Origin of the sequence: Actinoplanes couchii, assembly GCF_016862075.1 — a bacterium.
In the GTDB taxonomy this organism is placed as follows: Bacteria; Actinomycetota; Actinomycetes; order Mycobacteriales; family Micromonosporaceae; genus Actinoplanes; species Actinoplanes couchii.
Genome location: NZ_BOMG01000057.1, coordinates 170,237 through 281,872, shown reverse-complemented (window position 1 = coordinate 281,872; position 111,636 = coordinate 170,237). Strand labels below are relative to the sequence as shown.

The 111,636-nt window shown below is 70.7% G+C and carries 98 protein-coding genes (1 of these 98 running past the window's edge); 50 read left to right on the top strand and 48 right to left on the bottom strand.

What is annotated here, in order from left to right; genetic code table 11:
• Nucleotides 1–2,535: 2,535 nt before the first annotated feature.
• The 3 genes from Aco03nite_RS24505 to Aco03nite_RS24495 all read left to right on the top strand — a co-directional run bounded on the left by Aco03nite_RS24505 (nt 2,536) and on the right by Aco03nite_RS24495 (nt 3,719).
• Nucleotides 2,536–2,712 carry a hypothetical protein gene (locus tag Aco03nite_RS24505; RefSeq protein ID WP_203798205.1) on the top strand — a complete coding sequence of 59 codons (177 nt, stop codon included), beginning with the start codon at nt 2,536–2,538 and terminating at the stop codon, nt 2,710–2,712.
• 265 nt (nt 2,713–2,977) lie between these two features.
• On the top strand, nt 2,978–3,310 hold the full coding sequence (locus tag Aco03nite_RS24500) for a hypothetical protein (protein WP_203798203.1): 333 nt from the start codon (nt 2,978–2,980) through the stop codon (nt 3,308–3,310).
• A gap of 52 nt (nt 3,311–3,362) precedes the next feature.
• On the top strand, nt 3,363–3,719 hold the full coding sequence (locus tag Aco03nite_RS24495; protein ID WP_203798201.1) for a hypothetical protein: 357 nt from the start codon (nt 3,363–3,365) through the stop codon (nt 3,717–3,719).
• A gap of 534 nt (nt 3,720–4,253) precedes the next feature.
• Here the strand turns inward: Aco03nite_RS24495 and Aco03nite_RS24490 are convergent.
• Nucleotides 4,254–6,395 carry a catalase gene (locus Aco03nite_RS24490; protein ID WP_203798199.1) on the bottom strand — a complete coding sequence of 714 codons (2,142 nt, stop codon included), beginning with the start codon at nt 6,393–6,395 and terminating at the stop codon, nt 4,254–4,256.
• 22 nt (nt 6,396–6,417) lie between these two features.
• On the opposite strand from Aco03nite_RS24490, the gene Aco03nite_RS24485 reads away from it, so the two are divergent.
• Complete coding sequence (locus tag Aco03nite_RS24485; protein ID WP_203798197.1) at nt 6,418–7,272, top strand: P1 family peptidase; 855 nt, start codon at nt 6,418–6,420, stop codon at nt 7,270–7,272.
• Here the strand turns inward: Aco03nite_RS24485 and Aco03nite_RS24480 are convergent.
• From Aco03nite_RS24480 to Aco03nite_RS24470, 3 genes are read right to left on the bottom strand one after another with little or no spacing between them, the layout of a single operon-like run.
• Nucleotides 7,252–7,887, bottom strand: a complete 636-nt coding sequence (locus Aco03nite_RS24480; protein ID WP_239145389.1) for an HAD family hydrolase — start codon at nt 7,885–7,887, stop codon at nt 7,252–7,254. The two genes, Aco03nite_RS24485 and Aco03nite_RS24480, sit on opposite strands and share 21 nt — an antisense overlap.
• Before the next feature lie 13 nt (nt 7,888–7,900).
• The gene (locus Aco03nite_RS24475; protein WP_203798191.1) at nt 7,901–9,187 is read right to left on the bottom strand and encodes an MATE family efflux transporter; all 1,287 of its coding nucleotides are present in this window, start codon (nt 9,185–9,187) and stop codon (nt 7,901–7,903) included.
• Nucleotides 9,188–9,192: 5 nt separating this feature from the next.
• Nucleotides 9,193–10,008, bottom strand: a complete 816-nt coding sequence (locus Aco03nite_RS24470; RefSeq protein WP_203798188.1) for a MerR family transcriptional regulator — start codon at nt 10,006–10,008, stop codon at nt 9,193–9,195.
• 60 nt (nt 10,009–10,068) lie between these two features.
• On the opposite strand from Aco03nite_RS24470, the gene Aco03nite_RS24465 reads away from it, so the two are divergent.
• Nucleotides 10,069–11,088 (top strand): TIGR03617 family F420-dependent LLM class oxidoreductase, encoded by a 1,020-nt coding sequence (locus Aco03nite_RS24465; RefSeq protein WP_203798186.1) that lies wholly within the window; start codon nt 10,069–10,071, stop codon nt 11,086–11,088.
• Here the strand turns inward: Aco03nite_RS24465 and Aco03nite_RS24460 are convergent.
• Complete coding sequence (locus tag Aco03nite_RS24460; RefSeq protein ID WP_203798184.1) at nt 11,037–11,411, bottom strand: DUF427 domain-containing protein; 375 nt, start codon at nt 11,409–11,411, stop codon at nt 11,037–11,039. The two genes, Aco03nite_RS24465 and Aco03nite_RS24460, sit on opposite strands and share 52 nt — an antisense overlap.
• A 17-nt stretch (nt 11,412–11,428) precedes the next feature.
• Here Aco03nite_RS24460 and Aco03nite_RS24455 point away from each other — a divergent pair, with 17 nt between their 5' ends.
• Nucleotides 11,429–11,890: an aminoacyl-tRNA deacylase gene (locus Aco03nite_RS24455; RefSeq protein ID WP_203798182.1), complete on the top strand. Its 462-nt coding sequence runs from the start codon at nt 11,429–11,431 to the stop codon at nt 11,888–11,890.
• Nucleotides 11,891–11,938: 48 nt separating this feature from the next.
• Here Aco03nite_RS24455 and Aco03nite_RS24450 read toward each other — a convergent pair whose 3' ends face one another.
• Complete coding sequence (locus Aco03nite_RS24450; RefSeq protein WP_203798180.1) at nt 11,939–12,793, bottom strand: SDR family oxidoreductase; 855 nt, start codon at nt 12,791–12,793, stop codon at nt 11,939–11,941.
• Between the two features lie 92 nt (nt 12,794–12,885).
• Between Aco03nite_RS24450 and Aco03nite_RS24445 the strand changes: the two genes are divergently transcribed.
• The 7 genes from Aco03nite_RS24445 to Aco03nite_RS24415 all read left to right on the top strand — a co-directional run bounded on the left by Aco03nite_RS24445 (nt 12,886) and on the right by Aco03nite_RS24415 (nt 19,558).
• The gene (locus tag Aco03nite_RS24445) at nt 12,886–13,254 is read left to right on the top strand and encodes a winged helix-turn-helix transcriptional regulator (protein ID WP_239145388.1); all 369 of its coding nucleotides are present in this window, start codon (nt 12,886–12,888) and stop codon (nt 13,252–13,254) included.
• A 12-nt stretch (nt 13,255–13,266) separates the two neighbouring features.
• Nucleotides 13,267–13,617 carry a UBP-type zinc finger domain-containing protein gene (locus tag Aco03nite_RS24440; protein ID WP_203798176.1) on the top strand — a complete coding sequence of 117 codons (351 nt, stop codon included), beginning with the start codon at nt 13,267–13,269 and terminating at the stop codon, nt 13,615–13,617.
• A gap of 82 nt (nt 13,618–13,699) precedes the next feature.
• Nucleotides 13,700–15,259, top strand: coding sequence for a methyl-accepting chemotaxis protein (locus Aco03nite_RS24435; protein ID WP_203798175.1), 1,560 nt, complete (start codon nt 13,700–13,702; stop codon nt 15,257–15,259).
• 70 nt (nt 15,260–15,329) lie between these two features.
• On the top strand, nt 15,330–15,815 hold the full coding sequence (locus Aco03nite_RS24430; RefSeq protein ID WP_203798173.1) for a nucleotidyl cyclase domain-containing protein: 486 nt from the start codon (nt 15,330–15,332) through the stop codon (nt 15,813–15,815).
• On the top strand, nt 15,808–16,899 hold the full coding sequence (locus Aco03nite_RS24425) for a GGDEF domain-containing protein (protein ID WP_239145394.1): 1,092 nt from the start codon (nt 15,808–15,810) through the stop codon (nt 16,897–16,899). The genes Aco03nite_RS24430 and Aco03nite_RS24425 overlap by 8 nt, the downstream gene beginning before the upstream one ends.
• Nucleotides 16,900–17,011: 112 nt before the next feature.
• The gene (locus Aco03nite_RS24420) at nt 17,012–18,067 is read left to right on the top strand and encodes a GGDEF domain-containing protein (RefSeq protein WP_203798170.1); all 1,056 of its coding nucleotides are present in this window, start codon (nt 17,012–17,014) and stop codon (nt 18,065–18,067) included.
• A gap of 138 nt (nt 18,068–18,205) precedes the next feature.
• Nucleotides 18,206–19,558: a cellulase family glycosylhydrolase gene (locus tag Aco03nite_RS24415; RefSeq protein WP_203798168.1), complete on the top strand. Its 1,353-nt coding sequence runs from the start codon at nt 18,206–18,208 to the stop codon at nt 19,556–19,558.
• A 236-nt stretch (nt 19,559–19,794) separates the two neighbouring features.
• Here Aco03nite_RS24415 and Aco03nite_RS24410 read toward each other — a convergent pair whose 3' ends face one another.
• Together Aco03nite_RS24410 and Aco03nite_RS24405 are read right to left on the bottom strand one after the other, a co-directional pair.
• On the bottom strand, nt 19,795–20,868 hold the full coding sequence (locus Aco03nite_RS24410) for a CaiB/BaiF CoA transferase family protein (protein WP_275415891.1): 1,074 nt from the start codon (nt 20,866–20,868) through the stop codon (nt 19,795–19,797).
• Nucleotides 20,858–22,021, bottom strand: coding sequence for an acyl-CoA dehydrogenase family protein (locus tag Aco03nite_RS24405; protein WP_203798166.1), 1,164 nt, complete (start codon nt 22,019–22,021; stop codon nt 20,858–20,860). The genes Aco03nite_RS24410 and Aco03nite_RS24405 overlap by 11 nt, the downstream gene beginning before the upstream one ends.
• Before the next feature lie 140 nt (nt 22,022–22,161).
• Here Aco03nite_RS24405 and Aco03nite_RS24400 point away from each other — a divergent pair, with 140 nt between their 5' ends.
• The 3 genes from Aco03nite_RS24400 to Aco03nite_RS24390 all read left to right on the top strand — a co-directional run bounded on the left by Aco03nite_RS24400 (nt 22,162) and on the right by Aco03nite_RS24390 (nt 27,484).
• On the top strand, nt 22,162–22,758 hold the full coding sequence (locus Aco03nite_RS24400; protein ID WP_203798164.1) for a TetR/AcrR family transcriptional regulator: 597 nt from the start codon (nt 22,162–22,164) through the stop codon (nt 22,756–22,758).
• A gap of 535 nt (nt 22,759–23,293) precedes the next feature.
• Nucleotides 23,294–25,183, top strand: a complete 1,890-nt coding sequence (locus Aco03nite_RS24395) for a propionyl-CoA synthetase (RefSeq protein WP_203798162.1) — start codon at nt 23,294–23,296, stop codon at nt 25,181–25,183.
• Nucleotides 25,184–25,249: 66 nt separating this feature from the next.
• On the top strand, nt 25,250–27,484 hold the full coding sequence (locus Aco03nite_RS24390) for an NACHT domain-containing protein (RefSeq protein ID WP_203798161.1): 2,235 nt from the start codon (nt 25,250–25,252) through the stop codon (nt 27,482–27,484).
• A 65-nt stretch (nt 27,485–27,549) separates the two neighbouring features.
• Here Aco03nite_RS24390 and Aco03nite_RS24385 read toward each other — a convergent pair whose 3' ends face one another.
• Nucleotides 27,550–29,502, bottom strand: coding sequence for a sulfatase-like hydrolase/transferase (locus Aco03nite_RS24385; RefSeq protein WP_239145386.1), 1,953 nt, complete (start codon nt 29,500–29,502; stop codon nt 27,550–27,552).
• 109 nt (nt 29,503–29,611) lie between these two features.
• Between Aco03nite_RS24385 and Aco03nite_RS24380 the strand changes: the two genes are divergently transcribed.
• Genes Aco03nite_RS24380 through Aco03nite_RS24335 form a run of 10 tightly spaced genes read left to right on the top strand, consistent with a single transcriptional unit; the run spans nt 29,612 to nt 41,050 of the window.
• The gene (locus Aco03nite_RS24380) at nt 29,612–31,252 is read left to right on the top strand and encodes an ABC transporter substrate-binding protein (RefSeq protein ID WP_203798159.1); all 1,641 of its coding nucleotides are present in this window, start codon (nt 29,612–29,614) and stop codon (nt 31,250–31,252) included.
• A complete protein-coding gene (locus Aco03nite_RS24375; protein ID WP_203798157.1) occupies nt 31,249–32,163 on the top strand; it encodes an ABC transporter permease in 915 nt (304 codons plus the stop codon). The genes Aco03nite_RS24380 and Aco03nite_RS24375 overlap by 4 nt, the downstream gene beginning before the upstream one ends.
• A gap of 5 nt (nt 32,164–32,168) precedes the next feature.
• Nucleotides 32,169–33,017: an ABC transporter permease gene (locus Aco03nite_RS24370; RefSeq protein WP_203798156.1), complete on the top strand. Its 849-nt coding sequence runs from the start codon at nt 32,169–32,171 to the stop codon at nt 33,015–33,017.
• Nucleotides 33,014–34,546, top strand: coding sequence for a nickel ABC transporter ATP-binding protein NikE (gene nikE / locus Aco03nite_RS24365; protein ID WP_203798154.1), 1,533 nt, complete (start codon nt 33,014–33,016; stop codon nt 34,544–34,546). The genes Aco03nite_RS24370 and nikE overlap by 4 nt, the downstream gene beginning before the upstream one ends.
• The gene (locus tag Aco03nite_RS24360; protein WP_203798152.1) at nt 34,543–35,412 is read left to right on the top strand and encodes an LLM class flavin-dependent oxidoreductase; all 870 of its coding nucleotides are present in this window, start codon (nt 34,543–34,545) and stop codon (nt 35,410–35,412) included. The genes nikE and Aco03nite_RS24360 overlap by 4 nt, the downstream gene beginning before the upstream one ends.
• Nucleotides 35,405–36,673, top strand: coding sequence for an LLM class flavin-dependent oxidoreductase (locus Aco03nite_RS24355; RefSeq protein ID WP_203798150.1), 1,269 nt, complete (start codon nt 35,405–35,407; stop codon nt 36,671–36,673). The genes Aco03nite_RS24360 and Aco03nite_RS24355 overlap by 8 nt, the downstream gene beginning before the upstream one ends.
• Nucleotides 36,670–37,683 carry an LLM class flavin-dependent oxidoreductase gene (locus Aco03nite_RS24350; protein ID WP_203798148.1) on the top strand — a complete coding sequence of 338 codons (1,014 nt, stop codon included), beginning with the start codon at nt 36,670–36,672 and terminating at the stop codon, nt 37,681–37,683. Before Aco03nite_RS24355 ends, Aco03nite_RS24350 begins: the two co-directional genes overlap by 4 nt.
• A 4-nt stretch (nt 37,684–37,687) precedes the next feature.
• On the top strand, nt 37,688–38,800 hold the full coding sequence (locus Aco03nite_RS24345) for an LLM class flavin-dependent oxidoreductase (protein ID WP_203798147.1): 1,113 nt from the start codon (nt 37,688–37,690) through the stop codon (nt 38,798–38,800).
• 37 nt (nt 38,801–38,837) lie between these two features.
• The gene (locus Aco03nite_RS24340) at nt 38,838–39,797 is read left to right on the top strand and encodes an L-histidine N(alpha)-methyltransferase (protein WP_203798145.1); all 960 of its coding nucleotides are present in this window, start codon (nt 38,838–38,840) and stop codon (nt 39,795–39,797) included.
• A gap of 38 nt (nt 39,798–39,835) precedes the next feature.
• Complete coding sequence (locus Aco03nite_RS24335; RefSeq protein WP_203798143.1) at nt 39,836–41,050, top strand: MFS transporter; 1,215 nt, start codon at nt 39,836–39,838, stop codon at nt 41,048–41,050.
• Between the two features lie 9 nt (nt 41,051–41,059).
• Here Aco03nite_RS24335 and Aco03nite_RS24330 read toward each other — a convergent pair whose 3' ends face one another.
• Entirely contained in the window at nt 41,060–43,078 is a 2,019-nt protein-coding gene (locus Aco03nite_RS24330) for a prolyl oligopeptidase family serine peptidase (RefSeq protein ID WP_203798141.1), read from the bottom strand.
• A gap of 129 nt (nt 43,079–43,207) precedes the next feature.
• Between Aco03nite_RS24330 and Aco03nite_RS24325 the strand changes: the two genes are divergently transcribed.
• Nucleotides 43,208–44,230, top strand: coding sequence for a LysR family transcriptional regulator (locus Aco03nite_RS24325; RefSeq protein WP_203798139.1), 1,023 nt, complete (start codon nt 43,208–43,210; stop codon nt 44,228–44,230).
• An 11-nt stretch (nt 44,231–44,241) separates the two neighbouring features.
• Here the strand turns inward: Aco03nite_RS24325 and Aco03nite_RS24320 are convergent, their stop codons facing one another.
• The 7 genes from Aco03nite_RS24320 to Aco03nite_RS24290 form a co-directional block, all read right to left on the bottom strand.
• A complete protein-coding gene (locus tag Aco03nite_RS24320; RefSeq protein WP_203798137.1) occupies nt 44,242–44,694 on the bottom strand; it encodes an HIT family protein in 453 nt (150 codons plus the stop codon).
• 158 nt (nt 44,695–44,852) lie between these two features.
• On the bottom strand, nt 44,853–45,056 hold the full coding sequence (locus Aco03nite_RS24315) for a DUF418 domain-containing protein (protein ID WP_203798135.1): 204 nt from the start codon (nt 45,054–45,056) through the stop codon (nt 44,853–44,855).
• Nucleotides 45,047–45,574 (bottom strand): response regulator, encoded by a 528-nt coding sequence (locus Aco03nite_RS24310; protein WP_239145385.1) that lies wholly within the window; start codon nt 45,572–45,574, stop codon nt 45,047–45,049. The genes Aco03nite_RS24315 and Aco03nite_RS24310 overlap by 10 nt, the downstream gene beginning before the upstream one ends.
• Before the next feature lie 210 nt (nt 45,575–45,784).
• Nucleotides 45,785–46,795 carry a coiled-coil domain-containing protein gene (locus Aco03nite_RS24305; RefSeq protein ID WP_203798133.1) on the bottom strand — a complete coding sequence of 337 codons (1,011 nt, stop codon included), beginning with the start codon at nt 46,793–46,795 and terminating at the stop codon, nt 45,785–45,787.
• Between the two features lie 46 nt (nt 46,796–46,841).
• Nucleotides 46,842–47,501 carry a response regulator gene (locus Aco03nite_RS24300; RefSeq protein WP_203798131.1) on the bottom strand — a complete coding sequence of 220 codons (660 nt, stop codon included), beginning with the start codon at nt 47,499–47,501 and terminating at the stop codon, nt 46,842–46,844.
• Nucleotides 47,498–48,952, bottom strand: coding sequence for a sensor histidine kinase (locus tag Aco03nite_RS24295; RefSeq protein ID WP_203798129.1), 1,455 nt, complete (start codon nt 48,950–48,952; stop codon nt 47,498–47,500). Before Aco03nite_RS24295 ends, Aco03nite_RS24300 begins: the two co-directional genes overlap by 4 nt.
• Nucleotides 48,953–49,327, bottom strand: coding sequence for a hypothetical protein (locus Aco03nite_RS24290; protein WP_203798126.1), 375 nt, complete (start codon nt 49,325–49,327; stop codon nt 48,953–48,955).
• Between the two features lie 173 nt (nt 49,328–49,500).
• Between Aco03nite_RS24290 and Aco03nite_RS24285 the strand changes: the two genes are divergently transcribed.
• Nucleotides 49,501–50,145, top strand: coding sequence for a hypothetical protein (locus Aco03nite_RS24285; protein ID WP_203798124.1), 645 nt, complete (start codon nt 49,501–49,503; stop codon nt 50,143–50,145).
• Nucleotides 50,049–50,408: a CPBP family intramembrane glutamic endopeptidase gene (locus tag Aco03nite_RS24280; protein ID WP_203798122.1), complete on the top strand. Its 360-nt coding sequence runs from the start codon at nt 50,049–50,051 to the stop codon at nt 50,406–50,408. The genes Aco03nite_RS24285 and Aco03nite_RS24280 overlap by 97 nt, the downstream gene beginning before the upstream one ends.
• A gap of 4 nt (nt 50,409–50,412) precedes the next feature.
• Here the strand turns inward: Aco03nite_RS24280 and Aco03nite_RS24275 are convergent, their stop codons facing one another.
• Nucleotides 50,413–50,913: a methyltransferase domain-containing protein gene (locus tag Aco03nite_RS24275; protein WP_239145384.1), complete on the bottom strand. Its 501-nt coding sequence runs from the start codon at nt 50,911–50,913 to the stop codon at nt 50,413–50,415.
• Nucleotides 50,914–51,130: 217 nt separating this feature from the next.
• Here Aco03nite_RS24275 and Aco03nite_RS24270 point away from each other — a divergent pair, with 217 nt between their 5' ends.
• The gene (locus Aco03nite_RS24270; RefSeq protein WP_203798119.1) at nt 51,131–51,685 is read left to right on the top strand and encodes a hypothetical protein; all 555 of its coding nucleotides are present in this window, start codon (nt 51,131–51,133) and stop codon (nt 51,683–51,685) included.
• A gap of 138 nt (nt 51,686–51,823) precedes the next feature.
• Here the strand turns inward: Aco03nite_RS24270 and Aco03nite_RS24265 are convergent, their stop codons facing one another.
• Genes Aco03nite_RS24265 through Aco03nite_RS24255 form a run of 3 tightly spaced genes read right to left on the bottom strand, consistent with a single transcriptional unit; the run spans nt 51,824 to nt 54,447 of the window.
• Nucleotides 51,824–52,582, bottom strand: coding sequence for an ABC transporter ATP-binding protein (locus tag Aco03nite_RS24265; RefSeq protein ID WP_203798117.1), 759 nt, complete (start codon nt 52,580–52,582; stop codon nt 51,824–51,826).
• Nucleotides 52,569–53,588 carry a taurine ABC transporter substrate-binding protein gene (locus tag Aco03nite_RS24260; protein WP_203798115.1) on the bottom strand — a complete coding sequence of 340 codons (1,020 nt, stop codon included), beginning with the start codon at nt 53,586–53,588 and terminating at the stop codon, nt 52,569–52,571. Before Aco03nite_RS24260 ends, Aco03nite_RS24265 begins: the two co-directional genes overlap by 14 nt.
• 16 nt (nt 53,589–53,604) lie before the next feature.
• Entirely contained in the window at nt 53,605–54,447 is an 843-nt protein-coding gene (locus Aco03nite_RS24255) for an ABC transporter permease (protein ID WP_203798112.1), read from the bottom strand.
• A gap of 141 nt (nt 54,448–54,588) precedes the next feature.
• Between Aco03nite_RS24255 and Aco03nite_RS24250 the strand changes: the two genes are divergently transcribed.
• Genes Aco03nite_RS24250 through Aco03nite_RS24235 form a run of 4 tightly spaced genes read left to right on the top strand, consistent with a single transcriptional unit; the run spans nt 54,589 to nt 57,966 of the window.
• Nucleotides 54,589–55,527 carry an amino acid ABC transporter permease gene (locus tag Aco03nite_RS24250; protein WP_203798109.1) on the top strand — a complete coding sequence of 313 codons (939 nt, stop codon included), beginning with the start codon at nt 54,589–54,591 and terminating at the stop codon, nt 55,525–55,527.
• On the top strand, nt 55,524–56,279 hold the full coding sequence (locus tag Aco03nite_RS24245; protein ID WP_203798106.1) for an amino acid ABC transporter ATP-binding protein: 756 nt from the start codon (nt 55,524–55,526) through the stop codon (nt 56,277–56,279). Before Aco03nite_RS24250 ends, Aco03nite_RS24245 begins: the two co-directional genes overlap by 4 nt.
• 20 nt (nt 56,280–56,299) lie before the next feature.
• The gene (locus Aco03nite_RS24240; protein ID WP_203798104.1) at nt 56,300–57,268 is read left to right on the top strand and encodes an ABC transporter substrate-binding protein; all 969 of its coding nucleotides are present in this window, start codon (nt 56,300–56,302) and stop codon (nt 57,266–57,268) included.
• Nucleotides 57,265–57,966, top strand: coding sequence for a GNAT family N-acetyltransferase (locus Aco03nite_RS24235; protein ID WP_203798101.1), 702 nt, complete (start codon nt 57,265–57,267; stop codon nt 57,964–57,966). The genes Aco03nite_RS24240 and Aco03nite_RS24235 overlap by 4 nt, the downstream gene beginning before the upstream one ends.
• Before the next feature lie 74 nt (nt 57,967–58,040).
• Here Aco03nite_RS24235 and Aco03nite_RS24230 read toward each other — a convergent pair whose 3' ends face one another.
• The 3 genes from Aco03nite_RS24230 to Aco03nite_RS24220 all read right to left on the bottom strand — a co-directional run bounded on the left by Aco03nite_RS24230 (nt 58,041) and on the right by Aco03nite_RS24220 (nt 60,675).
• Nucleotides 58,041–58,670: a DUF998 domain-containing protein gene (locus tag Aco03nite_RS24230; RefSeq protein WP_275415894.1), complete on the bottom strand. Its 630-nt coding sequence runs from the start codon at nt 58,668–58,670 to the stop codon at nt 58,041–58,043.
• Between the two features lie 377 nt (nt 58,671–59,047).
• Entirely contained in the window at nt 59,048–60,349 is a 1,302-nt protein-coding gene (locus Aco03nite_RS24225) for a glycosyltransferase (protein WP_203798095.1), read from the bottom strand.
• Entirely contained in the window at nt 60,265–60,675 is a 411-nt protein-coding gene (locus Aco03nite_RS24220) for a hypothetical protein (protein WP_203798094.1), read from the bottom strand. Before Aco03nite_RS24220 ends, Aco03nite_RS24225 begins: the two co-directional genes overlap by 85 nt.
• Nucleotides 60,676–61,262: 587 nt before the next feature.
• On the opposite strand from Aco03nite_RS24220, the gene Aco03nite_RS24215 reads away from it, so the two are divergent.
• A complete protein-coding gene (locus Aco03nite_RS24215; protein ID WP_203798093.1) occupies nt 61,263–62,507 on the top strand; it encodes a sensor histidine kinase in 1,245 nt (414 codons plus the stop codon).
• Complete coding sequence (locus tag Aco03nite_RS24210) at nt 62,504–63,163, top strand: response regulator (RefSeq protein WP_203798092.1); 660 nt, start codon at nt 62,504–62,506, stop codon at nt 63,161–63,163. The genes Aco03nite_RS24215 and Aco03nite_RS24210 overlap by 4 nt, the downstream gene beginning before the upstream one ends.
• On the opposite strand, the gene Aco03nite_RS24205 is transcribed toward Aco03nite_RS24210, so the two are convergent.
• A complete protein-coding gene (locus tag Aco03nite_RS24205; protein WP_203798091.1) occupies nt 63,141–63,989 on the bottom strand; it encodes a phosphatase PAP2 family protein in 849 nt (282 codons plus the stop codon). The two genes, Aco03nite_RS24210 and Aco03nite_RS24205, sit on opposite strands and share 23 nt — an antisense overlap.
• 102 nt (nt 63,990–64,091) lie before the next feature.
• On the opposite strand from Aco03nite_RS24205, the gene Aco03nite_RS24200 reads away from it, so the two are divergent.
• On the top strand, nt 64,092–64,592 hold the full coding sequence (locus Aco03nite_RS24200; protein WP_203798090.1) for a sigma-70 family RNA polymerase sigma factor: 501 nt from the start codon (nt 64,092–64,094) through the stop codon (nt 64,590–64,592).
• On the opposite strand, the gene Aco03nite_RS24195 is transcribed toward Aco03nite_RS24200, so the two are convergent.
• Together Aco03nite_RS24195 and Aco03nite_RS24190 are read right to left on the bottom strand one after the other, a co-directional pair.
• Nucleotides 64,593–65,180 carry a hypothetical protein gene (locus Aco03nite_RS24195; protein ID WP_203798089.1) on the bottom strand — a complete coding sequence of 196 codons (588 nt, stop codon included), beginning with the start codon at nt 65,178–65,180 and terminating at the stop codon, nt 64,593–64,595.
• 11 nt (nt 65,181–65,191) lie between these two features.
• Complete coding sequence (locus Aco03nite_RS24190) at nt 65,192–66,091, bottom strand: hypothetical protein (protein WP_203798088.1); 900 nt, start codon at nt 66,089–66,091, stop codon at nt 65,192–65,194.
• 125 nt (nt 66,092–66,216) lie between these two features.
• Between Aco03nite_RS24190 and Aco03nite_RS24185 the strand changes: the two genes are divergently transcribed.
• Nucleotides 66,217–70,560, top strand: a complete 4,344-nt coding sequence (locus Aco03nite_RS24185) for an FtsK/SpoIIIE domain-containing protein (protein WP_203798086.1) — start codon at nt 66,217–66,219, stop codon at nt 70,558–70,560.
• 120 nt (nt 70,561–70,680) lie between these two features.
• On the opposite strand, the gene Aco03nite_RS54130 is transcribed toward Aco03nite_RS24185, so the two are convergent.
• The 4 genes from Aco03nite_RS54130 to Aco03nite_RS24165 form a co-directional block, all read right to left on the bottom strand.
• Nucleotides 70,681–72,252 carry an AAA family ATPase gene (locus tag Aco03nite_RS54130; protein WP_203798259.1) on the bottom strand — a complete coding sequence of 524 codons (1,572 nt, stop codon included), beginning with the start codon at nt 72,250–72,252 and terminating at the stop codon, nt 70,681–70,683.
• Nucleotides 72,245–72,874 carry a hypothetical protein gene (locus Aco03nite_RS24175; RefSeq protein ID WP_203798085.1) on the bottom strand — a complete coding sequence of 210 codons (630 nt, stop codon included), beginning with the start codon at nt 72,872–72,874 and terminating at the stop codon, nt 72,245–72,247. The genes Aco03nite_RS54130 and Aco03nite_RS24175 overlap by 8 nt, the downstream gene beginning before the upstream one ends.
• Nucleotides 72,871–73,170: a hypothetical protein gene (locus Aco03nite_RS24170; RefSeq protein ID WP_203798084.1), complete on the bottom strand. Its 300-nt coding sequence runs from the start codon at nt 73,168–73,170 to the stop codon at nt 72,871–72,873. Before Aco03nite_RS24170 ends, Aco03nite_RS24175 begins: the two co-directional genes overlap by 4 nt.
• Before the next feature lie 89 nt (nt 73,171–73,259).
• Nucleotides 73,260–73,556, bottom strand: coding sequence for a WXG100 family type VII secretion target (locus Aco03nite_RS24165; protein WP_203798083.1), 297 nt, complete (start codon nt 73,554–73,556; stop codon nt 73,260–73,262).
• A 194-nt stretch (nt 73,557–73,750) separates the two neighbouring features.
• Here Aco03nite_RS24165 and Aco03nite_RS24160 point away from each other — a divergent pair, with 194 nt between their 5' ends.
• Nucleotides 73,751–74,647 (top strand): hypothetical protein, encoded by an 897-nt coding sequence (locus Aco03nite_RS24160; protein ID WP_203798082.1) that lies wholly within the window; start codon nt 73,751–73,753, stop codon nt 74,645–74,647.
• Nucleotides 74,648–74,732: 85 nt separating this feature from the next.
• Here Aco03nite_RS24160 and Aco03nite_RS24155 read toward each other — a convergent pair whose 3' ends face one another.
• Nucleotides 74,733–75,245 (bottom strand): sigma-70 family RNA polymerase sigma factor, encoded by a 513-nt coding sequence (locus Aco03nite_RS24155; RefSeq protein WP_203798081.1) that lies wholly within the window; start codon nt 75,243–75,245, stop codon nt 74,733–74,735.
• A gap of 178 nt (nt 75,246–75,423) precedes the next feature.
• Here Aco03nite_RS24155 and Aco03nite_RS24150 point away from each other — a divergent pair, with 178 nt between their 5' ends.
• Complete coding sequence (locus Aco03nite_RS24150) at nt 75,424–76,227, top strand: hypothetical protein (RefSeq protein WP_203798080.1); 804 nt, start codon at nt 75,424–75,426, stop codon at nt 76,225–76,227.
• Here Aco03nite_RS24150 and Aco03nite_RS24145 read toward each other — a convergent pair.
• Complete coding sequence (locus Aco03nite_RS24145) at nt 76,214–77,212, bottom strand: hypothetical protein (protein WP_203798078.1); 999 nt, start codon at nt 77,210–77,212, stop codon at nt 76,214–76,216. The genes Aco03nite_RS24150 and Aco03nite_RS24145 overlap by 14 nt on opposite strands.
• A 97-nt stretch (nt 77,213–77,309) precedes the next feature.
• Between Aco03nite_RS24145 and Aco03nite_RS24140 the strand changes: the two genes are divergently transcribed.
• Together Aco03nite_RS24140 and Aco03nite_RS24135 are read left to right on the top strand one after the other, a co-directional pair.
• Nucleotides 77,310–80,558, top strand: coding sequence for a hypothetical protein (locus tag Aco03nite_RS24140; protein WP_203798076.1), 3,249 nt, complete (start codon nt 77,310–77,312; stop codon nt 80,556–80,558).
• Between the two features lie 35 nt (nt 80,559–80,593).
• The gene (locus tag Aco03nite_RS24135; protein ID WP_239145382.1) at nt 80,594–81,421 is read left to right on the top strand and encodes an SAM-dependent methyltransferase; all 828 of its coding nucleotides are present in this window, start codon (nt 80,594–80,596) and stop codon (nt 81,419–81,421) included.
• On the opposite strand, the gene Aco03nite_RS24130 is transcribed toward Aco03nite_RS24135, so the two are convergent.
• From Aco03nite_RS24130 to Aco03nite_RS24110, 5 genes are all read right to left on the bottom strand, one after another.
• A complete protein-coding gene (locus tag Aco03nite_RS24130; RefSeq protein WP_203798075.1) occupies nt 81,422–83,338 on the bottom strand; it encodes a putative bifunctional diguanylate cyclase/phosphodiesterase in 1,917 nt (638 codons plus the stop codon).
• On the bottom strand, nt 83,335–88,116 hold the full coding sequence (locus Aco03nite_RS24125; RefSeq protein WP_203798074.1) for a diguanylate cyclase domain-containing protein: 4,782 nt from the start codon (nt 88,114–88,116) through the stop codon (nt 83,335–83,337). The genes Aco03nite_RS24130 and Aco03nite_RS24125 overlap by 4 nt, the downstream gene beginning before the upstream one ends.
• Nucleotides 88,117–88,176: 60 nt before the next feature.
• Nucleotides 88,177–89,835: a glycoside hydrolase family 13 protein gene (locus Aco03nite_RS24120; protein ID WP_203798068.1), complete on the bottom strand. Its 1,659-nt coding sequence runs from the start codon at nt 89,833–89,835 to the stop codon at nt 88,177–88,179.
• A gap of 91 nt (nt 89,836–89,926) precedes the next feature.
• Entirely contained in the window at nt 89,927–91,147 is a 1,221-nt protein-coding gene (locus Aco03nite_RS24115; RefSeq protein ID WP_203798066.1) for a sulfite oxidase, read from the bottom strand.
• 271 nt (nt 91,148–91,418) lie between these two features.
• Nucleotides 91,419–93,479, bottom strand: coding sequence for an MMPL family transporter (locus Aco03nite_RS24110; RefSeq protein ID WP_203798064.1), 2,061 nt, complete (start codon nt 93,477–93,479; stop codon nt 91,419–91,421).
• A 126-nt stretch (nt 93,480–93,605) separates the two neighbouring features.
• Here Aco03nite_RS24110 and Aco03nite_RS24105 point away from each other — a divergent pair, with 126 nt between their 5' ends.
• The 4 genes from Aco03nite_RS24105 (at nt 93,606) to Aco03nite_RS24090 (ending at nt 96,713) form a co-directional block, all read left to right on the top strand.
• Entirely contained in the window at nt 93,606–94,058 is a 453-nt protein-coding gene (locus Aco03nite_RS24105; protein WP_239145381.1) for a MarR family winged helix-turn-helix transcriptional regulator, read from the top strand.
• 226 nt (nt 94,059–94,284) lie between these two features.
• Complete coding sequence (locus tag Aco03nite_RS24100; protein ID WP_203798060.1) at nt 94,285–95,136, top strand: tetratricopeptide repeat protein; 852 nt, start codon at nt 94,285–94,287, stop codon at nt 95,134–95,136.
• Nucleotides 95,137–95,268: 132 nt separating this feature from the next.
• A complete protein-coding gene (locus Aco03nite_RS24095) occupies nt 95,269–95,793 on the top strand; it encodes an RNA polymerase sigma factor (protein WP_203798058.1) in 525 nt (174 codons plus the stop codon).
• Nucleotides 95,778–96,713 carry a hypothetical protein gene (locus tag Aco03nite_RS24090; RefSeq protein ID WP_203798056.1) on the top strand — a complete coding sequence of 312 codons (936 nt, stop codon included), beginning with the start codon at nt 95,778–95,780 and terminating at the stop codon, nt 96,711–96,713. Before Aco03nite_RS24095 ends, Aco03nite_RS24090 begins: the two co-directional genes overlap by 16 nt.
• Nucleotides 96,714–96,884: 171 nt before the next feature.
• On the opposite strand, the gene Aco03nite_RS24085 is transcribed toward Aco03nite_RS24090, so the two are convergent.
• Complete coding sequence (locus Aco03nite_RS24085; protein ID WP_203798054.1) at nt 96,885–98,048, bottom strand: citrate synthase 2; 1,164 nt, start codon at nt 98,046–98,048, stop codon at nt 96,885–96,887.
• A 67-nt stretch (nt 98,049–98,115) separates the two neighbouring features.
• On the opposite strand from Aco03nite_RS24085, the gene Aco03nite_RS24075 reads away from it, so the two are divergent.
• Both Aco03nite_RS24075 and Aco03nite_RS24070 read left to right on the top strand, forming a co-directional pair.
• Entirely contained in the window at nt 98,116–99,831 is a 1,716-nt protein-coding gene (locus tag Aco03nite_RS24075; RefSeq protein ID WP_239145380.1) for a citrate synthase, read from the top strand.
• A 25-nt stretch (nt 99,832–99,856) separates the two neighbouring features.
• On the top strand, nt 99,857–100,492 hold the full coding sequence (locus Aco03nite_RS24070) for a nitroreductase family protein (RefSeq protein WP_203798052.1): 636 nt from the start codon (nt 99,857–99,859) through the stop codon (nt 100,490–100,492).
• Nucleotides 100,493–100,619: 127 nt separating this feature from the next.
• Here Aco03nite_RS24070 and Aco03nite_RS24065 read toward each other — a convergent pair whose 3' ends face one another.
• Together Aco03nite_RS24065 and Aco03nite_RS24060 are read right to left on the bottom strand one after the other, a co-directional pair.
• Nucleotides 100,620–101,039 carry a hypothetical protein gene (locus tag Aco03nite_RS24065; protein ID WP_203798050.1) on the bottom strand — a complete coding sequence of 140 codons (420 nt, stop codon included), beginning with the start codon at nt 101,037–101,039 and terminating at the stop codon, nt 100,620–100,622.
• Between the two features lie 36 nt (nt 101,040–101,075).
• Nucleotides 101,076–102,848: an ABC transporter ATP-binding protein gene (locus tag Aco03nite_RS24060; protein WP_275415893.1), complete on the bottom strand. Its 1,773-nt coding sequence runs from the start codon at nt 102,846–102,848 to the stop codon at nt 101,076–101,078.
• Nucleotides 102,849–102,966: 118 nt separating this feature from the next.
• On the opposite strand from Aco03nite_RS24060, the gene Aco03nite_RS24055 reads away from it, so the two are divergent.
• The gene (locus Aco03nite_RS24055) at nt 102,967–103,380 is read left to right on the top strand and encodes a MarR family winged helix-turn-helix transcriptional regulator (protein WP_203798049.1); all 414 of its coding nucleotides are present in this window, start codon (nt 102,967–102,969) and stop codon (nt 103,378–103,380) included.
• A 912-nt stretch (nt 103,381–104,292) separates the two neighbouring features.
• On the opposite strand, the gene Aco03nite_RS24050 is transcribed toward Aco03nite_RS24055, so the two are convergent.
• Nucleotides 104,293–104,550, bottom strand: coding sequence for a hypothetical protein (locus Aco03nite_RS24050; protein ID WP_203798047.1), 258 nt, complete (start codon nt 104,548–104,550; stop codon nt 104,293–104,295).
• Between the two features lie 406 nt (nt 104,551–104,956).
• On the bottom strand, nt 104,957–105,544 hold the full coding sequence (locus tag Aco03nite_RS24045) for a hypothetical protein (protein WP_203798045.1): 588 nt from the start codon (nt 105,542–105,544) through the stop codon (nt 104,957–104,959).
• A 1,077-nt stretch (nt 105,545–106,621) separates the two neighbouring features.
• On the opposite strand from Aco03nite_RS24045, the gene Aco03nite_RS24040 reads away from it, so the two are divergent.
• Nucleotides 106,622–107,278 carry a hypothetical protein gene (locus Aco03nite_RS24040; protein WP_203798042.1) on the top strand — a complete coding sequence of 219 codons (657 nt, stop codon included), beginning with the start codon at nt 106,622–106,624 and terminating at the stop codon, nt 107,276–107,278.
• Nucleotides 107,279–107,645: 367 nt separating this feature from the next.
• Here the strand turns inward: Aco03nite_RS24040 and Aco03nite_RS24035 are convergent, their stop codons facing one another.
• The 5 genes in view from Aco03nite_RS24035 to Aco03nite_RS53090 are tightly spaced (each overlapping or abutting the next) and all read right to left on the bottom strand, a layout consistent with a single transcriptional unit that may run on beyond the window.
• A complete protein-coding gene (locus Aco03nite_RS24035; RefSeq protein ID WP_203798040.1) occupies nt 107,646–108,485 on the bottom strand; it encodes an alpha/beta fold hydrolase in 840 nt (279 codons plus the stop codon).
• A complete protein-coding gene (locus Aco03nite_RS24030; RefSeq protein WP_203798038.1) occupies nt 108,482–109,360 on the bottom strand; it encodes an SDR family NAD(P)-dependent oxidoreductase in 879 nt (292 codons plus the stop codon). The genes Aco03nite_RS24035 and Aco03nite_RS24030 overlap by 4 nt, the downstream gene beginning before the upstream one ends.
• Complete coding sequence (locus Aco03nite_RS24025) at nt 109,360–110,880, bottom strand: flavin-containing monooxygenase (protein ID WP_203798036.1); 1,521 nt, start codon at nt 110,878–110,880, stop codon at nt 109,360–109,362. Before Aco03nite_RS24025 ends, Aco03nite_RS24030 begins: the two co-directional genes overlap by 1 nt.
• Entirely contained in the window at nt 110,874–111,173 is a 300-nt protein-coding gene (locus tag Aco03nite_RS24020) for a DUF4873 domain-containing protein (RefSeq protein ID WP_203798032.1), read from the bottom strand. The genes Aco03nite_RS24025 and Aco03nite_RS24020 overlap by 7 nt, the downstream gene beginning before the upstream one ends.
• Nucleotides 111,170–111,636 carry the 3' end of a TetR family transcriptional regulator gene (locus Aco03nite_RS53090; RefSeq protein WP_239145379.1) on the bottom strand. The gene runs 733 nt beyond the window's last position, so only the last 467 of its 1,200 coding nucleotides appear in the window; the start codon falls outside the window, past its right edge; it ends in the stop codon at nt 111,170–111,172. Before Aco03nite_RS53090 ends, Aco03nite_RS24020 begins: the two co-directional genes overlap by 4 nt.

Genomic DNA, 111,636 nt, shown 5'->3' with positions numbered 1-111,636 from the left:
CCCCCGCCCCCGCCCCCGCCCCGTGGCCCGTGGCCCGTGGCCCGTGGCCCACCTTGTGTTCTGCGCCCGCGCCCTGCCCGGTGCCTCTCCCCGTGCCCTGCACCTGTGAAACGTTGCCGCTGGCCCCCGCCCCCGCCGCTCCCGAAACCTTCCCGGCCTCATAGCCCGTATCTGTGCCGCGTCACAGCGGGGCGGCCCTGCCGCTCCCGAAACCTTCCTGGCCCCACAGCCCGCATCTGTGCCGTGTCGCAGCCGGGCGGCCCTGCCGTTCCCGAACTTCCCTGATCCCGCAGCCCTCGCCGCCGAAACCTTCCCGGTCCCACAGCTCCGCTCGAGATTTCTCCGGTTCCACAGCTCCCCCGAAACCTTCCCGTTCCCGCAGCCCTCGGCCCGGAACCTGCTAGCGTCACCACCCCGCCCGGAACCTCCGGTGTCGCCACCTGATCCCGGATCTCCCGTCACCGGCTGGTCCCGGACCCCCGCCGCCGCTTACTTCCGGATGTCCCGTCACCGGTTGGTCCCGGACCCCCGCCGCCGCTTACTTCCGGACCTTCCGTCGCCGCCTGCTGCCGAACCTCCCATCGCTGACGCCCCGCCCGGAACCTTCATGCGTTGTCCGTCCGGAACCTCTATGCCGCCGGCTCTTCCGGAATTTCCTGACACCGTTGGCCCTCCTGAAAGCTCCTGACACCGCCGCCCTTCCCCGAGCCTCCCGGTGCAGACGTGATACCCGGTTGCGTGACGGCACGATGCCAGGAATCTGGTTCTCCTGTCTCCAATATCCGAGCTACCACCCGCCATTTGACCCATAGCGCCATCCACTTTGTAGCCCTTTGGGTCCTTCTTGTCTTCAATGTGGAGTAAGCGTTACGGTCTTTAGTGGCAACAATTTCATTTAGGTCGAATTCTTTTTGGCCTTACTGTGGACTGTCCTCGGTGGCTGCGCTGGCAGCCGGCGCCCGATTGCCGGCAGTTCCCGATTGCCGTCAGTTCCCACTGGACGTTTGGGCCCGTTGGCCGTTGGCTCCCACTATCCGTTGGGGCCCCGTTGACCGTTAGCTACCACTGGCCGTCAGCTACCCCTGGCCGTCAGCTACCCCTGGCCGTCAGCGCCCGGAGGCCGGCGCCTCGGCCGACATGTCAGACGTGTCAGACGTGGCCGTCTCGGAAATCGGCCTCCGTCGCTTCCTGCTGCCAATTTCTCATCAAGCCCGTCTCCTACGGCCTCGGTCGCAGCCGGATTTCAACCGGCCCGGTATCCGATGGGCGTGCAGCGGCACGCATGGTCAAGCGACGACGCATGGCCGAAATCAATGTTCACGTGTGGATGCACATGTTGATTGAACTCATCAACATGTGCATCCACACGTCAACATGTCAATTCAAGTAGTCAGTCCAAGAATTTCTACAGCTGGCGGCCACCGTGCGGATGGGGAGACGTGGCGAGCGAAGCAGGCGTGGAGAGATGCGGGGCTGAAGGGGATGACGGTGCTGGCGCTTGGGAAGGCGAAGGCGGGGCCGTTGAGGCCAACGGTGCCAGTGAGTCCGGCGGGCCTCCAGCGATCGACGGGCTTGAAGTGATCGGCGAGCCCGGAGTGATCGGCGAGCCCGGAGAGATCGGTGGGCCCGGAGTGGTTTGAAGGTCTGGAGTGATTTGCGGGCCCGGAGTGGCCGGAGGAGTTGATGTGACTGGAGAGGCTGAAGTGACCAACGGGGCTGCTGGAAGCAATGGGATCAAGGCATAGGTAGGGCTCTAACGGCTAAAAGAGGGCGGCGGGCACGCAGGGAGCGGTCGGATTGAAGGTAGAGGTGGTGCCCTCGTGCCGGAACGGAACAGCGGTACTGAATAGAGCAGAGGGGTTATTGCGCAGGAGGAGGCAATTGGTACTGCTGGGCATGAATGAGGGCGGCGGGACTTGGTTGGCTTCTGAGCTTCAAGAGGACAGCAGGACTCGGCTGGCCTGTGAGCTTCAGGAGGGCAGCGAGGCCGAAAGGGGCAGCTGAGGCTGGCGTGGCCGAAGAGAATGGCTGGCCGGAGGCGGCAGATGAGGCCTGAAGGAACGGCGGGTCAGGCGGTAGCCGGAACACCGTGACGGGGCGGCGGGCCCGGTGATACCAGCGAGTCTGATGGATCTGTAGCGAGCGTCGGACCTGGCGGTGACGACGAGGCCGGCGAGGTTGGTAAGCGTGGATTGCGCGACGATCCTGATGGTAACGACGAGGGTGGATAGCCCGGGATGAGCAGCGGTGCGGTGGTCGCGACGTGGCTGGTGGGCTCGGAGTAGGCGACGGGTGCGGTGGTCGCGACGTGGCTGGTGGGCTCGGAGTGCGTGACCGGCGCAGTGATGATGAAGTGGTTGTTGAGCTCGGAATGGCTGACGGGCGCGGTAGTGGCGACGTGGCGGGTGGGCTCGTAATGGGCGGTGGGCCTAACGATGTCAGCGAGGCTGCTGGGCTGGGCGTGCGCGGTGAGTCTGGTGAGTTCGGTGGCGGCGATGAGACTGCTGAACTGGTAGAGCGCGGTGAGCCTTGCTGGTGGCAGTGAACCTGTTGGTGGCAGTGAACCTGATGGTGGCAGTGGACCTGATGGTGGCGGTGAGCCTGATGGTGGCAGTGGACCTGATGGTGGCGGTGAGCCTGATGGTGGCAGTGAATCTGGTGGTGGGAGCGGGGTTGGTGGTGGCAGTGAGCCTGGTGGGTTTTGGGTGCTAGGTGGGCTTTGGGGTGACGGTGAGTTACTGCGGGGCGGCGGGTTCCAGTGTTGCTGGAGAAGGTTGTGAGTCTGGCGGGAACGATTGGCCTTCTTGCGGGCTCCTGCCGACTTTGTGGGTCGGCGTCACTTCTCGACTTGATGCTCCTGAGTATTTAGAGTTTTGGCATGACGGGTTGGGTGACGGTTTTGCACTATGAGAATGATGGTTCGTCCCGTGGCGTGTCGCCGTTTGCTGTTTGACTGGCTGAGCGGGGTATTGACTGGATGCCGTTTGCCCTTGATGAGGTTTACGGTGACTTGGCCTGTGGCAAGGATCCGGTGACGGGTCGGTGGCGGGGCTGGTACACCTGGCATGTTGACTCTGATGCCCTGCGCCGTCTCGGTCTGCATCCTGGCCAGGAGACTTCTCAGTTGACCGGGGTGATTCCCGCGTCCTGGTGGCCGTCGCTGACGTATCGGCGGTTTCGTGCTCGGTTTGCCGCACTGGCTCCGGAGAAGCCCGTTGGCTATCGGTGGCTGACTGCCGGCGAAGCTGCTGCTGGCGCCGATGCCAACCCCGTTGACAGCGCACAAGTTGATGCGGACATGTTGACTTGACGCGGACCTGTTGACGTCAACGTGTTGACGCGGACATGTTGATTCGCTGTCTATGTTGATTCGGGCGAAAAGCCGGGTGGGGCGGGCCGAGCGGCTTGTGTGGCGGGACGGTCGGCCGTTTGAACGGGCGTACCGTACGGTGTCGCGCAACGGGATGGTGCGGGAAGGTTGCGGCTTCCGCTCGCGTCGTTTCCCGGAGGTCGTGTTGTTCGACCAGGCCCCAACCAGCCGCACCTTTGTTCAGGTTGCGGGTGTGGCCTCGCTTGTCTTCATCGGCGCGGCTGTGCTTGCTCTTAGTCTTTCTCCAGCGGGATTCTTCGGTATGGCGGTTTACGCTCTGCTTCCGGTTGCCTGGCTGACCACCTTCTCCAGCCTGGCCGGCCTTGCCTTGGCCTCCATCCGTTACTGAGCAGAACCATCGCTGAGCAGAGCCATCGCTGAGCAGAGCCATCGCTGAGCAGAGCCGACGCTATACAAGGCCGACGCTGAACAAGGCCGACGCTGAACAGAGCCGACGCTGAGGAAGCCCGCGGCGAGGAAGCTCGGTGCTCGGGCGGCGCGCGGCGAGGGGAGCCGGTGCTCGGGAACTGGCCAGCGGGCGGTCCGGGTGGCTGTGGGGCGGCCGGAAATGTGAAAAGCCGGCCCTGATGAGGGCCGGCTTTCACTGATTCAGGTTCGCTGGGGCAGTGCGGTCAGGATGCGACCGCAACACCACCTCGGCAGAGGCAGGCAGTCGCTGAGATGGACAGCTTCAGCCGGGAAGTGCGGACGCGGACCCGTCGCTGAGGCGGGATGTGCGGACACGGACCCGCCGCTGAGGCGGGATGTGCGGACACGGACCCGTCGCTGAGGCGGGGTGTGTGGTCAGGAGACCTGCCGTTGAAGCGGGACGTGTGGTCAGGAGGCCGCCGCTGAAGCGGGCGGCCTCGAGCATGGCGCGCGGTCAGGAACCCGCCGAGGAAGTGGACGGCTTCAGCAGCGGGATCCGGGACCACACCCGGTGGGTGCTCAAGGCTGTCACCAGCTCGTCGGCGTCCGGGTCCGGTAGTAGGCCCGGTGCGGTCGGGTCGATGCCTGCCTCCGTCACGGTTCGGGCGCCGCCCCCGGATACGCCGATGGGCTTGGCGTGGCGGTACGCCTCCTGCAACAGGACCGCCACCTGCTGGTCGGTGGTGGCGACCGTGACCACCACCGCGTCGAACTCGACGGACCGTGCGGTCTGGTAGGTGCGTTCCACGCCCGGGCCCCCGGTCGGCGCGATGAGACGTACGACCACGCCTTGGGCTTTGAGCTCTTGCTGAAGTGCCGAGACGTCGCTGTCCACCGACCCGATCACGCCCACCACCCGGCCGGCGACCGGCCAGGACCGGCCGTCGATCTGGGCCAGGGCCGGCGACGGCGTCACCCCGGCCGGCGGCTTGCCGGTGGGGGCGGGCAGGCCCAGACCGGCCGCGACCCGGGCGGTCAATCCGCTGTCCACGTTGGCCAGGACTCGCAGCATGCGTTCGCGGATCGGCTGCTCGTAACACTTGCTCAACTCGAACGTGAACGCCTCGACCACATGATCCTGCTCGATCGGGCTGAGGCTGGCGAAGAACAAGGCCGCCTGCGAGTAGTGGTCGTCGAACGATGCCGGATGGGCGCGCACCTTGTCACCGTCGACCGGCAGCGGCAGGTGGACGTAACCCTCGCCACCGCCGGGCACCGGGCGGGCCTCTGGTGACGTCGTTCCGGCCTGCACCGGGCCTTCCGAACCGGCCAGGCTGTTCGGCAGGTACGGGGCGATGCCCTGGTGGACGACGCTCTGGTGCATGCCGTCGCGGAGGTTGTCGTTGACGGGGGCGTGCGGGCGGTTGACCGGCAGCTGGGTGAAGTTGGGGCCGCCGAGCCGGCTCAGCTGGGTGTCCAGGTAGGAGAAGAGGCGGCCCTGCAGCAGCGGATCGTTGGTGACCTCGATGCCGGGGACGAGATTGCCCAGGTGGAAGGCGATCTGTTCGGTTTCGGCGTGGAAGTTGTCCGGGTTCCGGTTGAGCATCAGCCGGCCGATGGCCTGGACCGGCGCCAGCTCCTCCGGTACGAGTTTGGTCGGGTCGAGCAGGTCGATGCCTTCGAAGACGGGGGCGTCCGGCATCACCTGGATACCCAGCTCGTACTCGTAGAACAGCCCGGCGTCGATCGAGTCGGCCAGGTCGCGGCGGTGGAAGTCGGGGTCCATGCCGGCGGTGAGTTGTGCCTCCTCCCAGTTGAGCGAGTGCACGCCGGCGACCGGCTTCCAGTGGAACTTGACCAGTGAGGTCTTGCCCTCGCCGTTGACCAGGCGGAACGTGTGGACGCCGAACCCCTCCATGGTCCGGTACGAGCGGGGCACACCCCGGTCGGACATCGCCCAGAAGACGTGGTGGGTGGCCTCGGTGTGCAGCGACACGAAGTCCCAGAAGGTGTCGTGCGCGGTCTGCGCCTGCGGGATCTCCCGGTCCGGGTGCCATTTGGCGGCGTGGATCAGGTCCGGGAACTTGATCGCGTCCTGGATGAAGAAGACCGGCATGTTGTTGCCGACCAGGTCGAAGTTGCCTTCGTCGGTGTAGAACTTGACCGCGAAACCGCGGACGTCCCGGACGGTGTCGGCGGAGCCGCGGGAACCGAGGACGGTGGAGAACCGGGCGAAGACGTCGGTCTCCCGGTTCTTCTCGGCGAGGAAACCGGCGCTGGTCACGGACGCCGCGTTCCCGTACGCGACGAACGTCCCGTACGCCCCCGACCCCCGCGCGTGGACCACTCGTTCCGGGATCCGCTCGTGGTCGAAGTGGGTGATCTTCTCGCGTAGGTGGAAGTCCTCGAGCAGGGCCGGCCCGCGCGGCCCGGCCGTGAGGGAGTGGTCGGTGTCCGGCAGGCGCACGCCTTGGGCGCTGGTGAGCTGCTCGCCGGTCTGCAGACCCCGGGCGGGCGCCAGCGATTCCTGGACGGGGCTGGTCTCGGCGGGCTGCTTCGACGAAGGGCTGGGAACTGTCGGTTCCATGGCGATTATTCCGTTCTGTACAACTTCGGGGACAGGCCGTGGATACCCCGGCTTTCCCGGTCGGAACATCGATCGCGAGTACGTTTGCCAGATGATCACCCCACAGCTGATGTCGGCCTTCGGAGGCCACTGGACCGGGGCGGACACCGGCGTCACGGTGATCCTTCCGCCGCCGGGCACGGTCGCCTCCGGTGAGGTCCGCGGCGGCGCCCCGGCGACCCGCGACTTCGCCCTGCTCGAACCGGGCCGCCTGGTCGAACGGGTCGACGCGGTGGTGCTGTCCGGTGGTTCCGCGTTCGGCCTGGCCGCCGGTGACGGGGTGATGCGGCTGCTCGCCGAGCAGGGGAAAGGCTTCGCGACCCCGTTCGGGCCGGTCCCGATCGTCGTCGGCATGTCCGTTTTCGACGAGTCGATCGCGACGCGGCCGCCGGGCGCGGACGAGGGGCGTGCCGCGGCTCTGGCGGCCCTCACCGGACAACCCTTCCGCGTGGGTACGGTCGGAGCCGGCACCGGAGCCCGCAGCGGCAGATGGCGCCCCGTCTCGTCTCCGGGCGGTCTGGGTCACGCGTCCGGCCGGGCCGGCGCCGCCCGGGTGGAGGCGATCGCCGTGGTCAACGCCTGGGGCGACGTGATCGGCGCCGACGGCCGCCCGGTCTTCGGCGGCGCCCCGGTGACCGAACCCGCCGTCCAGTTGGGCATGCGGAACACCACGATCGCCGTGGTCCTGACCGACGCCCGGTTGAGCAAACTCGACTGCCACCTGCTGGCCCAGAGCGGCCACACCGGTTTCGCCCGGGCCCTGCACCCGGCCCACTCCCGTTACGACGGCGACGCCGTGGTCGCCCTGGCCACCGGCGAGGTCGACGACACCGACCTGGACCTGCTCCGCGCGGTCACCACCGAGGTGATGGCCGCCGCGATCAGGTCAGCGGTCACCCACGACTGACCCCACCAGGGCGAGCGCCTCGCCGGGAGTGGACAGGGTGACGTCCGCGGGTTCCGCCGGGTCGTACAGGTGGCCCCACGCGGCGGACACACTCACGCTGCCCGCGGACCGGGCGGCCCGCAGGTCGAGCGGCGAGTCCCCGACGAGGGCCAGCCGGTCCGGCCGGGTGCCGAGTCGCCGCGCGGCGAGCAGCATGCCGTCCGGGGCGGGTTTCGGCCGGCTGACCTGGTCGCCGCCGATGACGACGTCGGCGTCGATGCCGGCGGCCGCCAGCAGGATCCGGGCCGATCGGGTACTCGCCCCGGTGAAGACGGCGACCGGCCGGCCCTTCTCCCGCAGAGCGGCGAGCGTGGCCAGGACCCCCGGATAGGCGGACACCGCCACACCGTCCAGCTGCCGGTAGTACACGTCGTGCTCGTCCGGTGAGAGTTCGCGCCCGACGAGGAACGAGAGGATCACCTCGGGGGTGCCTCGCGGATAGGCGGCCACCACCTCGGCGCTGGTGATGACCGGCCCGTTCAGGGTGGCGACGGCACGCACGAAGGCGTCCGGCACCACCCGGGTGGAGTCCACCAGCGTGCCGTCCATGTCCCAGACCACGTCGTCGATCCTCATGAATGTCATCTGATCATGGATCGCTCCGGCGGGAGAGCAGGTAGCGGGCGCTGAGCCAGCACGTCAGGAAGCCGAGGGTGTTGCCGGCGGCCAGGAGCTTGGTCAGGGTCAGGGCGGTGACCGGCTGGGGGAGCAGGAAAGCGATCGCCAGCAGCGCCGCGAAGTAGACGCTGTTGAGCAGCAGCGCGGTGCGGGCGTGGCCGATCTGTTCCAGGTAGGACAGCACGGCCAGGGTGCCGCCGAAGACCACGAACGTCGGGCCGATCCACATCAGATACTCGGCGGTGACCCGCGCGACCTCCGGATCGGTGGTGAACAGACGGCTCAGCGGCTCCCGGGTCACGAAGATCAGGACACCGATCAGCGCGTACGCCGGGAGGGCGATGCGCACCGCCGCGCTCAGCCCGGCCGCCTCGATCGGCCGTCGCACCGCCCCGGGCCGCAGGTTCGCCGCGACGGCCGAACCGGAGCCGACCGCCAGCGCCACCACCATGAAGAACGTGGTGGCGCCCTGCCCCAGGTTGAACCCGGCGACGTCAATGGCGGTGGCATCGCGCAGCACCCGCAGGAACCCGAAGTTCACCGTCGACAGCAGCAGGAACGTCACCGCGACCGGCGCACCGAGGGTCCACACCGTGACCGCGGCCTCCCGCTGGAGCCAGGGGCCGGGCGGCCCGTGCCCGCGTAACAGCACCCCGAGTGTCACCGCGCCCGCGACGACAGCGGCGAGCGCCGTGGCGACGGGCACCGCGAGGACCCCGAGACCGGTGGTGGCGCCCAGCACCACCATCGTGACCATGGCCAGCACCGTGAAACCGACCGCCAGGGCCGACGACGCGGCGGTCCGCCCGATGCCCCGCAGCAGGGCGGCTCCGCCCCACGGCACCAGGCTCACGACGGTGGCCAGGCACATCGCGACGACGAACGACACCACGTCGGCCCGGACCGCGGGGGCCACCGCGAGAGCGTCCAGGATCGGGCCCGAGCCGGCTGTGAACACCCCGGCGACCAGCAGCAGCACCCCGCCGCCGAGCAGCAGGAACGTGGGCAGTGGCCGGGCCACGGCGGCCCGGCCGGAGCGGGTGGCGATCCCGGCCGACACCTGGGCGGCGACGATGACGCCCTCGGTGACGGCCAGGATCAGGAACCCGATCGGCGTGAAGATGGCCCGCACATAGAGCGCGTCACCGCCCAGCCGCCCGAGGAACGCCAGGGTGAAGACCTGCAGCAGGAGGCCGGCCAGCAGCCCCACCAGGATCGAACCGGAGAAACGGACGGCGGGCGCGACGAGAGAGGTCATCGGGGTCAGAGCTTGGTGACCGGCACCTGGAGCTCGGTGACCCAGTCGTCCCGGTTCTCCGGGCACCCGAGGGTGATCTCGCGGGCGTAACCGTCGGCGCGATACCCGTTCGCGTCGATCCACCGGGCCAGGGTCTGGGCGGTGGGGACCACCGCGTCCATCGACCCGTGGTGCAGGATCGTGGCGGCTTGCGGGATCGGGGCGAGATCGCGGACCGCGAAATCGGCGGTGGCCGGACCCCCGGCGACCTGGATCCCGGCGTGCACGGTGATGCCGCCGTCCGTCGCGTCCTCGTAGTAGGCGATCCCGGGACCGGAAGGGCTGACCCCGGCCGCGTCCATCCGCTGGAAGAGCTGCTCGTAGAGCGGGTTGATCACCGGGCTGATGTCCTCCGGCTCGTAACTCGCGGCGATGGCGGTCAGCTCGGCGACCCGGACGGTGGGCACCGCTTTCAGGACGACGTCGTTGCTGGGCATGTGACCCTCACTCTCGATGGCCCGGAGCCGCGCCTCCACCTGGGTCAGCCGGGCGGCCGCCGCGGCCATCGCCGCCGCCAGCTCGGCCCGGCGCAACCGCAGCATGCCCCGCAGCTCCTCGCTGCTCAGGCTGCCGTCGACGATGTCGCGGACCTGCTGCAACGTGAAACCGAGGTCTTTCAGGGCGATGATCCGGTTGAGCCGGGCCAGCTGACCGGCGGTGTAGTGCCGGTAGCCGGTGGCGGGGTCGACGTGGGCGGGCCGTAGCAGACCGGTCGCGTCGTAGTGACGCAGCATCCGGACCGACACACGGCCGTGGCGGGCGAAGTCTCCGATGGCGAACATGATGGCTCCGACTTAACGCCCTGACACTGTGTCAGGGTCAAGTTCTGGTAGTTGTGAGTGATGTTGGTTGACTATGCCGCGCCGGTCGCGGCCTCGCCGATCGAGGCGGAAGCGGCGGCCGTGGGGGCGGAGCTGGTCGGCTACGACGGTTTCAACGCCGCCGAGACCAGGCACGACGTCTTCACCACGCTCGCCCTGGTGGCCCGGGCGACCCGGCGGATCGCGCTGCAGTCGGCGATCGCGGTGGCCTTCGCCCGCAACCCGATGACCGTGGCGGTGCTCGCCAACGACCTGCGGCTGGTCTCCGAGGGCAGGTTCCGGCTGGGGCTGGGTTCGCAGGTCAAGCCGCACATCGAGCGGCGGTTCGCGATGCCGTGGAGCCGTCCGGCGGCCCGGATGGAGGAGTTCGTCACCGCGATGCGGGCGATCTGGCACGCCTGGGCGACCGGCGGGCGGCTGATGTTCCGCGGCAAGTTCTACCAGCACACGCTGATGACCGAGTTCTTCGATCCGGGACCGAATCCGTTCGGCAATCCGCCGGTGCAGCTGGCCGCGGTCGGCGAGCTGATGGTGGCCGCCGCCGGACGGGTCGCCGACGGGCTGCTGGTCCACCCGCTGACCAGCGAGACCTATCTCAAGGACAGAATTCTTCCGGCGGTACGGGCGGCGCGCGGCGGTGACCTGGACGGATTCCGGATCGAGATGAGTCCGATGGTGGTGCTCGGCGCCGACGAGGCGGCCCGGGCGCGTGCCGAGCGGGCGGTGCGCGGGCAGATCGCCTTCTACGCGTCGACTCCCGCTTACCGTCCGGTCCTGGAGCTGCACGGATGGGGCGAGCTGGCGGACCGGCTGAACCGGCTGTCCCGGCGCGGATCGTGGGACGAGATGGCCGGCGCGATCCCGGACGACGTGCTGGACGCCTTCGCGGTGGCGGGTGACCCGGCGACCGTGGCCGCCGGGCTGCGTGACCGATTCGGATCCGCGATCGACCGGATCTCGCTCTACACGCCCTACGACACCGACCGCTATCAGCTGGCGGCGGTGCGCTCGGCGATCACCACGTCGACCTTGTCCGGGTAGAAGGCGACAAAACCCTTGATCTCGGCGACCGCCTCGAACGGGTCCTCGTAGCCCCACACGGCATCCGCCGCGTCCGGCAGCGACCAGTAGCTGGCGTCGCCCTTGTAGGGGCAGTAGGTCTGTTTATCGGTCTTGACGAGCGCCGCCGGGTCGACGTCGGCGAGCGGGACGTACTGCACCCCGGGGTAGGTCGCCTCCTGCAGCGTGAGCGCGTTCGGCGTGTCGGCGATCACCTTCCCGGCGTGGGTGATCGTCACCCTTCCACCGGTCGGGGTGATCGTGATCGGATGTTCCGGGCCTGGTTGCAGACGAGGCTTGGCCATAACAGAGGAGCCTAACCATGTCGAGCGCCGTCGACGCCGTCGAAGCCACCGGGATCGAGTTCGACGTGCTCCGGTACGGCCCGGTGGCCAACGCCGCGGAGGCCGCCGCCGCCCGCGGGATGGACCTGCGTGACCTGGTCAAGACGCTGGTCGTGCGCCGGGCCGCCGACGACTACCTGTTCGTGCTGGTGCCCGGCGACCGGGCGATCTCCTGGCCGAAGCTGCGCGCCCTGCTCGGGGTGAACCGGCTGTCGATGCCGGACGCGGCGACCGCCAAACAGGCCACCGGGTACGAGCGGGGCACCATCACCCCGTTCGGTTCCCGCCGGGCCTGGCCGGTGATCGCCGACGAGACGCTGCGCGGCCGGACGGTCAGTCTCGGCGCGGGGGAGCACGGGCTGGCGCTGCGGGTCGGCGCCGACGCCGCCGTGGCGACCCTGGACGGCACCTTCGCCGACGTCACCGACCTGGTCCCGTGAACACCGACGGGGCGCGGACCAGCCGGTCCACGCCCCGTCGAGGAAACGTCAGGCCTTGACGGCGGCGGCGACCGCGTCGGACAGCGGCGTGGTCGGGCGGCCGATCAGGCGGGCCAGGGTGCCGGTCGAGTCGTCCAGGTGACCGTCCTGGATCTTGCCGTCGGTGTCGGCGAGCAGGTTCGCGAAGCCCTCCGGCAGGCCCGCGCCGACGAGCGCCTTGGCGTAGTCGGCGACCGGCAGGTCCTGGTAGGCGACCGGCGAACCGGACTGCTTCGCCACCTCGGCGGCCAGCTCGGCCAGGGTGAACGCCTGGTCGCCGGCCAGCTCGAAGACGCCGGTCTCGCCGCTGATCAGCACGGCCGCGGCGGCCTCGGCGAAGTCGGCCCGGGTGGCGGCGGCGATCCGGCCCTCGCCGGCCGCGCCGTACAGCGTGCCCTGGGCGATCGCCGGGCCGAACGAGCCGGCGTAGTTCTCGACGTACCACCCGTTGCGCAGCAGCGCGGACGGGATGCCGCTCGCCGCGATCAGCTGCTCGGTGGCCAGGTGCTCGGGCGCCAGGCCGAGCGGCGAGGTGTCGGCGCGCAGGATGCTGGTGTAGGCGAGGAAACCGACCCCGGCGGCCTTGGCGGCGTCGATCACCGCGGTGTGCTGCGGAACCCGCTGGCCGACCTCGTTGCCGGAGATCAGCAGCACCTTGGTGACACCGGCGAACGCGGCGGTCAGGGTCTCCGGGCGGTTGTAGTCGCCCTCGCGCACCTGGACACCCTGGGGGAGCACCTCGGCGGCCTTGGTGGTGTCCCGCACGACGGCGACGATCTCGCTCGCGGCGGTGCCGCGGGCGATCAGCGCGTCGACGACGAGACGGCCCAGGTGCCCGGTGGCTCCGGTGACGGCGATGCTCATGGTGGAACTCCCTTGATGAGGTGGTGACCAGAACAATGGCACTAACTTTTCGAAAGCGCAAACTTTTCGACAGCGCTGGTATTGTCGGCAGTGTGGACGACGACCTGATCCCGAGTGTGTTCGCCCGTGACTGCGCCTCTCGTGAGTTGCTGGGCACCGTCACCGGCAAATGGGGCTGGCTGGCGCTGGCCGCGCTGCACGAGGGGTCGTACAGGTTCAACGCCCTCCGCCGCCGGGTCGATGGGGTGAGCGAGAAGATGCTGGCCCAGACCCTGCAGGCGCTCGAGCGGGACGGACTGGTCCGCCGCGAGGTGCAGGCCACCATCCCACCCCGGGTGGAGTACAGCCTGACCGATTTCGGCGCCCGGACCGCCGCCAAGCTGGTCGATCTGATCGAGCTGCTGGAGGCCGAGGTGCCGACCGCGGCGGCCGCGCGGGCGGCGTACGACAGATCGCGTTGATAGGTTCTCGCAGTGACTGACGAAGCTTCGATCCGCACCGACGTCCCGCCGTCCGGCACCGGTTGTGCCGAGTGCCTCGACGCCGGCGGCTGGTGGTTCCATCTGCGCCGCTGCGCCGAGTGCGGCAATGTGGGCTGCTGTGACAGCTCGCCGTCGCAGCATGCCACCGCACACTGGAAGGCGACCGGTCATCCGGTGATCCAGTCGTTCGAGCCGGGCGAGGACTGGTTCTGGGACTTCGGCACCCAGACCGCCGGTTCCGGCCCGGAACTGGCCCCGCCGTCCGCGCATCCGGCCGAGCAGCCCGCGCCGGGCCCCGCGGGCGCGGTACCGTCCGACTGGACGCGTCACCTCAATCGCTGAGATATCCGGCATATCCCCCGTCGCCCTCAGTTGAGCGCCGACATGTCCGATGGGCCGGGTGTCGGGTGTGTGAGGGGGCGGTATGCGCGCGTTGCAGAACATCGGCACGGCCAAGCGGCTCGGGGTGATCGTCGGTTCCGGCGCGGTCGCCCTGGTCGCGCTGACCGCGATCACGCTGACCAGTCAGTCGACCCTGAGCACGCAGGCCGAAGAGGCACGCGCGATGGAGGCCTGCCTGGCCACCCTCAACCACCTCAACAACCGGCAGAGCGAACTGAAGGTGGACGCCTACCGGGCCGCCCTCGGGCAGGACGTCAGCCAGGACGTGCTCGACGACGTGCAGTCCTCGGTCGAGGCCGCCGACGCGGTCGAGTCCTGCGGGATGACCGGGCCGCTGCTCACCGAGTTCCAGGGGTACCGCGCCGACTTCGACGCCTTCAACACGTTCATCACCAAGTTCGTCAACGACGGCGTGGCGAACCCGCGGTCGGTGATCGGCGAGATCGACCAGATCCCCGAGCAGAACGACAAGACCGACGGCGAACTGGACACCCTCACCGAGAAGGTGCAGGCCTCCATCGACCAGCAGACGGCCGAGATGGACACCGCCGTCGCCGGCACCCGGATGTGGGCGATCATCGTCGCCGTGATCGGGCTGGCCCTGCTGATCGGCATGGCGATCCCGCTGGTCCGCTCGATCCTCAACCCGATCCGGCGGCTCGCCGAGGTGATCGGCGCCCTGGACCGGGGTGACCTCACCGTCCGCAGCGAGATCACCAGCACCGACGAGCTGGGCACGATGGCGGCCGGTCTGGACCGCTCGCTGGACAAACTTCGCGACTCGATGCGCACCATCGCGCACGACGCCGACAGCCTGGCGTCGGCCTCCACCGAGCTGGCCGCCGTCTCCGGTCAGATCGCCGCCGCGGCCGGCAACACCGACCAGCAGAGCAACTCGGCCTCCACCGAGGCCGAGGAGATCTCCCGCAACGTGCAGACGGTCGCCGCCGGGTCGGAGGAGATGGGCCTGTCGATCCGGGAGATCTCCCGCAACGCCGCCGAGGCCGCCCAGGTCGCCTCGGTCGCGGTGTCCGAGGCCGCCAGCGCCACCGAGACCATCCGCAAGCTCGGCGAGTCGTCCGCCGAGATCGGCAACGTGATCAAGCTGATCACCTCGATCGCCGAGCAGACCAACCTGCTCGCCCTGAACGCCACCATCGAGGCGGCCCGCGCCGGGGACGCCGGCAAGGGCTTCGCCGTGGTCGCCTCCGAGGTCAAGGACCTGGCCCAGGAGACCGCGCGGGCCACCGAGGACATCGGCAGCCGGGTCACCGCCATCCAGCAGGACACCGGCGGCGCGGTCGAGGTGATCAACCGGATCTCCGAGGTCATCGCGCAGATCAACGACTTCCAGACCACCATCGCCTCGGCCGTCGAGGAGCAGACCGCCACCACCGGCGAGATGAGCCGCAGCATCGCCGAGGTGGCCGCCGGCTCCCAGCGGATCGCCGGCAACATCAGCGACGTCTCCTCCGCGAGCGCCGCCACCGTCGGCGGGGTCAATCAGACCCTGGAGGCCAGCAACGAGGTCTCCCGCACCGCCGAGGAGCTGCGCACCCTGGTCGGCGCCTTCAAATTCTGAAAAGACCTTTTCCGCCGGTACGGGGTCAGCACACACTCAAGTGCGGTAGGCGCCTGCCGATGGAAGGCCCATGCTCAAGCACAGCCTGCCGCGCGCCCTGGTGTCCCGTGGTCTCGGGATCGTCTCCACCATGCTGGCCACGGCCGGGATCACCGCCCGGCGGGAGCCGCAGCGTCTGGTCGAGTCCGCGCCGCTCCCCGAGGTGATGCCGGTCTACGCCGGCCGCCGGATGGCCGTGCTGCTGCTGGAGCTGGACCGGGCCACCACCGGTGATCTGATCGACAACCGCCTGACCGGGGCACTGGACCGGGAGGGCCGGGCCGAGCGGCTCGGCGCCGCCCGGTTCCGGGTGCTGCTGCCGGATGCCGACGCCACCGAGGCCGCCCGGGTGCTGAACCGGATCCGGTTCACCGTCCGGCAGCCGGCCGTCGTCGGCGGCGGCACGGTCCGGATCGGGCTGGACGCCGGCGTGGCGGTCCGCCCGGCCGGGAGCGACACCCCGCTGGACGTGCTGACCACCGAGGCGGACACGGATCTGCGCCGTGCGCATGCGTGACGTGATCCGGCGGCCCACCCCGGCGCCCGCCCCGTCCTCCACCCTCTCCTCCGCTCCGTCCTCCGCGCCCGACGACGCGCTGCTCGCGCGGCGGCGCACCATCGAGACCGCGGGTCTGGTATCGCGCGGTCTCGGGATCGTCGCCACGATGCTGTCCGCGGTCGGGATCGGCGGCGGATCGGTCGCCGTCACCACCGACCACATGCGGTCGGCCTGCTGGGCCGGTGTCGCTCTGATGCTGCTGGCGAACGTGTTCTCCGCTCTCAACCGGCGCGAGCCGGACTCACCGCGGTTCCGGTGGCGCAGCGTCGCACAGGTGACGCTGGACACCGTGACGGTCGGCGGCATGGTGATCATCTCGACGCTGGAGACCGACGTCACCATCTGGCCGGTGCTGGCCGTGTCGATCGCGTTGGCCGCTCTGCGTCTCCAATTGAGCGGCGCGCTGGCGACCTTCGGCGTGGTCACGGTGGCCTACACGTACTTCGTGCCGTACGACCAGGACTGGTTCTTCGTGGTCGGGGTCAATCTGCTGATCGCGGTGATCGCCGGCGCACAGTCGTCGTCGCTGGACCGGCACCTCACCGAACTCGACCGGACCCGCCGGAAGCTGCAGCACCAGGCCACCCACGACTCGATGACCGGACTGCCGAACCGGGCCCGGCTGGCCGTCTACGCCGACGGGTGCGCCGACCGCCCGCTGGCCGTGATCCTGCTGGACCTGAACGGGTTCAAGCAGGTCAACGATGTCTACGGGCACGCGGCCGGCGACATGCTGCTGCACACGATCGCCGGCCGGCTGACCGGGGTGCTCGACCGCGAGGGGCTGGCCGGGCGGCTCGGTGGCGACGAATTCATGGTGCTGCTGCCGGACGCCGACGATGCCGTGGTGGCCCGCACGGTGACCCGGATCCGGGACGCGGTCCGGCAACCCGTCGGCATCGGCGACGGCCGCACCGTCCGGGTCGGGGCCAGTGTCGGCGTCGCGCTGCGGGCGGCCGGCGCCGACGCCGGGCTGGACGCGCTGACCGCCGAGGCGGACGCCGGGATGTATCAGGAGAAGCGTGCCCGGGCATCGGCCTGAGTTCCGTCCCGGGCGCCGGTGCCGGTTCCGTCCCGGGCGCCGGTCCGACCACCGGCCCGGGCGCCGGCCCGAGTTCCTCAACCCGGGCCGTCCCGGTGCCGATCAGAAGCCCGTGCGCAACGGAACCGGCCCGCTGACCGCGCCGCCGGTGGACGAATCGCTGCGGGCGCGGCGGCGGGCGATGGAGACGGCCGGCGGAGTGTCACGATCCGTCGGGTTCATCCTGATCACCCTCTACATGACCGGGGTGACCGGCCTCGGGCCGGCTCAGCTCAGCGACGCCATGCTGGCCGCGTCCTGGCTGTCGCTCGCCCTGATCGCCGCGGCCGACGTGCTCGCCGTGCTGGCCCGGCGGCGACCGGAATCCCGCTGGTACCCGCTGCTCAGCGCGGTGCAGGTGCTGTTCGACACGATCACCATCGTCGCGTTCGTGGTGGTCTCCGAACGGGACTTCACCCAGACCACCTGGCCGCTGCTGGCGCTGGCCATCTCGATCGCCGCGATCCGGCACCAGCTGCCCGGTGCGATCCTCACCTTCCTGATCACCTCGGTGGCGTTCGTGCTGCTGGTGCCGGACTCGCCGGACCTCGCGTTCGTGGTCGGCACCAACGCGATGACCACGATCATGGCCGGGGCGCAGTCGTCCGCGTTCAGCCGTCAGTTCCGGGAACTCAACGAGACCCGGCGGGCCCTGCAGCACCAGGCCACCCACGATCCGCTCACCGGGCTGCCGAACCGGGCACGGCTGGCCGCGTACGCGCAGGAATGTGAAGGTCTGCCGTTGGTCGTGCTCCTGCTGGACCTGAACGGGTTCAAGGAGGTCAACGACACCCACGGGCACGCGGCCGGCGACGTGCTGCTGCACGAGATCGGTGCCCGGCTGGGCGTGGTGGTCGGCGGCGACGGCCTGGTCGGGCGGCTCGGCGGCGACGAGTTCCTGGTGCTGCTGCCGGGCGCCGGCGCCGAGGCGGCCGGGCCGGCCGTGGACCGGATCCGGGCCGCGATCCGGCAGCCGATCGACATCGGCGGGCACCTGGTGACCGTCGGGGTCAGCGCGGGATCGGCCCTGCGGCCGGCCGGCGCGCGCACCGGGCTGGACACGCTGACCGCGGAGGCGGACGCGGCGATGTACCGGGACAAGCGGGACCGGCGACGGCGGGCCGCCTGAGATCGATCCATTGCGATCGATCGGGGGCGGGGGTAGGTTCGGTGCACACGCCGGTGACGGCGTCGCAGGGGACTGCCCGGGGCGGGTGGAACGCGTCGCAGCACGCTGTCCACATCCCCCTTCGTCAAGAGGCAGCTCATGAAACGAAGACTGGCCACGATCGCCGCCGTCCTCATCACCCTCGTCGCCGCCGTGTTCACCGTGGTGAACCCCGCCTGGGCCGCCACCGGCCTGCGGATCAGCGGCCGCAACATCGTCGAGGCCAACGGCTCGACGTTCGTCATGCGCGGCATCAACCACATGCACACCTGGTACGCGGGACAGACCCAGTCGTTCGCCGACATGAAGGCCGCCGGGGCGAACACCGTCCGGGTGGTTCTCAGCGGTGGGCGCTGGACCGCCAACACCGCGGCGGACGTCACCAACGTGATCAACCTGTGCAAGGCCAACCGGTTGATCTGTGTGCTGGAGAACCACGACACCACGGGGTACGGCGAGGACGCCGCCGCCTACACGCTCGACCAGGCCGTCAATTACTGGATCGGGCTCAAGAGTGTTCTCGTGGGGCAGGAGAACTATGTCGTCATCAACATCGGAAACGAGCCGATCGGCAACACGAACCCCGGTCAGTGGACCGCCGCCACCGTCGCCGCCATTCAGAAGATGCGCACCAACGGGTTCGAGCACCTGCTGATGGTCGACGCCCCGAACTGGGGTCAGGACTGGCAGTACACCATGCGTGACAACGCGCAGACCGTGCTGAACGCCGACACCCGGGCCAACACCGTCCTGTCGATCCACATGTACGCGGTGTTCAACACGGCCACATCGATCCGCAACTATCTCGACGTGTTCCAGAACAACAACTGGCCGCTCGTCATCGGCGAATTCGGCTGGCAGTTCGCCTCGGGGGAGGTGGACGACACCACGCTGATGGCCGAGGCGCAGGCCCGGGGCATCGGATATCTGGGCTGGTCGTGGGCCGGCAACACCGACCCGATCCTGGACATGACGAACAACTTCAACGCGGCCTCGCTCACCACCTGGGGGCAGCGGATCGTCAACGGGCCCAACGGGCTCAAGGCCACCAGCAAGGAAGCGACGATCTTCGGCGGGGTTCAGCCCTCGTCGCCTGTTCCTTCCTCACCCTCGCCCTCTTCGCCGTCACCCTCGCCCTCCAACCCGCCGGCGGGTGGGTGCACGGCCACCTACACGGTCACCGGCAGTTGGCAGGGTGGGTTCCAAGGGGACGTCAAGGTGACCGCGGGCAGCTCTGCCATCACCAACTGGACCGTGACCTGGACGTTCGCCAACGGGCAGACCGTCAGTAACGCCTGGGGCGCCACGGTTTCCAGCAGCGGGTCCGCTGTCACCGCTCGTAACGCCGCCTGGAACGGGGCTCTGGCGGCGGGGGCCTCCACCAACTTCGGGTTCCTCGGGTCCTGGAACGGTGCCAACGCTGTTCCTGCCGTCTCCTGTTCGGCGGGTTAGATCCGGCGGCTCCGGCCGGGCGGGCGCCACCGTTTCGCCCGGCCGGAGCCGTTGCCTCTGGGAGCGCTCCCATGTCAGGATGGGTTCCGACGTCTCCCGCCCCGGGATGTCATCCCCACCCTGTTGTCCTTGTCCCTTTCGCGTTTGCGGTGGGGACGGTTCTGGGGCGGCGGTGGCCCACTCCGGGCGGTCAGGCTTGATCCCTCCGTGGGCCACCGCCGCCCCAGAACCTTTGCCTACTGCCAGGTGGTCAGGATTTCTGCCACGGTCGCGGGTCGCAGGGGTTTTGGTTCATTTGTTTTGGTACGGGTGAAGCGTGGCGCCGGAGCCGGCTGCGTCACCCCGTCCACCTCTATGAACGCTTCTCTGGCCCGGTTGTGTGGGTGAGTGGGGGCCTCTGTGGGGGACAGGACGGGGGTTACGCAGGCGTCCATGGGTTCGAAGATCGCCGCCCACTCGTCTCTGGGCCTGGATTTGAAGCGGTCTTCGAAACGTCGGCGTAGTTCTGGCCACGCTGCTGTGTCGAACTGGGCCGGCAGGGTGGGATCGTCGTCCAGGGCCAAGCCCTTCAGCAGGGCTGCGTAGAACTGGGGCTCCAGGGCCCCTACTGCCAGGAAACGGCCGTCGGACGCCTCGTAGGTGTCGTAGAACGGGGCGCCTCCGTCGAGCAGGTTCTCGCCTCGGGAGCCCGGCCATTTTCCGTCGGCTGCGAAGCCGTGCAGGAAAGTCATCAGCAGGGACGAGCCGTCGACCATTGCGGCGTCCACCACCTGGCCTCGGCCTGAGGTGGTGCGTTCCAGTAGCGCTGCCAGGACTCCTACAGCCAGGAGCATTCCGCCGCCGGCGAAGTCGCCCAGCAGGTTGATGGGGGCGTGGGGGCGTTCTCCCGGGCGGCCGATCGGCTCCAGGGCTCCGGAAATCGCGATGTAGTCGATGTCGTGGCCGGCGGCTTTTGCCAGGGGGCCCGATTGGCCCCAGCCTGTCATTCTGGCGTACACCAATCGGGGGTTGATCTTTTCGCAATCGTCGGGGCCGAAACCCAGTCGCTCGGCTACTCCCGGGCGGTAGCCCTCCACCAGGACGTCTGCTTCGGCGATCAGCGCCAGCAGTTCCTCCGGGTTCTTCTTCAGGTCCAGGGTCACCCTGCGGCGGCCTCGTTGCAGGGGACCGACCGGTCCTGTTCCGCCGGGGCGGTCCACCAGGACCACGTCGGCGCCCAGGTCGGCCAGGATCATGCAGCCGAAGGGTGCGGGGGCCAAGCCGGCCAATTCCACCACCTTTATGCCCGCCAGGGGGCCTTCAGAGGGCACGGGAGATCAGCTCCTTCATGATCTCGTTGGTGCCTCCGTAGATCTTCTGGACCCGGGCGTCGGCGTACATTTTCGAAATAGGGTATTCGGTGGTGTATCCGTAGCCGCCGAAGATCTGCAGGCAGCGGTCCACCACCTCGCACTGGCCCTCGGTCAGGTAGAGCTTGGCCATGGCTGCCGTCGTCACGTCCAGCTCGCCTCTGGCGTGTCTCTGGATGCAGTCGTCCAGGAAGATTCGGGAGACCCTTGTTCTGGTCGCCACCTCGGCCAGAACCATTCTGGTGTTCTGGTGGCCCATGAGGGGCTTGCCGAAAGCTTGTCTTTCCTTTGCGTAGGCGGTGGCCATTTCCAGTGCTCTTTGCATGGCTGCCACCGCGCCTACCGCGATCACCAGGCGTTCCTGGGGGAGCTGTTGCATCATCTGGATGAAACCGGTGCCCTCGGTGCCTAGCAGGTTCTTGGCCGGTACCCGGAAATCGTCGAAGAACAGTTCTGCCGTGTCGTTGGAGTGCAGGCCGATCTTCTCGATTTTCCGGCCTCGCCGGAAACCCTGTTCGCCGTCTTTCAGTTCGCAGACCAGCAGGGAGATTCCCTTTGCTCGTGCGGACGTGTCGGTCTTCACCGCCAGGACCAACAGGTCCGCCAGATAGCCGTTGCTGATGAACGTTTTCGAACCGGAGACGACATAGTCCTCGCCGTCCCGGATCGCCCTGGTTCTGATGGCCTGTACGTCCGAGCCGCCGTCGGGCTCGGTCATGCCGATCGCGCCGATCAGGTCGCCGCTCACCAGCCCGGGTAGCCAGCGCTGTTTCTGCTCCTCGGTGCCGTATTCGTTGAGGTAGCCGGTGACTATGCCGCTGTGTACCGGGATGCCCAGGCTGCCCTCGCCGGACAGGGTCTGCTCGTGCAGCAGGGTGGCCTCGTGGGTGAAGTCGCCGCCGCCTCCGCCGTACTCCTCGGGGATCGAGAGGCCCAGCAGGCCCAGCTCGCCGGCTCTGCGGTAGTGCTCGCGGTCGGGGTGGCCCTGGCGCTCCAGGCGCTCGGCGTGCGGGAGCACCTCCTTGGTGAAGAAGGAACGGGCCAGTTCGGCGAGGTCGTCGTGTTCCGGCTTGCGCCACGGTTCGACGTAACCGTCCAGTCCAGGCGTCGGCATTGATCCACCATCGAGCACTATTGGCGATGTGTCAACAAGGTCGGTATTAATCTGCGGCATCCATCTGTTTCCGCGCTGAACGCATCGACGTGACGCCGATCTCGGCGGGGAATGGATCGATGTGCCGTAGTGTCGGCCGGGTGAGTGTGCAGGCCGTGCGCCGGCGGCGGCTGGAACCGGACGCCCGGCGCGAACAGATCCTGTCGGTGGCGATCCGCCTGTTCGGTGCCAAACCGTACGCCGAGGTGTCGACGACCGATGTGGCGCGGGACGCCGGAGTGGCGCGAGGGTTGGTAAACCACTATTTCGGGACGAAAAAGGATTTATACCTGGAAGTCGTGCGGGTCATGTTGACGGTGCCCGATGTGGCGCTTTCGCAGCTTCCGCAGGGCGAACTGTCCGAACGTGCCTCTTCGATAGTGAACTGGTTCCTGGACGTCGTTTCCCGGCACAGCACGTCCTGGCTGGCGGCCACCGGTGCCGGCGGGATGGCCGACGCGGAAGTGCACGAAGTGATCGCCGAGGCAGTAGATCATGCTGCGTCGGGTGTGCTGCAAGCGCTCGGAAGTGACGATCCGACACCAGCGTTACGGGCGATGACCAGGGCGTACGTGGGACTGGCGATCTGGACTGCCCAGGAATGGCTTCAGCGCGGGGTTCTCACCCGGGACCAGGTCCATTCTTTGCTGACCGTCTCGCTTCTGGCGATGGTGGAACAAGTGTTCCCGCAAGCGTGAGACCATCGGACCGGACCGTCCGACACCTGGACGGTCCGGTCCGTTGTTCCACCGTGGACCGCCCGTTCCCCTCCGGAACCACGCCCCGGACCACCGCGTCCGCGACCGGTCCGCCGTGTGCCGTGTCGATGTGCCTCACCGCTGCCGTGCCGTCCCGGCTTCGCCGCCTCGATTCGTGCCTGGCCGTGGCGTGTGCGGTGGCCCTGCGGGGTGCCGCGTCTGGAACGGTCGTCGTGTGATCCATCGACTCTGATCGCATGCCGGGCAGCCTGTTCCGGGGAGATGAGGCCGGGTGGGGCGACGCCCGGAAGCAGACCCGCGACTGGATCCGCGTGATCGTCCGATGTGACCCCGATTCCTCGACCGGCCGTCTTCCTGCTGGTGTCTGCCGAAGCTGCGTGACCATCCGATGGAGACCGGCGACCTCATCGTCGTCGACACTCGGGCGCCCGACGCCGATCAAGCACCGGAGAGGGCTTCGGGCTGGCCTCCTAGGATGCTGGACAAGGTGTGAGCTGGGGCACAGGGTCGGGGCATGGGTGCATATCGTGAGGCCTACCAGCGGAGCGTCGACGATCCGGAGGGTTTCTGGCGGGATGCTGCCGGTGGGATCGAGTGGGTGGAGCCGCCGAGCCGGATTCTCGACGACAGCACCGCCCCGATTTTCCGGTGGTTTCCCGGGGCCGGCCTCAACACCTGTCACAACGCGCTCGACCGGCACATTCGTTCCGGGCGGGGAGACCAGACGGCGCTGATTCACGACAGCCCGGTCACCGGGGTCACCCGGCGGTGGTCCTACCGGGAGCTCCGGGACGACGTCGCCGTCTTCGCGGGGGCCCTGCGCCGGCTGGGGGTGGAGCGCGGCGACCGGGTGATCGTCTACATGGCGATGGTTCCGGAGGCGGTGGTCGCGATGCTGGCGTGTGCCCGGCTGGGGGCCGTGCATTCGGTGGTGTTCGGCGGGTTCGGGGCCCGGGAACTGGCCGCCCGGATCGACGACGCGCAGCCCCGGCTGGTGGTCGCCAGTTCCTGCGGGATCGAGGGCGGCAAGGTGGTGCCCTACCAGCCGATGCTGGAGGCCGCCCTGGCCGAGTCGGCGCACGTGGTGGACCGGTGTGTGATCCTGCAGCGGCCCGAAGCCCCCGCCGAGCTGGTGCCCGGCCGGGACCTGAGCTGGGCGGACGCGGTGCGGGACGCGGAACCGGCGGAGTGTGTGCCGGTGGCGGCCACCGATCCGCTCTATCTGCTGTACACGTCCGGCACCACCGGACGGCCCAAAGGCGTGGTCCGCGACAACGGCGGGCACGCGGTCGCCCTACGGTGGTCGATGGAGAAGATCTTCGGCGTACGGCCGGGTGAGGTCTTCTGGGCCGCGTCCGACGTCGGCTGGGTCGTCGGGCACTCGTACATCGTCTACGGGCCGCTGCTGGCCGGGGCCACCACGATCCTGTACGAGGGCAAACCGGTCGGCACCCCGGACGCCGGCGCGTTCTGGCGGGTGATCGAGGAGCATCGGGTGTCGGCGTTGTTCACCGCACCGACCGCGATCCGGGCGATCCGCAAGGAGGACCCGGACGGCGAACTGCTGCGCGGGCGGGACCTGAATTGTCTGCGGACCCTGTTCCTGGCGGGGGAGAGGCTGGACCCGGGGACGTACGAATGGGCGAATGATCTGCTCGGGGTTCCGGTCGTCGACAACTGGTGGCAGACCGAGACCGGCTGGCCGATCGCCGCGAGCCCGCGGGGGCTGGAGGAGCTGCCGACGCGGGCGGGCTCGCCGTCGGTGCCGATGCCGGGCTATCGGGTGCGGGTGGTCGGGCCGGACGGCGCGGACGTTCCGGCCGGCACGGAAGGGGCGATCGTGATCGGTCTGCCGCTGCCGCCGGGCTGCCTGCCGTCGCTGTGGCGCGACGACGAACGGTATGTGCGGTCGTACCTGTCGGCGTTCCCCGGCGCGTACCTGACCGGTGACGGCGGCCGGTTCGACGAGGACGGCTATCTGTACGTGCTGGGCCGCACCGACGACGTGATCAACGTGGCCGGGCACCGGCTGTCGACCGGGGCGATGGAGGAGGTGCTGTCCGCGCATCCGGCGGTCGCCGAATGTGCCGTGATCGGGGTCGGTGACCTGCTGAAAGGGCAGGTGCCGCGCGGTTTTGTGGTGCTGCGCGCCGGGGCGGACATCGCGCCGGCCACGGTGGAGGCGGAACTGGTGGCCCGGGTCCGGGAGCGGATCGGCGCGGTGGCGGCGTTGCGGCGGGTGGACGTGGTCGCGGCGCTGCCGAAGACCCGGTCCGGCAAGATCCTGCGCGGCAGCATGCGGGGTATCGCCGACGGCCGGGAGGAGCCGGTGCCGGCGACGATCGAGAACCCGGACGCCCTGGAAGCGCTGCGGCAGGTGCTGCGGACCCCACGGTCGGGGTAGGGACAGGCGGGCCGGGCAGCGGGCCGCGGGGCGGACCGGGTGGTCCGGATGCGGGAGGATCGGGCCGTGCATTCACGGGCGCGGATCTGGTGGGCGGTGGCGGGGGCCGTCGCGGTGTCTCTGGTCGTGGTGGGGGTGCTGCTGGGGGCCTCGGCGGAGGTGCGCGGCCGGGCCGACGAGATGGGCAGTGTGCTGAGTGCGCTGGCCGCCCTGGTCGGGTTGCCGTTGTCGCTGCTGGCGGTGTCGGCGCTCACCGATCGGGGTGGTGGGGGCGCGGCCGCGGCGGTGGACGATCCGCTGGAGGTGCCGGCGCGGCAGTTGGCCCGGTACTGGACCCGGGAGGCGGATCGGCGGGAGCTGCGGAAGGCGGCGATGACGATCCGGTGGCGGGTCACCGGGCGGCCGGTGGGGGTGCCCGCCGACGAGGTGGCCGGTCAGGGGGCGGGGCGGGCGACCCGGTTGCGGTTGCGGGGTGAGGTGGCCGGTCTGGCGCAGACGTGGCGGCGGTTGCCGTACCGGCGGATGGTGTTGATCGGGGGTCCGGGGTCGGGGAAGACGTCGGCGGCGGTGCTGTTCATGTGTGCGCTGCTGGAGGACCGGGTGGCCGGTGATCCGGTGCCGGTGTTGCTGGATCTGTCCGGGTGGCGGGCGTCGGAGGAGCGGTTCGACGGGTGGCTGGGGCGGATCCTGGCCGGGCAGCACGGGTTGCGGGCCACCGCCCGGCAGGCGCGGCGGCTGGTCGAGGACGGTCGTGTGGTGGCGGTGCTGGACGGGTTCGACGAGATGCCGGTGGAGGAGCGGGCGGCGGCGGTGACGGCTCTCAACGAGCTTCTGGATCTGCCGTTCGTGGTGCTGGGCCGGGCGCGGGAGTTCGAGGAGACGGTCGCGGCCACCGGGGAGCCGTTGATGCGGGCGCTGATCGTGGAGCTGGATCCGTTGTCGGCGCGGCAGACGGCCCGGTATCTGCCGAGCGGGCAGCCGGAGTCCGGCCGGTGGTCGGTGGTGCAGCGGCATCTGGAGGAGCATCCGGGCGGGGCTCTGGCGGGGGTGCTGTCGAATCCGTTGCTGGCTTATCTGGCGCGGACCGTCTATCGCAAGCCGGCCACCGATCCGGCAGAGATGATCGCGCTGGCGGCCGGTGGGTTCCTGGAGCGGCACCTGTTCGAGGCCTACCTGCCGGCGTTGTATCCCGGTGACGGGCGGTCGGCGCGGTGGCTGGGTTCGCTGGCGCGGCTGCTGGAGCGGCAGGGGTCGGCGGATTTCGCGTGGTGGCGGATCGGCTGGGCGCACGGGCGGCGGGTGCCGGCGGCGCGGCTGGCGTTCGCGGTCGCGGTGGCGGTGCCGTGGGCTGTGCTGTTCCTGCCGTTCACCGGGGTCCGGTTCTGGGTGTTCCAGGGGCTGGTGCTGGCGATGGCGGTGGCGGCGTTCCGTACCGATGTGGACGCCGCTCCGGTGGTGCCGCGGCAGGTGCGGTTCCAGGTGCGGTCGTTCGTGACGTCGGTGGTGGCGGGGCCGGCGTTGTTCGTGCCGCTGGTGCTGCCGATGCTGGTGCCGTTGCTGGGCGGGGTGGTGGTGACGGTGCTGACGCTGGTGCTGACCGGTGCGGCGGTGTGGGGCAGCCGTACGTTCGTGACCGGCACGGCGCGGGGGGTGTATCTGCTGGCGCGGGCGGGCCGCCGGTGGCGGGAGGTGGAGGTGCCGCCGGTGCCGCCGCCGAACAAGCCGGCGCTGGCGTTCCTGGTGTCCACGGCGGTGCTGATGCTGGGGTCGCCGGACGTGATGGAGGATCTGCGGGGCCGGCCGCCGTTGCTGATCGCGGGGGTGGCCCTGGTGGTGGTGACGGTGTTCGGGTTGCCGCCGGGTCTGCTGGTGGGGTTGGGTACGGCGTTCGCGCGGGCCGCGCCGGCCGACGACCTGTGGGATCCGCAGCGGTCGTTGCGCAGTGACCGGCTGGCGCTGGTGGTGCCGCCGCTGCTGGTGGGGGCGCTGTCGGCGGCGCTGCCGGTGGTGGATGCCGCGCTGGGGACCGGGTTGTTCCCCGATGACGTGCCGCCCTGGGTGTACCCGGTGGCGCTGGGTCTGATCGGGACGGTCGCGGTGACGTCGATGGTGATCTTCTTCGCCGGGTCGGCGTGGTTCACGTACGTGGTGGTGCGGGCGTGGCTGGCGGTGCGGGGCCGGTTGCCGTGGGGACTGATGCCGTTCCTGGCCGAGGCGGCGCGACGCGGGGTGCTGCGGCGTAACGGGGCGGTGTACCAGTTCCGCCACGAGCGGCTGCGGGAGCACCTGGCCGGGACGTAGGGCGGTGTGCGGCGCCTGGAGTGACCGGGACCGGCGCCGCACACCGCGTATGGAGGGGTTGCCGTCTAGTGCTCGCCGGGGCCGTAGGCGGTGAGGAACTTGTCGCGGAACTGGTTCATCTGCCAGACCGGGGTGGTGGCCTGGGGCTTGAGGCCGTCGGCCCAGCCCCAGGAGTCGATCTTCTCCAGCACCTTCGGGTCCTTGGCGACCAGGGTGATCGGCACGTCGTGGCTGGCGTTGTCGCCGGAGACGACGCTGGACGGCTGGTGGTCGCCGAGGTAGACCAGGACCAGGTCGTCGTTGCCGTACTTCTGCACCCAGTCGATCAGGGTGGTGAGGGTGTACTGGATGGACCGGCCGTACTCGGTGCGGACGCTCTCGGTGCTGGCCCAGACGTCGGCCTTCTGCTCGCCCATGTCGGCGATCTCGCGGTAGATCGAGCCGTCACCGACCTGGTTCCAGTCCGGGAAGAACGACGGGATCGGCGCCCACGGGGTGTGGCTGGAGATCAGCGGGATCTCGACGAACAGGTTGTCGCGGCCCGGCTTGGCGTACTCGAGTTCGGTGAACTTCTTCAGCGTGTACTGGTCGGGCATCTGCGCCCAGCTGAACTTGGGGCCCTGGTAGCCGAGGTTGCGGGAGTCCCAGACCCGGTTGTAGCCGTAGAACTTGCCCTCCGGCCAGGCGCGGGTGGCGCCGGGCATCACGCTGACGGTGTCCCAGCCGGCCTTCTTGAAGCCGCTGGTGACGGTGAGCCGGTCGCTGGCGGTCAGGTTCCGGTACCGGGACTGGTTGTTGATCCACAGCCCGGACAGCAGGGTGGAGTGGGCCAGCCAGCTGTTGCCGCCGAAGGTGGGTGAGGTGAGCCAGCCGCTGCGGGCGCCGAACCCGGCCTGCTTCAGTTTGGCGTCGCCCTCGGCCAGGACCGTGCCGGTGCCCTCGACGAACTCGGGGGACTCGACGGCGTTGCGGCCGTAACTCTCCACGAAGGCGAAGACGACGTCCTTGCCCTTGAGGGCGCTGAGCAGCTGGTCCGGCGGGGTGTCGCCGAACGGGTCCTGGCTGACCTCACCGGCGAACGCGGCCTCGTTGGCGATGCCGTTCTTGGCCTGCCAGGCGCGGTCCCAGGCGTAGGTGGCGGTGGTGCGGGCGGCGACCGGGACACCGGGGACCAGCTGGACGCCGAGGGCCAGGGTGAGCATCCACACCGAGGCGATGCCGGTGGCGGTCAGGGCGGCGCGGCGGCGGTGCCGGGCCATCACGTCGGCGACCCGCAGGATCGCCCACACCATCAGGGCGATCGCGGCGAGGCCGCCGAAGACCACACCCCCGGCCGCGGCATACGCGCCGAGCTGCCCGTAGGAGTCGCGGATGAAGCTGTACGTGTCGTCGAACAGTTCCCAGTCCAGGACCACGTCGAACGGGCGGGCCAGGGTCTTGAACCAGCCCATGTCGAGGCTCTTCTGGATCAGCAGCCAGCCGAGGGCGACACCGGCGATCGAGCCGACCGCGATCCGGGGCCGGCGGGGGAGCAGCACCAGCACCAGGATCAGGACGGCGGCTTCGATCGGGATGCGGGCGAAGCTGCCGAGGGTGAGGCGGCGCAGCACGTTCGGGTAGAGCAGGGCGCCGAGCACCACCACGGCGGCGAACACGGTCAGCCCGCGCGACACCCACGGCTTGTCCAGGAATCGCCGTACCCGGCCGGGGGTCTTGGTGTCGTCGCCGGCGTCGGCGGTAACCGGTGCGACAGCCTCGGCCTCGACAGCCTCGGGAGCGGCCTCTTTTTCGGCGACCTCGGGATCGGCCTCGGGCGTGACCTCGGGTTCCGGCTTCGCGGGCTCGTCCGTCGCAGGCTCGTCCGCAGCCGAAGGCTTTTCCGACGACGGCGCCGCGGGCTCCGGACACGGCGAAGGCGACGAAGCGGGCGAAGAGGAAGAGGCGGGAGGTTTGCCGGAATCCGGGTTCGGCTGCGGATCGGCGAGGTCTGTCGGCTGCACGTCATGGGGAACGCACACCGTGCCGGGATGGTTCAGATGCTGATCGAGAACTTGGCGTGTCCGGGATCTCAGCCTCTTGCCAATTTCCTATCGGAACTATAGGAATGGTGGAGAGGAGGAACCACTCATGCGCCGTATCCGGCCGGCAGTCGTCATCACCGTTCTCGCTCTCGCCCTCACCTCCGCCTGTTCCCCTGCGAGCTCCGGTGCGGCCGGAGTGCCCGACGCCGGTCAGCCGGTCAGCGGAGGCTCGCTGACCTGGGCGGTCGAAACCGAACCGATCACCTTCAACCCGCATCAGTACGCCCAGGCCAAGGCCCGCCTGCTGGTCTGGAACACCTTCGAGGCGCTGCTGACCCACGACGGTCAGGGCGGTTACGTGCCGTGGCTCGCCACCGGTTACGACGTCTCGTCCGATGGGAAGACCTACACGTTCAAACTGCGCACCGACGTCACGTTCAGTGACGGCGAGAAGTTCGACGCCGCCGCGGTCAAGGCCAACATCGACCAGTTCCTCGTCGAGGGCTACAACCCGGGCGTGCTCGCCGTCCAGCTGCGCTATCTGGACAAGGTCGAGGTCGTCGACCCGGCCACCGTCGCCTTCCACCTGAAGCAGCCGGACGTGCTGCTGCTGGACTTCCTCTCCACCCCGCAGGGCGCGCAGATCTCCCCGAAGTCGCTGAAGGAGGCGAAGAACCTCAAGGCCGGCGGCCCCGAGCTGGCCGGCACCGGCCCGTTCGTGCTGGACCGCTACACCGCCGGGCAGGAGGTGCACTTCGTCCGGAACCCGCGGTACAACTGGGCGCCGTCCACCGCGAAACACCAGGGACCGGCCTATCTGGACGACATCACCTACCGGTTCCTGAAGGAGTCGTCGGTGCGGGTCGGTGCGCTCACCTCCGGCCAGGTCCAGATCGTCGAGGGCGTGCCCGCCACCGACGAGGCCCTGATCACCGCGAACCCTCAGCTCACCCTGTCCCGGGGGCTCAACTCCGGGTCGGCGTACTCGTACTACCTCAACAGCGCCAACGCGCCCTTCGACGACCTGCGGGTGCGGCAGGCGTTCCGCGAGGCCGTCGACGTCGACGCCGTGCTCGACGGCGTCTACCGGGGCACCGCCACCCGGGCGTGGAGCGTGATCGGGCCGACCAGCCCGTTCTACGACAAGTCCCTGGAGAAGACCTACGGCGGCGATGCCGCCGAGGCCAACCGGTTGTTGGACGAGGCCGGCTGGACCGCCCGGGACGCCGAAGGGTTCAGGGTCAAGGACGGCAGACGATTGACGGTACGTCTGGTGCAGAGCGCCCCGTTCGTCCGGGACCGCCGGGACGTGCTCGCCCAGGCCGTGCAGGCCGCGGTCAAGCAGAGCGCCGGCATCGACCTGAACGTGGCCCTGGTCGACCAGGGCACCGCCACCCAGGCCCTGGCCGACGGCGCCTACGAGGTGTTCGACAACTCCCGCGCCGACACCGACGCCGGCGCCGCCCTCGGCCTGCTGCTGCACTCCGGCGGCGCGATCAACCGGATCGGGGTGAAGGACCCGGCGCTGGACACCGCCATCGAACAGGGCCAGGCCAGCGGCGACCAGGCGAAGCGGACCGAGGCGTACCGGCAGGTCCAGAAGTTCGTGATCACCGACCAGGCGCTGGTGCTGCCGCTCTACGCCCCGGCCGACCAGCTCGCCGCCAGTGTGAAGGTCGGCGGTGCCGGGTTCGAACCGACAGCCGGTGTCCCGGGCAGCGCCTACGACATCTGGCTCGGCAAGTGATCAAGGCGGTCGCCCGGCGGGTCGCCGCCGGAGTCGTCGTCCTCTGGGCGGCGGCCACGGCGGCGTACCTCGCGCTGCTGGCCGCCCCCGGCGACATCGTCGACGCCATCATCGGCGACGGCGCCGACACCCCGCAGATCCGGGCCCAGATCATCGCCGAATGGAACCTGGACCGGCCCGCGATCGTGCAGTACCTGGACTACCTGCTGCGCGCCGCCCGGGGCGACCTGGGCCGCTCCTACCTGCTGCAGCGCCCGGTCGGTGAGGTGATCGGCGAGCAGATCCTGCCGACCGTCCAGCTGGCCCTGGCCGCCGCCGTGATCGGGGTGGTCCTGGCCCTGGTCCTGGCGGTCACCACCCGGCACCGGTGGGTGCGCCGGGTCAGCTCCACCGCCGAGCTGATGCTGGTGTCCACCCCGCCGTTCCTGAGCGGGATCGTGCTGCTCAGCGTCTTCTCGTTCCGGCTCGGCTGGTTCCCGGTCGCAGGCGATCAGGGCTGGGCCGCGCTGGCGCTGCCGGCGGTCACCCTCGGCCTGCCGATCGCCGGGGTGCTGTCCCAGGTGCTGCGCGACGGCCTGGACCGGGCCCTGGACGAACCGTTCGCGGTCACCGCCCGCTCCCGCGGCCTGACGGAACGGGCGGTCCTGATCCGGCACGCCCTGCGGCACGCGCTGATCCCGGCGGTCACCCTGCTCGGCTGGCTCACCGGCGTCCTGATCGGCGGCGCGGTGATCATCGAGCAGGTCTTCGGTCGGCCCGGCCTGGGCCAGGTCACCCTGCAGGCGGTCGGCAACGGCGACATGCCCGTCGTGCTCGCCGTGGTGGTCCTCGCGGCCGCCGCGTTCGTCGTCATCAACACCCTGGCCGACCTGGCCTACCTGCTCATCGACCCGCGCCTGCGAAGGAGCTGAGCACGATGACCATAGCCCTGCCCCGGCCGGAGAGCCGAAGGCTGACCCTGCGGCGGCCCCGCCCCGGCATCGCCGCCGCCCTGATCGTGCTCGCCCTGGTCGGCACCGCGGTGGCCTGGCCGGCCCTGTTCGCCGGCGACCCGCTCGCCGCCGACCCGCTGCACGTCCTGCAGGCGCCGTCGGCCGCGCACTGGTTCGGCACCGACCAGCTCGGCCGCGACGTCTTCGGCCGGGTGGTGCACGGCGCCCGGCACTCGCTGAGCATCGGGGTCGCCGCCACCGTCATCGCCGTCGGCGCCGGGATCCTGCTCGGGCTGCTCGCCGGGCTCACCCACCGGTACGCCGACGAGGCCCTCAGCCGCGGTTTCGACGCGCTCGCCGCGTTCCCGCTGGTCCTGCTCGCCCTGCTGTTCATCGCGATCGCCGGCACCGGGACCACCAGCCTGATCGTGGCGATCGGCATCGCCACCCTGCCGCACTACGCCCGGGTGGTGCGGGCCCAGACCCTGGTCGTGCGGCAGGCGCCGTACGTCACCCACGCCGTCGCGTTCGGAGCGTCGCGCACCCGCCTGGTGCTGCGGCACGTGCTGCCCAACGTGCTCGGCCCGATCCCGGTCCTGGCGATGATCGGGCTCGGCGAGGCCGTCCTGATCGCGGCCGGCCTCAGTTTCCTCGGCCTCGGGCCGCAGCCGCCGTCCCCGGAGTGGGGCGCGATGCTCTCCGAGGGCCGCGGCTACCTGCACATCGCCTGGTGGGCATCGGTGCTCCCGGGAGCCGCCGTGACCGCCACCGTCATCTCTCTCACCGTGATCGGCCGTCATCTCCAGGGCCGGTTCGAAGGGCGGCACCAGTGATCGAAGTCCAGAACCTGCGGGTCACCTTCCGCCTCGGGCAGAAATCGGTGGAAGCGGTCCGCGGGGTCAGCTTCGACATCCGGGAGGGCGAATGTGTCGCCCTGGTCGGCGAGAGCGGCTCCGGCAAGAGCGTCACCGCCCGCAGCCTGGTCGGACTGGCCGGTCCGCAAGCGCACGTCGAAGCCGACACGTTCACCGTCGACGGCCGCGACGTCAGCCGGTTCGCCGCCCGCGACTGGCGGCGGCTGCGCGGCCGGTACGCCGGGCTGATCCTGCAGGACGCCCTGGTCTCGCTCGACCCGATGCGCACCGTCGGCGCCGAGATCACCGAGGTGCTGCGGACCCACGACATCGGCGACCGCCGGGACCGGCCCCGCCGGGTACACGACCTGCTCGACGCCGTGCACGTGCCGGAACCCGAACGGCGGGCCCGGCAGTACCCGCACCAGCTCTCCGGCGGGCTGCGGCAGCGCGCCCTGATCGCCTCGGCCCTCGCCGGCGGCCCGAAACTGCTGATCGCCGACGAACCCACCACCGCCCTGGACGCCACCGTCCAGGCCCAGATCCTCACCCTGCTCGCCGAACGCCGCGCCACCGGCGAGACCCTGCTGCTGATCAGCCACGACCTGGCGGTGGTGTCGAAACTCGCCGACCGGGTGCTGGTGATGAAGGACGGCCGGATCGTCGAGTCCGGGGACACGCGCACGATTCTGGCCGGGGCGGGTCACCCGTACACCAGGCAATTGATCGCCGCCGCGACCGGCCGCCGCCGGGAGAACACCGCCGAGCCCGGCGAGATCGTGGCCGAGGCCACCGCGCTGCGCAAGGTGTACGGCGACCGCACCGTCGTCAAGGATTTCGGTCTCACCGTCCGGCGCGGCGAGATCGTCGGCCTGGTCGGCGAATCCGGATCCGGCAAGTCGACGGTCGCCCAGCTGCTGTTCGGGCTCACCGACCCGACGTCCGGGCACGTCCGTTTCGAAGGAAGTGAGTTCAGCGGCATCCCGGAGCGGGCCCGGCGCCCGATCCGGCGGCGGCTGCAGCTGATCGCCCAGGACCCGCTGTCCGCTTTCGATCCGCGCTGGACCGTGCGCCGCATCGTCGGCGAGGCCCTGCCCAAGGGCGCCGACCCGGAACCGATCCTGGACCGGGTCGGGCTCGGCCCGGAATACTTGGACCGCTACCCGCGGCAGCTGTCCGGCGGCCAGCGTCAGCGGGTCGCGATCGCCCGCGCCATCGCACCCCGGCCCAGCCTGATCATCTGCGACGAACCGGTCTCCGCCCTCGACGTGTCGGTGCAGGCCCAGGTCCTCGACCTGCTCGCCAGGATCCGCGAGGACGACGGCACCGCCCTGCTCTTCATCTCCCACGACCTCGGCGTGATCCGCGACATCGCCGACCGGGTCCTGGTCATGCACGACGGCCGCGTCGTCGAACAGGGCCCGGTCCGCGCCGTCTTCGACCACGCCGGCCACGAGTACACCCGGGCACTGCTGGACGCGGTGCCCACATTGGAGGTCACGTCATGACGTTGCGTCTCGCGGTCGCCCTGACCGGCGGCTCGTTCGACTCCCGGCACTGGATCGACCAGGTCCGGCAGGCCGACGACCTGGGGCTGGACCTGGCCACGTTCGACGACGCGTTCGGGCGGCACGGGCCGGACGCCGTGCAGGTCGCCGCCCTGGTCGCCCCGGTCACCCGGCATGTCGGCCTGGTGCCGGTGGCCACCACCACGCACACCGAGCCGTTCCACCTGTCGACCGCTCTGGCCACCCTCGACCACATCAGCAAGGGGCGGGCCGGCTGGCAGGTGCGGGTGTCCACCGATCCGGCTGAGGCGGACCTGCTCGGGCGGCGGGGTGTGGTGAAACCCGCCGAACTGATCGCCGAGGCGAACGACGCCGTCGAGGTGGTGCGGCGGCTCTGGGACAGCTGGGAGGACGACGCGATCATCAAGGACGTCGCCACCGGGCGGTTCATCGACCGTTCGAAACTCCATTACATCGACTTCGTGGGGGAGCACTTCGCGGTCAAGGGGCCGTCGATCGTGCCTAGGTCGCCGCAGGGACAGCCGGTCGTCGCCGCCCTCGCCGCCGATGAGGTGGATGCCGATCTCCTCTTCGTGGAGCCCGATCCGGATGCCGTCCGCCGGATCGAACCGGGCCGGAAGGTCTTCGTCGACCTTCCGGGAGCGTCCGCCGATCAGATTCAGACATGGTCGGAGATTTCCGGTGTGGACGGTGTGCGGGTATCCGAAGTTCCCGATATCTCGGATCTGGTGGTGGAGCTGCAACGGCGTGGGCTCTTCCAACCATCCGCTCAGAAGACCCTCCGGGCACGGCTCGGCCTGCCCGTCGCCGTGAACCGCTACGCCCGGGAGGCGTCCGTTGCCTAAGCAGATCATCCTCGCCGCGCACTTCCCCGGCGTGAACAACACCACCGTCTGGAGCGACCCACGGGCCGGCAGCCAGATCGACTTCGACTCCTTCGAGTACCTCGCGAAGACCGCCGAACGCGGCCTGTTCGACTTCTTCTTCCTCGCCGAGGGCCTGCGCCTGCGGGAACAGCGCGGCCTGATCCACGACCTGGACGTCGTCGGCCGCCCGGACACCCTGACCGTGCTGACCGCCCTGGCCGCGGTCACCACCCACCTGGGTCTGGCCGGAACCCTGAACGCCACCTGGCACGAGCCCTACGAACTGGCCCGCCAGCTGGCCACCCTGGACCACCTGTCGAACGGCCGGGCCGCGTGGAACGTGGTCACCTCGCCGGGCGCGTTCTTCGGCGAGAACTTCCGGCGCGGCGGTTTCCTGGACCACGCCGACCGGTACGTGCGCGCCGCCGAGTTCATCCGGACCGCCCGCGCCCTGTGGGACACCGACGGCGGCGACTTCGCGATCCGGAACAGCCAGTTCGACATCAAGGGCCGCTTCGGTGTCCCGCGCAGCCCGCAGGGCCACCCGGTGATCCTGCAGGCCGGTGACTCCGACGCCGGCCGGGAACTGGCCGCTCAGCACTCCGACGCGATCTTCTCCCGGCACCACCAGATCGACGACGCCCGGATCTTCTACCGCGACGTCAAGGACCGCCTGGCGAAGTACAGCCGGGCCGAGAACGACCTGAAGATCATTCCGGGGGTGTCCTACGTGCTCGGCGACAGTGACGCCGACGCTCAGGAGAAGGCCCACCACATCCGGCGTCAGCAGGTCAGCCCGCAGACCGCGATCCTGCTGCTGGAACAGCTGTGGAACACCGATCTGTCCGGCTACGACGCCGAGGGCCCGCTGCCGGCGATCGACCCGGTGCTGGACGAGGACGACACCATCATCAAGGGCCGGGCCGGCATGTACCCGGACCGGATCAAAACCGCCAACGAGTGGCGGGCCCGGGCCGAGGCGAAGAACCTCTCGATCCGTGACCTGATCATCGAGGTCACCGGGCGGCAGAACTTCATCGGCACCGCCGACCGGGTCGCCGAGCAGCTGAACGAATACGTGCAGACCGACGCGTGCGACGGGTTCATCCTGGTCTCGCACCTGACCCCGGCCGGGCTGGACGACTTCGTGGACCAGGTGGTCCCGCTGCTGCAGGAACGCGGCGTGTTCCGGACCGAGTATTCCGGCGCCACCCTGCGGCAGAACCTGGGCCTGTCGTGAAGTTCCTGCTGCTCAGCCTGATCACGTACATCGACCGGTCGAAGACCCCCGAGCAGCGGCTGCGGGAGGTCGTCGACGCCGCGGTCCTCGGCGAGGAGCTCGGCTTCCACGGGTTCGCGGTGGGGGAGCGGCACGAGCGGCCGTTCCTGTCCTCGTCGCCGCCGGTGGTGCTCAGCCACATCGCCGCGAAGACGTCGACGATCAAGCTGTTCACCGGGGTGACCACGCTCAGCCTGCTGGACCCGGTCCGTGCGTTCGAGGACTACGCGACGCTGGACAACCTCTCCGGCGGGCGCCTCGAGCTGATGATCGGCAAGGGCAACGGGGCCGCCCAGGCGCAGTTGTTCCACGTGACCGTCGACGACCAGTGGGACCGGCTGCGGGAGAGCTACGACCTGTTCCGCCGGTTGTGGCGGGAGGAGAAGGTCACCTGGCAGGGCAAGTACCGGCCGTCGCTGACCGACGCCGAGACCTGGCCCCGGCCGCTGCAGAACCCGATCACCGTCTGGCACGGCAGCGCCACCAGCAAGGCGTCGGTGGACCTCGCCGCCTCCTACGGCGACCCGCTCTTCTCCGCCAACGTCACCAACCCGATCGAACCGTACGCCGAACTGATCGACTACTACCGGGAACGCTGGGCCTTCCACGGTCATGATCCGGCGGCGATCCGGATCGGGGCGGGCAGTGCCGGGTTCTACGCCGCCCGTACGTCGCAGGAGGCCCTTGACGTCTATCGCCCCGTCTACGAGGCGCGGCTCGACGCGTTCCGCAAGGTCGGGGTCGAGCCGGTCTTCCCGACCGTCGAGGACGCCGTCGAACGCAGCTCGATCCTGGTCGGCAGCCCGCAGCAGATCATCGACAAGGTGCACCGCTACCACGAGCGGTTCGGCCACGAGATCACCCACCTCAGCGCCGACACCGAAGGCCTCACCGAGAAACAGCAGCGGGCCAGCCTCGAACTGTTCGCCGGCGACATCGCGCCCGCACTCAGCCACCTGAAAGGGCGGTAGAACCATGCCCGTACCCCTGTCGATCCTCGATCTCGCCCCGCTCGTCTCCGGCGGTGACGTGCCGGACGCCCTGCGCCGCACCCTCGACCTGGCCCGCCGGGCCGAGCAGTTCGGCTATCACCGCTACTGGGTGGCCGAGCACCACTTCACCCCAGGGGTGGCCAGCTCGCAGCCGGCGCTGCTGCTCGGCCAGATCGCCGCTGTCACCGGCCACATCCGCCTCGGCTCCGGCGCGGTGCAGACCGGTTTCCTCACCGGCCTGTCGATCGTGGAGCAGTTCGGGCTGCTCGACGCCCTCTACCCGGGGCGGTTCGACCTCGGGCTGGGCCGCTCCGGGCAGGCCCGCGTGTCCAAGACCGGGCAGGCGCCTCCGCCGCCGCAGGGGGAACGGGTCGTCGACGGCCTGCTGATCCCGAAGCATTTCGACTGGGCGCCGATCTTCGCCTCCAAGCGCAGCCAGCTGGCCGGCAGCTTCCTCACCCAGCCGGGCGCGCAGCCGCTCGGGCTGACCGAGGCCCTCGACCAGATCGAGGCGCTGCTGGCCGGCCCGGTCACCGACGACGAGGGCAACGAGGTGATCGCCACCCCGGGCGCCGGCGCCGACCTGGAGGTGTGGCTGCTCGGCAGCTCCGGCGGGGAGAGTGCCCGCACCGCCGGCGCACGCGGGCTGCCGTTCGCCGCCAACTACCACGTCGCCCCGGCGAAGGTCCTGGAAGCCGTGCAGGCGTACCGGGAGTCGTTCGTGCCGTCCGCGGCACTGAAGGAACCTCGGGTGATGGTGTCGGCGGACGTGCTGGTGGCCGAGGACGACGCCACCGCCCGGCACGTGGCCAAGCCGTTCCCGGTCTGGGTCCGCAGCATCCGCACCGGTCTCGGCGCCGTCCCGTTCCCGAGCATCGAGGAGGCCGAGGCGTTCGCCTGGACCGACCAGGACCGGGCGATCGTCGCCGACCGGGTCGACACCCAGTTCGTCGGCTCGCCGCAGACCGTGGTCGAGAAGCTGAACACCCTGCAGCGGGTCACCGGCGCCGACGAGCTGCTGATCACCACGATCGCCCACGACCACGCCGACCGGGTCCGCTCGTACGAGCTGCTCGCGAAGGAATGGTCGGCCTAGTCGCTGTCGTCGATGCCGGTCCTCTACCATCTTGCGAGTGACCGGCATCGATGTCCGTGTCGTCACGCCCCACCAGCGCTTCCTGTGGACCTACACGCGGGCGCAGGCGGACGTCGTGGCGGACTCCCTGGCGCTACGGCGCGAGTTCCCCCAGGAACTGACGTACCTCGGCAGCGGCGCCGAACTGTGGCGGGCCGCCACCGCGGTGCAGTCCGCCCTGCTCCGGGCCAGCGACCTGCTGCTGTCCGACCACGCCGCCGAACTGGCCGACCTGGCCCGGCCCGGCCCGGTCGACGTGCTCGACCTCGGGCCCGGCACCGGCAGCGCCGCCGAGGGACTGCTCGCCGGCCTGATCGCGGCCGGCCGGTTCGGCGGCTACCGGGCCGTCGACATCAGCCCGGAGATGCTCACCCTGGCCGGCGCCCGCCTCACCGCCGCCTTCCCCGCCCGGGCCGCCCGGCTGGCGTTCACCGTCGGCGACTTCCGCGACGCCGGGCCGCACGCCGCCCGGATCGTCCTGCTGGCCGGCGGCACCCTGTTCAACCTCGCCGACCCCGGAGCCCTGCTGCGCGACCTCGCCGCGACCCGGAACCCGGGCGACCTGGTCGTGATCACCACCCGGCTGGACACCACCGGCCGCGCCCCGTTCCCGCCGTCGCAACCCGCGCCGGCCCTGCCGCCGATCCACCGGCTCGGCCTCGACCTGCTCAACCTCGACCCCGGCTGGTACGAACCGGAGCGCGGCTTCGACCCGGCCCGCCGCGAGGTCTGGAGCGGCGCCCGCCTGAACCGCCCGATCACCCTGCACCTCGACGGCGCCCACGGCCGCCGGGTCGTCGCACTGCACACCGGCGACCTGCTGCTGCTCTACCGGCAGCTGTTCCTGGACCGGGCGGCGGTCACCGCCCTGATCGAGGGCTCCGGCCTGCGGTTACGCACGTTCCACACCGGACGCAGCGGCGAGGTGGCGATGTTCGTCGCGGACACAAGGGACTAACCTGACGAAGCGGTAGTTATCTATGGCACACTCCATGCATGGGGAGTCAGCCACCGATCAGCCGCCCGATGCGCAACCTGCTGGCCGGTTTCTACACCTCCCTGCTCGGCTCCCAGATGACGACCGTCGCGCTGGCCTTCGCGGTCCTGTCCAGCGGCCACGGCGCCGCCGGGATCGGCCTGGTGCTGGCCGCCGCCCGCGTCCCGACCATCGCGTTCGTGCTGGTCGCCGGCGTGCTCGCGGACCGACTGCCGCGCCGCACCGTCATGCTGATCACCGACGCCGCCCGCGGCGGCAGCCAGGCGATCCTGGCCGTCTGGCTGTTCACCGGCGACGTGCCGCTGGGCGTGCTGATGCTCTTCGCCGCCGTCGACGGCCTCGGCAACGCCTTCTTCCGCCCCGCCCTGGTCGGCCTCGTCCCGTCACTGACCGAGAAGGCCGGCCTGCAGCGCGCCAACGCCCTGCTCGGCTTCGGCCGCTCGTTCGCCAGCCTCGGCGGCCCGGCCCTCGGCGGCACCCTGGTCGCCCTCAGCAGCCCGGCCACCGTCCTGGCCATCGACGCCGCCACCTACGTGATCAGCGCCCTGTTCCTGTTCGCCGTCCCGCGCGACGTGCCGGCGCCCCGCCCCCGGCGCGCCGGCCTGCTCACCGACCTGCGGGAGGGCTGGATCGAGTTCCGGTCCCGGCGCTGGGTCTGGTCGGTCGTCCTGCAGTTCGGGCTGGTGCACCTCACCACCGTGCCCGCCTACCTGGTGCTCGGCCCGCAGATCGCCGCCGACCACCTCGGCGGCGCCCAGAGCTGGGGCTTCATCCTCGGCAGCTTCGGCGCCGGCTCGGTCGCGGGCGGCCTGCTGATGGTCCGGTTCACCCCGCGCCGGCCGATGGTGATCGCCACCCTCGGCATGCTGTGGTTCGTGCCCGCCTCGATCGCCCTCGCCCTCCAGGCGCCCCTCGCGGTGATCGTGGCGACCGGGTTCCTGGCCGGCGTCGGCATCGGCGTCTTCGGCACCCTGTGGGAGACCGTCCTGCAGGCCAACGTGCCCACCCCGGTGCTGTCCCGGGTCAGCGCTTACGACTGGTTCGGTTCCCTGGTCACCCTGCCGCTCGGCTTCACCCTGGCCGGCCTGCTCTCCGGACAGGTGGGCACCACGGTCCCGCTGCTGCTGGGCGCGGCGACGATGGCGGTCTCGTGCGCCGCGGTCCTGACCGTCCCCGAGGTCCGCCGCCTGACCGTCACCCCGGTCGCCGCCTGAGGTCCGGCGTCACCGCGCGCCCAGCTCGCGGCGCAGGAACTCGAAGGTCAGCGCCCACAGCAGGGCCGCCTGCTCGTTGTCGGCGGCGCCGCCGTGACCGCCCTCCACGTTCTCGTAGTAGGCGGCGCGATGACCCTTCTCGGTCAGCAGCGCCATCATCTTGCGGGCGTGCGCCGGATGCACCCGGTCGTCGCGGGTCGAGGTCAACAGCAACATCGGCGGGTACGCCCGGTCGGCGCGCACGTTCTGATAGGGCGAGAACTCCCGCAGGAACGCCCAGTCCTGCTCCACATCGGGATCCCCGTACTCCGCGATCCACGACTTGCCGGCCAGCAGCTGCGTGTAGCGCCGCATGTCCAGCAGCGGCACCCGGGCCACGACCGCCCCGAACAGCTCCGGGTACCGGGTCAGCATCACGCCCATCAGCAGGCCGCCGTTGCTGCCGCCGCTGGTGCCCAGCTGCTGCGGGGTGGTGATGCCCCGGGTGACCAGATCGGCGGCGACCGCGGCGAAGTCCTCGTACGCCCGCAACCGGCCCTCACGCAGCGCCGCCTGATGCCAGGCCGGCCCGTACTCCCCGCCGCCACGGATGTTGGCCAGCACGTACGTCCCGCCGTGTGCCAGCCAGCCCCGGCCGGTCAGCCCGCTGTACGACGGGCTCATCGGGACCTCGAAACCTCCGTACCCGTACAGCAGCGTGGGTGACGGTGTTGATCCTCCGCCCGGCCCGGCCACGAAATAGGGAACCCGGGTGCCGTCGGCGGAGACCGCGAAGAACTGCCGCACGGTCATCCCGGTGGTGTCGAAGAACGCCGGCCCCTGTTTCAGGACCTCCAGATCACCGCCGGCCGTGCCGAGGCTCAGCGTCGCCGGGCGCAGGAAACCCTCCGACGACAGCAGGAACGTGTCGTCCAGCGCCGGGCAGGTGTCCAGGATGGTGGTCTGGTCGAACTCGCCCGCGCCCGGCACCGGCTCGCGCCGCCACACCGGACCGCCCGGGGTGAGGATCTCGATGCGCGACCGCACGTCGCGGGAGGTGGCCAGCAGCAGGTGGTTGCGGGTCCACGACCAGCCGGTCAGCGAGGTGTGCTCGTCCGGCTCGAACAGCACGGTGGGCTCGCGCCGGCCGGCCAGGAAACCCTCCAGATCAACGGCGAGAAGGACGCCTGCCGGGTACGTCACCCCGCCCACCGTCCACTCCGAGCGCAGCGTGACCAGCATCCACTCCCGGTGCAGGTCGATGACGGCGTCCTCGGGCACGTCGATGCGGACCAGCTCGCCGTCGGCCCGGTACAGGTGGTGCTCGGCGCGGAAGAACGTCACCAGCCGGGTCACCAGGCCGCGCTCGAACCCGGGTGTCGCATCCCACGAGGCGGTGACCAGCACGTCCTCGGTCTCGCCGGCGAGAACCGTCTCGGCCTCCGCCAGGGGGGTGCCGCGCCGCCACAGCTTGACGACCCGCGCGTAACCCGACGCGGTCAGCGAACCGGGCCCGAAGTCGGCCGACACCAGCAGGTGGTCGGCGTCACGCCAGGAGACCCCGCCCTTGGACTCCGGCAGGGCGAAACCGCCGGTGACGAATGTGCGGGTGGTCAGGTCGAACTCGCGGATCACCGCCGTGTCGGAACCACCGCGGGCCAGGCTGATCATGCACCGGTGATAGCCGGGGCGCAGCACCGCGACCCGTTTCCACGTCCAGTTCTCGCCCTCGGCCCGGTTCAGCGCGCCGACGTCGAGCAGCACGTCCCACTCCGGCTCGTCGTGCCGGAAACCCTCCGCGGTGGTCCGCCGCCACAGCCCGCGCGGATGGTCGGCGTCGGTCCAGAAGTCGTACCACAGGCCGTCGCCGCGCCGGTTCGGCAACGGGATCCGGTCCTTGCTGTCCAGCACCTCGCGCAACGCGTCCTTGGTGCGGGCGAACCGGTCGCCGGACAACGTGGCCGTCGTCTCGGCGTTGCGGGCCGTCACCCACTCCAAGGCGGCGGGGGAGTCCAGATCCTCGAGCCAGCGGTAAGCGTCGTCGGTCACGCGAACGACCCTTCCACCCCGCCCGGAACTTGCCAAGTTCGATGCGACGAACGTTTATCGCCATTCTCTAACAGGTGACACCGCCGGAGTTCGGCACACCTCGCCCGCTGTGGCCGTCACCATCGCCGGGTGGAGTTGCGGCAGCTCAGCTACGTGGAGGCGGTGGCCCGGTACGGCGGGTTCACCCGGGCCGCCGAACGCCTGCACATCGCCCAGTCGGCGGTGTCCGCGCAGATCCGTGCCCTGGAGATCGAACTCGGGGTCACCCTGTTCGCCCGGACCACCCGCAAGGTCGCCCTCACCCCGGCCGGGGAACTGTTCGTCGCCCGCGCCCGCCGGGTTCTCGCCGAACTCGACGGCGCCCGCACCGAGATGGCCGAGATCACCGCCGTCGTCAGCGGCCGGGTCACCGTCGGTGTCACCGCGGCCCTGGCCGTGTACGACCTGCCGAACGCCCTGGCCCGGTTCCGGGAACGGCACCCCGGCATCGCCCTGCGCCAGCGCTCCGGACTGATCACCGGCCTGCTCGGCGCCCTCGACCTGGGCGAACTCGACCTGGTCGTCGGCCCGCTGCACGCCGACGTGCCACCCCGCTTCGACACCCTGCCGCTGGTCGACGAGAACCTGGTCCTGGCCCTGCCGGTCGGCCACGCCCTGACCCGGGCCGGGCGGCTCACCCTCGCCGAGGCCCGCGACGAACCGTTCGTGTGCATGCCGCACGGCAGCGGCCTGCGCTGGATCCTCGACGACGCGGCCCGCTCGGCCGGCTTCACACCCCGCGTCCAGTACGAGACCGACGGCCCGGCCGGCATCCGCGAGATGATCGCCGCTGGCCTGGGGGTGGGCCTGCTGCCCCGCTCGACGGCGGAGAGCCCCAACGGTTCCCCCACCGAGATCCGCCACCTGCACCCGCCCCCGGTCCACCCACCCATCGGAGTCCTGCACCACCGCGACCGCCCACTGTCGGCGGCCGCCCAGTCCCTGCGCCACCACCTGGTCGAGCTGGCCGGCCCCCGCCCCGACCCGTCCCACCGCACCCCCATGGACCCCGTCCCCGATCTGTCCGCCGATGCCTCAACCGACCTGCCCGCCGACCCCACCACAGACCTGTCCGCTGATCAGGGCGAGGATCCGGAGGAGATCCCCGACTGAACGAGTAGTGGCTATGGGCGGGCCTGGCCGAGCCGGGCTTGCAGGGCGGCTGCGAGATCGTCGCGTTGTCGCTCGTCGATCCCCGACGCGGGCGGCCGGGCCAGGTAGCCGAAGACCTTGGGGCCCCGGAGGTCGTCGGGGATGTCGGCCATGCGGGGCACGACGTGAAAGTGGACGTGCCCGAAGCCTTCCTGCTCGGCGAACTGGATGACGTAGGTCTTCACACAACCGGTCGCCTCGTGCAGGGCCCGGGACAGGCGGACCTGCCAGGTGCCGAGGGTCGCGGCCTCGTCATCGGTCAGCCCGGCGACGGTGGTGACGTGACGCCGGGGAACGAGGACGAGCCAGCCCGGCAGCGTGCTGTTGAACGCATGAGCGACACGCCAATACGTGTCGGCGGCGATCCGCTCCCGGGGCGGCAACTGGTCGAACTGGTCGTTGTTTCGACAGACGTAGCAGCTCATGATCGGAAAGTATCAATTGCCGGGTGGTCGCGGCCGCTTTCTCTCCGGCCCGTGCGACTCACGCACCTGGTCGCGTGGCGGCCGACCGGCCGTGACTATCCGGCCCGCCCCGCCGGGACGTCGTGAGTGGGCCGGGCCGGGACGGTGGTGGGGCGGCGCTACCAGGTCGCGGTGCGCCACGGCCATTCGGCGGGGCCGTACCGGTGGTGGGTGAGCCACCAGTGGGAGAAAGCCAGCTGGGCCAGGATGATCGGCAGGGCCAACAGCGCCATCCGGCCGTAGTGGGCGGAGCCCGTCAGCCCGATCAGCGGCCCCACGACGGCCGCGATGACCGATGCGGAGAGGTAGTTCGTCAGGGCCATCCGGCCCAGCGGCGCCAGCAGGCGTTCGGCGGCCGGCCGGGGCGGGTGCCGATGAACAGCAGGAAACCGGTGGCGTAGGCGAGCGCCCCCAGCAGGCCGGCCAGAACTTCGGCGATCTCCTGGTCCGGGGTGCGGAACGTCAGGTACTGCCAGACCGTGGCGGCGATCGCCGGCGGGGCCAGGACGGGACGCCGCAGCAGCCGTACGGCCACCTGTGGCGCCACCAGGGCGTCACCGCGGACGGCGGCGCGCACGGCCTCGAACAGCAGGTTCGTCCCGCAGTCCTTGAGCAGGAAGCCGCTGGCCCGGTTGCGCAGGGCGGCGTCCACATGCTCGTCGGTGTCGAACATGGTGATGACGACGACCGGGATCGGGTCGGTGACTCCGGGACCGGCCGGCAGACGGGTCACCTCCAGGCCGTCCAGGCCGGGCATCCGGATGTCCAGGACGCACACGTCGGGCCGCAGTCGGCGGGCGGCCTGGGCCTGCACGACCACGCCGCCGATGTGGTGCTCCACCCCCGGCGAGCAGCGGCCGGGCCGGTGCGGCCAGTGCGATCGCCGCCAGCACCAGCGCGCCGGGCACGGCCCGGTGCTGGCCGGCGAACGAGAGCCCGCGCGCGCTCTCCCGGTCGACCAGGAGCAGCACGCCCAGCACCAGCACCGCCGGCCACCGGCCGCGAGCCCGCACCAGCCGCCCCTCCGGCACGCGGCCACCCTGTCCAGGGGTCAGAGCAGGGAGACGTGCACGTGGTCGGTGTGGTCGCTGACGCCGTGGTAGGCGTGCCAGTCGCCGGCGGCCGGGAACCAGATCTGCTTGTACCAGATCACGTAGTAGATCCCGAGTTCGTCGGCGTTGCGGACCAGGAACGCGGTCAGGTCGTTGCCGTACCGCATCATGTCGTCGTTGTGCGCCGAGGAGAACCCGCTCTTCTGCAGTGACCAGTCACACGCCCGGCCCTTGGGGTGCTCGAACGGGCCGCCGTCGCGGTGGCAGCCGACGAACCGTTTGAAACCGGCTTTGCGCACCTCTTCGTACATGTGCAGGGTCCGTTTGGTGACGCAGCCGCCGGTGGTCTCGTCCGGCTGGTTGCAGGCCTCGGGGGAGAAACCGCCGCCGGCGTTGCGCGGGGCCGGGGCGGCGTCCTTGGAGGTGGCGTCGACAAAACCCTCGGTGATGGTCCGGTTGATGCCGGTGCCGCCGCCGAGCAGGTCGAGCTGCTGGTCCGCGGCGTCCTTCTGTTTCTGCAGCACGGACAGCTGGTTCTGCTCGTTGCGGACCTCGGCGTCGATCTTCTGTTTGCTGTCGGCGACGGTGCGGATGGCGTCGTCGAGTTCGTGCAGCGTCCCGTCGTGCAGCTTGTTGATCTCCTCCAGGGAGATCGCCTTGTTCCAGAAGTCGTCGGAGGACCCGGCGTTGAGCAGGAAGCCCGCCGCGTTCAGGGCGCCGGCCTGGTACTGCTCGCGGGCGATCGAGTTGACCTCGGGAATCAGCCTGTCGCGCCGGGTCTCGGCGGTCTTGAGCTGGGCGGCCAGCTTCTGCTGGTTCTTGCGGGACAGCTCGACGGCACCCTTGGCGGCGACGAACCGCCGGTTGGTGGCCTCCATCACGGCCGACAGGTCGTCGCCCTTCTCGTCGGCGGTCCCGCCGGGCGCCGCGGACGCCGGAGTCACCAGCAGAGCCAGCGTCAGCAGGGCCGCCGTGGCACCGCTCCACCATCGCCGGAAACCGGCAGTCATCGATGAGTCCTTCCCGTAGCCCCGGCCACTGTACCCAACACTGTGACTAACCGCCGAGCAGCCCGGCACGCTGCGCGATCATGGCGGCTTGCACCCGGTTCTCGCACCCGACCTTCGTGAAGACCCGGTAGACGTGGGTCTTGACGGTGCCCTCGGAGACGAACAGCCGCTGGGCGATCTCGGCGTTGGACAGACCCTGGGCGAGCAGGACCAGCACCTCACGCTCCCGGGCGCTGAGACCCTCGACCAGAGCCAGATCCCGATCCGGCCGTACGGTCGTGGCCGGCAACCGGTCCAGCAGCTGCCGGGTGATCTTCGGGGACAGGTAGGCGTTCCCGTCGGCGGCGGCCCGGATCGCGTACGCCAGCTCCTCGGCCGCCGACTCCTTGAGCAGGAACCCGGCCGCGCCCGCGTCCAGGGCCTGCGCCACGTACTCGTCCTGACCGAACGTGGTCAGCACGACCACCCGCACGGCCGGCGCCGCCCGGCGGATCTCCCGCAGAGCGGCCAGCCCGTCCATCACCGGCATCTGGATGTCCAGCAGCGCCACGTCCGGCCGCTCCCGGACCACCGTCTCGACCGCGGCCCGCCCGTCGGCGACCTGGGCGACCAGATCGATGCCGTCGGCGGACCGCAGGATCATGCCGATCGCGGCCCGGATCAGCGAATCGTCGTCGGCCAGCACCACCCGCAGGCTCCCGGTCATCGCGCCCCTTCCCGTACCCGCTTGTCCACCAGCACCCCGTCCCGGAAACAGAATCGGTAGATCATCGCACCGTCCTGGGCGCCGAGCTGTTCGAGCATGCCGGCCTGATAGTCCACGCACCCGTCCGGCGCCCCGGCCACCGCGGTGTCGAGATCCGGCAGCTGTGCCCGCACCTGCGACTCCGGCTGTCCGATCCGGATCGCGTCGTACGTGCTCCGGTCAACCGCCACCAGGTCCGCGGTCAGCCACAGTCCCGCACCGCACAGGACCAGGAACCCGGCGATCGCGACCGCCGTGGTGGCCAGCACCAGACGGGACCGGCGGGTGTGCCGGTCGACGACCGCCACGAAGTCCGGGGCGGGCGTGAAGTCCTCGGCGGTGTACGCCAGGGTCGCCGCCAGCCGGAACCCGCCGTCCGGGGTGGGCCCGTGGTAAAGCACCCCGCCGGCCACCCGGACCCGTTCGGTCAGTCCGAGCAGGCCCTGCCCGGACGACTCCCGCACGGTGCTGCGGCCCGCCGTGTTGGTCACCCCGGCGATCAGCGCGTCCGGCTCGTACCGCAGCAGGACGGTGACCGACCCGCCGCCGGCGTGCCGGAGCGCGTTGGTCAGGCCCTCCTGGATCACCCGGTACGCGGCGTGTTCGGTCAGCGCCGCCAGCGGGCGCGGCTCGCCCTCGCGCACGATCTCCACGGCGGTCCCGGAGGCCCGCGCCTGCTCGGCCAGGTCGTCCACATCGGCCAGTGACCGTACCGACGGCTGGGTGTCGCCCTGACCGAGCAGGCCGAGGATCTGCCGCAGCTCGGCCATCGCCGCCGACGACGTCTGCTTGATCAGGTCGGTCTCGTCGCTGCGGTTCATCCCGGCGTACAGCGAGATCAGCGTCAGTTTGTGGCCGAGCGAATCGTGCAGGTCACGGGCGATCCGGGCCCGCTCCCGCAGCCGCGCCTGCCGGGCCGCCTCGGCGTGCCCGCTGTGCAGCTGCACGTTGCGGTGGTGCATCGCGGTGAGCAGCGTCCGCCGCCGGCGCACCAGCCGGGCCACCCCGGCCGGGGCGCAGCCGATCAGGGCGAACACCGCCGAGAGCAGCACCGCCCACTGGACGGTCAGTGGCCCCTCCCAGAGGATCGAGAGCACGTAGCAGATCCAGCCGGCGGCCAGGCCGATCAGAACCTGCCACATCCGGGCGGCGCGGTACGCCAGGGACGCGCTCAGCACTACCAGCAGCACCGCGCCCTCCCCGCCGGCGCCGAGGCCGACCAGCGCCGCGGCGACGTACGCCGCCAGCGGCTGGTACAGCCTCAGCACCATCAGCAGCGGGGTGGTCACCCCGACCAGCCACGGGGCCGCCGGGTACCAGGCCGCCGCGGCGACCGGCGCCGTCGCCGCGGCCGTCACCAGCGTGGTCAGGCCGATCTCGTAAACCAGCCGCCAGCGGCCCCGTACTTCCACTCACTGCTCCCCGGGAATGGTGACGCCGGACTTCTCGGCGAGTTTGCCGTCGACGAAACAGAAACGGAACAGGTCCGCGCCCTCGCTGCCGATCGGGCTGATGCCGTAATAGACGCACGAGGCCCCGGCCGGCATGCCCTTGCGGGTCGGGTCGTCAGCGTAGAGCTCCTTCTCGGAGATGTCGCTCAGGGGCTCGGGCAGCGCCGCGGTGACCGTGGCCTGCGCGGCGCCCTCCTTCTGGGCGTCGAAAACGTCCCGGGTGATGCTCGACTCGGTCAGCTCCTTGCCCAGGTCGACCCACTGGTAGACGGTCCATCCCAGGCCGCCGCACAGGACCGCGAGAACGATGGCGACGACGATTCCGGCTTTACGCATCTGTCGATTCCTCCGTGGTGTTCGGTTGATGCCGATGACTCTGCCGGGAATCGCCGCGCCGATCGTCAGTCCTGCGTCGGATCACGATGCCGTGGATGTCAACCAAAGTCAGAGGCCGATTTCCGCCGTACGACAGAAGAATCGGGCCCGTGGCCGGCGGGACAGTTCTCGGCATGACGACATCGACCCCCTACCACCGTCTGGCCCGTACCGGGAAGCACCGCTGGTGGCATCCGCTGACCGGCACCCTGGTGATCCTTCTCGGACTGCCGCTGGCGCTGGCCGGCCTGTTCGGCGCCGCTTCCGCGATGGTGGCCGCGTTCGGCGGCCCCGCCGGCTTCCTGACCTCCGACGCCGGGTCTTTCCTGGCCGGCGGCGCCGAGAGTGAACTGGCGATCACCCTGATCGTGCTCGGCATGCTGACCCCGGTGTGCCTGTTCGCGGCCGGATGGGCGCAGCGCCGCCCGGCCGGCACGCTGTCGTCGGTGGCCGGGCGGCTGCGCTGGGGCCTGCTGGGCCGGTTTCTGCTGCTCGCGACGGTGGCCGTGGCCCTGATGACGTCGGCGATGATCATGCTGCCCGGCGAAAGCAGTTCGCTGACCGATTTCGACGTGCGGTTCCTGGCCGTCCTGTTGCTGCTGGTGCCGCTGCAGGCGGCCGGCGAGGAGTACCTGTTCCGGGGCTGGCTGCTGCAGGCGTTCGGTTCGTGGATCAGCTCACCGTGCCCGGCATCCTGCTGTCGTCGCTGCTGTTCGGCCTGGCCCACGGCCTGGGCTCGCCGTGGCTGCTGGCCGACACGATCCTGTTCGGCCTGGTGACGGCCTTCCTGACGATCCGCACCGGCGGCCTGGAGGCGGCGATCGCCCTGCACGTGGTGAACAACCTGGCAGGTTTCACGCTGGCCCACGTGACCGGCACGATGGACACCACCGGCGACCCGACCTGGGCGTCCACCCTGATCAGCATGACCGCGATGGCCCTCTACACCCTGATGATCGTCCACGCGACCACCCCGAAACACCACCGCACACTGCGCGCCCGCCTCGCCGACGGCATCGACTCCCTGATCGCGGCCCTGTGATCACCTACCGGACGACCAGAACGATCTCCCGCGAACCGTCGGTCAGCGGGCTCCGATCCCAGAAGCCGTACCGGCGCTCGACCGCGAACCCCGCTTCCTCCACCGATCGCACCAGCTCAGCGGCGTCCCGGAAGGCGAGCACGTCCCGGGTCGACTCCTCTTCGCCGGTACGGAACACCTGAGCCACGTGCCCCGCCATGACCGCGAAGTCGGCGGAGTCGTCATCGGCCAGGTCGCTGCGGCCCAGCCGCCAGTCGACCTGCTCTGCTCCGGGCTTCCCGCGGGCGACCCGCAGCATCTCAGGATCGGGATCGATGCCCACCGCGGTACGCCCCCGCGAGGCGAGCAGCCGGGCAAGCGTCCCGGTGCCACACCCCAGATCCAGAACCCGTCCGGCCCCCACTTCATCCGCCAGCCCGGCATAGAACCGATAGTCATGATCGTCAGCGTTCAGTGCGTCATAAGCCGCGGCGAAGTCCAGACCCATCCCCGAAGTCAGCCCCACAAGCCAACCCCACGCAAGGCATTGCCGCCCCGCCGGTCTACACCGATCACGGCCACGACAAGTGCCGTCGGCCACGGCCTTCGGAAACCGTCGCCGCCGGGTTGGGGTCGGTGATGAATGGGCCGTCGGGAGGAGCGATGCAGGGCTGCCCGCGGCCGCGGTGACACTGTGGAATCCCGCCCCATCCCGGCGACGGGTGGCGGATAGGGTGGCGCGCATGTCGTACGGGGAAGAGCAGAAACGTGTCGAGCAGCGGCTTCGGGTGGCGTCCATGGCTCAGCGGACGCTCTTCGCGGCTTCGGTGGCCGATCGGTGGTTCCGGGCCGAGCAGGCGCCGGACGGGCTGGAGTGGGCGGATCTGCTCGACGCGGTCTGGATGGCGGCGGCCGGGGATCAGACGGCGCATCGGCGGATCTCGGACGAGATCGGGCGGTACCACCTGAGCGAGCACAGCCACAACGAAGGCCAGAACGGCACGCAGGACTTCACCGAGCAGGGCAACGTCGCGGTGCTCTTCGCCGCCCTGCACTACCTGTACGAGAGCGCGGACTTCGCCGTGCAGGTCAGCGACACCGGAGTGCAGGCCGCGGACTGGGCCGCCCAGGACGAGGAGCAGGACCCGGAGGAGGCGGCCGCCGCGGAGGTCGCCCGGCAGCACCGGCACCTCGACATCCTCGACGAATGGGCGCCGGTGGTGAGATACGCCGAGACCGGCCTCGACGTGCGGACGATCAACCGGGTCGAGGACGAGCTGCTGCCGCTGCTGCGCTGAGGCTCCCGGGCCCGGTCCGTGGTGAAGCGGGCCCGGTCCGTGGTGAACCGGGCCCAGACGGCGACGTGCCGCAGCCGCAGCGGGAGCGGGCCGGCGGCGGCGAGCAGTTCCCCGGTACTGATCACCGCCCGGCAGGGTTCACACCGTGACGCGGTCCCGGATGGCGTGGCCGACCTCGGCCCGCAGCGCCGCGAACTCGGGCAGTCCGCGCAGCTCGTCGGCGGCGATGCCGGAGCGGGGCAGGCCCACCTTCAGGTCCAGGGCGATCCGGCCCGGCCGGGGCGTGAGGACCACGACCCGGCTGCCCAGGAACACCGCCTCGTCGACGCTGTGCGTGACGAACACGCTGGTCCGGCCGGTGGCCGCACTGACCTGCCGCAGATCCTCCTGCAACTTCTCGCGGGTCAACGCGTCCAGGGCCGCGAACGGCTCGTCCAGCAGGAGCAGGGGGTTCTCCACGGCCAGGGCCCGGGCGATGGCGACCCGCTGCTGCTGGCCGCCGGAGATCTGCCAGGTCCGCCGCTTGGCCACGTCGTGCAACCCGACCCGGGCCAGCAACTCCTCGACCCGCTCGGCGGTGACCGTCTGTCCGGCGTACCGCAGAGCGAGTTCGATGTTGCCCCCGACGGTCTTCCACGGGAACAGTCTCGGCTGCTGGAAGACCAGGCCCGCGCCCTTGCCCGGGACCGGTTTCGCGCCACCGGTCAGCACGCTGCCGCCGGTCGGCTGCTCGAACCCGGCGATCAGCCGCAGCAGCGTGCTCTTGCCGCAGCCGGACGCGCCGACCAGCACCAGGAACTCGCCCTCCGGCACGGTCAGGTCGATCGGGCCGACCGCGAGCGTCTCGCCGTAGGAGTGCGTCAGCCCGTCGATCCGGATCGCGTCAGCCGAGGACACCGGGAAGCCCCTTGGTGTAGACGGCCTTCTGGACCACGTCCAGCGCCGGGACGGCGTCGATCTTCTGCTGCGCCTTGAGGAACTCGGCGGCGCTGACCAGGTTGTCGGCGAGCTTGCCGGGGCTGTCCTCGGTGCCCAGCCACTCCGCCGACGACAGGTCGGCCGGCTTCAGGAAGACACCCTGCTTGAGCTGGCCCAGCGCCTCCTCGGGGGTCAGGTTCAGCTCCTTGCCGACGGCTGTGGACGCGGCGGTGGGGTCGTTGGCGATGATGTCCAGGGCCTGCGCCTCGACCTTGCGCCACGCGTCGACCGCCTCCGGGTGCGCGTCGATGAACGCGGTGGAGACGACACCCAGGTCCAGGGTGGGCTTGCCGCTGGCGGCCAGTTCCCGGCTGGTGATCAGCACCTTGCCGGTCTTCTTCAGCTCGTCGAGCGTCGGCAGCCAGGTGTAGGCGGCGTCGATGTCACCGCGGGTCCAGGCGGCCAGGATGTCCTGCGGCTCCAGGTCCACGACGGTCAGGTCGGACTCCTTCAGCCCGGCCTGCTCGATCGCGGCGAGGAGGCTGTAGTGCGAGGTGGACGCGAACGAGGTGGCGACCTTCTTGCCCTTGAGCGACGCCACGTCGGTGACGTTGCTGCCGTTGCGGGCCACCAGGGCCTCGTTGTCACCGGCCACGTCCAGGACGAACGCCACCTGGTACGGGATGTTCAGCGGCGCGGACAGCCCACGGGCCACCGGGCTGGAGCCGATCGCGGCGATGTCGACGGCGCCCGCCACGAACGCGGTGTTGATGCTGGCGCCGGAGTCGAACTTGGTCCAGGTGATCTTGTAGTCGGGCAGCGCCTTCTCGAGCAGGCCCTGGTTCTTGACGATCAGGTCGCCGGAGGGAAACGCCTGGTAGGCGAGCCGGATGGATTTCTCCGCCGGATCACCGCCACCGCTTGCGGCGCCGTCACCACAGGCGGCCAGGAGCAGCACGGAAAGGAGGGCAGCGAGCTTCTTCACAGGGGTTCCTTTGGTGTTAGACGCGTCCGCGCCACGGGATCAGCTTGGTTTCCGCGCTGAGCAGCAGGGAGTCGATGAGCAGGCCGGACAGTCCGATCGCGAACAGGCCGAGGACCACCACGTCGGTCTGGGAGTAGCGCTGGGCGTCGCGGATCATGCCGCCGATGCCGGGAACGCCGTTGATGGTCTCGGCGGCGACCACCGAGGAGTACGCGACACCGACCGCCAGCCGGATCCCGGTGAAGATCTCCGGCAGCGCGTTGGGCAGCACCACGTCCCGGGTGGCCTGCCACCTACTCGCCCCGAGCGCGCGGGCCGCCTCGACCAGGCCGGTCGGGGCGCCGTGCACGGCGGCGGCGGTGGCCACCGCGACCGGCGGCAGAGCGGCGATCGACAGCAGCCACAGCTTCGGCGTCTCGTCGATGCCGAACCAGATGATGAACAGGCTGAAGTAGGCGAGTGGCGGGAGCGCCCGGATGAACGTGACCACCGGCTCGGCGACCACCCGCAGCCAGCCGACGGTGCCCAGGAGCACACCGATCAGCAGGCCGCCGGCGATGCCGATGGCGGATCCGATCACGATCCGGCGGAGGCTGACACCGAGGTGTTCGAGCAGCGAGTGTCCGCTGTAACCCTCGGTGGACGTGCGGATCAGTTGGTCCCAGACCGCGCCGGGCGAGGGGATGAAGGCCGGGTTCCGCATCACCCGGGCCGTCACCTCCCACAGCACGTAGAGCACGACCAGGGCGAGCAGCCGCAGCGCGAGGCGGCGGCGCAGGCCACCGCTGGGCGCGAGGGCCGCGGTGCCGCCGGCGGAACCGGGCGGGGCGGGTGGCGCGGGAGCGAGCGTCGTGGTCACGGAGATCTCCAGAGCCGGAAGTCAATGCCCTGTATTCCTATCGCATCTATGGGAGTAGACGCAATACCGTAACGCGTTGTTTAAACATATATTCTCGGTAGGACTTGTGGGCAATGTGGCCTGCTGCTTAGCGTCATCGGCATGACCGTCCTGACCACGCAACGCCGGGCGGAGACAGCCGATGAGCAGCTCGTCGTCGTCCCCGCCCGCCACCCCTGGCGCTGGGCCGGCACCGCGCTGGTGCTGGTGCTGCTCGCCCAGTTCGTCCACGGGCTGGCCACCAACCCCGGCTGGGACTGGTCGACCTTCCTCGGCTACTTCCTGGAGAAGTCGGTGGTGGAGGCCCTCGGGGTCACCCTGCTGCTGACCTTCGCCGGCGCGGTGCTCGGTTTCCTCGGCGGCATCCCGCTCGCCGCCATGCGGCTGTCGCCCAACCCGGTGCTGTCCGTGGTCAGCTGGGCCTACATCTGGGTGTTCCGGTCCGTGCCGCTGCTGGTGCAGCTGCTGTTCTGGGCCAACCTCGGCTACCTCTACGAGTTCCTGCAGATCGGCATCCCGTTCGGGCCCGGCTGGTCGTTCCCGACGGTCAACCTGATCAGCTCCCTCGGTGCGGCGATCCTGGGCCTGGCCCTGCACGAGGCCGCCTACGCCGGGGAGATCATCCGGGCCGGGCTGCTCTCCGTCGACCACGGCCAGCACGAGGCCGCCGCCGCGCTCGGCATCCCGAAATGGCGGCAGTTCTACCGGATCGTGCTGCCGCAGGCCATGCGGGCGATCCTGCCGAACGCCGCGAACCTGCTGGTCAACCTCTTGAAGAGCACGTCCATCGTGTACGTCCTGGCGATCGGCGAACTCTTCTACCAGGTCCAGGTGATCTACGGCCGCAGCGGGCGGGTGGTGCCGCTGCTGATGGTCGCGACCGTCTGGTACGTGATCCTCACCGCCGCGCTGTCGATCCTGCAGTACTACACCGAACGGCACTTCGCCCGCGGCGCGGTCCGCAACCTGCCGCCCACCCCGTTCCAGAAGCTCACGGCCTTCCTCAAGGCGGCGCCTCTTCTCAAGGCGGTCCAGCGATGATCGAGATCTCCGGAGTGCACAAGACCTTCGGGACCACCGAGGTGCTGCGCGGCATCGACCTCACCGCGGCGGCCGGCACCGTCACCGTCGTCCTCGGGCCCTCCGGCTCCGGCAAATCGACACTGCTCAGATGCATCAACCACCTCGAGAAAGTCGACAGTGGGCTGGTTCGGGTCGACGGTGAGTTGATCGGCTACCGGCAGAGCGGCACCAGGCTGCACGAACTCAGCGAACGGCAGATCCTCAAGCAGCGCGCCGGGATCGGATTCGTCTTCCAGAACTTCAACCTGTTCCCGCACCTCACCGCCCTCGAGAACATCACCGAGGCGCCCATCTCGGCGCAAGGAAAACCCAAGCGGCTGGTGTACGACAGAGCACACGAGCTGTTGACCCGGGTGGGTCTCGGGGACCGTGCCCACGCGTACCCGCGGCAATTGTCCGGTGGCCAGCAACAACGTGTCGCCATCGCGCGTGCCCTGGCCCTCGACCCGAAGTTGATCCTCTTCGACGAGCCGACCTCGGCTCTCGACCCGGAACTCGTCGGCGAGGTGCTCGACGTGCTCCGGGATCTGGCCGCCACCGGCGTCACGATGATCGTGGTGACGCACGAGATCGGGTTCGCCCGGGAGGCCGCGGACACCGTCGTCTTCATGGACTCCGGGCGCATCGTCGAGCAGGGCACCCCCGCCGAGGTCCTCGACAACCCCCAGCACGAACGGACCCGGGCTTTCCTGTCCGCGGTTCTTGTCTGATTTCGCTCAGGAGAAACGCCATGCGCAGAAGATTGTTGTTCACCTCGGTCGCCGCGGCCCTCGTCCTCACCGCGTGCGCCGCTCCTGAGGAGACCACGCCGGTGGCCGCCACCGGTGCGTCCGCCGGCCCGAAGCTCAACACCAGCGCCGACCAGCAGCGGATCCTGCCGGCCAAGGACGACGCGGCCGCCGCCCTGCTCCCGGCCGACGTCGCCGCCTCCGGCAAGCTGATCATCGGCGTCGGTGCGGCGGGTGCCGGGTTCCCGCCGCTCGCGTTCGCCGCCGACGACAACAAGACCCTGATCGGCAGCGAACCCGACGTCGCGGCCGCCATCGCCAGCACCCTCGGCCTGGAACCGGTCCTGGAGAACACCTCCTGGGAGAACCTGTTCATCGGCCTGGACAGCGGCAAGTTCCAGCTCGGCGCCTCCAACATCACGGTCACCGAGGAGCGCAAACTCAAGTACGACTTCGTCACCTACCGTCTGGACAACCTGGCGTGGCTGGCGAAGAAGGGCTCCGGTCTGACGATCACGAAGGCCGCCGACATCGCCGGTAAGAAGGTGGCCGTCGGGTCCGGCACCAACCAGGAGAAGATCCTGGTCGAATGGGCCGAAGAGGTGAAGGCGGCCGGGCTGCCCGAGGTCGAGATCAAGTACTACCAGACCAACCAGGCCACGTTCCTGGCGCTCGGCTCCGGCCAGATCGACCTCTACCTCGGCCCGTCGCCGGCCGCCGCCTACCAGGTCGCGACCGTCGGCGACGCGGAGATCGTCGGCACCTACTCCGGGGCCGGCAAGGATCTGCAGGGGCTGATCGCGCTGACCACCAAGAAGGACAACGGGCTGGTCAAGGCGTACGCGGCGGCCCTCGACAAGCTGATCGCCTCCGGTGACTACGGCAAGATCCTGGACCGCTGGAACCTGGCGAACGAAGCCGTGCAGAAGGCCGAGGTCAACCCGCCCGGCCTGCCGATCGAGGGCAAGTGACCAGCTCACTGACCTCGACGGCGGTCCTGGACAACCCGGCGTGGAGTTCCCTGACCGGAGCCCACGCCCGGTTCGCGGTCACCAACGGGCAGGCGGCCCGGTACGACGACGACGTGGCCCCGTTCCACGCCGTGGCCGACCCCGCCGACCCGCAAGCGTGGAAGGACCTGGCCGGGCTGGTGCCGGTGGGTGGCACGGTGGCCATCACCGGCGCCGGCGGGGCGGTGTTCCCCGGCTGGGAGATCGGCGCCGGCGGTTCCGGCGTGCAGCTGGTGTCCACACCGGCTTTCCAGAGCGACTTCGACCCCGCCGCGGTACGCCTAGGCCCGGCCGACGTCCCGGACATCCTGGACCTGATCGACCGCACCCAGCCCGGCCCGTTCCGTCGGCGAACCGTGGAGCTGGGCACCTACCTGGGATTGCGGGCGCCCGACGGGCGGTTGATCGCCCTGGCCGGCGAACGGCTGCACCCGGCCGGGTGGACCGAGATCAGCGCGGTCTGCACCGACCCCGGGCATCGTAAGAAAGGCCTGGCCAGCCGTCTGGTACGCGCCGTGGCGGCAGGCATCCGGGAGCGGGCCGAGATCCCGTTCCTGCACGCCGCGGCGGGCAACGTCAACGCCATCCGCTTGTACGAGTCGATAGGTTTCGTACTCCGCAAGCGCACCGATTTCACCCAGTACCGGCGGGTCGCGTAGTCGTTCGTCCCGGTCCGCACCGCAACTCGCGTGACGTCGGTAGGACTCGATGTCGCACCTGCCGACATCGAGCCCTACCGACGAACTCGGTGGGTGAGCCGGCCGCAGAGACCCACGGCCAGCAACACCAGTACCAGCAGCACCCTCTCCAGCAGCCCGGCATACGGTGGAAGCCCCTGCTCGGCAAGAACCGCTGGTCCGTTCACCAGGGCGAACAGTCCACAGGCGGCAGCCGTCCCCCAGCCCACCACCCGAAGGAGACGAATCCCGGTCCCACCACCCGCGCCGTCGCGGCCCTTGCCGCTTCCAGGACGTCCGCGGTCCTCGCCGGGATCGTCGTCGCCGCCGGCCATGGCGATCCGCCTCACGATGAGCAGGGTGAACAGCGGGGGCAGCGCGGCCACGAGAGCCGCGGCGGCACGGTGGATCATGGCAGTGAGGCCGGGTTCCGTACCGGGCAGATTGGTGGGAAAGACAGCCACCGCGAGCAGGGCCACACACCAGACCGTCAATACCGGCGCAAGTGGTCCACCTCGCGGTAGTTCCCGGCGTGCGCCCACCTGCAACCAGGCGCCCGCCGCAGCCAGGGCGGACGCCGCGACCGCGAGCAGAACGGCGCCGGGCCAACTCTGCACCGAGTCACTGAGCATCTGATCCATCGGATCGACATCTCCCACGAGGAGCAGAGCGGTCCCGGCGCCCACGGTGAGCGCAAGGCCGAGCCGGACCCCGAGATACCACCGGGCGCCGTCGCCCCACCCGGCTGCCCGCTGATCCCGCCGATGCACCCCGAAAGACCGGAGACCGCCGCCGTAAGAAGGGGAAGCGCGGTCAGGACGGGTGATCTCGTTGCGGGCCGGAACATGTTGATCGCCGGGAACGTCTTAAGACCTCAGTACATGTTGACGGCTTGGTACATGTTGACGGCCTGGTACATGTTGACGGCTTGGTACATGTTGACGGCTTGGTGCAGGTTGACCGTTTGGTACAAGTCGGATTGTCGGCTCGTGTTCGGAGGCGGGTTCGGGACGCGGGATCGGGGCGGGCGGCGCGGCTGGTTCATGTCTGCTCTGACAGGAGGTCATGCTGGATGGCCGGCGGTGGTGGGGTGGCTGCCAGGGGTGCGTTGGCCGGCGGTGGTGGGGTGGCTGCCAGGGGTGCGATGGCCGGCGGTGGCGGGATGGTCTGTGGGCGCGGGATGGGGCGTGGCGGCGGCGGGGGTGGGGCGGCGGATCGCGTACAGGTTTTCGAAGGCTGCCACTGTTCGGGACTCGTCGTGTTGTTCTGCTGCTCTGCGGGCCTGGTAGCCCAGTTCGGCGGCATGGACCGGGTTCTCCAGGATGCTTCGTAGGCGGTCTGCCAACGCTGCCACGTCGCCTGGGGGGAACAGGTAGCCGGTCTCGCCGTTCACCACCAGGTGCGGTAGGGCGGCCGCGTCTGCTCCGATCACCGGGCGGGCGCTTGCCATCGCCTCCAAGGTCACCAGGCTCTGCAACTCTGCCGTGCCCGCGTTCACGAAGACCGTGGTGGCCGCGTATGCCGCCGGGAGATCCTCGTCGGGCAGGAAACCGGTGAAGACCACGTGATCCGCCACGCCCAGGTCCTCCGCCAGCGTAGCCAGGGACCGGTGTTCGGCTCCGGTGCCTACCAGCAGCAGCTTTGCTGGTGTTGACGACTGGATCAATGCGAACGACTGGATCAACACGTCAACATGTTTCTCTGCGTCCAGGCGTCCCACGTACGTGATGATCGGGTTTGCGGCCAGGTTGAAGGTTCTCCGCAGATCCGCTGACGGGGCCTCGGTGCGGAAACGGGTCAGGTCGATGCCGCAGGAGATCGGGAGCACCGGGCCGGCCACCCCGGACATCGTGGCCAGCGCCGCGGCATAGGGGGTGGGCGCCGTCACGATGTCGGCCTCGGCGAAGACCCGGGCCGCGTCGCGCCAGGCCCAGCCGTGCAGGCTCGCTCGACCGGCCGTACCGATGGGAAGGTAGTGGATCAGGTTTTCCGGCATGAAATGGTTCGTCGCGATCACGAGCAGGCCCCGCTCGCGGGCCGCCCGGATCAGTGCCCGGCACAGCGGGAAATGACTCTGCACATGGACCACGTCCGGTTGGACCTCGTCGAGGATCCGGGCGGCCTCGGCGCGCAGGCCCAGTGGTGGGCAGAAACGGTAACCGGGGTGGCCGGGGACCGCGAATGATCGGACCCGGTGTTCGATCACGCCGTCCGCGCTGAAGGTGGTGTGGCTACGGAGGGTCGTCGACGGGGCCGCCACGTGCACCTCGTGCCGGGCGGTCAGTGCCACGGCCAGGCGCTGGGCGAAATAGGACGCGCCGTTGACGTGGGGTGCGTAGGTGTCGGCGCCGATGAGGATACGCATGGGAGTTTTCCCTTTCGCAGGAGAAGACGCTTCAACAGCAGGTGGAGGCTCAGGACCGGCACCGCGACGGCCGCGGTGAGCAGGAGGATTCCGCCGGGCAGCGCCAGCAGGCCGGCCAGGCGGTCGCCGATCAGGACGCCGAGGCCGATCAGAATCAGTCCGCGTACGGCGGCGGTGGCCACGACCCAGGCAAGGAACCGCCGGTACGGAAAGCCGGCCAGTCCCGCCGCGACGAACGCCGGCAGCGCGATGACGTCGACGAGCTTCGCGGCGATGACGAGCCGGTGCAGAGGCATCCCGGCCAGCCGGCCCAAAACGGCCGCCACCGAGGGACGCTCCACGAGCCGCGCCGCCCAAGACCGCAACGCGGCTGAGGAAGATGGGGCGGAAGGCGCGGTGGAAGGCGGGGTGGAAGGCGTGGCGGAAGGCGGGGTGGAAGGCGTGGCGGAGGGTGGGGTGGAAGGCGCGGTGTAAGACGTGGCGGAGGGCGCTGTGGAAGACGGGGTAGAGGGCGCGGTGGAGGGCCGGGTGGAAGGCGCGGCGGAGGGTGGGGCGGAAGGTAGGGCGGAAGTGGGCGGAGCGGAGATGGGCGAAGCGGAGCGGCGGGCCGTGCGGCCGGCCAGGTAGAGCAGGCTGTCGCCGAGGGTTTCGGCTGCTACGACTATTCCCCAGACCGGCCAGAAGGCCGCCGCGCCCGCGCCGATCAGGGAACCCGCGGTGATCGTCGCCGCGGGGCCCTCGACCAGGACCAGGGGGCCCAGTACCAGGTAGGGATCCATGCCGCACAGCGTCTGCCGCGGGTGCCGCCCCGGGCGTCCCTCCACGGGGCCGGACCGGGTAGTCCCGTGGTAGGGGGTGCGGTGGCTCCGCGGAGGGACGCCTGATCAAGATCCCGGTAGGTAGATTCCCTGACATGGACGGGACACGGCGCAACATGGTGCTGATCGTGGGCGCCGCCGCGGGCTTCCTCCTGGTCGTCACGTCACTGCTGATGACCTCGATCTACAACGTCCCGCTGCTGGTGTCGTACGCCGCCGCCACCGCCCAGTGCGTCGCCCTGCCGATGGCGCTGTGGCGGCCGTGGCCCGCGCTGGTGCTGCAGCTCGGCGGGTTCATGACGTTCGCCTGGGTGCAGCCGGTCGGTACGGGGCTGTGGCCGCTGCCGGGTCCGGTGCTGGTGCTGCTGGTGGCGCACGTCGGGCTGGTCGGTGCGACCCGGCCGTGGCGGGAGGCGGTGCTGACCTGGTGGGGGACCGCCCTGGCGGCGATCGTCCTGGTGCTGGCCGATCCGCGGCACCGGCCGCTGGACGACGGCGACCTGTCCCTGGTGCTGTACGCGACGGTCTCGGTGCTGACCCTGTTCGCGGTGATCGCCTGGAACCAGCGCGGCACCGCCCGCCGTCAGCTGGCCGAGGCGCAGCGGGACGTGGAGTTGGAGCAGGCGCAGCGGGCTCTGGTCGAGGAGCGCAACCGGATCGCCCGCGAGTTGCACGACGTGGTCGCGCACAGCATGTCGGTGATCCACATGCAGGCGACGTCCGCCGAGTACCGGATCAAGGACCTGGATCCGGAGTCGCGGGCCGAGTTCGTCCGGATCGCCGCCGGCACCCGCCGGGCGCTGCGCGAGATGCGGCAGCTGCTGGCCCTGCTGCGTGAGGAGGACGCCGAGAACGAGCTGCAGCCGATGCCGGACCTGGAGCATCTGGCCGATCTGGCCGATTCGGCGCGGCGCGGCGGGATCCCGGTGGAGCTGGCGGTCGAACTGGACGGCCTGGACCTGCCGGACACGGTGGGTCTGGCCGCGTACCGGATCGTGCAGGAGTCCCTGAGCAATGTGGTCCGGCATGCCCCCGGTGCCCCTACATCAGTAAATATCGCAATAAATGATGGTGGAACGGAACTGGTGATCGACGTCGTGAACGGCCTGCCCACCCAGGCGCCCCGCCCGATCGAGGACGGCGGCGGAGTCAGCCACGGCCTGGTCGGCATGCGCGAACGCGCCAGACTGGCCGGCGGCGCGATCCGGACCGGCGCCCGCCCCGAGGGCGGCTACCGGGTGACCGCCAGATTCCCCCTGACCGAGGAACAGACGGCCGAGGAACGAACGGCCGGGGAACAAGCGGCAGAGGACCAGATGGCAGAGGAACAGTCAGCGTGATCCGTGTGCTCGTGGTCGACGACCAGCCGATGATCAGGGCCGGGATCCACGCGATCCTGGACTCGCAGACCGACATGTCGGTGGTCGGCGAGGCCGAGAACGGCCGGGTGGCGGTGGACCGGGCCCGGAGCTTGCGGCCGGACGTCGTGTTGATGGACGTACGGATGCCGGAATTGGATGGTCTTGCGGCGACCCGGCAAATCCTCGGCGCGACCGGCCCGACCCCGCGTGTCCTGATGCTCACCACGTTCGACATCGACGACTACGTCTACGAGGCGTTGCGGGCCGGCGCGAGTGGTTTCCTGCTCAAGGACAGCGAACCCGAAGAACTGATGCGGGCGGTACGGGTGGTCACCAACAGTGAGGCGCTGCTGTCCCCGCGGATCACCCGCCGCCTGATCGAGAACTTCATCGGCACCCAGCCCACCCCGCCGTCCACCGCGCTGAACGCCCTCACCGACCGGGAGCGGGAGGTGCTCACGCACGTGGCGATGGGCATGTCGAACGCCGAGATCGCCCGGGAGCTGTTCATCGCCGAGCAGACCATCAAGACGCACGTCAGCCGGATCCTGCACAAGCTGAGCCTGCGCGACCGGGTGCACGCGGTGGTCTTCGGTTACGAGAACGGGCTGGTCAGTCCGCGTCGCCGGGGGTGAGCCAGAGCCAGGTCAGGAAGCCGGTGGCGACCACCGCGGCGACACCCGCCGCACCGGTCAGGAAGGCGAGCCGGCTGGGTTCCGGCAGGGTGGTCATCGACTCGGAGGTCTTGCCGAGCAGCAGGCCGAGCACCGTGACCGGAACGGTGACCGCGGCCGTGACCAGCAGGGGGATCACCGCGTACAGGCTCGGGCGGCCGGCCCGGCGCCGCCGGAACAGCCGGATCACCAGGACCGCGAGCGCGCCGCAGCCGAGCACCACCAGGGTGGCGGCGATGACGTCGCTGGGCCGGTGCCACTGCGCCCACACGGTGCCGATCGCGATGGCCGCGGTGTAGCTCGCGCCGATCAGCGCGGCTGCCCCCTGCCACGCCGCCGGCAGCACCAGGACCAGGGCGAACGCCACCGAGGCGGCCGCCGTGACGTGCCCGCTGGGCAGCGAGTTCGGGTAGTTCGTCCCGTCGAACGGCAGCCGCGGCAGGGTGCTCTTCAGCACCTGGGTGGTCCCGTTGGCGGCCAGCACCAGGAAGGCCGCGCCGACCGCCAGGTCGATCCGTTTCCGGAACACCCCGATCGCGGCGGCGGCCATACAGACCAGCACCAGGCTGGTCAGGGTGGTGGCGTCCATGGTGCGGCTGAGGATGTCCTCCACCCGCGGGTGCTGCACGTCGGTGCCGAGCATCGCCGCGGTGTCCAGCCACTGCCCGGAGATGGTCCGGACGAAGACGTGGTAGGTCGCGACCGTCCCGAGAACGGCGAGAGCACCGGCGATCAGCGGCAGCGCCAGATGGGCGGGGCCGGGCCGACGGGTGTCGAGCAGGGTCATAGGCGCGGATCCTAGGTGTTCCGGTCAAGGGCGAGACGTCCGCCACTGCCGGTGAACCGCGTCCCGGAGAACTCGTCCTCCCGCACAAAGGGAGGAGTTCTCATGATGATCGACCACGGTTTCACCCACGAGATCCACCACCGGCACGGCACCGCACTGCTCCGGTTCGCCCGCACCCTCACTCTCGGTGACGCCCACGCGGCCGAGGACATCGTCCAGGAGACCCTGGTCCGCGCGTGGCGGCACGCCGACCGGCTGGGCACCGCCCCGGCACAGCTGCGGCCGTGGCTGTTCACCGTGGTGCGCCGGCTGGCGATCGACGGGCACCGGGCGAAGCAGGCCCGCCCGGCTGAGATCGACGAGGAGGAGATGCTCACCCGGCCGGTCCCGGACGGGACCGACCACACCCTCGACCGCCAGGTGGTACGGGACGCGCTGCGCACCCTGGAGTCCGAGTACCGCGAGGTGCTGGTGCACCGCTACCTGCTCGACCACAGTGTCGAGGAGACGGCGGCCGAGTTGAGCATCCCCACCGGGACGGTGAAGTCGCGCAGCAGCAAAGCCCTGCGGACCCTGCGCGCGACCCTCACCACGGCCCGGTGATCACACGTCGCCGGGCTGGATCGCCGCCAGTTTCAGCTGGTTGCCGTCGACCTGGACGGTCTGCCCGGTCAGGTCGGCCTCGGTGGTGCCGCTCGGCTTGCCGTCGACCCATTCGATCCCGGCCGCCTCCTTGTTCGGCAGCACGATCACGTCGATCCGGACCTTGCGGCCGTCCACGTCGCCGGACGCCCGGTAGACCCCGGCCGGGGCGGGCACCACCGGCGCGGCGAAGGTGACCTTCGCACCCGCAACGTCGGCGGTGCCGGTCAGTGTGCCGCCGGTCACCCGGGCGTCCAGCACCGCGCCGTCCTTCCCGGTGAGCAGCAGCCGGTCACCGCCCGAGACACCCTTCATCCACGCGGCCCGGCTCGCGCCGTCGGTGACGTGGGCGATCGCGTCGCTCTTCCACACGTGCACGGCCACGGTGAATTCGCCGCTCTTGACGACGTACCGGGTCTGCACCTCGCCGGGGCCGGCCTGGGCGGTGGGTTCGGTGGGCAGGAAACCGGTCAGGATGCCGGTCACCACCGAGGCCAGCGCCACACTGAGCACGCTCACCAGAGCGATCAGCACATTCCTGCGGGTCATGGCGATATCTCCTAGAGGGAAGTGTCGATCGGCAGGCCGAGAGCGCCGGTGTCCAGGCCACCGTCCGGGCGGACCTCGAACCGCCAGGCGGCGTGGTCGATCTCACCGAGCACGAGCACGGCGCCACCGGCCGGCGCCCGCCCGGCGGACTCGGCCCGGTACTGGTCGGCGCCGATCACCACGAGCCGGCGCGGCTGGTCCGGTTCGGCAGCGGCCCGGCCGTCGTCGAGCTGCTGGAAGACCGCACCGGCCCCGGCCCGCGCGACCTGCTGCTCCCGGCCGCCGTGCTGGGCCTCGGCCAGGGTCGCCGCGGTGCGCAGCCGTTCCGGCCGGACCCCGGTGAGCCCGATCCCCACGTCACCGATCAGGGTGACCTCGGCGTCCCGCCCGACCGGCCCGGACAGCAGCTCGGTCAGCAGCCGCTGCGCGAACGCCCCGACCGCGGTGGGCGGCCCGGCCAGCGTGATCGGCCCGGCCGCGCGGGCCAGGTTGACCAGCACCCGGCGGTCCTCATGCAGGCCGAGCGAGGCGATCAGCGGGTACGGGTGCGACTCGGCCGGCACCTGCCCACCGGTCTGCCGCCCGGCCCGGGACAGCGTCCACTCGGTGCCGTCGCCGCCGCCGTCCCACGGTTCCGGCGCCGACGTCTCGTAGGTCGCCAGCCGCAGCACCACCCGGTCGGCGGCGCATTCGACGGCGTACACGTCGGGGAAGTCACGTTCCGCCCGGTCGCACGCGGTGACCAGCACCCGCAACGCCCGGTCCACCTCGTCCAGGGCCGCCGGGCCGGTCACCGCGGGACCCGCCACGCCCGGACGTCCCGGCGTGCGCCGCAGCTCGATCACCAGCAGAACGACGGCGATCAGCAGCAACACCGCGAGCACCACGGCGACGATGACGGGCGGGGACATGGGCCGACTCCTCGGGGGACCGGGTGCGCCCGGTGCGCGCCCTCGAACCTTACTACGGACGCGGCGCCGATCGCGTTCTCGACGACGGTGAGAACGTGATTCCGGCGATGGTCGTAGAAGAAGGCATGCGACTGCTCCTCACCGTCGTCGACGATGTCGGCGAGACCCGTGACCTCCACCTCGACGCCGACCCGGAGACCCGGGTCGGCGCGATCGCCGAGCAGCTCGGGGTGTCCACCCTGTACGTCGAGGGTGTCCCGGTGCCCGCCGGCCTGACCCTGCACGCCTCCCCGCTGCGGGACGCCGTGGTGGTCGGCACCACACCCGGCACCACCGCCTCGGCCGCCGAGCCACGCGGCGTGGTGGAGATCCGCACGGTGTCCGGGGTCGGCGCGGGCGGGGTCCGCCGGCTGGACATCGGCGACTACCACGTCAGCGCGGCCGGCGGCGGTGGTGTGCTGATCGGCCGGTTCCCGCCGGGCGGCCGGGCGCTGCGCCTGCGGATCGAGCCGGGCGGCCGCTGCCTGCTGACCCCGCCGCCGGGCCCGGCGTCCACGGTGCGGCTGGACCGCGAGCCGCTGGCCGGGCCGACCGAATGGCCGCTCGGGGGCTCGCTGGAGATCGGCGGGGCGCTGCTGGAACCGGCCCGCCCGGAGCCGCCGGACGCCGCCCTGCAACGGTCCGAGGACGGGGCCGCGATGGACTACAACCGGCCGCCGCGGCTGATCCCGCCGACCCCGCCGACCGAGTTCAAGCTGCCGATCGCACCCGGCGAACCGGAGAAGCGGCCGCTGCCGTACATCGCGGCGATCGCCCCGCTGGTCTTCGCGGTGGCCGGCGTGATCATCTTCGACCGGTTGTCCGCGCTGCTGTTCGGCCTGCTCTCGCCCCTGGTGATCATCGGCAACTATCTGAGCAGCAAGCGCAGCGGCAAGGTCAGCCACAAGGAGCGGGTCCGCCGGTACGAGGTGGACAAGGAACGCATCACCGCCGACGCCCGGGAAGCCGTCGTGGCCGAACGCCGGTCCCGCCGCGAGGCGTTCCCCGACCCGGCGTCGCTGCTGCTGACCGCGGTCGGACCACGCCGCCGGCTGTGGGAACGCCGGCGCACCGACGGCGACTTCCTCACCTTCCGGGTCGGCACCGCCGATCAGCCGTCCGGTGTGCTGCTCGAGGACCCGTCGACCGACCTGCACAAACGCAAGGTCACCGAGGACGCGTACGACGTTCCGGTCACAGTGGACCTGCGCCGGATGCGGGTGCTCGGCATCGCCGGTTCCGGGCCGGCCGCCGCCGCGGTGGTCCGTTCGGTGGTCGCCCAGGCCGTCGTCCTGCACAGCCCACGGGACCTGAAACTGTACGTGCTGAGCGGGCAGGCCGGGCAGGCGGCGTGGGGGTGGGTGCGGTGGCTGCCGCACGTACGCCCCGAACCCGGCCAGGACACCACGGCCACCATCGGCACCGCGACCTCGTCGATCGCCACCCGGGTCGCCGAGCTCAGCGCGATGATCGAGGCGCGGGCGGCGGCCGGCTCCGGTGCCGTGCACGGCACCGTGCTGGTCGTCTTCGACGGCGCGCGGCGACTGCGGTCGCTGCCCGGCGTGGTCCAGATCCTGCGCGACGGCCCGGCGGTCGGTGTGCACGCGATCTGCCTGGACGCCGAGGAACGGCTGCTGCCCGAGGAGTGCCTGGCGGTGGTCGCCGAGCAGCCCGACGGCCGCGTCAAGGTCGGCCGTTCCGGCGAGAAGACCCTTGCCGCGGTACGCGTGGACGAGGTCACCCGTGAATGGGGCGAGTCGATCGGCCGGGTGCTCGGTGTGCTGCGTGACCCGGGTGGCGCGGACACCGAGGACTCGGTGCTGCCCGCCTCGGTGCGGCTGCTCGACGTGATCGCGATGGACCGGCCGAGCGCCGAAGCGGTCGCGGCCCGGTGGCGTGCCGGTGGGCGTACGACATCGGCGGTGATGGGAATCTCCCTGGACGGAGCGTTCTCCCTGGACATCCGCCGCGACGGCCCGCACGGACTGGTGGCCGGCACCACCGGCGCCGGCAAGTCGGAGCTGCTGCAGACGCTGGTCGCCTCGCTCGCCGCCGGGAACCGGCCGGACGCCATGACGTTCGTGCTGGTCGACTACAAGGGTGGTTCGGCGTTCAAGGAGTGCGTGGCGCTGCCGCACACCGTCGGCATGGTCACCGACCTGGACACCCACCTGGTGGAACGGGCCCTGGTGTCGCTCGGCGCCGAACTGAGACGGCGTGAGCACATCCTGGCCGCGGCCGGCGCCAAGGACATCGAGGACTACATCGACCTGACCGGACGGCAGCCCGGCCTGGCCGCGCTGCCCCGCCTGCTGATCGTGATCGACGAGTTCGCCTCGCTCGCCCGTGAGCTGCCGGACTTCGTCAAGGGCCTGGTCAACATCGCCCAGCGTGGCCGGTCGCTGGGCATCCACCTGATCCTGGCCACCCAGCGGCCGGGCGGTGTGGTGTCGCCGGAGATCCGGGCCAACACCAACCTGCGGATCGCGCTGCGGATGACCGACAAGAGCGAGAGCACCGACGTGATCAGCTCACCGGAGGCGGCGTCGATCGCGAAGAGCGCCCCCGGTCGCGCCTATGTGCGGCTGGGCCAGAACACGCTGATCCCGTTCCAGGCCGCCCGGGTCGGTGGCCGCCGACCCGGCGCCACCACGGTGACCATCGAGGAACCGTGGATCCGCACCGTGCTCTGGGAGAACCTGGGCGATCCGGTCCCGGCCCGGCCCCGCCCGGCCGCCGCCCCGGCGAGCGCCGGAGAGATCGTCACCGACCTGGCCGACCTGGTCGCGGCGATCCGCGGCGCGAACACCGGCCTCGGCATCCCGGAACAGCACAGCCCGTGGCTGCCCGCGCTGACCGGATCGGTCGCCCTGGACGACCTGCCGCAGTTCCCGTCGCACGGCTACGACCTGGCCCCGGTCGGCTTCGGCCTGGTCGACCTGCCGGCCGAGCAGGCCCGGACACCGCTCACCCTGGACTTCGCCGGTTTCGGGCACCTGCACCTGATCGGGTCGCCGCGGTCCGGCAGGTCCCAGGCGCTGCGGACCATCGCCGGCGCCATCGCCCGCGCCCACCGCAGCAGCGACGTCCACCTGTACGGCATCGACTGCGGCAACGGCGCCCTGCTGGCCCTGGAGACACTGCCGCACACCGGCGCGGTCGTCCAGCGCACCCAGCCGGACCGGATGGCCCGCCTGGTCGCCCGGCTCACCCGCGAGGTGGCCCGCCGGCAGGAACTGCTGTCCCGGGCCGGCGCCGCCGACCTGCCGGAACTGCGCCGTGCCCGGCCAGCCGAGCAGCGCCCGCCGCACCTGGTGGTGCTGTTCGACAGGTGGGAGGTCTTCGACAAGACCCTCACCGAGTACGACGGGGGAGCCCTGCTCAGCGGCATCCTGACCCTGCTCCGGGAAGGCGCCAGCGTCGGTGTGCACCTGATCATCGCCGGTGACCGGTCGATGTTCTCCACCCGTCTGTCCGCCACCACCGAGGACAAACTGGTGCTGCGGCTCAACGACAAGTCCGAGTACATGATGATCGGGGTGCCGCAGCGGGCGGTGCCGGACGACATCCCGGCCGGCCGGGCGCTACGAGCCGGTGACAAGGCGGAACTGCAGATCGCCCTGCTGCCCGGCGAGGCCAGCGGCCAGGGGCAGGCGGCGGCACTGCAGGCGATCGCGCTCGCGGCCACCGCCCGCGACGCCGACCTGCCCGTTTCCGGTCGCCCGTTCCGGGTCGACCAGCTGCCCGACCGGCTCGGCCTGTCCGAGGCGGCGAAGTACACGCCGGTGCCGCGGCCCGGTCCGCTGTGGGCGCTCGCCGGGGTCGGCGGGGACGAACTGGCCGCGCTCGGGCCGGACCTCGCGATCAACCCGACGTTCGTGATCGGCGGCCCACCCCGTTCCGGCCGCAGCAACACGCTGCTGGTGATGGCACTGTCGCTGCTGGAGGGCGGGACGCGGCTGATCGTGGTGGCGCCCCGGCGCTCGCCGCTGCGCGACCTGGCCGGGCGGCCCGGGGTCCTGGAGGTGTTCGCCGGCGACGACGTGCCGAAGGCGCAGCTCACCGAGTTGCTCGCCGGGACTCCGGAGCCGGTGGTGATCGTCATGGACGACGCCGACAACCTGGCCAAGTCGATGGCCGACTCGCTGCTCACCGAGATCGCCCGAACCGGCGCGGAGAAGCGGCGCGGCCTGGTGGTGGCCGGGCAGACCGACCGGCTGCTGTCCGGGTTCTCCGGCTGGATCCCGGAGGTACGGCGCAACCGGCAGGGCCTGCTGATCAGCCCACAGGCACCGGGCGACGGCGAGCTGATCGGCGGCAAGGTCCCACGCAGCCGCCTCGGCGGCGACAAGCCCGGCCGGGCGTTCCTCAGCGACGGCACCGGCAAACTGACCACGATCCAGATCCCCGAGGCCCAGATCCCGGCGTAGCCCACCAGCCGGCGGTGCGGCCGCCCACCCGGTCTTCCAGTGGGCGGGCGCCCACTTTCGGCGGCGGACGGCGAAAAGGAGGCTCCCCCCTGCGGGAGCCTCCTTTTCGGGTTCGGGAGGTCAGCTCTGGGTGGCTGCCTTCGCCGCTTCCGCACGCTTCTCGGCGAGGTCCTTGTCGAGGCCGATGCCGCCGAGGGTCAGACCGGCGATGCCGCCGCCGATGCCGACTCCCAGGTTGTTGATGCCCGCGAGTGGATTGCCGCGCAGCTCGCTGAGCAGGAACGGATTGGCGAACTCCATCGCCTTGATCCGGTCCAGGATCGACCCGCCCGGGTTGGCGATCGCCGGAGCAGGCGCCGGAGCCGGAACAGGCGCAGGGGCCGGTGCCGGTGCCGGTGCCGGTGCTGGTGCTGGGGCGGGTGCGGGTGCCGGGTCGGGGGTGGGTCTCGGGGGGACGCCCGGTGGGCGGGTGTCCGGGGCAGCCGGTAGCGGGTCGGTCCGTGGTGGCGGTTTGAGGCCGTCACCCGCCGGCGGCTTGACGGTCGGGGTGGCCGGTGCCGACGGTGGCGCCGGCGCGTCGGTAGGCGGAGTGACCTTGATCCTGGGCGGCGGCAGGGCCGGCGCCGGCGGCAGATCGACGGCCGGCGCCACCGGTGCGGGTTTGGGCGCGGCGGCCGCCGGCGGCGTGGCGGGCAGATCGATCGCCGGCGGCTTGCTGACCTTGGCCGGTGGCACCTTGTTGAAGTTCTTGAACACCTGGGACAGGCCGGTTCCACCCTTGATGGCGCCCTTGAACGCGGCGGCGAGACCCCCCACCCCGCCGATGACGCCCACGATCCCGAGGATCAGGTCGCCGATGGCGAGCCCTTTGATCCCCTCTCCCGCGACCACGATGTTGGCGACCGTCACCCCTAAACTCGCTATGCCGACCAGGACCCCGATCGCGGCGAAGATGAAGCCGATCGGCCCGGTGAGGACCATGGCCAGGATCCCGACGACAAAACCGATGACGCCCAGGATCGTGCCGAGCAGGGCTGCGATCTTCTCGAAGAAGCTCTTCTCCTTGACGGCGTTGTCCTCGGCCTCGGCCAGCGCGACCACCGCCGTGGACGCGTCCGACACCCGCAGTTCCTGCGCGTCGGCGGCCAGCCGTTTCGCGATGTTCAGCTGGGTGGTCGCGTCCTCGGTGCGGTTCTGTGCGGCGGCCTGATCGGCGGCGAGCCGGTCCACGTTGTTCTGGGCGGTGGCGGCCGCCTCGTCGTCCCCGGTGACGGCGGCGAAGGCCACCTGTGCCGAGGCGAGCGCGTTCTGGACCCCACTGAGATCGGCGTTCGCCGCGTCCAGCTGCTGCTGCGCCTCTTCGGCCATCAGCCGGGCCCGGTCGGCGGCGTCCTGGTGGGTGCGCAGCTTGGGCGTGTACCCGGCCAGCGCCTCGGCCGCGTCCCGGTAGGAGTCGCGCAGCTTGCCGATCTGTCCCGGCAGTTCGTCGAGTTTCTCCCGCAGCTTGTCCAGGGCCTTGCCCTCGCCCAGGTCGGCGGACTGGATCCGGCTGATCAGGGTGGCCGCGGTCTCGGCGTCGTCGGCGACCGCGTGGTACTCGGCCACCAGACGTTCCAGGATGTCCGGGTCGCCGGGGGTGGGGTCGCCGGGCAGGTCGAGGACCGTCCAGACGGCTGTCGAAGGTCTAGGCATCGACGCTCACCCTCTCCAGTGTCAGCGTGTCGGCGATCTGCTCGAACAGCGCGAGGAACGGGTCCGCGAAGTCGACGTTCGGGGTCACGCTGGTGACGATCAGCATCTCCCTGGTCCCGGCGAGCGGCACGATGGTGTTCATGACCGAGAACCGGGTGGTCCCGATCCCCTCGATCTCCACCTCGTGGATGGCGGTGAACCGGCCGGCCGGCCCGGCGTTCGGCAGGTCCAGGATCTCGGTCCGGTTCGCCGCGGTGCCCTTGCCGAGCGGGGTGCCGGCGTTGTGCATCGCGAACCCGACCATCAGGTCGCCCAGGTCGACCTCCTCGTCCTCGGGGACGACGTACCGCAGGACCATGGTGAGCGCGGTCAGCGGGATCCCGTCGACCAGATCGAAGAAGCCGTAGAACTGCAGGGCGCCCTGGTCGTGGCAGGCGGCGGCCCATTTGCGCGCGGCCCGGACGGCGTCCCGGATCGCGTCGGCGTGCTGGGCCTGCTCCGGCCCGGACAACCCGTGCAGGAGGCGCTTGCGGATCTCCGCGTCCCGTACCGACGGATGCAGGTTGACGCTCCACCAGGACTGCGGGTAGGCGATCGCGAAACGGTAGCCGTTCCGGGTCATGTTCGGTCCCCCTCGGGAGTCAGAGCGGCGATCGTCTCCTCGTCCGCCTTGCGGAAGTTGTCCAGAATGCCGTCGACCATCTTGCGGAAGGTGTCGGTGTTCTCCTGAACCCGTTTGTGTCCCTTCCGCCAGGCGCCGTCGAAGCCCCGGACCCCGTCGACCAGCCGGTTGTCGCCGACGTCGTCCTCGGTGCCGACCGAGTCGAGGTTGGCGATCCGGTCGAGACGATCCCGGATCCTGCTCAACGCGTCGACGATCTCGGACAGTTCGTCACCGGGAACGCGAATCCTGGCCATGCCACTCCTTTCCGATGTGGGTGATGACGACCCGTGGCCGGGCCACCGTGGTCACCCACGAGCGGCCCGGCCACGCGGACACCGGTGTGTCAGCCGATGGCGCCGGCGGTCGCGTCGTCGGTCTCGACGAAGCGCTGCAGGGTCTGGTCGAGGAACTGGCTGATGCCCTCGATGCCGTCGATCGCCTGCTTGGTGCCGGTGATGTACTCCTCCCAGAACGGCTTGAACTTCGACTCCGAGCCGGGAGTGTTGTAGGAGGCCTCGATCGTCTCGGCCATCCGGGTGTCCGCCTCCTGGAGCGCGCTCTGCAGGTTCTCCCGCTGCTGGAGCAGGTACTGGGAGAACGCCTGAACGGCTTCCGGGTCGAGGATCAACTGACCGGCCATGGAACGTTCCTTTCGTACGGTGACGACGGCGGCGTCTCGCGCCGTCATATCCGGGACTACGGCCCGCCCGCCGATCGCGTTCTCGCCGGAGCCGTCCGGTGAGACGGCCCACTTTTCACACTCCGAAATGACCCGCGCCCCGATTTCTACGTCCACGCAGGCGTCCGACGGACCTGTCACGAGATCGGGAGATCATGAAGAAGATGCGCTGGTGGCCGATGGCCGCCATGGTGGCCTCGGCGGCTGTGCTGACCGCGTGCGGCGGCACGGAGCCGGCGGCGGAGCAGCCCGCGCCGCCCGCCGCGGCGCCCTCGGCTGCCGACTTCGAGCTGGTCAGCGGCACCGCGAAGACCAACGACGCGACGCCCGGCACCGGGGACTGGGCGCTGATGAACGGCGGTGAGCCGGCCGGGGACCAGGTCGCGGTCTCCGAGCGCTGGGTGCAGCTGACCGGGACCAAGGTCGGTGACCTGGGCGGCGGGGTCACCAACGGCGCCGGGCTGACCCTGTACCGGTTCGACGACGACTCCGCCAAACCGTCCAAGAGCACCTGTGTCGACGACTGTGCGAAGAAGTGGCCGCCGGTCACCGTGGACGCCGACGGCAAGGTCTTCATCGCCGGGGTCAAGAAGTCGGCCGTCAACTTCGTCAAACGCCCCGACGGCAAGCTGCAGGTGACGATCGCCGGCTGGCCGGTCTACCGCTTCGCCCAGGACACCAGACCCGGCGACGTCAAAGGCCAGGGCGTCGGCGGTACGTGGTTCGCGGTCACGCCCAAGGGCAAGAAGCTGACCGGTGACGCCAAGGACACCGACGCCGGGCCCGAGGTGACCGAGGGTGTCGCGGAGCAGGAGGCAGCGGCGAAGAAGGCGGTTCTGTTCTCCGAGACCGACTTCAGCGACAAAGCCGCCACCCAGGCCGTCACCGGCGGCGACTGTGTCGACGTCGGCCTGACCGTCCGCTCGGTCACCGCCGACGGCCGGTTCTTCGTCTGGAACCAGCCCGGATGCAAGGGCGAGCGCAAGGAGTTCGGCGACGAGGGCGCGGCCGACCTGGCCGGCTTCGACGTCAAGTCGATCAAACTGCGCTGAGCCCGGCGGCACCGGGCGCGCGTGGGGCCGCCCGGTGCCGCCACCTGGGCCTCGCCTCGCACTCGGCCGAACTTCAAAACAGCCCCTAAACGGTGGCTTCCATCTCCTGGCGCAGGGCGCGCAGGGCGTAATGGGCGCGTGATTTCACCGTGCCGACCGGGATCCGTAGTTTGTCGGCGACCGCCTGCGGCTGTTCGCCGCGGAGGTGCAGGTCGATGAGGACTCCGCGCTGGGCCTCGGACAGGCGCTGGAACGCGGTCAGGATCGACTGGGTGGCGATGGCCGCCTCGGGGGTGTCCGCGGCGGTGCTGATCCAGCCGAGGTCGAGCACCGGGGTCTCCGGCGGGCGGCTCTTGCGGGCCCGGAACAGGTCGATGACCAGGTTCCGGGCGACGGTGAACAGCCAGCGGCGTTCGGCGGCGAAGTCGTCCGGCAGCCGGTCGGCGTGCCGCCAGGCCCGCACCATGGTCTCCTGGGCCAGGTCCTCGGCGGTCTGCTGTTCGCCGTGGGTCAGTCTGATCAGGAAGCGCAGCAGGCTCGCGGAGTGGGCGGTGTGCAGTGCCTCGATCCGGTCGTTCGCGACCGCGGTGATCGTCATGAGAGTCGTCCCCGGATTCCGTGCGGCGGATGGTTCCACCGGCTGGCAGGACGGAAATTACGGAGACGTTGTGATGCCGGGCTGATGGCGAAGTGCCGTGGAAGTGACTGCGGCCGGGAACCGGCGTCACGTCGGTCTCATCGGTGAACAACGGCCCGGTTCGGCCGTCCTGTTCGGCATGACGTCAGACCCGCCGCTGGTCGGCCGCGACGGCGCGCTGGCCTGTCTGCGCGCCGCGATCGGCCGGCTGGCCGGTGGCCGGGGTGGCGCGGTCTGGATCGAGGGCGGGCCGGGTCTCGGCAAGACCGAGCTGCTGGCGCACGCGCTGCGGGACGTCCCGGCCCGGATCGAGGTGCGCAGCGGGCCGCCGGATCGGGGGCGGGCCGCCGGGGACCGGCCGCTGCTGCTGGTGGCCGACGATCTGCACCGGGCCGGCGCCGCGGCGGTGGCCCGGTGGTCGCGACTGCACCGGCGGGTCCGGACGTCGGCGTTGCTGCTGGTCACCGCGGTCCGGCCGGTGCCGGAGTGCGACGGCGCGTATGCCCGGGCGGCGGCGTGCGGCGCCGAGACGGTGCGCCTCGGCCCGCTGGCCGACGGCGACGCGACCGAGCTGGCGTGCCTGCTCGGTCACGACCCGCACGTGGTGGGGACCGCGGTGCGCGACGCCGGTGGCAACCCGGCCTATCTGCGGATGCTGGCGCACGGCCGGGCCGCGCCGGCCGCGCCGTTGCGGGCCCTGGTCGCCGACCACCTGTCGACGCTGCCGCGCCGGGCCCGGGAGATGCTGGTCCTGCTGGCGGCGGCCCCGGCCGGGATCACCGCGGCAGAGCTGGCGGCCCGCACCCACCGGCCGGTGCCGGAGGTGCGGGCCGCGATGCACGAGGCGGTGGACGGCGCGATCCTCACCTCGGCGGGCGGGGTCGTCCGGTTCCGGCACCCGATCGTGCGCCGGGTGCTGCGGATGCCTGTCACACCTTCTTGACGACGACCTTCCGGCCGGAGGCCTTCACGGTGTAAGCGACCGACTTCCTGGTCCACGGGTTGGTGGCGGAGACCCGTACGCCGCCGGTGACGTCCTTGACGTTGACCATCGTGACCCCCACCGAGCGGTTGGCGCCGGTGACGTCCTTGCGGACCAGTTTGCGCAGGGTGGCGACCTTGACGGTGCGGCCCTTGGCGGCCTTGCGGGTGCTGGCGGCGCCGTTCTGCGCGGCGGCCTGCACGGTGCGGGCCATGTCCAGGTAGGCGACGCCCTTGTTGACGGTGGCCGCGTCCAGGGACTCGGCGGCGGCCGGCAGGGTGACCGTCTGCGGCGCGTAGGTGAAGACGGTGCCGCCGGTCAGCCCGGTGGCGGACATGTCGACGGCGGTGAGGACGCCCTTGCCGGTGGTGTGCATGACGACGGTGACGCTGCCCGCGTTCTCGGTCACCTTGTAGTCGACACTGCCGTCGTCGTGGACCGTCTTCGTACCCGGGGTCACGAAGTAGTCGACCATCGAGGCCATGTCGAGTTCGCTGTCGCGGAGGTACTGGGACAGCTTCCGCTTCTTGTCGGCGGCGAACACGTACTTGATCCCGGACTTGCCCATCATCTTCAGCGCCTTGGCCTCCGAGTAGCCGGCCTGCGTCCAGTAACCCTGGCCCTCGGCGGCGAACCGGCTCTCCGACCCTTCCCCGGTCACTGAGCTGACCTGCCCGAACCGGCCGTTGACCGGGTCCACGTTCAGGGTGTCCTTGACCGTGATGCTCTGCCCGGGGAAGGTCACGGTGATGTCGGTGACCCCGGCCCATCCACCCGCTCCGGCCGTCGTCGAGGCGGTGGCGACCGCGCGCAGGGCGGTGCGCATCTGCGCGGCGGTCAGCGAGGTGGTGGTGTCGGCGGCCCAGGCCGCGCCGGGCGCGACGAGCAGGCCGGCGGTGAGGGTGACGCCGGCGAGCAGCACGGCGGGCCGGGTGAGAACGGACATGCGGTTGACCTCGGGATTCACGTCGGGGCTGACGCTTGTACGTTTCGGCCGGAAAACGCGTGGCTTGAGGTTTGCGCCACCGGGCACAATCGGCCACATGATCACCGCGGAGCTGCTCGCCGTCCTCGATCCGATGCCGTTCCGGCAGCGCCTCAGCCATGTCGCGACCTGGGCGCGCACGGCGCAGGACCGGGCGGCGGTGGTCGCCGGACTGCGCGCCGGTGGGCCGTACGAGCGGCGGCTCGCCCTGGTCGCCGCGATCGCCACCGGGGACGCCGACGGCATCCGGGCGGGCTGCGCCGACGAGACGCCGGCGATCCGGGCCGAGGCGTTCCGGGCGGCGCTGCGAGCCGGTCTCGACGTGTGGCGTGCGGACCTCCCGGCCGCCGACCGGCGGCGGATCTACCGCGCGTTGCGCCTGGTCCGGGTGCCCGGCGTGGCCGACGGTCTGATCACCGAGGTCGGCGCGGCGCACGGTGACGCGGAGGCCGCCATGCTGTTGCCGGTCTGCGGACCCGATGTCGTACGCCGTCTGCTGCCGTCCCTGGAGCACGCCGTCAACCTGTCGGCTCTCGCCCGCCGCCACCCCGGCCCGGTCCTGGAGCGGGCCGCCGAGCGCCTGGAGCAGGCGCCGACCGCCGACGTCCGGGACCGGATCTGGACCCTGGTCGCCGACGCGGTGCTGTACTGCGATCCGGCCGGGGTGCTCGGCCTGCTCGAACGGCTCGGCCCGGAGGATCGTCTGCCGGGCCGGATCCGCGGGTACGGGCGGCTCGCCGCGCACGACCCGGGCCGTGTCGCCCGCCTGATCGCCGCACCCGGCCGGGCCGCGTGGACGGCCCGCACCCGGTTGCCGAAGGCGGTGCTGAGCCGGATCGCGGTGCTGCCGTCGGCCGGGCTGGCGCCGATCGCGGCCCGGCTGCGGGACACCGCGTGGCTGCTCACCGCGCTGCTGAAGGCGCTGCCCCCGTCCCGGCGCGGTGACCTCTACGACGCGGCCGGCCCGTCCGAGGTGGAGGTCCCGAACCCGGATCTGGTCGAGCTGCTGCCCGCGGCGCTGCGGATCCGCGAGGCCACCCGCGCGCTGGCCCTGCCGGACGTGCGCACCGACGAGGCCGAAACGCTCACCTGGACCGGTTTCCTGGCCTGGCCCGAGGCGTCCGCGGCGGCGACCGCCCGGCTGCGGTCCGGCGCGGCCCCGGAGCGGGTGCAGGGCTGGACGGTGCTCGTCGACGCGGCCCGCCGGTCGCGTGACCCGCGGGCCGTAGCCGAGGTGGTGGCCGCGCTGCCCCGGCTGCGCAACGAGCAGGACCCGGTGCGGTACGCCGCTCTCGGCGCCCTGTCCCGGGTGGCCGGTCTGCTCACCGCGTCCAGCGCCGACACGCTGACCCGGGTGGTCACCGACGCGGTCGAGGCCCGGGACACCGGCCACGGCACCACCCGGGCACTGTCCTCGCTGGCCACCGAGACGCTGCGGCGGCACGTCGACGACACCGCGCTGCGCGAGTGGGCGCTGCTGACGATCGACCTGACCACGGCCGGCACGCAGGCCCCGGCGCTGCGCCGGTTCGGCCCGGAGCTGCGGCGCGGGCAGGAGACGCTGGTCTTCGCGCGGCTGCGCGGCTGGGTGACCGCGGCGCTGGACCGCGACGACCACCGGCCGCTGTTCGCGGTCGCCCGGGCGCTGGGCAAGCGCGCCCGGCTGGTGCCGGAGCTGCAGGACCTGCTGGGCCGGGCCACCGAGCCGCCGCGCATCCCGTCGGTGGCCCGGGAGGCGATCGAGTTCTGGCTGGACGACCCGCGGGAACGGCCGCGCCGGGTCGAGGCGCTGCTGACCGCCGACCCGTCCACGGTCACCATCGACAAGGTGTGGGAGACGATCGACGGGAACCGGACCGACCTGCTCGACCTGGTCCTGAACGCGGCGCCGCGCGGCCGGTTCCACCAGGGCCGGGCCCGCTGGCTGCCCCGCTTCACCCGCGCGGAGCGGTGGCTGCCCCGCCAGCAGGCCCGGTACGCCGAACTGCTGCGCCGCCTGATCGACGACCGCAAGGCCACTTCGTGGCAACGGGCCGGGCACCTGCACACCGCCGCCCGCATCCCGGTGCACGGCCGCGCGCTGCTGCTGCGCTACGTGGACTCGCCGGACGTGCCGGTGGCCGAGGCCGCCCTCGCCGCGCTGGCGACCACCGGCAGCCCGGACGAGACCCTGAACCTGCTGGTCGGGAAGGCCGGCGATGACCGGGCCCGGGTCACGCTCTACGCCGCCGGGCAGGCTGCCGCCGAGCTGCCGCCGTCGCGGGTGACCGCGGTGCTGACGCCGCTGCTGACCGCGAGCGAGGGCGTCAAGGTCACCAGCCGCAAGGAGGTGGCCCGGCTGCTCGGCCGGTTCGGCACGCCCGCGGTGATGACGGTGCTCCGGGACGCGCTCGCCGACCCGGAGCTGCACCGGGACGTGCGCGCGGCGATCGTGTCGGCGGCCCGGCAGCGGCTGGGCGTCCCGGCGAGCTGGGCGATCCTGGCGACCGCCGCCGACGGCAGCCGGGAGGAGCGGCGGGCGGTCCTCGGCGCTGACCCGTGGCGGATCGAGGAGCGGCACCGGGAGCGGTTCGCGGCGCTGATCGTCGCGGCGTGCCGGGCCGACGACCTCGAGGTCCGCCGGGAGGCGCTGGAACGGCTGCCGCGGTGGGCGCCGTGGACCACCGAGGTGGGTGCGGTGGCGCTGGAGTCGCTGACCGATCTGGATCAGCAGCCGGCCGCTGCCGGGGAGTTGCTGGCGGTGCTCGGCCCGGCGGATCTGCGGGCCGTGCTGCTGCGGCTGGCCGATCTGGACGCGGCAGCCGGTGACCGGGCCGGGGACCACGGGGCCGATCGTCCCGCGTACCGCCGCCTGGATCTGATCCTGACCCTGCTCGGCGAACACGCGCGCCGGCCCCGGACGGTGGACCGGACGGCGGAGACGGCGGTGGCCCGGGAGCTGGCGGAGCGCCCCGGGCTGTTCCGGCCGGCGGTGGAGGCGCTGCTGAACCTGGGCTGGCTGCCGGTCCTGGACGAGGTCGCCGACCGGTGCGCCGGCCGGCCGGTGCTGGCCACCGGGATGTCCGGCACGATCCGGTTCCTGACCGGCACGCGCGAGCACGACGACCCGGAGACGTACCTGGCCGCGGCCGCCCGGCTGGCCGCCCGCGGCGACCTGGCCGGCGGCCTGTTCGCGGTGGCCCTGGCCGAGCACGGCGAGACGCACGGTTGGCCGGCCCCCTGGCGGTCGCTGCTGCTCACCCTGCGGGCCCACCCCGAGCCCGAGGTGCGCCAGACCGCCCGCGACGTGGACATGACCCCGAACTGACCGGCGAACCATCGTCCTCTGTGGAATGAGCGGTTATGCTCGGCGGCGACCGTGACGCCCTGGCGACGGGAGCCGCCGACATGACCGACAGCCACCTGCCGCACTCGGCCCGGGTGTGGAACCACTGGCTCGGCGGCACCGACAACTTCCCGGTGGACCGGGCGGTCGGTGACGAGTTCGCCGCCTTCTACCCGGACATCACCGTGGTGGCCCGGCAGTCCCGGGCGTTCCTGAAACGGGCCGTCACGGTGCTGGTCCGCGAGCACGGCGTGCGCCAGTTCCTGGACGTCGGCAGCGGCATGCCGACCGCGGAGAACACCCATCAGGTGGCGCAGGCGGCCGACGCGGGCGCGCGGATCGTCTACGTCGACAACGACCCGCTGGTCCTGGCGCACGCGCGGAAGCTGCTGACCAGCACTCCGGAGGGCCGGACCGACTACGCCGACGCGGACCTGCACGAGCCGGCCACGATCATCGAGGCGGCGCGGGCGACGCTGGACCTGGAGCAGCCGGTCGGGCTGATCCTGATGAACATTCTCGGCCACGTGCCCGATCCGGATCAGGCCACCGGTCTCGTCGCGGAGCTGCTGGCCGCGGTGCCGTCCGGCAGTTTCCTGATCACCGCGGACGGCACCGACGTGATCGACGGGCCGGCCTTCACCGCGGCGATCGGGGTGTGGAACGCGAACGCCCCGCTCGGCTACCACCTGCGCCACCCGGACCGGATCGCCCGTTTCCTGGACGGCCTGGACGTGCTGGAACCCGGCCTGGTGCCGGTCGCCCGGTGGCGCCCGTCGCCGGACGCCGGCGGCGACGACCTGCGGGCGGTCGACGAGTACGGCGCGGTGGCCCGCAAACCCTGATCAGAGCGCCGGCTCCGGCTGCAGGAAGCGGGCGTCCAGGTCGGCGGCCGGTGCCGGGCGGGCGAAGTGGTAACCCTGGGCCGTGTCGCAGCCGAGACCGCTGAGGGCCTGGGCGGTGAAGACGTCCTCGACACCCTCGGCGACCACGGTCAGGCCCAGGTTGTGCGCCAGGTCGACGGCCGAGGCGACCAGGGCGCGGCTGCTGCTGTCGTCGACCATGTCGGTCACGAACGACCTGTCGATCTTCAGTTCGTCGACCGGCAGCAGCTTCAGGTACGACAGCGACGAGTAGCCCGTACCGAAATCATCGATCGAGGTTTTGACCCCCAGCGCCCGGATGCTGCGCAGCGCGTCGATGGTGGTCGTCGGGTCGGACATCACGGTGTACTCGGTGATCTCGATGCACAGCAGCTCACCGGGCACCCCGGTGGTCTTCAGCAGCGCGGCCAGCCGTCCCGGGAAGGTGGCGTCCAGCAGGCTGCGGGTGGAGACGTTCACCGCGACCGGGATCCGGTGCCCGGCGGACATCCAGTCCCGGGCCTGCCGCAACGCCAGGTCGAGCACCCGCTCGGTGAACGGGTGGATCAGGCTGGTCGTCTCCAGCACCGGCACGAACTGGCCCGGCGGCACCGGCCCGCGGACCGGGTGGTTCCAGCGGGCCAGCGCCTCCACCCCGGCCAGCGAACCGTCGCTGAGCCGGATCTTCGGCTGGAAGTGCAGGGTGAACTGGGACGCGTCGGTCAGGCCGCGGCGCAGGTCACCGAGCAGGGTGAGCCGGTCGGTGCTGTCCTGGGCGGTGGTGCCGTCGAACCGGCGGAAGCTGTCGTGCTGCTGTTTCGCGTCGTGCAGGGCGCTGTCGGCGTGCCCGAGCAGGGTGCTGACGTCGTCGTCGGCGGCCGCGGTCGCCGCCCCGATGCTGACCTCCAGGTCGACGGTGATGTCGTCGAGGTGGAACGACTGGTCGAAGGCGTCGCGCAGCCGGGTGACCACCACGTCGGCACGGGCCTGATCCAGGTCGCGCAGCAGGATCGCGAACTCGTCACCACCGATCCGGGCGACCAGGTCGGAGTCCCGGACCACCCCGGCCAGCCGCCAGCCGGCCTCGGCCAGCAGCCGGTCCCCGATGTGCGGGCCGAGCTGGTCGTTGACGTGCCGGAACCCGTTGATGTTGACGGTCAGCACGGTGATGCCGGGCACGCTGTGCACCGGCCGGGCCGCGGTCAGCTCCCGGTGCAGGCGCGCGGTGAACGCGGCCCGGTTCGGCAGCCCGGTCAGCAGGTCGGTCGAGGCCATCGCCTCCACCTGCCGGCGGTGGCTGCGCATGGTCCAGCCGAACAGGGCCAGCACGATCAGGGTCAGCACGAACAGGACGACACCGGCCCACACCAGCCGGGCCGAGGCCGCCTCGGCGATGTCGTGGTTGGCGTGGAACCGGGTCGAGTGCTGGTCACGCAGCTGCATCAACCGGGTCGAGATCCGGGAGTACGCCGGCTCGATCACCGTCTCCAGATGGGTCTCGGCCTTGGCGTACTCACCCCGGTCCAGCATCGCCAGGTACAGGTCGATGTCCTGGCGCATGTTGAGCTGGCGCTGGGCGATGGTGCCCGCCTCCTGGGCGTCGCCGTGGTCGTCGGTGACGTCGACCAGCGCCATGGTGGCCTGGTAGGTGCGGTCGTCGACGGCCGGCAGCTGCTGCCGCTCCTCCCCGTCCGGCTCGGCGGCGGTCGCCTGCAGCAGCGCCATCTCCCACGCCGACAGGTAGGCCGCCTCGTCGTAGGCGGACATGTGGTCACCGTCGTGCACCAGGGCCCCGACGATGTGCGCGTGCCGCCAGTTGTCGACCAGCGAGAACCCGGAGAGCAGGGCCAGCGCGGCGATGAGCCCTCCGACCAGGAACCGCCGGGCCCGCCGGCTCATCCGGCCACGACCCGGTTGCGCCCGGCGTTCTTGGCCTCGTACAGCGCCTCGTCGGCGAGTTTGGTGAGCTGCTCCGGCCCGTTGTTGGCGATCGGCGTGCCGGAGGTGACCCCGACGCTGATCGTGACGATGCCGCTGCCCGCCAGCGCGTGCGGCTCCGCCAGCAGGGCCACCGCCTCGCAGGCGCGCTCGGCCACGACCAGGGCGTTCTCGTCGTTGGCTCCGGGCATCACGATGCAGAACTCCTCACCGCCGTAGCGGGCCACCAGATCGGTCGACCGGACGCTGGTACGGAGCGCGTCGGCGACCAGCCGCAGGCAGACGTCGCCACCCTGATGGCCGTAGTGGTCGTTGTACTTCTTGAAGTTGTCGATGTCGATCATCGCGACGCCGACCGGCTCACCGGAGCGTTGCGAGCGCTGCCACGTCTCGTCCAGGAACGCGTTGAGCTTGCGCCGGTTCGGCAGCCCGGTCAGCGGATCGGTGACGGTCAGCTGTTGGAGCATGCTGTTGGCCTTGTTGAGTTCCTGGGTGCGCTCCGCCACCTTACGCTCCAGCGAGGCGTGCACCTGGGCGTTCTCCAGGGATACGGTGAGCTGACCGGCGATCAGCTCGACCGCGTCCAGCCGCCCGGAGAAGGCGCGCCGGCTCAGCCGGTTCTCCAGCACCAGCATCGCCCGGGACTGCCCCTGGCCGATCGGGACGATCAACAGCGAACAGTGCTCCAGACCGGTCAGGTACGGGTCGCGGCCGACCCGGTCGTCCAGCGACACGTCGTCGACCAGCATCGGCTCGCGGGTGCGTTCGGCGTACCGGATCGCGGTCAGCGGCAGCAACCCGCGCTCGCCGGCCTCGTCCGCGCTCATCTCCGGCCGGTCGCCGTCGGCGCCCAGCTTCCACCGGGCGGCCTGCTCGTCCCAGAGCACCAGGTGTACCGCGGTGGCCCCGGTGTTCGCCGCGAGCACCTGCTCCACCCGGGCCCGCAGTTGATCCGGGTCGCGTTCCTTGTTGATCGCCTTGGCCGCCTCCAGCACCGCCATCAGGTCGATGACCTCGGTCGACAGGTTGATGCTCTGCACGTTGGTGGTGCCGCCGCGGGACGCGCCCGGCAGCCCGAACGACGAACCCAGCGACGGGTACGCCCGCTTCAGGGCGTGCACCTTCCCGGCCGCGCCCCAGCGGACGTACCCGGGCATCGCCTCGGCCAGCAGCCGGGTGCCGACGTGTTCCAGGCCGTTGTCCAGGTAGAACCGGGCCGCCAGCTCGGTGATCAGCGGCGCGTGCCAGGACCGGCCGGCGGTCGCCGCGTCGGACATGGCGGCGTCGTACCCGGCCGCGGCCGCGGTGAAGTCGCCGTGCACGGCCGCCCGGGTCGCCTCGACCAGCCGCAGCAGATGCCGGAAGTTGCCCGGCTGCCCGGCCGCCCGCGCGGCCAGGAAGTCCCGGCTGCGGTCCAGTTCGGCCAGCGCCTCGTCCCGCTCCGGGCCGGTGGTGGCCCGGGCGGTGACCGCGGCGCCGAGCGCGGACAGCACGGCGCCCGGGGCGTTCAGGTAGACCCCCGGGTTGGCCGGGAGCAGCCGGCGCAGGTGCCCGCAGTACCGGACCAGGTCCTCGTCGTGGTCGTAGATCGCCGCCGACAGCGCCCGCACCACCGCGTAGAAGGCGCCCGCCGCGTCGTTGCCGGCCAGCCCCTCGAAGTAGTCGTCGTTGTCGAAGTCCTCCAGGCCGCGCATGCCGCGTACGAACCGGCCGGTGGTGACGAACATGTCGGTGTCGTTGCCGGCCCCGATCCGGTCGGCGAACGCGGTGGCCGCCTGCGCCTCCCGGTTGAACGCCTCCAGGTCCGGCGCCACGTCCAGCATCTGCGGCACCGACGTGTAGTAGGTGTACAGCGCGTTGCGCAGGTCGCCGCCGCGCAGCAGGCCGTCCCGGGCGTCGTGGGTCTGCCTGACCGCGTTCTCCAGCGGTTCGAACCACGGGGTGCCGGCCATCGCGGTCAGGAAACGCACCTGCGAGGCGGCCGGTTCGAAACCGTGCCGTTCGGCCGCGGTCAGCGCGTGCGTCACCGCCCGGTAGGCGGCCTCGTAGTCACCGGTGGCGGCGATCGTGACCACGCCGATGTTGCCGAGCGTGCCGGCCAGGTGCGGGCAGATCCCGTTCTCGGCCCACAGCTCGGCGGCCCGCACCACCAGCCACGCCATCGTCGTCGGGTCGCTGAAGAACGCGGCCGGCGTCATCCGGTTGATCACCAGGGACGCCGCCAGGATCCGCGGATCGGTCACCTCGGGCAGCGCGGCGTCGCCGTCGATCCCGGCCAGCCAGTGGTGGAAGGCGGCCAGGCCGGCGCCGACCCGGGGGCCCATCTCGGCCGGGCCGGGCACGTCCAGACCCAGCCGGTCCAGCATGTCCAGGCCCAGCCGCAGCGCCTCGGCCAGCATCCGCCGGTGGGTGAGCGAACCGAGCTGGAAACCGACCGGGCCGGCCAGCCACACCGGATCCCGGCCGGGCGTGTACAGCTCGGCGAAGACCGCGTCGGCCTCGTCGAACCAGCCCAGCCCGAACAGCGAGGCGTGCCACTCGGCGCGGGTGTCGGCGTACTGCTCGTCGGTCTCCGGCAGCAGGCGCAGCGCGGCCGCGATGTGCGCCTCGCTCGCCGCGTGGTTGGCGACCGCCCGCGCGGAGGCCGCGGCCCGGCGCAGCAGCTCCACCGCGGCCTGCCGCTCGCCGGCCCCGGCCGTGCCCAGCAGGTCGATCGCGGCCAGGTAGAGGCCGGCCGCCTCCGGGGCGGGCGCGATCCGGCGGGCCAGGTCCAGGCTGATCCGGGCCCGGTCGGCCGGGCTCAGCCGCTCGTACGCGGCCTGCTGCACCCGGTCGTGCCGGAACCGGGCCCGGTCCTCGTCGAGCACCACCAGACCGTCGTCGACGGCCGGTGTCATCGCGTCGCCGAGCAGCTCCAGGCCGACCTCGCCACCGAGGCAGGCCAGCATGTCGACGGCCTCCCGGGTCTCCGCCGGCAGTGCCGCGATCCGGGCGCCGAGCAGCGCCACCACGTCACCGTGGCCGACGAAGTCCCGGACCGCGGCCGGATCCCAGCGCCAGCCGCCGCCCTCCGGCACCAGCACACCCTCCCGGCGCAGCGCGCCGAGCAGCTCCACGGTGTCGAACGGATTGCCGCGGGTACGTTCGGCCAGCAGCCCGGCCAGCACCTCCGCCTCCGGCAGCCGCAGCATCTCGGCGATCAGCACCCCCAGGTCGGTGGCGCTCAGGTTGTCCAGCCGCACCTCGGCGGCGTCGCCGCGTTCCCGGTGCAGCCGCTCCCGCACCGCGCTGAGCGGGTGCGCCTCGTCGACCTCCTCCTCCCGGTACGCGCCCAGCACCAGCAGGCCCGGGATGTCCGCCCGGTCCAGCACGTCGTCCAGGAACGAGAACGCCGAACCGGTCGCCCACTGCAGGTCGTCGAGGAAGAACAGCACCGGCCGGGCGGCGCTGGCCACCGTACGCAGGAGCGTGATCGACGCCTTGCGGACCCGGGCGAAATGTGCCGCGTCGGCGAGCCCCCGCTCCGGCTCCACCCCGAGCAGCAGGGCGAACGACGGCATGATGCCGGCGATCACCGCGGCGTCCGGGCCGAGCGCGTCGAGCAGCCGCTCCCGGGTCGCCGCGACCTTGTACTCCGGCTCGGCCAGCAGCTGCTCACCGAGCTGGTTGAACGCCTGCCGGACCGCCCCGCCGCCGCCGCCGTCGGAGTGGAACTGGTCGAACTTGCCGCGCGCGAACCGGCCGCGGGCCGTCTCGATCGCCGGGCGCAGCCGGTCCACCAGCGCGGTCTTGCCGACCCCGGGCGGGCCGGTGACCAGGGCCAGCACGTTGCGGCCGGACATCGCCTCGCCGAGCAGGTCGTGCAGGGCGGCCAGCGGCGCGGACCGGCCGATCAGGCGGCCCGGCGCGGCCAGGCGCATCGGGAAGTCCCGCTCGCCGGGGACGAACGCGACACCGGCCCGCAGCTGCGCCAGGTCGTGGGCGAGCCCTTCACCGCTCTGGTACCGCTGGTCCGGCTCCTTGTTCAGCAGCCGCAGGATCATCGCCGACAGCTCGGCCGGGACCTCCGGGTTCATGTCCGCCGGCGGCACCGGCAGCTTCGCCAGGTGGTCGTGGATCAGCTTCAGCGGCTCGCGGTCCCGGCCGAACGGCGGCCGTCCGGTGGCCAGCTCGTAGAGGGTGGCGCCGAGGGCGTACAGGTCGCTGCGGTTGTCGACCGGGCGGCCGGTGCGGCCGGTCTGCTCCGGCGACAGGTAGGGCAGCGTGCCGGCGAACGCCGACTCCGGGGCGTCGGTCGTCTGCGCCTGCAGCGTGGCCAGCTCGAAGTCGATCAGCGTGGGCCGGCCGCTGTCCGTGTCGATCAGCACGTTCGCCGGGCTCAGGTCGCGGTGCACCACCCCGCGCCGGTGGATCCCGGCGATCACGTCGGCCAGGTTCTCGGCCAGCTCCAGCAGTGCGCCGGTCGCCCAGGGCGCATAAAGATCGGCGAGGGTACGGCCGGGAACGTCCAGCAGGTCCAGGGCGCCCACGCCGGCGCCGGGATCACCGGCCGCCAGCTTCGGCGTGCCGATGATCCCGTCCAGGTGCCGCAGCACCGCTGTCTCGTTGCGGAGCCGGTCCGCCGCGTCCGGGCCGAGCGGCTGCTTGCGCACGATCGAGGAGCCGTCGTCACGACGGATCCGGGCGACCCGGGTGCGGTCGCTGTCGTAGAGCAGCTTTTCGGCGCGGTCAGAAGTCACGGGCTGCCCATCGTCCCGGGATGCCCGTTGATGAGGATTGCTACCTGAATGCCACCATATTTACAGGCTCCACCAGGCGGTGGTGTCCGGCGGCAACACCACCTCGTCCGGTGTGCCCTCGATCGGGCCGCTGGCCAGCAGCAGCTCCCCGGGGCGGCCGATGGTGACCGGCTCGTCGCTCAGGTTGACGGTACACCGGAACACCGGCGCGCCCGCCACCTCACGGTCGAAGACCAACGTCCCGGCGGGGCCGGAAACCCAGCGCAGGTTGTCGACCGGGTCCAGGGCCGGGTTCGTGCGCCGGATCGCCAGCGCCGCCCGGTACAGCTCCAGGGTCGAGCCGGCGACACCCTCCTGCGCGGCCACGCTGAGACCGGCCCAGCTCGCCGGCTGGGGGAGCCAGCTGGCGCCGCCGTCCGGGCCGAAACCGTAGGGCGCGCTGTCGCCGCTCCACGGGATCGGCACCCGGCAGCCGTCGCGGTAGCCGTCCTGACCGGCCGCGCGATGGAACGCCGGGTCCTGGCGGGCCTCCGGGGGCAGGTCGATGACCTCGGGCAGGCCCAGCTCCTCGCCCTGGTAGACGTACGCCGAACCGGGAAGTGCCAGCATCAGCGCGGACGCCGCGCGGCCGCGCCGCAGACCTCGGGCGTCGTCGACCGGCGTGGGTCTGCGCCCCGCCGCCTCACCGTCGATCCGCTGCATCAGCCGGGTGGTGTGCCGGACCACGTCGTGGTTCGACAGCGTCCACGTGGTCGGCGCCCCGACCGCGCGCATCGCGGACAGCGAGTCGTCGATCATCCGCCGCTGTTCGTGCGCGTTCCACGCGGTGCCCAGCCAGCTGAAGTTGAACGCCTGGTGCAGCTCGTCGCCGCGCACGTAGTTCGCCACCCGGTCCAGCGTCGGCGCCCACGCCTCGGCCACCGCGATCCGCTCACCCGGGTACTCGTCCAGGATCGCCCGCCAGTCGCGGTAGATCTCGTGCACCCCGTCCCGGTCGAAGAACGGGCTCTCGCCGGCGCCCAGCAGATGCCACTCACCGGTGTCGCCGATGTCCGGCAGCCCGGTCTCCTTGACCATGCCGTGCGCCACGTCGATCCGGAAACCGTCGACGCCGAGATCGAGCCAGAACCGCAGGATGGTCTTGAACTCGTCGCGGACCGCCGCGTGCTCCCAGTTGAAGTCCGGCTGCTCGGGGGCGAACAGGTGCAGGTACCACTCGCCGTCGGCGACCCGGGTCCAGGCCGGGCCGCCGAAGATGGACGGCCAGTCGTTCGGCGGCAGCTCGCCGTCGGCGCCCCGGCCGGGGCGGAAGTGGTAGCGGTCCCGCAACGGTGAACCGGGGCCCTCGGCGATCGCCCGCCGGAACCATTCGTGCTGGTCCGAAGAGTGGTTGGGAACCAGGTCGACGATGATCCGCAGGCCGAGGGCGTGCGCGCCGGCGATCAGCCGCTCGGCGTCGGCGACGGTGCCGAGGATCGGGTCGACGGTGCGGTAGTCGGAGACGTCGTACCCCGCGTCGGCCTGCGGCGAGGCGTAGAACGGCGACAGCCAGACCGCGTCCACCCCGAGATCGCGCAGGTACGGCAGCCGGCTCAGGACACCGGGCAGGTCACCGATGCCGTCACCGTTCGCGTCGGCGAAACTGCGCGGGTAGACCTGGTAGATGACCGCGTTGCGCCACCACGACGTGGCCGGCGGCGCGACAAGTAGATCCGTCATGGCGACGAACGCTAGCAGTCCATGAAAGTTCTTGCATAGACTGCTAGCCCAACGCCAGTTCAGGAGGCTGCAAGTTCTTGCAAAGTGGTCCTCAGGCGGCGGTCACGGGCACCCGGACCACCGCATCGAACAGGTAGCCGAGGGTGTTGAAGCGGGCCGTCTCCGGCTGGGTGTTGCCGCGCACGTCCGTCGCACGGGCCTGGAGCACGTGGTCGCCGGCCGTGGGGGTCCAGTCGATCTCCCAGCGCTGCCACACGTTGCCCGGCGTCGATCCGTAGGGCCGGGCCCGCCGCCACGTCACGCCGCCGTCGGTGCTCACCGTCGTCTCGCGGATCGGCCCGGCCGCCGACCAGGAACGGCCGGTCAGGCGGGTCCGGGTGCCGGCCGGGAACGTGGTGCCGGGGTCCAGCTCGAACGCGCTCTTGATCACCTGGCGGTCGAACGGTCGGCCCTCGGCCGGGAAGTCCGGGCCGAAAAGACGGTAGAACTGGGTGTTCCACGGGCTGAACAGCGGCTCGGGGGACACATCGATCCGGCCGACCCACTTGATCGAGGCGATGCCGATCCAGCCGGGGACCACCACGCGCAGCGGGAAACCGTGGTCGGCGGGGAGTGGTTCGCCGTTCAGTTCGTAGGCCAGCAGCACGTCGTCGAACGCCTTGCTGATCGGGAACGGACGTCGCACCGGGCCCAGGTCCACGCCACCGCTGACGAAGTTCGGATCAAGGCCGATCGGTTGTACGTCCACCGCGTCCCGTCCGATCCCGGCCCTGCGCAGGACGGTGGACAGTCGGACACCCTTCCACCGGCCTACTCCGATGGCGCCCAGTTGCCATGCCGTACCGGAAACCGTCTGTCCCTGTTGTGTGGTGTAGAAGCTGCGGCCGTTTCCGGCGCATTCGATGGCCACCGGTCTCGTCTCGCACGGGAGCCTCTTGAGATCGTCGAGGGCGAAGAATGTCGACCTGCCTCTCCCGAGGTCGGAGATCTCCAGAGCCCACGTGGCCGGGTCGATCTCCGGGGTGACCGTGTGGTTGCGGACGAAGAAGCGGTCCACCGGCACGTAGTAGCCCTGGTCCCTCATCGCCGACCAGCGCATCTCGGCGTTGGTCCCGAACAGCCGGAAGAGGTCCTCCGGAAGCGGTTTGACGATCGGCCCGGCGGCTGTCGCCGGGGCGGCGGGGATCACCGGGAGGGCTGCCCCCGCCCCGATCGCCGCGGTGAGTCTCATCAGGTCGCGCCGGGAGAAGCCGCGGGTCCGCCCAGCGCGGAAGTCACGGAGCCGGCGCTCGTCGTATGCACGTTCATCCATGCCCCGAGATCCTATCGAGTCAATAGGATTTGTGGATAGGGTTGAGGGCGCACTCCCCGAGCCGGCCCGCCGCGCGTCCGGCACCACCCGTCCGCCCGTCTCGCCCGGCCCGTCTCGCCGGGCCCGTCTCGGCCGTCTCGCCGGGCCCGCCTCGGCCCGCCACCGGGCTCCCCGTCGCGGGCATCGGTCAGTCGTCCCGCTGGCCCCTTCCGGTAGCGTGCGGCGGTCTCCGTCCGGCGGCGATCCTCGTGGTCGCCGCCGGACGGCCGGGTCACTTCGTCGTGGACTCGTCGACCTTTGCCCGGTCGACCGTCTCCCAGTCGGTGACCGGGCGGGTGGACCGCGGGTCGTCGCCGTCGCCGGTGGGGGCCTGCAGCTGCGGGCGGCCGGGCCACCAGAAACGGTCGCCGGTCAGGGTCGCCAGGGCGGGGACCAGGACGGTCCGGACCAGCAGGGTGTCCAGCAGGACGCCGATGCCGACGATCACGCCGATCTGGGTCAGCGTCACCACCGGCAGCACGCCGAGGACCGCGAAGACCGCCGCGAGCAGGATGCCCGCGCTGGTGATCACCGCGCCGGTGACCGCGAGAGCGTGCACCATGCCGTCCCGGGTGCCCCGGCCGGGCGCCTCCTCCTTGGCCCGGGTGACCAGGAAGATGTTGTAGTCGACACCGAGCGCCACCAGGAACAGGAACGAGAACAGCGGCACCGAGTTGTCCAGCGCCGGATAGTCGAACACGTTCCGGAAGAGCCACGACCCGGCGCCCAGCGACGCCACGAAGCTGACCACCACGGTCACCATCAGCAGCACCGGCGCGACCAGGGCCCGCAACAGTGCGACCAGGACCAGGAACACCACCAGCAGGATCACCGGCACGATCACCGTCAGGTCGCGGCGGGCGGCGTCCCGGGTGTCCAGCGCGGTCGCCACCGTGCCGCCGACGAGGGCGTCGCCGTCGAGACGCTCCCGCAGGTCACGGATGGTGTCGAAGGCCTCGGCGGTGTCCGGCGCGGCGACCAGGACGGCACTGATGCTGACCTGCGTGTCGTCCTGCTCGGCGACCCGGGCCTGGGCGACCCCCTCGGTGCCGGAGACGGTGGCCAGCACCTGCTCGGCCTTGGCCGGCTCGGTGAGGACGACCGCGGGACCGGCGGCCCCGGCCGGGAAATACTTCGAGAGCGTCTCCAGGCCGCGCACCGACTCGGCCTCGACCCGGAACTGCTCGGCCTGCGACAGCCCGACCTTGGTGCCGAGCCCGCCCAGCGCGAGCAGGCCCAGCACCAGCACCGAGGCGGACGCCACGAGGACCGGCCGGCGCACCACGCCACGGCCCACCCGCGCCCAGAAACCCTTGCCGTCCTCCGGGCCGGCCTGCCCGACCCGCGGGATGAACGGCCAGAACAGGCCACGGCCGCAGAGGACCAGCGCGGCCGGCAGCACCAGCAGCGCGAACGCCGCGGCGATGGTGACACCGGCGGCCGCGGTCAGACCCAGCGCGGTGTTGCTGCGCAGGCTGGCCAGGATCAGGGTGAGCAGCGCCAGGACGACGGTGCCCGCGCTGGCGGCGATGGCCGGACCGGCCCCGCGCAGCGCCTTGCTCATCGCCTCGAAACGGTCCTCGGACTTGTGCAGCTCCTCCCGGTAGCGGGAGATCAGCAGCAGCGCGTAGTTGGTGCCGGCGCCGAACACCAGCACCGTGACGATGCCTGTGGTGGAGCCGTTGATGGCCAGATCGGTGTGCTGCGACAGGATCGAGATGACCTTGGCCGCGAGCTGGTCGGCGAACCCGACGACGAACAGCGGGACGATCCACAGGATCGGGCTGCGGTACGTCACCAGGAGCAGGATCGTGACGACCACGACCGTGACGATCAGCAGCCGGGTGTTGGCGCCGCTGAAACTGTTGGACAGGTCGGCGCTGAACCCGGCGCCACCGGTGACCTCGGCGGTCACCCCGGCCGGCAGCCCGGTGGTGACCTGCTGCCGCAGCTCCTCGACCTTCGCGCTGGTGGCGGCGGCGTCACCGGTGGCCGGCAGCGGCACGCTCACGATGGCGGCCTTGCGGTCGTCGGACAGGATCGGCCGGCCCAGGCCCTGGACGGTGACCAGGTCGGCATCGGTCAGCGCCTCGCCGCCCTTGGCGACCACGATCAACGCCGGGTTGGTACGCCCGGAGGGCAGCTGGCGTTGCAGCTCGGCGACCCGGGTCGACTCGGCCGACGACGGCAGCGACGAGGTGGGGTCGTTGTCCGTCTCAGTGGTCCCGGCGAACCCGAAGACGAGCCCACCGAGCAGCAGGGCCAGGAGGAGCGTCGCCCATGCTCTCTTCATCTAGCTTGCCCCATATCTATGTATCTTCATGACCTAGAATCTTTACCATCGAGATTGTTCACGACCGAGTGGGGATCTGCAACACTTACACCCGTGGAAGGATCAGAAACCGCAGAACGTGGGCGGTTGCGCAGGGAGCTCGTCGACCTGCTGAACGCGTACAGTGGCGAGGCGCAGCACATCGGGCACGCCTTCGCCAGCCAGCACCGCCTGCACGCCACCGACATGCATGCCCTGCTCGCCGTGATGCAGGCCGAGCGCCGCGGCAACCCGCTCACCCCCGGCCGGCTCGGCGAGTCCATCGGCCTGACCTCGGGCGCCACCACCGCACTGATCGACCGTCTGGAACGCGCCGGTCACCTGCGGCGCTCCCGGGAGAGCGCGGACCGCCGCGTCGTGCACCTGCGTTATGCGGACGCCGGGATGGCGCTCGCGATGGCGTTCTTCACGCCGCTGGCCCCGCGCACCGACGCGGTGATGAACGACTTCACCGTCAGCGAGCTGGTGACCATCGAGAAGTTCCTGCACGGCATGATCGGCTCCCTGGTCTCCTACCGCGACGAGCTGCGCAACCCGTGACCACGCGCCTCGTGACCGCGCGGGGCGGTTCGGCTCTTGTTGTGGCCACACCGTCACGCGGCCTTTTCCCCGCCGTGCGGCAGTTGCGCGCGTCGCGGCTGTTGGTTCTCACCTAGTTCGCTGGCGTACGAGGAAAGGGGCTCTTGATCTGGGGTCGGCCGTTGGCAACTCACGTGCACCGTGATGTGACCACGCGCTGCCCGGGTCGCTGCCGATCGGGAGCATCGTGCAAACCGAGCTGCTTCTCGCCGAGGCCGATGCCCTGCTCGCCCGCGGGCGTGCCCACAATGCCGCACGGCTGCTCACCCCGTTCGTCGGGCGGGAGCCGGAGAACGTCGGCGGCTGGCAGCGGATGGCCCGTGCCCGCCTCGACCTCGGCGACCCGGCCGAGGCGCTGGTCGCCGCGCAGGCCGCGTGGCATCTCGACCCGTACGGCACCGAGTCCCTGCACTGGCTGAGCGCCGCCCACTCGCACCTGGGCGACCACGCCGAGGCCATCGCCGCCGCGGCCGCCGCCTGCCGGGAGGACCCGGGCAACCCTCGCCTGCACAACCGTCTCGCCCAGGCGCAGCTCGCCGCGGGCCTGCCCACCGACGCCGCCGAGGGACTACGGTGCGTCGTCGACATGGCCGGCTGGGACGCGGATCTGATGGTCACGTACGGGATGGCCCTCTTCGCGATCGGCCGCCCGCTCAGCGCCCGCGAGGCCGTCGGACGTGCGCTGGCGATCGATTTCGGTCACGCCGGGGCCCGTAGCGCGCTGCACGCCTTCGCGGCGGCGATGAGCACCGCGGTCGATGCCGCGTCCCTGGCGCTGGCCGCCGACGACTACGCCGAAAGTCTGCGGATCCACCCCGGCCGGCCGCCGCTCCGTCGCCCCGGGGCGGTCCGTTCGGCGACCGGGTATGTGGCCCGGATGACGTTGTCGTGGTTCCTGGCAGTGCTCGCCGGGGCCGGTCTCCTGGACGCTGCCGGGCTGCTCACCGTGCCGTCCAGCCTGTACGTCGCCCTGCTCTGCGCGGCCGGGACCGCGGGTTGCGTCTTCGCCCTGACCGACCAGTCCCGATCCCGGGCCTGAGGGCGGCCCGCTTCTGACCAGCCCGTCCCGAACTCGGGCCTGCCTTTCGATGGGCGTTTCTCGCCGGGCCTGGCTGGATTTTCGCCGGGATTCGGGTGTGACAGCCTTTCGCGTGCCGGACAGGTAGGGGGCATGGACCAACAAGAGCGGTTCCGGGCGCTGCACCGGAACACCTACGCTGACCTGCTGCGGTTCGTCGAACGGCGGGTGCCGGCGGACGAGGCGGAGGACATCGTGTCCACCGTGTTCCTCACCGCCTGGCGGCGGCTCGCCGACGTCCCCGAGGACGCCCGCCCCTGGTTGTTCGCGGTGGCCCGGCGGACGATGGCCAACCAGACCCGCGGTTGGTTGCGGCGGCAGGCTCTGGACGTACGCCTGAGCGGCGACGGCTTCCACGAACCGGACGGCGCCACCGGGGCGGCCACCCGGGTCGACCTGGAACGCGCCTGGCGAACCTTGAGCGCCGGCGACCGCGAGGTGCTCGCCCTGATCGCTTTCGACGGCCTCACCTCGGAACAGGCCGCCACCGTGCTGAACTGCCGCCGGTCCACCTTCGCGATGCGCCTGACCCGGGCCCGCAAGCGCCTCCAGTCCGCCCTCGAACCGGCGGCCCCCGCCCTCCTAGTCAAGGAGCAGCAGTCATGGACGAACGCATGAACGACTCCACCGACCCCACGGCCTCCGGATCTCCGCTGCGCGACACCTACCCGGGCCCGCTCGCCGGCCGCGGCACCGACCGGGCGTCGTTTGCCGGCCGCGACAATGACCCGGGCCTGTCCGCCGCTCGCGACACCGGCCGGGGCCTGTCTGCCGCCCGTGATCACGATCTGGGCATGCTCGCCGTTCTTGATCCCGCTCGGGGCCGCGAGCCGAGCCGCAGGGAATGGGCCCGCTCCGAGGCCTTCGTCGAGCGGGTGATCGACGGCACCGCCTCCACCTCCACCTCCGCCTCCCGGCCGCCCGCACGGCGCTGGATCGTCGCCGGCGCCGCAGCCATGGCCGCCGGCGCGGTGGCCGCCGTAGCGGTGCCCGCCCTGGTCCCCGGCACCACCGAGAAGGCCGTCGCATCGTGGACTGCGATGCCCACCTCCCGAACCGGCGACCAGGTGCTGCCGCAGGCGAAGGTGTGCGCGTCCGGCGACGTCGGCGGAAAGACCAGCCCGCAGGCCGCCGACGTGCTGCTGGCCGAACAACGGGGCGAGGCCACCCTGCTGATCATGAGCAAGGCGGAGGGCGTCGTCGAATGCCTGATGGTCGCCGAGGAGAGCGCCGCATCGATGGGCCTGGCCGGCCCCGGGGGGTTGCCGGCTCCCGCCGCCGGTACCGTCAACCTGGAGACGATGAGCTCCCTGGGTGACGGTGACGACCAGTGGTCCAACATCGTCGGCCTGGCCGGTCCGGGGGTCGACGCGGTGGAGATCCGGCTGGACAGCGGCGCGCTCCTGCAGGCCAGCGTGAAATCCGGCTGGTGGGCGGCCTGGTGGCCGGGCCCCGAGGGCGGCGAGGTGGACACCTTGACCGTGACGGTCCACGCCGGCGGCAAGACCACCTCCTACCGGCCGTCCGAGCTGCCCTGACACCCGTTGTTCCTGGTCGGCCGCCCGGTCTTCACGGGCGGCCGACCGTTTCTCATGGTCGACAGTCCGTTCCTTACGGGCGGCCGTCCGGTTCTCACGGGCGACAGTCTGTTCCTTACGGGCGGCCGTCCGGTTCTCACGGGCGGCCGCCCGCCTTCGGGTCGGCCGTCATCACAGGGGAGCGGTGACCGGGGGCCAGCCGGGAACCTCGGCGGCGTCACGTTCGCCGGGCCCCACGTAGTCGGCGGACGGCCGGATGATCTTTCCCAGGCGCTTCTGTTCCAGGATGTGGGCACTCCATCCAGCGGTCCGGGCACAGGTGAACATCGAAGCAAACATTTCCGCCGGTACGCCCGCGAAGTCCAGCACCACCGCGGCCCAGAACTCGACGTTCGTCTCCAGAACCCGGTCCGGTTTGCGTTCCCGGAGTTCGGCCAGGGCAGCCAGTTCCAGTGCCCGCGCCACCTCGTACCGCGGAGCCGCCAGTTCCCGGGCGGTCTCCCGCAGGATCCGCGCCCGAGGATCCTCCGCCCGGTAGATCGCATGCCCGAACCCCATGAGCCGCTGCCCGTCGTCAAGCAGCCGCCGAACGTATCGCCGGGCGTCCACACCCCGCTCGACCTCTTCGATCATGCCGAGCGCCCGGGCCGGAGCCCCACCGTGCAGCGGCCCCGACAGCGCCGCGATCGCAGCCGACACGCAGGCGGGAGCATCGGCCCCGGTACTGGCGACAACCCGGGCGGTGAAGGTGGAGGCGTTCATGCCGTGCTCAGCGGCACACACCCAGTACCGGTCGATGGCCGCCACATGCCGAGGATCAGGTTCCCCTCGCCAGGCAATCATGAACCGCTCGGTAGCAGTCCGCCCCGCAGCCACCAGCCGCTCCGGCACAGGAACCCCCTCCACCCCGGAAACCCGCTCCACCACCCGCCCTCCCGCAGCCGGACCTCCCGCCGCGGAGAAGAGGCGAGCGGCCCGGGCGACGTAGTCCAGGACCGCCGCCGACGTCGCGGCCAGGTCGTCGCGGGCCTGCTCGTCGGAGATGTCGATCAGTTGACGCATGGACCATCGCGGGGCCAGCAGCGACACCGCGGCCTGCACATCGGCCCGGATGTCCCCGGTGTTGTCCACAGGCGGAAGCGCCCCGGCCGGCGGAAGCCCCCGACGGAAGTCACCATCGACGAGCAGCCCCCAGACGTCACCGAACGAGGCCCGCCCGGCCAGGGAGTTGATGTCGACGCCGCGGTACCGCAGCGCCCCGCCGTTCCGATCGGGTTCGGCGATCTCGGTGTCGAAGGCAACAACACCGGCAAGCCCAGGATTGACTGTCAACATGACCTCAATGTGGATAATCAACATGTTGATGTCAATGTTGATCCAGTCAATATGAGAGGATGGCAACATGGCCTCTGAACCGCTGCTGACCACCGAGGAAGTCGCTAGCCTGCTGGGCGTCAAGCAGGCGACGGTGTATGCGTATGTCAGCCGCGGTCTCCTCACCAGCCGGCGCAACGCCGACGGCAAGAACAGCCTGTTCACCAGATCCGACGTCGACGCTTTCGTGGCCACCCGCAAACGACCCACCACCCCCGGCATCCAGACCGGCATCACCCTGATCAGAGACGGCCGCCTGTTCTTCCGAGGCCAGGACGCCACAATCCTGGCCCGAGACTTCTCGTACGAGTCCGTCGCGGCCCTCCTGTGGTCCGGAGACCAGACCCCCACCCCAGTCAACACAGGCCGGCCGACCGGGACAGTCATGCCGGCCGACACAGTCCGGCTGGCCAGGGCGGACACACCGGGCAGCTCGAACAGACCAGCCGAGTCAGGCGAGCCGGGAGAGACCACCGGCGTGACAACGGCAAACCGGCCGGCCCAGTGGGGCAACCCCGATCAAACCATCCGGCTGGACGCAACGAGAGGCCCGAGCAGGGAAGCCCAGCCGGACGAGTCCGGCCGCCCGAGTGAGGAGACCGGCCGCCCGGGCGAAGAGCCCGGATCAAGAGAAGCCGAGCCGCAGGGCGAGACGGCTGCGGCGGCTGGCCCGGTAAGAACGGCTGGCCCGGCAGGAGCGGTCACCCTGGTTGAAGCGGTCGGCCCGGCAGGAACGGTCAGCCAGGCAGGGGCAGTCACCCTGGCTGCAACGATTACCCCGGTTGAAGCGGCTGACCCGGCGGGAACGGTCACCCTGGCTGAAGCGGCCGGCCTGGCAGGAGCGGTCGGCCCGAGCCGGGAATGGGCCGGTCGGCCGGGGGCTGACCTGCTGATTCCGGTCAACGGGAAGTTGTGGGATCTGGTTGTCGAGGTCACGGCGAAGCTGCCGGCCACCGCCCGGCTCACCGACCGCCTGCGGGTGATCGTCGCCGCCGCGTCGGCTGCTGATCCGCTGCGGTTCGACACGTCGCCCGCCGCGGTGATCGCTACCGGACGGGATCTGCTCGCCACGATGGTGCACGGGCTGCCGGCCCGCACCGGTGTCCCGGTCAAGCCGATCCCGCTGGCCGAGGCACTCTGGCACCGGCTGACCCGTGTCCCGCCGACGGAGGAGGGTCTGCGCGCTCTCAACGGCGCGATGGTCCTGCTCGCCGATCACGACATCGCCGCGTCAACACTTGCGGCAAGGGTTGCCGCGTCAACACGTGCACACCCGTACGCGGTGGTCAGCGCCGGTCTCGCCGCACTCGACGGTCCGTTGCACGGGGCGGCGAGTGGTCTCGCGTACCAGCTGCTGATCGAATCCTCCGGTGCCAAGGGACCGGCGGTGACTCTTTCGGATCGCTTGCGCACCGGTGTTCCGGTCCCCGGGTTCGGGCATCCGCTCTATCCGGACGGGGATCCGCGCGCGACCGCCCTGTTCGATCTGCTCGGCGACGGTGCGCCGAAGCAGGATGCTCTGCGGCTGGACCGGACGATGCGTACCAGATCGGGCACCGCCGCCAACATCGATCTGGCGCTCGCCGCACTGTCCCTGGAATACGACATGCCCGCCGAGGCCGGCGAGGTGATCTTCGCGGTGGCCCGGACGGCGGGCTGGCTGGCGCACGCGATGGAGGAGTACGGCGATCGCCCACTGCGTTTCCGGCCGTCCGGAATGTACGCGGGACACCATCCCGGCTGAGGCTACCGGCCAGTAGGATCCCGGCATGACGGACCCGAACGCACTACCTCTGCTGGAGGCGTTGCACTCGACGCCGGCCCGCCGCTACCTGTCCACCGAGCCGGTCGGCGACGACGTGATCCGCGCCATCCTGGACGCCGCGATCCGGGGCCCATCCGCCGGCAATGGTCAATTCTGGACATGGATCGTGGTCCGCGACCCGGAGACGAAGAAGCAGATCGCGGACTGGTACCGGGAGGGCTGGGAGCGCCACTACGGTTCCCGCCGCGAGCAGATCCTGGGCGCGCCGGAGGGCGGCCCGATGAGCAAGAAGAGCTTCCTGGCCGCCGACCACTTGGCGAATCACCTGGAAGAGGCACCGGTCTGGATCTTCCCGGTCCTGCTGGGCGCCGCGAAATCCACCAATCCAAGGCTGGGTTCGTCGATCTACGGCGCCGTCCAGCACCTGATTCTGGCCGCCCGCGCACACGGCCTGGGCGCAACCTTGACCACCTTGCACATCGGCCACGAGGCCGAAGTCCGCACCCTGCTGGGCCTCCCGGGGGACGCACTGACGATGGCCCTGATCCCGATCGGTCACCCCAGCCGAGGCCGCTGGTCCGAACCCAAACGCCGCCCCCTCGAAGAGGTAGTCCACTTCGAAAAGTTCAAAACCAGCTGATTGCGGTACGCCCGTCAAACGCCCCGCCCGCTCCACCGGGCGGGGTTCCACCTTCGTGCGGGGGCCACTTCACGTGGGTTTCGCATTCGGGCAGGCGTTCGTGTTCGCGTGGAGTGGGGTGGTCCCGTCAGCTGATCTGGAAGGAACCGCTGCCCAGGATGAGGATGTCCATCTGGGTGGGGTCGTCCTCGTTGCGGATGTGGCCGGCGTAACCGTCGCCGGAGACATGCGGCTCGATGAGCTCCAGGAACGAGTAGATCTCGCCCATGCCGTCGTCGTGGACCAGGACTCGGACGTGCAGGCCCCACTCGACGACGTCGCCGTAGGCGGTGAAGCCCCGCTTCTGCTGCCGCAGCGTGGCCACGTCACCGCCCGGCAGTCGACTGTCCGGGTCCGGGTCGAACGTCTGGTAGGGGAACGTGTCGTCGCTCAGATGCGCCGGGCGCTCGTCGGCGATGCCCAGCAACCAGTGAAGTGTGTCCAGAACGGTGTCCGGAGTGTGTGCTTCCAGGAAGCAGCTGATGACGACCTCGTAATGAAAGCTCACGTGCGCCGACGATAGGTCCCGGCCGGACATCGATGATCAGCGGGCCAGGGTGGCGTAGTGCCCGCCGCCCCGGAGCAGGGAATCGTGGGTGCCGGACTCCAGGATCCGGCCGTGGTCGATCACCGCGATCTGATCGGCGTTGCGGACCGTGGACAGCCGGTGCGCGATCGTCACCGTGGTGCGCCCCTCGGCCAGGGTGTCGAACGCCTGCTGAACGGCACGCTCGGTCTCGTTGTCCAGAGCACTGGTGGCCTCGTCCAGAACCAGGATGCGGGGATCGCGCAGCAGGGTCCGGGCGATCGCGATGCGCTGTTTCTCACCGCCGGAGAAGCGGTGGCCCCGGGATCCGACCATCGTGTCGTACCCGTCGGGCAGCGCCGTGATCAGATCGTGGATCTGGGCGGCCCGGGTGGCGCGCTCGATCTCGGCGTCGGTGGCGTCCGGTTTCGCATAGCGCAGGTTCTCCCGGATCGTGGTGTGCAGCAGATACGTCTCCTGGCTGACGACGCCGACCAGGGCGGCCAGATCGTCCAGGGCCAGGTCGCGGACGTCGACGCCGTCAATGGTGACCTGACCGGACGTCGGGTCGTGCAGCCGCGCGATCAGGGCGGCGATGGTGCTCTTGCCGGAACCGGTCTCCCCGACCAGGGCCAGGGACGACCCGGCGGGCACGTCGAGACTCACGCCGGCCAGGGCGGCGGTGGCGCTGTCCCCGTACGCGAAAGTGACGTCCTTGAACTGGAGGTGCCCCCGTGGCTCGGTCAGCCGGACCGGTGTCGTGGGCTCCTGGATGTCGACGGGGAGGTCGAGGTACTCGAAGATGCGCTGGAACAACGCCAGCGACGCGGTCAGCGTGACCCCGACGTCGAGCAGGCTCATCAGTGGGCGGAACAGGCCCGCCTGCAACCCGGTGAACGCGACCAGGGTGCCGATGCTCATCGCGCCCGCGGCGAACGGCAGCCCGGCGGCCAGATAGATCGCCGCGGGGATCACGGCGAAGACGATGTTCATCGTGGCCATCCGCCAGCGGCCGGCCAGCTCGGAACGCAGCTCCAGGTCGATCAGCCGGGACGACGACGAGGTGAACCGGTCGGTCACCGCACCGGTCGCGCCCATCGTCTTGGCGAGCTGCACGCCGCTGATCGACAGGCCCTCGTCGATGATCACGTTGAGGTCGGCCAGCTCACGCTGCCGTTGAGCGGTGATCGCCTGGCGCATCCGGGCGACCCGCCGCGTCCAGTAGACCGCCGGTGGCAGCGCGACCAGCGACACCAGCGTGAGTTGCCAGGACAACGCGGTCATGGCGACCAGCGTGGCGATCACGGTGGTCAGGTTCGCGGCGACCGACGTGGCAGTCGAGGTGACCACCTGCTGCATGCCGCCGATGTCGTTGGTGATGCGGGACTGGACCTCACCCGTGCGCGTGCGGGTGAAGAACGCCACCGACTGCCGTTGCAGGTGGGCGAACACGTCGGTGCGCAGCCGGTGCATGACCCGCTGACCGACGGTCGTGGAGATCCAGGTCTGCACGACGCCGAGCGCGGACGTGGCCGCTGCGACACCGATCATGCCCGCCACCAGCCAGGACAGCAGGCGCAGATCGGACTGGGGGAGTGCGACGTCGATGACCTCGCGGAGCAGGAACGGTGAGGCCATCGAGATGACGGACGAGACGATGATGACGGCCACGACGACAGCGAGCTGCCCGCGATGGCCGACGAACAGGCCGCCGATGCGGCGCAGCGAGACGGCGCGGGCCTGCGCCTTCTCCGCGGGGGTCAGGGTGCGTGCCGCGCCGCGGCGTGGGATTTCTGCCAAGAGCGTGCCTTTCTTGTACGGGGGTATCCGGGTCGTGTGGTGGCCCGGGCGGCATGCTGAGGTTACCTCAACATGAGGGAGCAACGGTAATCGCTGGTAGTTTGTTCCCGTGGAGGAGGACGGGCTGCTGGAGACGTTCTGGGCGGTGTCCCGGAAGCTGCGTGAGCACACCAGGATCACGCTCGAGCCCTGGCATGTCTCGCCGTCGCAGTCCCGCGCGGTCATGGTGCTCTCCAAACACGGTGAGATGCGTCTCAGCGCCCTGGCCGAGCATCTGCGGATCGTGCCGCGTTCGGCCACCGAGGTGATCGACGACCTGCAGAACCGGGGGCTGGTCGAGCGGCGTCCGGATCCGTCCGACCGCCGGGCCACCCTGGTGGTGCTGACCGAGCGCGGTGCCGAGACGGCAAGGGCCATCCGGGAGGCTCGCGCCAGCGAGGGCGAACGGCTGTTCGCCGGCCTCAACCCGACCGACCGCGCACACCTGTCCCGAATCCTCAGGGAGTTGCGGGACAGCCGCTGACCGGTCCGTAAGGGGGCGGTGACGGATTTTGGTCAGGCTTCGGCGGGTCCAACGACGTGGCCGGGGGATTCGTCGTCCTGCTGATGGAGGTCGGCGCCATGATTGCGGCCCTGGTTGCGTTGGTTGCGTTGGTTGCGTTGGTTGCCGCCGGCGGGGCGGCGGCGTCGCCACGGGTTCGCGACGGGGTCAATTCGCGGCGTGGTCGAAGGGTTCGCCGTTGTGTCGGACGCGAGGGTCGCCAGGTCCGGGCGGCCGGATCGCAGTCGCCGATTTCGGTCTTGATGAGTATTCGTTTCAAGGGTTCGCCCGGTCGCGAGAATTCTGATCTTTCCCGCGTTTGGTTCCGGTCTTGCCGAGCGCTGTGGGCGGCGGGATATGGGCTGGTGCAAGCCCGTTCTCGGATGTCCGTAAGCCGTCATTACGGATTACTGGGAGAGGATCGCCACAATAGCGTCACTACGGACAACCGCATCTAAATCGTGGGTAGTCGGGTTATCGGGTCGGATGGCGCTGTTGGGTACGGCGCTCCGGCCGGCGGTTCACCGGCGGCCTCCGATCATGCGGAAGGCGTTCGATGGTTGTCACCTCCCGGGAATCCGCATCCGAAGGCACGCCCGAGAACTCCTCCAGCCCCACAGCAACTCCTAACGGCGCGGAAGCGCGGACCCAGGTTCCCAACAGCACGGAAGCGTGGACACAGGTTCCCGGCGGTCCGGAAGCGCGGGAGCAGGTTCCTGATAGTTCGGAAGCGTGGACGCAGGTTTCTGACGGTCTGGCAGCGCGGGAGCAGGTTCCTGATGGTCCGGAAGCGTGGACGCAGGTTTCTGACGGTCTGGCAGCGCGGGAGCAGGTTCCTGATGGTCCGGAAGCGCGGGAGCGGATTCCCGACGACGCGGAAGCGCGGACGGCAGCTCAGCCGCCAACAACTGCGAAGCAGGGAATGCCGCCGCCGGCTTCTCTGCCCTTGACGTCATCAACATTGACGTCAACATCAGCTTCGTCTTCATCAACATCGGCTTCGGACACATCGGCTTCATCAGCAGAGGCGCCACCGGCACAACCTCGATCAACGCTTCCGCCGTCTACCCAGCCAACGTCAACACAGGACTCGTCAACATTGACGTCCGCAATGTTGACCACCGCGCCGTCAACATTGATCGAGTTGACCACATCGGAATCATCATTGACTGGATCAACATGTTCCGGATCAACCTGTCCTGGCTCAACATGTCCCGGATCAACGTTGACTGAATCAACAGCGATTCAACCGATCCTGAACCTGTCGGCTGCGGGGCCGACGGTTTCGGCTGCGGGCTCGATCGTTACCTCCGCTCCGCAGATCACCGACGCTACGATGCCGGTTGCCGTGCTCGCGGTCATGCCCGGAGCCGCCGATGCGCGCCGAATCGATGCACGCCAGATCGCCGCATTGGTGCAGGCGGGCGCCGTTCGCTGGGCCACCGGCTCGCAGCAGGCCAACGGCTCGCAGCAGGCCAACGGCATGCAGCAGGCCAACGGCATGCAGCAGGCCAACGGCATGCAGCAGGCCAATGCCGTGCAGCAGGCCGAGGCTGTCCTACTCGCTGGCGACGCGCGGCATGCTGCTGGTGCCGGCCAGATGGGCGGCACCACTCACATGAGTCAGGCGTTTCAAGTGGGTAGCGCCGGCAGGCTCAGCCACGAGGCTCAGGTGAGCGGTGTTGGCCAGGTGAGCGGTGCCGGCCACGTGGGTTCGGTGGTTCAGGTGGATGGTGCGGGCTGGGCCGGTCGTGTTGTTCAGCTGGATGGTGTTGGTCAGGTGGGCGGTGCCAGCCACGTGGGATCTGTGGTTCAGGTGGACGGTGCGGGTCGGGCCGGTCGTGTGGCTCAGCTGAACGGTGCTGACCAGGTGAACGGTGCCAGCCACGGGAGTCATGCAGCTCAGGGGGGCGGTGCGGGCTGGGTGAGCCGTGTGGCTGAGGCGGATGACGTCAGCCAGGTGGACGGTCCGGGCGGGGTGAATCATGCGGGTCCGGTGGTCGGCGTCGGCCATGTCGACGGTCTGACGCGGGTTGACGGGGCGCGGCAGGTCGACGCTGGGTATCGAGATGATGCTGTTCGACCGGTTGGTGATGCTTGGCGGGCTGCTTCCCCAGGGCGGGCTGGGGCAAGGGATGCCGAGCACGATGCGGGTTCCCGGGTTGATGCGGGTTCCCGGGTTTACGTCACGGCGGCGGGGCGGGATTCGGCGCCGCCGGGTGCTGTCACCCCCTCAGGCGACACCTCTCCCCAGGCGAGAGGCACCGAGCCCCACGAGGGAGGCACTGAGCCTCATGTGAGAGGTGCTGAGCCCCACGTGAGGGGCAGCGAGCCCCATGCGAGGGGCAGCGAGCCCCATGTGAGAGGTGCTGAGCCCCATGCGAGGGGCAGCGAGTCTCATACGAGAAACACTGAGCCGCAACATGAGGCGGGCGGTGAAGGATCACCCGTAGCCGGTGGGCTTTATGGGGCACCGGCTGGCGTTGATGCTGGTCCGGCTTCTGCTGCGGTGACGGCCGTACTGACAGGTGTGGGTGAATCTTTTGGAACTGCCGGTCTGATGCCTGCCACGGGGCCGCGAGTTGATGCGGCTCGGGTGTCGGCCGCGGTCACGGCTGTGCTGACGGGTATCGGTGAGACAGGGTCCGGTTCCGGAAGGTCCGCCGCGGTCCGGGCGTCCGCTGTGATGACCGGTGGCCGTGCAGCCATCCGTGCCGACGGCGGCGGGATCCACAACGTCCATACCGTCCACAACGGGATCAGCACCGGATCGCCCGGCGACACCGTGGTGATGCATGACCGGACAGGCATACTTCCGCCCTCGACCGTGGTGATGATGCGGGTGGGTGAACGACCGAAACCGGCCCTACGGCAGCGCACCGGCAGCGCGTCGACTGCCGTACCGGAGCGCACCGGCAGCGCGTTGACAGCCGTACTGGAGCGCACCGACGACGTGTCGAGAGCCGCCGCGGCGTTCATGGCGAACACGGAGCCAGGACACGTACCGACGGCTCCGCGGTTGAAGACCGGCGATCTGCAAGGTCCCGCGACAGATGTCCTGGAGCACGTCGCCTACGGACTATCAGCCGACGGAGCGGCCGCATTTGCCCAGGCCAAAGCAGCGCTGGACCAACTTCTGGGACGGGGAACGGCAGTCGTGGGACAGACCGTCGGTGCCGTGGGCAGGGAAGCACGCAGACGTCCGGTCCTCACCGTGGGATTGATGACCGTGGGGGTGGGGGCCGTAGCCGCGTCCGCGTTCGGGATGGCGCCGGACGGCCCTCAGTTCCGGCCGCCGCCGCTGGCCGCAGCCCACACCCCGGCCCCCGCCGATGCCTCCGGCGTCTACTCCGGACTGGCCCCCTACGAGCCGCCCGCCCCCACCGGAAGACATCGATCGGCAACGGTCGACGACCAGTTGGGCGAGGCGTCCCCACCGCCGACAGGGTTGACTGCACCGTCGGGGTCCGGCGTCAAGACGTCAACACCAGTTCCGTCAGGTGTCACCACCACCGACCTGACCGCCACCGGAACGGTGGGCCGAACCGCATCGATCGGTTTCAGTCACCCCCGCGACGGCGATACGCTGGCAGCGAACGCCAGGGTCAGCGGCAGCGCCGACCTCCCACCCCACCACCAGGTCTGGCTCCTGCGCAGACACGGAGCCGGCACCCCGTACCGGGTGGTGGGCGCCTGCCCCGGCGGCTGGAGTTTCACATGCGGCCCCGCGGGATTGGAGACCGGCGGTGACGAAAATTTCCAGTTGACGGCAGTGGTGGTGGACCCGTCGACCGCCCGCACGTTGCGCCCCGGCCAGTCCCGAGCCCTCCTACCAGCCAATGTGGCCCACAGCGAGATCAAAATCAAAAGAGCAAGCTGATTTGCCGGTACGCCCACCAACCGCAGCCCGTGCCGCAGCTTTCCGAAGAGTGACCCCGGAGGAATCCTCGGGTTTCAGTGCTCGTCGAGGGTCACTTTCAAGAAGGTGCCGACAGCCCACAGCAACCGCCCGTCGAAAAGAACATGTCGTGAAGGGAAAGAGCGGCCACCGGGGGGAGAGGGAGCCGATGCCCGGACGCCATGACGACCGGCGCGGCCTCGGAGACTGTGTCCGAACACCCTCTGCCACGACAGGTCGGAGTGGCATCCGGCAGCGGCGGGTTGAAAGCCTCGACCGGCGAACTCCGATGCGGCGATGAACACATGCGCGGGGGCCGAGACCTGGCGATCAGCGCCGACAACCGCCCTCAAACAGCCACCCGGGACAACATCGGCCGCACCAGCGCGGCGAACTCCGAAGCCCGCTCGATCTGCGGCATGTGCCCGGTCGCCGGGAACAGATGCGCCCGGGCATGCGGAAACGCCGCCCGAGCCGCCCCGAGATGCCGGCTGGGCAGGATCAGGTCCCGCTCGCCCCACACCAGGGTGGTGGGCACGGGACTACCCGCCAACCGCCCCAACAGTTCAGCCCGCCAGGCGGCGCCGACCCCGCGAACCCCGCCGAGCGCTCGCGCGATCTCCAGATAGACGGCCGCGAAGTCCGGCTGCCGCGCGATCCGCAAGGCCATCTCCACTCTGGCGGGCGTGACGAGAGCCCGGTCCGCGAAGATCATCCGTTCCATCCGCGGCGCGCTGATCCGGTCGATGCGGCGCAGCATCCGCCGCCCCAGCCCGGGGACGGCGAGCATCCGCAGCGCCGCCGTGACCTCCCGCCCGAACCCGGCACTGTTGACCAGAGTCAATGTTGATACACGTTGAGGCGAGCCGGCCAGCATCGTCATGGACACCGCGCCGCCGAGCGAGTTTCCCATCAGATGGACGGGCCGGTGTTCCCCGATGGCGTCGAGGGTCGCCCACACCCCGTCCGCGAGCACGCCCAGCGTGGTGGAAGGGGGCATCCGCTCCGACAGACCGAACCCCGGCATGTCGATACTGATCACCCGGTACTCGTCGTCGAGCAACGGATGCTGCAGCTCCCAATCCTCCAGGCTGCGCCCGATGCCGGGCAGGAGCACGACCGGTGTCGCGTCCGGATCGCCGCTTTCGTGGAGACGGATACGCGTCCCCCGTACCAGCGCGAATCTCATCTTTTGATCGTGGTGTTCGCCGGTCGTGTCCCACGGCTGGTGGCGACGGCGACCGCGCGGACGACGGCGGCGTGCCCGACGGGCAACAGGCGGGCCAGGAGATCGGGCGCTTTGGCGCTGACGGCGATGAGCAGCCGGGCCTTGCGCCTGGTGACGGCCCGCAGAATCAGTTCCGCGGCCTTCTCCGGGGGAAAGCTGAGCAGCGCGGCGAAGCGTTTCATCTGGGGTTCGATCTCTTGCCGCGGTACGTGGGAGCCGATCAGCGCCGACTCCGCGATCCGTGTCCGGATGCCGCCGGGATGCACCGTGGTCACACCGACGCCGTGGTCGATCAACTCGCCGCGCAGCGCCTCGCTGAGCCCGCGCAACGCGAACTTGCTGGCGCTGTACGCGCTCTGCCCGGGCGGTGCGATCAACCCGAACAGACTGGACATGTTGACTAGATGACCGCCGGTCGATGCAGTCAATGCGGGCAGCAGCGCGTGGGTGAGCAGCATCGGCGCCCGGAAGTTGACGTTCATGACGTGCTCGAACTCCTCGACGGTCACCTGGTCGAAGCGCCCGCCGAGTGCGATGCCGGCGTTGTTGATCAACAGGCCGATCGCGGGGTGGTCGGCGAGGATCCGCGCGGCGACGGATTCGACGGCGGCCCGGTCGGCGAGGTCGGCGACGACGGTCTCCACGGTCAAGGACGGATTCGCGGTACGGATCCGCGCGGCGACCGTGGCGAGACGATCCTCGGTCACGTCGATCAGCACCAGGTCACTGCCGCGGAAGGCCAGCCCGTAGGCGAGGTGTTCGCCGATGCCACTGGCGGCTCCGGTGACGACGGCGGTGCGCCCGGCGAACCGGTACTCGGAAAGACGACGGGACATCAGACCACCTTCGGAGAGCCGGAAACGGACGTGGAGCCGGGAGCAGAGTCAGAGCCGCGCAGAGCGGCCGCGTCGTGGGCGAGACCGGAGCGGGGCGTGAAACTCATGTCGCGGGTCACGTCGGCTCGGGGAGTGGTGAGGACGTCGCGCAGATAGTTCTGCCGGATGAGCCACGGGTCGTGATCGCCCTGGCGGGGGAACAGGTCGAGGGCCCGCTGCACGTATCCGGAGGACAGGTCGAGCAGTGGCCGCCCGGTCCCCTCCGGCGTGACGGGTGTCGCCGCCGCCAGATCGTGTTGATCCATGTGATCAAGTAGCTTCAACACGTACCGGTGGGACAGGTCGGCCCGTAACGTCCACGAGGCGTTGACGTACCCGATGCAGTAGGCGAAGTTCGGCACCCCGCCCAGCATCAGACCCCGGTAGGACACCGATCCGCCGACGTCGACCGTCACCCCGTCGACGACCAGCTCGATGCCCCCGACCGGCAGCAGCGACAGTCCGGTCGCGGACACCACGACGTCGGCGTCGAGCACCGCCCCGGACCGCAGCCGGATGCCCGACGGCGTGAACGTGTCGATGTGGTCGGTCACCACCGAGGCCCGCCCGGTCCTGATCGACCGATACAGATCACCGGACGGGATGACGCACAGCCGCTGGTCCCACGGGTCGTAGCGGGGTTTGAAGTGCTCGTCCACGTACGCCGGATCCTTCAGGAACCGGAGCGCGATCTCGCGCAGCGCCCGCCGGACCAGTCGCGGCCGGTGCCGGGCGAGTTGGTAGAACGCCTGGGTGAGCAGGATGTTCTTGGCGCGGGCGACCCGGTTCGCGGCGTGCGGCGGGAGCAGCCGGCGGGCGAGGACGGCGACCGCGTCCCGGCCCGGGAGCGGCGTGACGTAGGTGGGGGAGCGCTGCAGCATCGTCACGTGCGCCGCGTCCGCCGCCATCGCCGGGACCAGCGTCACCGCTGTCGCGCCGCTGCCGATGACGATCACCCGTTTGCCGGTCCAGTCGAGATCGGCCGGCCATGACTGCGGGTGCACGAGCCGGCCGGTGTACTCGGCGATTCCGGGGAAGTCCGGCTGATAACCGTGCTCGTAGTCGTAGTACCCGGCACATCCGTACAGGAAATTGCTTGTCAGAATGTCGCCGGAGGCGGTGTGGACGGTCCAGCGGGACTTCGTCGACGACCAGGTGGCGCGGGTGACCCGCGTCCCGAACCGGATCTTCGCGGTGATGCCGGCTTCGTCGGCGGTCTCCTGGATGTAGCGGCGGATCTTCTCGCCGGAGGCTAGGGATTCCGGCTCGCGCCAGGGCCGGAACGGATAGCTCAGCGTGTACATGTCCGAATCGGATCGGATGCCGGGATAGCGGAACAGGTCCCAGGTGCCGCCGATCGCGTCCCGTGCCTCGAGGATGGCGTAGGTGTCACCGGGACGCTGCCGTTGTAACCGCCAGGCGGCGCCGATCCCGGACAACCCGGCGCCGACGATCAATACGTCAACATGTTCGGTCAACATGAGCCTCCCGGTACGAACCACGGCGGCGTCCCGGACCCGGAGATCCGGACGCCGCCCCACGGATCAGGATCACCCAGCCGGACCGCGGTCTCCGGCGAGCCGGGCACCACGATCGTGGCTTTCCGCAGCCCACCCCCGACCCGCTGACGCAGCAGGTCGTGCGGCCCGGTGCGCCCGGCCCAGCGGAACCGCCCCTCGACAGGTTCGAACCGGGCCGACATCCGAACCTCGACCACCACCGGCCCGTCCTCGAGACACAGGGTCGCCGGCCCCCGATATTCCTCGTCGTTCATATGTCCCGCACCCCCGCACTCTCACTTCTCGGGAGGTCGCCGAGGGTGGCCGGCACGCCCATCGTGCCGCTGGAGATGTCTCGCATCGCTGCCAGACTGCCGGGGACGTCTCGTGCCGCAGCCGGACCGCCGGGGGTGTCTCGTGCCGCGGCCGGACCGCCGGGGGTGTCTCGTGCCGCTGCCAGACCGCCGGGGATGTCCGCGGCCTGGCGCATGCCGGCGATGCCGCTCCACAGGAACGTCGTCAGGTAGTCGGTGAGGGCGTCCCGGCTGATCGGCTGCTGCTGCCGCAGCCACCAGTCGCCGACCGCCTGGACGTAACCGACCACGCCGTAGGCCCACGGCAGCGCTGCCCCCGAGTCCAGCCCGCGTGCCCGCAACCGGTCCCCGAAGATCCGGGCCAGCCCGCTGGCCACCGTGTCCATCACGTCGGCGACCACGTCCCGGCCCCGGGTGACGTCGG

Excerpts from the sequence above, each read along its gene's own strand:
- Aco03nite_RS24500 (WP_203798203.1), top strand. The coding sequence starts at position 2,978 with ATGCCGTTTGCCCTTGATGAGGTTTACGGTGACTTGGCCTGTGGCAAG.
- Aco03nite_RS24495 (WP_203798201.1), top strand. The coding sequence starts at position 3,363 with ATGTTGATTCGGGCGAAAAGCCGGGTGGGGCGGGCCGAGCGGCTTGTG.
- Aco03nite_RS24490 (WP_203798199.1), bottom strand. The coding sequence starts at position 6,395 with ATGTTCCGACCGGGAAAGCCGGGGTATCCACGGCCTGTCCCCGAAGTT.
- Aco03nite_RS24485 (WP_203798197.1), top strand. The coding sequence starts at position 6,418 with ATGATCACCCCACAGCTGATGTCGGCCTTCGGAGGCCACTGGACCGGG.
- Aco03nite_RS24480 (WP_239145389.1), bottom strand. The coding sequence starts at position 7,887 with ATGAGGATCGACGACGTGGTCTGGGACATGGACGGCACGCTGGTGGAC.
- Aco03nite_RS24475 (WP_203798191.1), bottom strand. The coding sequence starts at position 9,187 with ATGACCTCTCTCGTCGCGCCCGCCGTCCGTTTCTCCGGTTCGATCCTG.
- Aco03nite_RS24470 (WP_203798188.1), bottom strand. The coding sequence starts at position 10,008 with ATGTTCGCCATCGGAGACTTCGCCCGCCACGGCCGTGTGTCGGTCCGG.
- Aco03nite_RS24465 (WP_203798186.1), top strand. The coding sequence starts at position 10,069 with ATGTTGGTTGACTATGCCGCGCCGGTCGCGGCCTCGCCGATCGAGGCG.
- Aco03nite_RS24460 (WP_203798184.1), bottom strand. The coding sequence starts at position 11,411 with ATGGCCAAGCCTCGTCTGCAACCAGGCCCGGAACATCCGATCACGATC.
- Aco03nite_RS24455 (WP_203798182.1), top strand. The coding sequence starts at position 11,429 with ATGTCGAGCGCCGTCGACGCCGTCGAAGCCACCGGGATCGAGTTCGAC.
- Aco03nite_RS24450 (WP_203798180.1), bottom strand. The coding sequence starts at position 12,793 with ATGAGCATCGCCGTCACCGGAGCCACCGGGCACCTGGGCCGTCTCGTC.
- Aco03nite_RS24435 (WP_203798175.1), top strand. The coding sequence starts at position 13,700 with ATGCGCGCGTTGCAGAACATCGGCACGGCCAAGCGGCTCGGGGTGATC.
- Aco03nite_RS24430 (WP_203798173.1), top strand. The coding sequence starts at position 15,330 with ATGCTCAAGCACAGCCTGCCGCGCGCCCTGGTGTCCCGTGGTCTCGGG.
- Aco03nite_RS24425 (WP_239145394.1), top strand. The coding sequence starts at position 15,808 with ATGCGTGACGTGATCCGGCGGCCCACCCCGGCGCCCGCCCCGTCCTCC.
- Aco03nite_RS24415 (WP_203798168.1), top strand. The coding sequence starts at position 18,206 with ATGAAACGAAGACTGGCCACGATCGCCGCCGTCCTCATCACCCTCGTC.
- Aco03nite_RS24405 (WP_203798166.1), bottom strand. The coding sequence starts at position 22,021 with ATGCCGACGCCTGGACTGGACGGTTACGTCGAACCGTGGCGCAAGCCG.
- Aco03nite_RS24395 (WP_203798162.1), top strand. The coding sequence starts at position 23,294 with ATGGGTGCATATCGTGAGGCCTACCAGCGGAGCGTCGACGATCCGGAG.
- Aco03nite_RS24380 (WP_203798159.1), top strand. The coding sequence starts at position 29,612 with ATGCGCCGTATCCGGCCGGCAGTCGTCATCACCGTTCTCGCTCTCGCC.
- Aco03nite_RS24370 (WP_203798156.1), top strand. The coding sequence starts at position 32,169 with ATGACCATAGCCCTGCCCCGGCCGGAGAGCCGAAGGCTGACCCTGCGG.
- Aco03nite_RS24360 (WP_203798152.1), top strand. The coding sequence starts at position 34,543 with ATGACGTTGCGTCTCGCGGTCGCCCTGACCGGCGGCTCGTTCGACTCC.
- Aco03nite_RS24345 (WP_203798147.1), top strand. The coding sequence starts at position 37,688 with ATGCCCGTACCCCTGTCGATCCTCGATCTCGCCCCGCTCGTCTCCGGC.
- Aco03nite_RS24335 (WP_203798143.1), top strand. The coding sequence starts at position 39,836 with ATGGGGAGTCAGCCACCGATCAGCCGCCCGATGCGCAACCTGCTGGCC.
- Aco03nite_RS24320 (WP_203798137.1), bottom strand. The coding sequence starts at position 44,694 with ATGAGCTGCTACGTCTGTCGAAACAACGACCAGTTCGACCAGTTGCCG.
- Aco03nite_RS24315 (WP_203798135.1), bottom strand. The coding sequence starts at position 45,056 with ATGGCCCTGACGAACTACCTCTCCGCATCGGTCATCGCGGCCGTCGTG.
- Aco03nite_RS24305 (WP_203798133.1), bottom strand. The coding sequence starts at position 46,795 with ATGACTGCCGGTTTCCGGCGATGGTGGAGCGGTGCCACGGCGGCCCTG.
- Aco03nite_RS24300 (WP_203798131.1), bottom strand. The coding sequence starts at position 47,501 with ATGACCGGGAGCCTGCGGGTGGTGCTGGCCGACGACGATTCGCTGATC.
- Aco03nite_RS24290 (WP_203798126.1), bottom strand. The coding sequence starts at position 49,327 with ATGCGTAAAGCCGGAATCGTCGTCGCCATCGTTCTCGCGGTCCTGTGC.
- Aco03nite_RS24285 (WP_203798124.1), top strand. The coding sequence starts at position 49,501 with ATGACGACATCGACCCCCTACCACCGTCTGGCCCGTACCGGGAAGCAC.
- Aco03nite_RS24270 (WP_203798119.1), top strand. The coding sequence starts at position 51,131 with ATGTCGTACGGGGAAGAGCAGAAACGTGTCGAGCAGCGGCTTCGGGTG.
- Aco03nite_RS24250 (WP_203798109.1), top strand. The coding sequence starts at position 54,589 with ATGACCGTCCTGACCACGCAACGCCGGGCGGAGACAGCCGATGAGCAG.
- Aco03nite_RS24245 (WP_203798106.1), top strand. The coding sequence starts at position 55,524 with ATGATCGAGATCTCCGGAGTGCACAAGACCTTCGGGACCACCGAGGTG.
- Aco03nite_RS24240 (WP_203798104.1), top strand. The coding sequence starts at position 56,300 with ATGCGCAGAAGATTGTTGTTCACCTCGGTCGCCGCGGCCCTCGTCCTC.
- Aco03nite_RS24225 (WP_203798095.1), bottom strand. The coding sequence starts at position 60,349 with ATGCGTATCCTCATCGGCGCCGACACCTACGCACCCCACGTCAACGGC.
- Aco03nite_RS24215 (WP_203798093.1), top strand. The coding sequence starts at position 61,263 with ATGGACGGGACACGGCGCAACATGGTGCTGATCGTGGGCGCCGCCGCG.
- Aco03nite_RS24205 (WP_203798091.1), bottom strand. The coding sequence starts at position 63,989 with ATGACCCTGCTCGACACCCGTCGGCCCGGCCCCGCCCATCTGGCGCTG.
- Aco03nite_RS24200 (WP_203798090.1), top strand. The coding sequence starts at position 64,092 with ATGATGATCGACCACGGTTTCACCCACGAGATCCACCACCGGCACGGC.
- Aco03nite_RS24195 (WP_203798089.1), bottom strand. The coding sequence starts at position 65,180 with ATGACCCGCAGGAATGTGCTGATCGCTCTGGTGAGCGTGCTCAGTGTG.
- Aco03nite_RS24190 (WP_203798088.1), bottom strand. The coding sequence starts at position 66,091 with ATGTCCCCGCCCGTCATCGTCGCCGTGGTGCTCGCGGTGTTGCTGCTG.
- Aco03nite_RS24185 (WP_203798086.1), top strand. The coding sequence starts at position 66,217 with ATGCGACTGCTCCTCACCGTCGTCGACGATGTCGGCGAGACCCGTGAC.
- Aco03nite_RS54130 (WP_203798259.1), bottom strand. The coding sequence starts at position 72,252 with ATGCCTAGACCTTCGACAGCCGTCTGGACGGTCCTCGACCTGCCCGGC.
- Aco03nite_RS24175 (WP_203798085.1), bottom strand. The coding sequence starts at position 72,874 with ATGACCCGGAACGGCTACCGTTTCGCGATCGCCTACCCGCAGTCCTGG.
- Aco03nite_RS24170 (WP_203798084.1), bottom strand. The coding sequence starts at position 73,170 with ATGGCCAGGATTCGCGTTCCCGGTGACGAACTGTCCGAGATCGTCGAC.
- Aco03nite_RS24165 (WP_203798083.1), bottom strand. The coding sequence starts at position 73,556 with ATGGCCGGTCAGTTGATCCTCGACCCGGAAGCCGTTCAGGCGTTCTCC.
- Aco03nite_RS24160 (WP_203798082.1), top strand. The coding sequence starts at position 73,751 with ATGAAGAAGATGCGCTGGTGGCCGATGGCCGCCATGGTGGCCTCGGCG.
- Aco03nite_RS24155 (WP_203798081.1), bottom strand. The coding sequence starts at position 75,245 with ATGACGATCACCGCGGTCGCGAACGACCGGATCGAGGCACTGCACACC.
- Aco03nite_RS24150 (WP_203798080.1), top strand. The coding sequence starts at position 75,424 with ATGACGTCAGACCCGCCGCTGGTCGGCCGCGACGGCGCGCTGGCCTGT.
- Aco03nite_RS24145 (WP_203798078.1), bottom strand. The coding sequence starts at position 77,212 with ATGTCCGTTCTCACCCGGCCCGCCGTGCTGCTCGCCGGCGTCACCCTC.
- Aco03nite_RS24140 (WP_203798076.1), top strand. The coding sequence starts at position 77,310 with ATGATCACCGCGGAGCTGCTCGCCGTCCTCGATCCGATGCCGTTCCGG.
- Aco03nite_RS24135 (WP_239145382.1), top strand. The coding sequence starts at position 80,594 with ATGCTCGGCGGCGACCGTGACGCCCTGGCGACGGGAGCCGCCGACATG.
- Aco03nite_RS24130 (WP_203798075.1), bottom strand. The coding sequence starts at position 83,338 with ATGAGCCGGCGGGCCCGGCGGTTCCTGGTCGGAGGGCTCATCGCCGCG.
- Aco03nite_RS24120 (WP_203798068.1), bottom strand. The coding sequence starts at position 89,835 with ATGACGGATCTACTTGTCGCGCCGCCGGCCACGTCGTGGTGGCGCAAC.
- Aco03nite_RS24115 (WP_203798066.1), bottom strand. The coding sequence starts at position 91,147 with ATGGATGAACGTGCATACGACGAGCGCCGGCTCCGTGACTTCCGCGCT.
- Aco03nite_RS24110 (WP_203798064.1), bottom strand. The coding sequence starts at position 93,479 with ATGAAGAGAGCATGGGCGACGCTCCTCCTGGCCCTGCTGCTCGGTGGG.
- Aco03nite_RS24095 (WP_203798058.1), top strand. The coding sequence starts at position 95,269 with ATGGACCAACAAGAGCGGTTCCGGGCGCTGCACCGGAACACCTACGCT.
- Aco03nite_RS24090 (WP_203798056.1), top strand. The coding sequence starts at position 95,778 with ATGGACGAACGCATGAACGACTCCACCGACCCCACGGCCTCCGGATCT.
- Aco03nite_RS24085 (WP_203798054.1), bottom strand. The coding sequence starts at position 98,048 with ATGTTGACAGTCAATCCTGGGCTTGCCGGTGTTGTTGCCTTCGACACC.
- Aco03nite_RS24075 (WP_239145380.1), top strand. The coding sequence starts at position 98,116 with ATGGCCTCTGAACCGCTGCTGACCACCGAGGAAGTCGCTAGCCTGCTG.
- Aco03nite_RS24070 (WP_203798052.1), top strand. The coding sequence starts at position 99,857 with ATGACGGACCCGAACGCACTACCTCTGCTGGAGGCGTTGCACTCGACG.
- Aco03nite_RS24040 (WP_203798042.1), top strand. The coding sequence starts at position 106,622 with ATGACCGTGGGGGTGGGGGCCGTAGCCGCGTCCGCGTTCGGGATGGCG.
- Aco03nite_RS24035 (WP_203798040.1), bottom strand. The coding sequence starts at position 108,485 with ATGAGATTCGCGCTGGTACGGGGGACGCGTATCCGTCTCCACGAAAGC.
- Aco03nite_RS24030 (WP_203798038.1), bottom strand. The coding sequence starts at position 109,360 with ATGTCCCGTCGTCTTTCCGAGTACCGGTTCGCCGGGCGCACCGCCGTC.
- Aco03nite_RS24025 (WP_203798036.1), bottom strand. The coding sequence starts at position 110,880 with ATGTTGACCGAACATGTTGACGTATTGATCGTCGGCGCCGGGTTGTCC.
- Aco03nite_RS24020 (WP_203798032.1), bottom strand. The coding sequence starts at position 111,173 with ATGAACGACGAGGAATATCGGGGGCCGGCGACCCTGTGTCTCGAGGAC.